Origin of the sequence: Microbacterium sp. LWH13-1.2 (genome assembly GCF_038397735.1) — a bacterium.
Lineage (GTDB): Bacteria > Actinomycetota > Actinomycetes > Actinomycetales > Microbacteriaceae > Microbacterium.
Window position 1 is genome coordinate 1530513 of sequence record NZ_CP151635.1, and the last position, 108530, is coordinate 1639042.

General features: G+C 68.0%; 121 protein-coding genes, 1 tRNA gene and 1 other RNA gene (2 of these 123 cut by a window edge). 41 read left to right on the forward strand and 82 right to left on the reverse strand.

The genetic code is table 11. From position 1 onward, the window contains the following. Both lpdA and sucB read left to right on the forward strand, forming a co-directional pair. A protein-coding gene (gene lpdA / locus MRBLWH13_RS07100) for a dihydrolipoyl dehydrogenase (protein ID WP_341957569.1) crosses the window boundary here: on the forward strand, positions 1 to 65 show its 3' end. The gene continues 1309 nt to the left of window position 1, outside the view; only the last 65 of its 1374 coding nucleotides appear in the window; its start codon lies beyond the left edge, outside the window; the stop codon is at positions 63 to 65. A gap of 67 nt (positions 66 to 132) precedes the next feature. Beyond that, positions 133 to 1908, forward strand: a complete 1776-nt coding sequence (sucB, locus tag MRBLWH13_RS07105) for a 2-oxoglutarate dehydrogenase, E2 component, dihydrolipoamide succinyltransferase (RefSeq protein WP_341957571.1) — start codon at positions 133 to 135, stop codon at positions 1906 to 1908. Positions 1909 to 1916: 8 nt separating this feature from the next. Here the strand turns inward: sucB and MRBLWH13_RS07110 are convergent, their stop codons facing one another. Next, on the reverse strand, positions 1917 to 3398 hold the full coding sequence (locus MRBLWH13_RS07110) for a hypothetical protein (protein ID WP_341957573.1): 1482 nt from the start codon (positions 3396 to 3398) through the stop codon (positions 1917 to 1919). Positions 3399 to 3558: 160 nt separating this feature from the next. On the opposite strand from MRBLWH13_RS07110, the gene MRBLWH13_RS07115 reads away from it, so the two are divergent. Beyond that, a complete protein-coding gene (locus tag MRBLWH13_RS07115) occupies positions 3559 to 4269 on the forward strand; it encodes a DUF4191 family protein (protein WP_341957575.1) in 711 nt (236 codons plus the stop codon). Between the two features lie 62 nt (positions 4270 to 4331). Here MRBLWH13_RS07115 and MRBLWH13_RS07120 read toward each other — a convergent pair whose 3' ends face one another. Then, a complete protein-coding gene (locus tag MRBLWH13_RS07120; RefSeq protein ID WP_341957577.1) occupies positions 4332 to 5519 on the reverse strand; it encodes a RimK family alpha-L-glutamate ligase in 1188 nt (395 codons plus the stop codon). A 26-nt stretch (positions 5520 to 5545) separates the two neighbouring features. Between MRBLWH13_RS07120 and MRBLWH13_RS07125 the strand changes: the two genes are divergently transcribed. Then, entirely contained in the window at positions 5546 to 6025 is a 480-nt protein-coding gene (locus MRBLWH13_RS07125; protein WP_341957579.1) for a RimK/LysX family protein, read from the forward strand. Between the two features lie 6 nt (positions 6026 to 6031). Here the strand turns inward: MRBLWH13_RS07125 and MRBLWH13_RS07130 are convergent, their stop codons facing one another. Beyond that, positions 6032 to 6418, reverse strand: coding sequence for an RDD family protein (locus MRBLWH13_RS07130; protein ID WP_341958245.1), 387 nt, complete (start codon positions 6416 to 6418; stop codon positions 6032 to 6034). A 160-nt stretch (positions 6419 to 6578) separates the two neighbouring features. On the opposite strand from MRBLWH13_RS07130, the gene glnA (MRBLWH13_RS07135) reads away from it, so the two are divergent. After that, positions 6579 to 8003, forward strand: a complete 1425-nt coding sequence (glnA, locus tag MRBLWH13_RS07135; RefSeq protein ID WP_341957581.1) for a type I glutamate--ammonia ligase — start codon at positions 6579 to 6581, stop codon at positions 8001 to 8003. Positions 8004 to 8071: 68 nt separating this feature from the next. Here glnA (MRBLWH13_RS07135) and MRBLWH13_RS07140 read toward each other — a convergent pair whose 3' ends face one another. Continuing rightward, complete coding sequence (locus MRBLWH13_RS07140; RefSeq protein ID WP_341957583.1) at positions 8072 to 8314, reverse strand: hypothetical protein; 243 nt, start codon at positions 8312 to 8314, stop codon at positions 8072 to 8074. 347 nt (positions 8315 to 8661) lie between these two features. Beyond that, entirely contained in the window at positions 8662 to 9162 is a 501-nt protein-coding gene (locus MRBLWH13_RS07145) for a GNAT family N-acetyltransferase (protein WP_341957585.1), read from the reverse strand. A 131-nt stretch (positions 9163 to 9293) separates the two neighbouring features. Between MRBLWH13_RS07145 and MRBLWH13_RS07150 the strand changes: the two genes are divergently transcribed. Further along, positions 9294 to 10442 (forward strand): AI-2E family transporter, encoded by a 1149-nt coding sequence (locus tag MRBLWH13_RS07150; protein ID WP_341957587.1) that lies wholly within the window; start codon positions 9294 to 9296, stop codon positions 10440 to 10442. Here MRBLWH13_RS07150 and MRBLWH13_RS07155 read toward each other — a convergent pair. Genes MRBLWH13_RS07155 through MRBLWH13_RS07170 form a run of 4 tightly spaced genes read right to left on the reverse strand, consistent with a single transcriptional unit; the run spans position 10429 to position 15908 of the window. Further along, a complete protein-coding gene (locus MRBLWH13_RS07155; RefSeq protein ID WP_341957588.1) occupies positions 10429 to 11358 on the reverse strand; it encodes a diacylglycerol kinase family protein in 930 nt (309 codons plus the stop codon). The two genes, MRBLWH13_RS07150 and MRBLWH13_RS07155, sit on opposite strands and share 14 nt — an antisense overlap. A gap of 9 nt (positions 11359 to 11367) precedes the next feature. Further along, complete coding sequence (locus MRBLWH13_RS07160) at positions 11368 to 14343, reverse strand: bifunctional [glutamine synthetase] adenylyltransferase/[glutamine synthetase]-adenylyl-L-tyrosine phosphorylase (protein ID WP_341957590.1); 2976 nt, start codon at positions 14341 to 14343, stop codon at positions 11368 to 11370. A gap of 9 nt (positions 14344 to 14352) precedes the next feature. Continuing rightward, on the reverse strand, positions 14353 to 15690 hold the full coding sequence (gene glnA, locus MRBLWH13_RS07165) for a type I glutamate--ammonia ligase (RefSeq protein ID WP_042541155.1): 1338 nt from the start codon (positions 15688 to 15690) through the stop codon (positions 14353 to 14355). A gap of 2 nt (positions 15691 to 15692) precedes the next feature. Then, complete coding sequence (locus MRBLWH13_RS07170; RefSeq protein ID WP_341957593.1) at positions 15693 to 15908, reverse strand: SPOR domain-containing protein; 216 nt, start codon at positions 15906 to 15908, stop codon at positions 15693 to 15695. 70 nt (positions 15909 to 15978) lie between these two features. Between MRBLWH13_RS07170 and MRBLWH13_RS07175 the strand changes: the two genes are divergently transcribed. After that, positions 15979 to 16725: an ROK family protein gene (locus MRBLWH13_RS07175; RefSeq protein WP_341957595.1), complete on the forward strand. Its 747-nt coding sequence runs from the start codon at positions 15979 to 15981 to the stop codon at positions 16723 to 16725. Positions 16726 to 16785: 60 nt separating this feature from the next. Here the strand turns inward: MRBLWH13_RS07175 and rnpB are convergent. The 4 genes from rnpB to MRBLWH13_RS07195 all read right to left on the reverse strand — a co-directional run bounded on the left by rnpB (position 16786) and on the right by MRBLWH13_RS07195 (position 20084). Further along, positions 16786 to 17142: RNase P RNA component class A (rnpB, locus tag MRBLWH13_RS07180), an RNA gene on the reverse strand. 30 nt (positions 17143 to 17172) lie between these two features. Beyond that, positions 17173 to 18801: a bifunctional 3'-5' exonuclease/DNA polymerase gene (locus MRBLWH13_RS07185; RefSeq protein WP_341957597.1), complete on the reverse strand. Its 1629-nt coding sequence runs from the start codon at positions 18799 to 18801 to the stop codon at positions 17173 to 17175. Positions 18802 to 18892: 91 nt separating this feature from the next. Next, a complete protein-coding gene (locus MRBLWH13_RS07190) occupies positions 18893 to 19624 on the reverse strand; it encodes a C4-type zinc ribbon domain-containing protein (protein ID WP_341957598.1) in 732 nt (243 codons plus the stop codon). Positions 19625 to 19658: 34 nt separating this feature from the next. Continuing rightward, positions 19659 to 20084, reverse strand: a complete 426-nt coding sequence (locus MRBLWH13_RS07195) for a YchJ family metal-binding protein (protein WP_341957600.1) — start codon at positions 20082 to 20084, stop codon at positions 19659 to 19661. A gap of 22 nt (positions 20085 to 20106) precedes the next feature. Here MRBLWH13_RS07195 and MRBLWH13_RS07200 point away from each other — a divergent pair, with 22 nt between their 5' ends. Both MRBLWH13_RS07200 and MRBLWH13_RS07205 read left to right on the forward strand, forming a co-directional pair. After that, positions 20107 to 20946, forward strand: coding sequence for an aldo/keto reductase (locus MRBLWH13_RS07200; RefSeq protein WP_341957601.1), 840 nt, complete (start codon positions 20107 to 20109; stop codon positions 20944 to 20946). A gap of 27 nt (positions 20947 to 20973) precedes the next feature. Next, positions 20974 to 21909, forward strand: a complete 936-nt coding sequence (locus MRBLWH13_RS07205) for an isoprenylcysteine carboxylmethyltransferase family protein (protein ID WP_341957603.1) — start codon at positions 20974 to 20976, stop codon at positions 21907 to 21909. Here MRBLWH13_RS07205 and MRBLWH13_RS07210 read toward each other — a convergent pair. After that, positions 21881 to 22717, reverse strand: coding sequence for a helix-turn-helix transcriptional regulator (locus MRBLWH13_RS07210; RefSeq protein WP_341957605.1), 837 nt, complete (start codon positions 22715 to 22717; stop codon positions 21881 to 21883). The two genes, MRBLWH13_RS07205 and MRBLWH13_RS07210, sit on opposite strands and share 29 nt — an antisense overlap. Positions 22718 to 22817: 100 nt before the next feature. Here MRBLWH13_RS07210 and MRBLWH13_RS07215 point away from each other — a divergent pair, with 100 nt between their 5' ends. Further along, positions 22818 to 23582: an SDR family oxidoreductase gene (locus MRBLWH13_RS07215; protein WP_341957608.1), complete on the forward strand. Its 765-nt coding sequence runs from the start codon at positions 22818 to 22820 to the stop codon at positions 23580 to 23582. A gap of 27 nt (positions 23583 to 23609) precedes the next feature. Here MRBLWH13_RS07215 and MRBLWH13_RS07220 read toward each other — a convergent pair whose 3' ends face one another. Beyond that, positions 23610 to 24500, reverse strand: a complete 891-nt coding sequence (locus MRBLWH13_RS07220) for a TIGR01777 family oxidoreductase (protein WP_341957610.1) — start codon at positions 24498 to 24500, stop codon at positions 23610 to 23612. A 154-nt stretch (positions 24501 to 24654) separates the two neighbouring features. On the opposite strand from MRBLWH13_RS07220, the gene MRBLWH13_RS07225 reads away from it, so the two are divergent. After that, positions 24655 to 25488, forward strand: a complete 834-nt coding sequence (locus tag MRBLWH13_RS07225; RefSeq protein ID WP_341957612.1) for a zinc-ribbon domain-containing protein — start codon at positions 24655 to 24657, stop codon at positions 25486 to 25488. Positions 25489 to 25496: 8 nt separating this feature from the next. Here MRBLWH13_RS07225 and MRBLWH13_RS07230 read toward each other — a convergent pair whose 3' ends face one another. Next, positions 25497 to 25877 carry a hypothetical protein gene (locus MRBLWH13_RS07230; protein ID WP_341957614.1) on the reverse strand — a complete coding sequence of 127 codons (381 nt, stop codon included), beginning with the start codon at positions 25875 to 25877 and terminating at the stop codon, positions 25497 to 25499. Positions 25878 to 26005: 128 nt separating this feature from the next. On the opposite strand from MRBLWH13_RS07230, the gene MRBLWH13_RS07235 reads away from it, so the two are divergent. After that, positions 26006 to 27094: an AAA family ATPase gene (locus tag MRBLWH13_RS07235; RefSeq protein ID WP_341957616.1), complete on the forward strand. Its 1089-nt coding sequence runs from the start codon at positions 26006 to 26008 to the stop codon at positions 27092 to 27094. Positions 27095 to 27140: 46 nt separating this feature from the next. Here the strand turns inward: MRBLWH13_RS07235 and MRBLWH13_RS07240 are convergent, their stop codons facing one another. From MRBLWH13_RS07240 to MRBLWH13_RS07415, 36 genes are all read right to left on the reverse strand, one after another. After that, entirely contained in the window at positions 27141 to 27938 is a 798-nt protein-coding gene (locus tag MRBLWH13_RS07240) for a sigma-70 family RNA polymerase sigma factor (protein WP_341957617.1), read from the reverse strand. A gap of 176 nt (positions 27939 to 28114) precedes the next feature. Further along, on the reverse strand, positions 28115 to 28429 hold the full coding sequence (locus MRBLWH13_RS07245) for an HU family DNA-binding protein (RefSeq protein ID WP_056307433.1): 315 nt from the start codon (positions 28427 to 28429) through the stop codon (positions 28115 to 28117). Positions 28430 to 28648: 219 nt separating this feature from the next. Beyond that, positions 28649 to 29185, reverse strand: coding sequence for a hypothetical protein (locus MRBLWH13_RS07250; protein ID WP_341957620.1), 537 nt, complete (start codon positions 29183 to 29185; stop codon positions 28649 to 28651). 75 nt (positions 29186 to 29260) lie between these two features. After that, positions 29261 to 29656 carry a flagellar assembly protein FliW gene (locus tag MRBLWH13_RS07255; protein WP_341957622.1) on the reverse strand — a complete coding sequence of 132 codons (396 nt, stop codon included), beginning with the start codon at positions 29654 to 29656 and terminating at the stop codon, positions 29261 to 29263. Then, positions 29653 to 30540, reverse strand: coding sequence for a flagellar hook-associated protein FlgL (gene flgL, locus MRBLWH13_RS07260; protein ID WP_341957625.1), 888 nt, complete (start codon positions 30538 to 30540; stop codon positions 29653 to 29655). The genes MRBLWH13_RS07255 and flgL overlap by 4 nt, the downstream gene beginning before the upstream one ends. 17 nt (positions 30541 to 30557) lie before the next feature. Then, positions 30558 to 31964 (reverse strand): flagellar hook-associated protein FlgK, encoded by a 1407-nt coding sequence (gene flgK / locus MRBLWH13_RS07265; protein WP_341957627.1) that lies wholly within the window; start codon positions 31962 to 31964, stop codon positions 30558 to 30560. 6 nt (positions 31965 to 31970) lie between these two features. Further along, a complete protein-coding gene (gene flgN / locus MRBLWH13_RS07270; protein ID WP_235559848.1) occupies positions 31971 to 32423 on the reverse strand; it encodes a flagellar export chaperone FlgN in 453 nt (150 codons plus the stop codon). 149 nt (positions 32424 to 32572) lie between these two features. Next, positions 32573 to 32785, reverse strand: coding sequence for a carbon storage regulator (locus MRBLWH13_RS07275; protein ID WP_341957631.1), 213 nt, complete (start codon positions 32783 to 32785; stop codon positions 32573 to 32575). Between the two features lie 125 nt (positions 32786 to 32910). After that, positions 32911 to 34977 (reverse strand): flagellar biosynthesis protein FlhA, encoded by a 2067-nt coding sequence (locus MRBLWH13_RS07280; protein ID WP_341957632.1) that lies wholly within the window; start codon positions 34975 to 34977, stop codon positions 32911 to 32913. A 50-nt stretch (positions 34978 to 35027) separates the two neighbouring features. After that, entirely contained in the window at positions 35028 to 36131 is a 1104-nt protein-coding gene (locus MRBLWH13_RS07285) for an EscU/YscU/HrcU family type III secretion system export apparatus switch protein (RefSeq protein WP_341957635.1), read from the reverse strand. Continuing rightward, complete coding sequence (locus MRBLWH13_RS07290; protein WP_341957636.1) at positions 36128 to 36889, reverse strand: flagellar biosynthetic protein FliR; 762 nt, start codon at positions 36887 to 36889, stop codon at positions 36128 to 36130. Before MRBLWH13_RS07290 ends, MRBLWH13_RS07285 begins: the two co-directional genes overlap by 4 nt. After that, a complete protein-coding gene (gene fliQ / locus MRBLWH13_RS07295) occupies positions 36889 to 37164 on the reverse strand; it encodes a flagellar biosynthesis protein FliQ (RefSeq protein ID WP_056517073.1) in 276 nt (91 codons plus the stop codon). Before fliQ ends, MRBLWH13_RS07290 begins: the two co-directional genes overlap by 1 nt. After that, a complete protein-coding gene (gene fliP, locus MRBLWH13_RS07300) occupies positions 37164 to 37934 on the reverse strand; it encodes a flagellar type III secretion system pore protein FliP (protein ID WP_341958247.1) in 771 nt (256 codons plus the stop codon). Before fliP ends, fliQ begins: the two co-directional genes overlap by 1 nt. Positions 37935 to 38137: 203 nt before the next feature. Then, entirely contained in the window at positions 38138 to 38563 is a 426-nt protein-coding gene (locus MRBLWH13_RS07305; RefSeq protein WP_341957637.1) for a flagellar biosynthetic protein FliO, read from the reverse strand. 3 nt (positions 38564 to 38566) lie between these two features. Beyond that, positions 38567 to 39226 (reverse strand): FliM/FliN family flagellar motor switch protein, encoded by a 660-nt coding sequence (locus tag MRBLWH13_RS07310; protein WP_341957638.1) that lies wholly within the window; start codon positions 39224 to 39226, stop codon positions 38567 to 38569. Beyond that, positions 39226 to 40119 (reverse strand): flagellar motor switch protein FliM, encoded by an 894-nt coding sequence (locus MRBLWH13_RS07315; protein WP_341957640.1) that lies wholly within the window; start codon positions 40117 to 40119, stop codon positions 39226 to 39228. Before MRBLWH13_RS07315 ends, MRBLWH13_RS07310 begins: the two co-directional genes overlap by 1 nt. Positions 40120 to 40152: 33 nt before the next feature. Then, positions 40153 to 40965: a flagellar motor protein MotB gene (locus MRBLWH13_RS07320; protein ID WP_341957642.1), complete on the reverse strand. Its 813-nt coding sequence runs from the start codon at positions 40963 to 40965 to the stop codon at positions 40153 to 40155. After that, positions 40962 to 41762 carry a MotA/TolQ/ExbB proton channel family protein gene (locus MRBLWH13_RS07325; protein ID WP_341957644.1) on the reverse strand — a complete coding sequence of 267 codons (801 nt, stop codon included), beginning with the start codon at positions 41760 to 41762 and terminating at the stop codon, positions 40962 to 40964. Before MRBLWH13_RS07325 ends, MRBLWH13_RS07320 begins: the two co-directional genes overlap by 4 nt. A gap of 2 nt (positions 41763 to 41764) precedes the next feature. Then, positions 41765 to 41980: a flagellar FlbD family protein gene (locus MRBLWH13_RS07330; protein ID WP_341957646.1), complete on the reverse strand. Its 216-nt coding sequence runs from the start codon at positions 41978 to 41980 to the stop codon at positions 41765 to 41767. Positions 41981 to 42104: 124 nt separating this feature from the next. After that, positions 42105 to 43271 (reverse strand): flagellar hook protein FlgE, encoded by a 1167-nt coding sequence (locus MRBLWH13_RS07335; RefSeq protein ID WP_341957648.1) that lies wholly within the window; start codon positions 43269 to 43271, stop codon positions 42105 to 42107. A gap of 30 nt (positions 43272 to 43301) precedes the next feature. Next, positions 43302 to 43751, reverse strand: coding sequence for a flagellar hook capping FlgD N-terminal domain-containing protein (locus MRBLWH13_RS07340; RefSeq protein WP_341957650.1), 450 nt, complete (start codon positions 43749 to 43751; stop codon positions 43302 to 43304). Positions 43752 to 43763: 12 nt separating this feature from the next. After that, entirely contained in the window at positions 43764 to 45119 is a 1356-nt protein-coding gene (locus MRBLWH13_RS07345; RefSeq protein WP_341957651.1) for a hypothetical protein, read from the reverse strand. Then, complete coding sequence (locus tag MRBLWH13_RS07350; protein ID WP_341957653.1) at positions 45116 to 45469, reverse strand: hypothetical protein; 354 nt, start codon at positions 45467 to 45469, stop codon at positions 45116 to 45118. The genes MRBLWH13_RS07345 and MRBLWH13_RS07350 overlap by 4 nt, the downstream gene beginning before the upstream one ends. After that, positions 45466 to 45891: a hypothetical protein gene (locus MRBLWH13_RS07355; protein ID WP_341957655.1), complete on the reverse strand. Its 426-nt coding sequence runs from the start codon at positions 45889 to 45891 to the stop codon at positions 45466 to 45468. The genes MRBLWH13_RS07350 and MRBLWH13_RS07355 overlap by 4 nt, the downstream gene beginning before the upstream one ends. Then, complete coding sequence (locus MRBLWH13_RS07360) at positions 45888 to 47216, reverse strand: FliI/YscN family ATPase (RefSeq protein WP_341957657.1); 1329 nt, start codon at positions 47214 to 47216, stop codon at positions 45888 to 45890. The genes MRBLWH13_RS07355 and MRBLWH13_RS07360 overlap by 4 nt, the downstream gene beginning before the upstream one ends. Beyond that, positions 47213 to 47995 carry a FliH/SctL family protein gene (locus MRBLWH13_RS07365; RefSeq protein WP_341957659.1) on the reverse strand — a complete coding sequence of 261 codons (783 nt, stop codon included), beginning with the start codon at positions 47993 to 47995 and terminating at the stop codon, positions 47213 to 47215. The genes MRBLWH13_RS07360 and MRBLWH13_RS07365 overlap by 4 nt, the downstream gene beginning before the upstream one ends. A gap of 4 nt (positions 47996 to 47999) precedes the next feature. Then, on the reverse strand, positions 48000 to 49082 hold the full coding sequence (gene fliG / locus MRBLWH13_RS07370) for a flagellar motor switch protein FliG (protein ID WP_341957660.1): 1083 nt from the start codon (positions 49080 to 49082) through the stop codon (positions 48000 to 48002). After that, positions 49079 to 50719, reverse strand: a complete 1641-nt coding sequence (gene fliF, locus MRBLWH13_RS07375) for a flagellar basal-body MS-ring/collar protein FliF (protein WP_341957662.1) — start codon at positions 50717 to 50719, stop codon at positions 49079 to 49081. The genes fliG and fliF overlap by 4 nt, the downstream gene beginning before the upstream one ends. Next, a complete protein-coding gene (gene fliE, locus MRBLWH13_RS07380; RefSeq protein ID WP_341957664.1) occupies positions 50719 to 51039 on the reverse strand; it encodes a flagellar hook-basal body complex protein FliE in 321 nt (106 codons plus the stop codon). Before fliE ends, fliF begins: the two co-directional genes overlap by 1 nt. Continuing rightward, a complete protein-coding gene (gene flgC / locus MRBLWH13_RS07385; protein WP_056307381.1) occupies positions 51039 to 51431 on the reverse strand; it encodes a flagellar basal body rod protein FlgC in 393 nt (130 codons plus the stop codon). Before flgC ends, fliE begins: the two co-directional genes overlap by 1 nt. After that, positions 51428 to 51775 carry a flagellar biosynthesis protein FlgB gene (locus MRBLWH13_RS07390; RefSeq protein ID WP_341957666.1) on the reverse strand — a complete coding sequence of 116 codons (348 nt, stop codon included), beginning with the start codon at positions 51773 to 51775 and terminating at the stop codon, positions 51428 to 51430. Before MRBLWH13_RS07390 ends, flgC begins: the two co-directional genes overlap by 4 nt. Positions 51776 to 51884: 109 nt before the next feature. After that, positions 51885 to 52163, reverse strand: a complete 279-nt coding sequence (locus MRBLWH13_RS07395; RefSeq protein ID WP_341957668.1) for a hypothetical protein — start codon at positions 52161 to 52163, stop codon at positions 51885 to 51887. A gap of 6 nt (positions 52164 to 52169) precedes the next feature. Further along, the gene (fliS, locus tag MRBLWH13_RS07400; RefSeq protein ID WP_341957670.1) at positions 52170 to 52580 is read right to left on the reverse strand and encodes a flagellar export chaperone FliS; all 411 of its coding nucleotides are present in this window, start codon (positions 52578 to 52580) and stop codon (positions 52170 to 52172) included. Between the two features lie 59 nt (positions 52581 to 52639). Next, positions 52640 to 54004 carry a flagellar filament capping protein FliD gene (gene fliD, locus MRBLWH13_RS07405; protein WP_341957672.1) on the reverse strand — a complete coding sequence of 455 codons (1365 nt, stop codon included), beginning with the start codon at positions 54002 to 54004 and terminating at the stop codon, positions 52640 to 52642. A 102-nt stretch (positions 54005 to 54106) separates the two neighbouring features. Then, positions 54107 to 54931 carry a flagellin gene (locus MRBLWH13_RS07410; protein WP_341957674.1) on the reverse strand — a complete coding sequence of 275 codons (825 nt, stop codon included), beginning with the start codon at positions 54929 to 54931 and terminating at the stop codon, positions 54107 to 54109. Positions 54932 to 55047: 116 nt separating this feature from the next. Next, on the reverse strand, positions 55048 to 55821 hold the full coding sequence (locus MRBLWH13_RS07415) for a sigma-70 family RNA polymerase sigma factor (protein WP_341957676.1): 774 nt from the start codon (positions 55819 to 55821) through the stop codon (positions 55048 to 55050). Positions 55822 to 56107: 286 nt separating this feature from the next. Here MRBLWH13_RS07415 and MRBLWH13_RS07420 point away from each other — a divergent pair, with 286 nt between their 5' ends. The 3 genes from MRBLWH13_RS07420 to MRBLWH13_RS07430 are packed head-to-tail and all read left to right on the forward strand — an operon-like array spanning position 56108 to position 57752. Continuing rightward, the gene (locus tag MRBLWH13_RS07420) at positions 56108 to 56698 is read left to right on the forward strand and encodes a sulfite oxidase-like oxidoreductase (RefSeq protein ID WP_341957678.1); all 591 of its coding nucleotides are present in this window, start codon (positions 56108 to 56110) and stop codon (positions 56696 to 56698) included. Next, the gene (locus MRBLWH13_RS07425) at positions 56695 to 57420 is read left to right on the forward strand and encodes a ferredoxin reductase (RefSeq protein WP_341957681.1); all 726 of its coding nucleotides are present in this window, start codon (positions 56695 to 56697) and stop codon (positions 57418 to 57420) included. Before MRBLWH13_RS07420 ends, MRBLWH13_RS07425 begins: the two co-directional genes overlap by 4 nt. After that, positions 57420 to 57752 carry a DUF6510 family protein gene (locus tag MRBLWH13_RS07430; protein WP_341957683.1) on the forward strand — a complete coding sequence of 111 codons (333 nt, stop codon included), beginning with the start codon at positions 57420 to 57422 and terminating at the stop codon, positions 57750 to 57752. The genes MRBLWH13_RS07425 and MRBLWH13_RS07430 overlap by 1 nt, the downstream gene beginning before the upstream one ends. On the opposite strand, the gene MRBLWH13_RS07435 is transcribed toward MRBLWH13_RS07430, so the two are convergent. The 3 genes from MRBLWH13_RS07435 to MRBLWH13_RS07445 are packed head-to-tail and all read right to left on the reverse strand — an operon-like array spanning position 57704 to position 59889. Then, positions 57704 to 57838, reverse strand: a complete 135-nt coding sequence (locus MRBLWH13_RS07435; RefSeq protein WP_341957684.1) for a methionine/alanine import family NSS transporter small subunit — start codon at positions 57836 to 57838, stop codon at positions 57704 to 57706. The two genes, MRBLWH13_RS07430 and MRBLWH13_RS07435, sit on opposite strands and share 49 nt — an antisense overlap. Then, positions 57835 to 59472: a sodium-dependent transporter gene (locus tag MRBLWH13_RS07440; RefSeq protein WP_341957686.1), complete on the reverse strand. Its 1638-nt coding sequence runs from the start codon at positions 59470 to 59472 to the stop codon at positions 57835 to 57837. Before MRBLWH13_RS07440 ends, MRBLWH13_RS07435 begins: the two co-directional genes overlap by 4 nt. A gap of 24 nt (positions 59473 to 59496) precedes the next feature. Next, entirely contained in the window at positions 59497 to 59889 is a 393-nt protein-coding gene (locus MRBLWH13_RS07445) for a DCC1-like thiol-disulfide oxidoreductase family protein (protein WP_341957688.1), read from the reverse strand. A gap of 152 nt (positions 59890 to 60041) precedes the next feature. Here MRBLWH13_RS07445 and MRBLWH13_RS07450 point away from each other — a divergent pair, with 152 nt between their 5' ends. Then, entirely contained in the window at positions 60042 to 60224 is a 183-nt protein-coding gene (locus MRBLWH13_RS07450) for a hypothetical protein (RefSeq protein WP_341957691.1), read from the forward strand. Positions 60225 to 60242: 18 nt separating this feature from the next. Here the strand turns inward: MRBLWH13_RS07450 and MRBLWH13_RS07455 are convergent, their stop codons facing one another. After that, complete coding sequence (locus MRBLWH13_RS07455) at positions 60243 to 61211, reverse strand: Dyp-type peroxidase (protein ID WP_341957694.1); 969 nt, start codon at positions 61209 to 61211, stop codon at positions 60243 to 60245. A 142-nt stretch (positions 61212 to 61353) separates the two neighbouring features. Between MRBLWH13_RS07455 and MRBLWH13_RS07460 the strand changes: the two genes are divergently transcribed. Continuing rightward, on the forward strand, positions 61354 to 61713 hold the full coding sequence (locus tag MRBLWH13_RS07460) for a UBP-type zinc finger domain-containing protein (protein ID WP_042537498.1): 360 nt from the start codon (positions 61354 to 61356) through the stop codon (positions 61711 to 61713). Then, positions 61710 to 62963, forward strand: a complete 1254-nt coding sequence (locus tag MRBLWH13_RS07465) for an FAD-dependent oxidoreductase (RefSeq protein ID WP_341957698.1) — start codon at positions 61710 to 61712, stop codon at positions 62961 to 62963. Before MRBLWH13_RS07460 ends, MRBLWH13_RS07465 begins: the two co-directional genes overlap by 4 nt. Positions 62964 to 63094: 131 nt before the next feature. Here MRBLWH13_RS07465 and MRBLWH13_RS07470 read toward each other — a convergent pair whose 3' ends face one another. Both MRBLWH13_RS07470 and MRBLWH13_RS07475 read right to left on the reverse strand, forming a co-directional pair. Further along, positions 63095 to 64741 carry an MFS transporter gene (locus MRBLWH13_RS07470; protein ID WP_341957700.1) on the reverse strand — a complete coding sequence of 549 codons (1647 nt, stop codon included), beginning with the start codon at positions 64739 to 64741 and terminating at the stop codon, positions 63095 to 63097. Then, positions 64734 to 65459, reverse strand: a complete 726-nt coding sequence (locus MRBLWH13_RS07475; RefSeq protein WP_341957701.1) for an alpha/beta hydrolase — start codon at positions 65457 to 65459, stop codon at positions 64734 to 64736. Before MRBLWH13_RS07475 ends, MRBLWH13_RS07470 begins: the two co-directional genes overlap by 8 nt. A gap of 229 nt (positions 65460 to 65688) precedes the next feature. Here MRBLWH13_RS07475 and MRBLWH13_RS07480 point away from each other — a divergent pair, with 229 nt between their 5' ends. Then, positions 65689 to 66741 carry a helix-turn-helix domain-containing protein gene (locus MRBLWH13_RS07480; protein WP_341957703.1) on the forward strand — a complete coding sequence of 351 codons (1053 nt, stop codon included), beginning with the start codon at positions 65689 to 65691 and terminating at the stop codon, positions 66739 to 66741. 21 nt (positions 66742 to 66762) lie between these two features. Here MRBLWH13_RS07480 and MRBLWH13_RS07485 read toward each other — a convergent pair whose 3' ends face one another. After that, entirely contained in the window at positions 66763 to 69051 is a 2289-nt protein-coding gene (locus MRBLWH13_RS07485) for a helix-turn-helix domain-containing protein (RefSeq protein WP_341957705.1), read from the reverse strand. A 62-nt stretch (positions 69052 to 69113) separates the two neighbouring features. Beyond that, complete coding sequence (locus MRBLWH13_RS07490) at positions 69114 to 70367, reverse strand: MFS transporter (protein WP_341957707.1); 1254 nt, start codon at positions 70365 to 70367, stop codon at positions 69114 to 69116. Between the two features lie 194 nt (positions 70368 to 70561). Between MRBLWH13_RS07490 and MRBLWH13_RS07495 the strand changes: the two genes are divergently transcribed. Continuing rightward, positions 70562 to 71398, forward strand: a complete 837-nt coding sequence (locus MRBLWH13_RS07495) for an alpha/beta hydrolase (protein WP_042537505.1) — start codon at positions 70562 to 70564, stop codon at positions 71396 to 71398. A 55-nt stretch (positions 71399 to 71453) separates the two neighbouring features. Here the strand turns inward: MRBLWH13_RS07495 and MRBLWH13_RS07500 are convergent, their stop codons facing one another. Beyond that, positions 71454 to 71798 (reverse strand): hypothetical protein, encoded by a 345-nt coding sequence (locus tag MRBLWH13_RS07500; protein WP_341957710.1) that lies wholly within the window; start codon positions 71796 to 71798, stop codon positions 71454 to 71456. Then, positions 71765 to 71837: transfer RNA gene (locus MRBLWH13_RS07505), tRNA-Val, on the reverse strand. The genes MRBLWH13_RS07500 and MRBLWH13_RS07505 overlap by 34 nt, the downstream gene beginning before the upstream one ends. 154 nt (positions 71838 to 71991) lie before the next feature. Here MRBLWH13_RS07505 and aceE point away from each other — a divergent pair. From aceE to MRBLWH13_RS07535, 6 genes are all read left to right on the forward strand, one after another. Beyond that, positions 71992 to 74718: a pyruvate dehydrogenase (acetyl-transferring), homodimeric type gene (aceE, locus tag MRBLWH13_RS07510; RefSeq protein WP_341957711.1), complete on the forward strand. Its 2727-nt coding sequence runs from the start codon at positions 71992 to 71994 to the stop codon at positions 74716 to 74718. Positions 74719 to 74749: 31 nt separating this feature from the next. Beyond that, on the forward strand, positions 74750 to 75955 hold the full coding sequence (locus MRBLWH13_RS07515; protein WP_056516980.1) for a PucR family transcriptional regulator: 1206 nt from the start codon (positions 74750 to 74752) through the stop codon (positions 75953 to 75955). Positions 75956 to 76060: 105 nt separating this feature from the next. Next, complete coding sequence (locus MRBLWH13_RS07520; RefSeq protein WP_341957713.1) at positions 76061 to 76981, forward strand: ACP S-malonyltransferase; 921 nt, start codon at positions 76061 to 76063, stop codon at positions 76979 to 76981. Beyond that, positions 76978 to 77979 (forward strand): beta-ketoacyl-ACP synthase III, encoded by a 1002-nt coding sequence (locus MRBLWH13_RS07525; protein WP_341957716.1) that lies wholly within the window; start codon positions 76978 to 76980, stop codon positions 77977 to 77979. The genes MRBLWH13_RS07520 and MRBLWH13_RS07525 overlap by 4 nt, the downstream gene beginning before the upstream one ends. Positions 77980 to 78048: 69 nt before the next feature. Further along, entirely contained in the window at positions 78049 to 78297 is a 249-nt protein-coding gene (locus tag MRBLWH13_RS07530) for an acyl carrier protein (protein ID WP_017202249.1), read from the forward strand. A 90-nt stretch (positions 78298 to 78387) separates the two neighbouring features. Beyond that, complete coding sequence (locus MRBLWH13_RS07535; RefSeq protein ID WP_341957718.1) at positions 78388 to 79626, forward strand: beta-ketoacyl-[acyl-carrier-protein] synthase family protein; 1239 nt, start codon at positions 78388 to 78390, stop codon at positions 79624 to 79626. A gap of 69 nt (positions 79627 to 79695) precedes the next feature. Here the strand turns inward: MRBLWH13_RS07535 and MRBLWH13_RS07540 are convergent, their stop codons facing one another. Next, entirely contained in the window at positions 79696 to 80352 is a 657-nt protein-coding gene (locus MRBLWH13_RS07540) for a hypothetical protein (RefSeq protein WP_341957720.1), read from the reverse strand. A 95-nt stretch (positions 80353 to 80447) separates the two neighbouring features. Between MRBLWH13_RS07540 and MRBLWH13_RS07545 the strand changes: the two genes are divergently transcribed. After that, on the forward strand, positions 80448 to 81851 hold the full coding sequence (locus tag MRBLWH13_RS07545; protein WP_341957722.1) for a PLP-dependent aminotransferase family protein: 1404 nt from the start codon (positions 80448 to 80450) through the stop codon (positions 81849 to 81851). A 141-nt stretch (positions 81852 to 81992) separates the two neighbouring features. Here the strand turns inward: MRBLWH13_RS07545 and MRBLWH13_RS07550 are convergent, their stop codons facing one another. Then, on the reverse strand, positions 81993 to 82496 hold the full coding sequence (locus MRBLWH13_RS07550) for a DUF3145 domain-containing protein (protein ID WP_056516966.1): 504 nt from the start codon (positions 82494 to 82496) through the stop codon (positions 81993 to 81995). A gap of 187 nt (positions 82497 to 82683) precedes the next feature. Then, positions 82684 to 83457 carry a hypothetical protein gene (locus tag MRBLWH13_RS07555; protein ID WP_341957725.1) on the reverse strand — a complete coding sequence of 258 codons (774 nt, stop codon included), beginning with the start codon at positions 83455 to 83457 and terminating at the stop codon, positions 82684 to 82686. Between the two features lie 176 nt (positions 83458 to 83633). Here MRBLWH13_RS07555 and MRBLWH13_RS07560 point away from each other — a divergent pair, with 176 nt between their 5' ends. From MRBLWH13_RS07560 to MRBLWH13_RS07570, 3 genes are all read left to right on the forward strand, one after another. After that, positions 83634 to 85637, forward strand: coding sequence for a DUF262 domain-containing protein (locus MRBLWH13_RS07560; RefSeq protein WP_341957727.1), 2004 nt, complete (start codon positions 83634 to 83636; stop codon positions 85635 to 85637). Position 85638: 1 nt separating this feature from the next. Beyond that, positions 85639 to 86886, forward strand: a complete 1248-nt coding sequence (locus tag MRBLWH13_RS07565) for an alpha/beta fold hydrolase (RefSeq protein WP_341957729.1) — start codon at positions 85639 to 85641, stop codon at positions 86884 to 86886. A gap of 66 nt (positions 86887 to 86952) precedes the next feature. Beyond that, on the forward strand, positions 86953 to 87234 hold the full coding sequence (locus MRBLWH13_RS07570) for a hypothetical protein (protein WP_341957732.1): 282 nt from the start codon (positions 86953 to 86955) through the stop codon (positions 87232 to 87234). A gap of 67 nt (positions 87235 to 87301) precedes the next feature. Here MRBLWH13_RS07570 and MRBLWH13_RS07575 read toward each other — a convergent pair whose 3' ends face one another. From MRBLWH13_RS07575 to glgA, 3 genes are all read right to left on the reverse strand, one after another. Further along, complete coding sequence (locus MRBLWH13_RS07575) at positions 87302 to 87559, reverse strand: type B 50S ribosomal protein L31 (protein ID WP_056307337.1); 258 nt, start codon at positions 87557 to 87559, stop codon at positions 87302 to 87304. Between the two features lie 91 nt (positions 87560 to 87650). After that, positions 87651 to 88436, reverse strand: a complete 786-nt coding sequence (locus MRBLWH13_RS07580; protein WP_056307335.1) for an ABC transporter ATP-binding protein — start codon at positions 88434 to 88436, stop codon at positions 87651 to 87653. 17 nt (positions 88437 to 88453) lie between these two features. Next, positions 88454 to 89638 carry a glycogen synthase gene (glgA, locus tag MRBLWH13_RS07585; RefSeq protein ID WP_341957735.1) on the reverse strand — a complete coding sequence of 395 codons (1185 nt, stop codon included), beginning with the start codon at positions 89636 to 89638 and terminating at the stop codon, positions 88454 to 88456. A gap of 69 nt (positions 89639 to 89707) precedes the next feature. Between glgA and glgC the strand changes: the two genes are divergently transcribed. The 3 genes from glgC to MRBLWH13_RS07600 all read left to right on the forward strand — a co-directional run bounded on the left by glgC (position 89708) and on the right by MRBLWH13_RS07600 (position 92377). Next, positions 89708 to 90949: a glucose-1-phosphate adenylyltransferase gene (gene glgC, locus MRBLWH13_RS07590; protein ID WP_056307331.1), complete on the forward strand. Its 1242-nt coding sequence runs from the start codon at positions 89708 to 89710 to the stop codon at positions 90947 to 90949. Positions 90950 to 91010: 61 nt separating this feature from the next. Continuing rightward, positions 91011 to 91646, forward strand: coding sequence for a phosphoserine phosphatase SerB (serB, locus tag MRBLWH13_RS07595; RefSeq protein ID WP_341957738.1), 636 nt, complete (start codon positions 91011 to 91013; stop codon positions 91644 to 91646). Positions 91647 to 91678: 32 nt separating this feature from the next. Beyond that, positions 91679 to 92377 carry an alpha/beta fold hydrolase gene (locus MRBLWH13_RS07600; protein ID WP_341957740.1) on the forward strand — a complete coding sequence of 233 codons (699 nt, stop codon included), beginning with the start codon at positions 91679 to 91681 and terminating at the stop codon, positions 92375 to 92377. 54 nt (positions 92378 to 92431) lie between these two features. Here the strand turns inward: MRBLWH13_RS07600 and MRBLWH13_RS07605 are convergent, their stop codons facing one another. Continuing rightward, entirely contained in the window at positions 92432 to 93139 is a 708-nt protein-coding gene (locus tag MRBLWH13_RS07605; protein WP_056516934.1) for a beta-ketoacyl-ACP reductase, read from the reverse strand. A gap of 137 nt (positions 93140 to 93276) precedes the next feature. Between MRBLWH13_RS07605 and MRBLWH13_RS07610 the strand changes: the two genes are divergently transcribed. The 3 genes from MRBLWH13_RS07610 (at position 93277) to MRBLWH13_RS07620 (ending at position 95356) form a co-directional block, all read left to right on the forward strand. Further along, positions 93277 to 93933 (forward strand): DUF4190 domain-containing protein, encoded by a 657-nt coding sequence (locus MRBLWH13_RS07610; protein ID WP_341957742.1) that lies wholly within the window; start codon positions 93277 to 93279, stop codon positions 93931 to 93933. A gap of 66 nt (positions 93934 to 93999) precedes the next feature. Beyond that, the gene (locus tag MRBLWH13_RS07615) at positions 94000 to 94356 is read left to right on the forward strand and encodes a DUF3099 domain-containing protein (protein WP_341957744.1); all 357 of its coding nucleotides are present in this window, start codon (positions 94000 to 94002) and stop codon (positions 94354 to 94356) included. A 187-nt stretch (positions 94357 to 94543) separates the two neighbouring features. Next, complete coding sequence (locus tag MRBLWH13_RS07620) at positions 94544 to 95356, forward strand: SURF1 family protein (protein WP_341957746.1); 813 nt, start codon at positions 94544 to 94546, stop codon at positions 95354 to 95356. Positions 95357 to 95362: 6 nt separating this feature from the next. On the opposite strand, the gene MRBLWH13_RS07625 is transcribed toward MRBLWH13_RS07620, so the two are convergent. The 5 genes from MRBLWH13_RS07625 to MRBLWH13_RS07645 form a co-directional block, all read right to left on the reverse strand. Continuing rightward, positions 95363 to 96130 carry a hypothetical protein gene (locus MRBLWH13_RS07625; protein ID WP_341957749.1) on the reverse strand — a complete coding sequence of 256 codons (768 nt, stop codon included), beginning with the start codon at positions 96128 to 96130 and terminating at the stop codon, positions 95363 to 95365. A 3-nt stretch (positions 96131 to 96133) separates the two neighbouring features. Beyond that, positions 96134 to 96289: a hypothetical protein gene (locus tag MRBLWH13_RS07630; RefSeq protein WP_341957751.1), complete on the reverse strand. Its 156-nt coding sequence runs from the start codon at positions 96287 to 96289 to the stop codon at positions 96134 to 96136. Next, a complete protein-coding gene (locus MRBLWH13_RS07635; RefSeq protein ID WP_341957753.1) occupies positions 96286 to 96900 on the reverse strand; it encodes a pyridoxamine 5'-phosphate oxidase family protein in 615 nt (204 codons plus the stop codon). The genes MRBLWH13_RS07630 and MRBLWH13_RS07635 overlap by 4 nt, the downstream gene beginning before the upstream one ends. A 36-nt stretch (positions 96901 to 96936) precedes the next feature. Further along, positions 96937 to 98535, reverse strand: coding sequence for an ABC-F family ATP-binding cassette domain-containing protein (locus MRBLWH13_RS07640; protein ID WP_120493569.1), 1599 nt, complete (start codon positions 98533 to 98535; stop codon positions 96937 to 96939). Positions 98536 to 98628: 93 nt separating this feature from the next. Beyond that, positions 98629 to 98919: a CHY zinc finger protein gene (locus MRBLWH13_RS07645; RefSeq protein ID WP_341957758.1), complete on the reverse strand. Its 291-nt coding sequence runs from the start codon at positions 98917 to 98919 to the stop codon at positions 98629 to 98631. 122 nt (positions 98920 to 99041) lie between these two features. Between MRBLWH13_RS07645 and MRBLWH13_RS07650 the strand changes: the two genes are divergently transcribed. The 4 genes from MRBLWH13_RS07650 (at position 99042) to MRBLWH13_RS07665 (ending at position 103018) form a co-directional block, all read left to right on the forward strand. Further along, the gene (locus MRBLWH13_RS07650) at positions 99042 to 99662 is read left to right on the forward strand and encodes a VTT domain-containing protein (protein ID WP_341957760.1); all 621 of its coding nucleotides are present in this window, start codon (positions 99042 to 99044) and stop codon (positions 99660 to 99662) included. 5 nt (positions 99663 to 99667) lie between these two features. After that, positions 99668 to 100924, forward strand: coding sequence for a sensor histidine kinase (locus MRBLWH13_RS07655; protein ID WP_341957762.1), 1257 nt, complete (start codon positions 99668 to 99670; stop codon positions 100922 to 100924). Then, entirely contained in the window at positions 100921 to 101592 is a 672-nt protein-coding gene (locus MRBLWH13_RS07660; RefSeq protein WP_341957764.1) for a response regulator transcription factor, read from the forward strand. The genes MRBLWH13_RS07655 and MRBLWH13_RS07660 overlap by 4 nt, the downstream gene beginning before the upstream one ends. 109 nt (positions 101593 to 101701) lie before the next feature. Continuing rightward, on the forward strand, positions 101702 to 103018 hold the full coding sequence (locus MRBLWH13_RS07665) for an acyltransferase (RefSeq protein WP_341957766.1): 1317 nt from the start codon (positions 101702 to 101704) through the stop codon (positions 103016 to 103018). Here MRBLWH13_RS07665 and MRBLWH13_RS07670 read toward each other — a convergent pair. Genes MRBLWH13_RS07670 through MRBLWH13_RS07680 form a run of 3 tightly spaced genes read right to left on the reverse strand, consistent with a single transcriptional unit; the run spans position 102965 to position 104824 of the window. Continuing rightward, positions 102965 to 103558, reverse strand: coding sequence for an energy-coupling factor transporter transmembrane protein EcfT (locus tag MRBLWH13_RS07670; RefSeq protein ID WP_341957768.1), 594 nt, complete (start codon positions 103556 to 103558; stop codon positions 102965 to 102967). The two genes, MRBLWH13_RS07665 and MRBLWH13_RS07670, sit on opposite strands and share 54 nt — an antisense overlap. After that, positions 103555 to 104247 (reverse strand): ABC transporter ATP-binding protein, encoded by a 693-nt coding sequence (locus MRBLWH13_RS07675; protein ID WP_341957770.1) that lies wholly within the window; start codon positions 104245 to 104247, stop codon positions 103555 to 103557. Before MRBLWH13_RS07675 ends, MRBLWH13_RS07670 begins: the two co-directional genes overlap by 4 nt. Next, entirely contained in the window at positions 104237 to 104824 is a 588-nt protein-coding gene (locus MRBLWH13_RS07680) for a biotin transporter BioY (protein ID WP_341957772.1), read from the reverse strand. Before MRBLWH13_RS07680 ends, MRBLWH13_RS07675 begins: the two co-directional genes overlap by 11 nt. 55 nt (positions 104825 to 104879) lie before the next feature. Here MRBLWH13_RS07680 and MRBLWH13_RS07685 point away from each other — a divergent pair, with 55 nt between their 5' ends. Then, positions 104880 to 105464, forward strand: coding sequence for a TetR family transcriptional regulator (locus MRBLWH13_RS07685; RefSeq protein ID WP_341957774.1), 585 nt, complete (start codon positions 104880 to 104882; stop codon positions 105462 to 105464). Between the two features lie 49 nt (positions 105465 to 105513). Here the strand turns inward: MRBLWH13_RS07685 and MRBLWH13_RS07690 are convergent, their stop codons facing one another. The 5 genes in view from MRBLWH13_RS07690 to sufD are tightly spaced (at most 10 nt apart) and all read right to left on the reverse strand, a layout consistent with a single transcriptional unit that may run on beyond the window. After that, positions 105514 to 106668, reverse strand: a complete 1155-nt coding sequence (locus MRBLWH13_RS07690) for an aminotransferase class I/II-fold pyridoxal phosphate-dependent enzyme (RefSeq protein WP_341957776.1) — start codon at positions 106666 to 106668, stop codon at positions 105514 to 105516. Positions 106669 to 106670: 2 nt separating this feature from the next. Next, a complete protein-coding gene (locus tag MRBLWH13_RS07695) occupies positions 106671 to 107000 on the reverse strand; it encodes a metal-sulfur cluster assembly factor (RefSeq protein ID WP_042537580.1) in 330 nt (109 codons plus the stop codon). Between the two features lie 10 nt (positions 107001 to 107010). Continuing rightward, positions 107011 to 107781, reverse strand: coding sequence for a Fe-S cluster assembly ATPase SufC (gene sufC / locus MRBLWH13_RS07700; protein ID WP_341957779.1), 771 nt, complete (start codon positions 107779 to 107781; stop codon positions 107011 to 107013). Beyond that, a complete protein-coding gene (locus MRBLWH13_RS07705; protein WP_053096453.1) occupies positions 107782 to 108108 on the reverse strand; it encodes a non-heme iron oxygenase ferredoxin subunit in 327 nt (108 codons plus the stop codon). Beyond that, positions 108105 to 108530, reverse strand: partial view of a Fe-S cluster assembly protein SufD gene (sufD, locus tag MRBLWH13_RS07710; protein ID WP_341957781.1) — the final stretch only. The gene runs 780 nt beyond the window's last position; only the last 426 of its 1206 coding nucleotides appear in the window; its start codon lies off the right edge, out of view; the stop codon is at positions 108105 to 108107. Before sufD ends, MRBLWH13_RS07705 begins: the two co-directional genes overlap by 4 nt.

Here is a 108530-nt window from a genome sequence, read left to right on the forward strand (position 1 = left end):
CGCAGAGCGAGGCACTCGGCGAAGCCTTCCTCGCGCTCGCCGGAAAGCCACTGCACGCCCTCTGAACACCAACCGGTGCACAGTTCACTAAGCTAGACACGCGTCATTTAACTTCTTGAAGGAGACTCAGTCATGAGCACATCCGTCGTCCTCCCCCCTCTCGGCGAGAGCGTCACAGAGGGTACGGTCACCCGCTGGCTCAAGCAGGTGGGAGACACCGTTCAGGCGGATGAGGGCCTGCTCGAGATCTCGACCGACAAGGTCGACACCGAGATCCCCTCGCCCATCACCGGTGTGATCGAGGAGATCCTCGTCGCCGAGGACGAGACCGTCGAGGTCGGCGCGCTGCTCGCGCGCATCGGCGACGGCAGCAACCCGGCTCCTGCCGACGATGCTCCTGCCGCAGCGGCTCCGGCCGCCGAACAGGCGCCCGAGCCGGCCGCACCGCAGGCCGAGGCGCCGGCAGAGCCCGCACCTGCCGCACCTGCCGCTCCCGCCGAGACCGCGCCCGCTGCCGCTCCGGCAGGCGACGCCACCGACATCGTCCTCCCCGAGCTGGGCGAGAGCGTGACCGAGGGCACCGTCACTCGCTGGCTCAAGCAGATCGGCGACACCGTCGAGGTCGATGAGGCTCTGCTGGAGATCTCCACCGACAAGGTCGACACCGAGATCCCCTCGCCCGTCGCCGGCGTGCTGCAGGAGATCGTCGCCGCCGAAGACGAGACAGTCGCCGTCGGCGCCGTGCTCGCCCGTGTCGGCTCCGGTGCTGCTCCCGCGGCTCCGGCAGAGGCTCCCGCTCCGGCCGCCGAGGCCCCAGCGCCCGCTGCTCCGGCTCCCGCCGCTGCTCCGGCTCCCGCCGCTGCTCCGGCACCCACCGCTGCCCCGGCTCCCGCTGCTGCCCCCGCACCTGCTGCCGCTCCGGCTCCCGCACCTGCTGCCGCTCCGGCACCCGCCGCTGCTCCGGCACCCGCCGAGCCGAAGCTGTCCCTCCCCACGGAGAGCGACAACCTGTACGTGACCCCGCTCGTGCGCCGCCTGGCCTCGCAGCAGGGCGTCGACCTCGCCAGCGTCACCGGCACCGGCGTGGGCGGACGCATCCGCAAGGAAGACGTCCTCAAGGCCGCCGAGAGTGCGACGTCTGCACCCGCTGCAGCCGCCGCTCCTGCCGCACCGGCTCCGCTCGAGGTCTCGCCGCTGCGTGGTACCACGCAGCCGATGTCGCGTCTGCGCAAGGTCCTCGCCAAGCGCGCCGTCGAGTCGATGCAGCAGACCGCTCAGCTCACCACCGTGGTCGAGGTCGATGTCACCGCACTCGCCGAGTACCGCGACAGCGTCAAGGGCTCGTTCCTCGAGAAGACCGGTGACAAGCTGTCGTTCCTGCCGTTCTTCGCACTGGCTGCCGCTGAGGCTCTGCGTGCCTTCCCGATCGTGAACGCCACGGTCGACGGGGAGAACATCGTCTACCCGGAGTCCGAGAACGTGTCGATCGCCGTAGACACCGAGCGCGGTCTGCTCACGCCGGTTCTGCGAGACGCAGCATCGAAGAACATCGCGGAGATCGCCCACGAGATCGCTGATCTCGCCGCACGCACGCGTGACAACAAGCTGAAGCCCGACGAGCTCGCCGGCGGAACGTTCACGCTGACCAACACCGGTTCGCGTGGCGCACTGTTCGACACCCCCGTCGTGTTCCTTCCGCAGTCCGCGATCCTCGGCACCGGAACGGTCGTCAAGCGCCCCGGTCTGGTCAAGGTCGGCGGCGCGGACGCGATCGCTGTCCGCTCGTACGTGTACCTCGCACTGTCGTATGACCACCGCATCATCGACGGTGCCGACGCCGCCCGCTTCCTGGGCGCCGTCAAGGCCCGCCTCGAGTCGGCGCAGTTCGCCGCTCAGCTCGGAGCCTGACCACAGCTTCACCCTGGCTGGTCCGCGACGTCGTAGGCGTCGCGGACCAGCCATTTCTCATTGACCCGCACGACCACGACCATCTGCTCGATCCGCTCCGGCGGCGCCCCCTCGGCAGCCCCGGAGACCGACGAGACCCGGATCACTGCAACGTCGCCGTACTCGTCGATCCCGGCCAGCTCCGGCGCCTTCTCCCCCGATGCCACCCCCGCGAGCGCCTCTACGATCCCGGACGATCCGGCAGCCACCGCATCGGAGCACGCCAGGTCACCCGTCTCGGCGCAGTGGCCTACAGCGAGAAGGAGCGCTCGCGCCGCGACCACCGGGTCGTCGGAACCGGTCGACTGACCTGTCGGCTCTACGGCCGGGATCGGAGATGCCTGCCCCGTCGGCGTGGCAGTCGGCGGACCTGCAGCACTCCCACTCACCGCAGGCGACGGTCGGCCCGCCTCCGCCGCGGGCTCCCCGGTCGCACCACCCGGCCAGAGCAGACCTCCCCCGAGCACGACCGCCGCCGCAGCACCCGCCACGACCAGCCTGCGTCCATGGCGCCGAGGCATCGGCTCGACATCACCGGCGACGACGTCTGAAAGTCTCTTCTCGTGCCTGGGTGGCCTGTCTCTGCCGGCCTTGATACCCTTCCGGCTCCATCGTTCCTCGAAAGCAGTCCTGCCATCCTCCAGCCGATGCCTCGCGGACTCGATCGCTCGATCGATCGCACCCCGGAGTCCCCGACCCGTCGAGTCAACCGATCCCCCTTCCCGCGCCGCACGTCTCGTTCCGGGCACCAGCACGACGCGGCGGGCGACGTCGAGGTCTCGTGCCTTCTCCGACGCATGCACGTCGAGCCTGAGCGGCCGCGACGCCGCGATCGCGAACAGCTCCGACTCCCACCGCTCGAGCTGCCGAACCGGCATCCCCGGACGCTCACGGCTCCTCTGCAGCCCGTCTCTGATCTCCCCGAGCAAGCGGCCCAGCGAACGATCGCCGCAGTCCCGCTGCATCCGCTCGACCAGACGCCGGGTGGCCGACCGCGCATCGTCGCCCGCGCCGATCACGAACATCGGGCGCCCGTCGTCCGTCAACCACCAGTCCCCGGTGACGGCGGGGCCCTCTGCGCGAGCGAGTTCGCCCAGACCCCTCAGAAGACTCGCCACCATGGTGGTCAGCTCACCCGCGGCGAACGCGACGTCGGCGGCTGATCGGCGTCCGAGAAAGGCAACGATCCGCTCGGTGCACCAGGGAAGCAGGGCGTCGTGGCCGTCCTGGCGCCGCACGATGTCGACCGGACCCGCGACGTGCTCGTCGCCCGCGTGCTCCCAGCCCGCCCATCCGGCCAGCGTCTCGCAGTCGATCTGCACCACCACGGACTCTCCGCGCGTGACGAGCGCTCCGGCATACGGCCCCTCCTCGGCGTCGAGCTGTCTGATGACGCGGTGCGCTCCGGGCACAAGCGACGCACCGCGGAGGGGCACTTCTACGACTGTCATGTCTCCATGTCAACGCATCGCTCGGCCCCCGTGGTCTCGAACTGGGCGATGTGAACGGATCCGAGTCCTTTCCACGCTGTGCAGGAGGGGTGCCTGTGCATGAATCCGCCTGACGCGAACGACGACGTGAGCGCCGCCGGGAGTCGGTATTCTTATGGACATGGCAAACCGTTCGTCCGCGCCCGAGAAGCGTCCGGGGTTCTTCTCCCAGATCAAGTCCCTCTTCAAGTTCACGAGAGAGATCTACCCGTGGCTTCCCTGGGCGCAGATCGCACTGCTGGTGCTCGGTGTCCTGATCGGACTCATCGTCGGCTACCTCATCCCGCCGTTCCAGGTGTGGACGCTCATCCTCTGGGGCATCTCCGGCCTGATGCTCGGCATCCTCGGCGCGATGTTCCTGATGACCCGCCTGTCGACCTCGGCCATGTACCAGAAGATCGACGGCATGCCCGGCGCCACCGGCCACGTGATCAGCACGAGCCTCGGCCGCAACTGGCAGGGCTCTGAGACGCCCGTGGGCATCAACCCGAAGACGCAGGACGCGGTGTACCGCACCGTCGGTCGTGGCGGCGTCGTGGTGGTCGGGGAAGGCTCTCGCGGACGCCTGACCCGCCTGGTCAACGACGAGCGCAGCAAGGCCGCCCGCGTGGCCCACGGTGTTCCCGTGACCGTGATCTACGTCGGGCACGGCGAAGACGACGTGGCTATCGCCGACCTCGCCAAGACCATCAAGAAGCTTCCCAAGGTGATCGACAAGGCGACGATGGGCGCCGTCATCCGACGGATCGAATCGGTCTCGCAGTCGATCTCATCGCTGCCGATCCCCAAGGGCATCGACCCGACCAAGGTCAGGGCGCAGCGCCCGCGCTGATCCACCCCGCAGACGAAGACGCGCGGCCGCACCTCGGATGAGGAGCGGCCGCGCTTCTTCGTTCACTCCGAGAGCGGCTGGCGCGGAAGACGGCGCACCTTGGCGCGGCGACGGCGACGCTCGGGAACCATCGAGCGCATCTCATCGAGTTTGCCGAAGCAGAACAGGCGGTCGTCCGCTTCGAGGACGACGTGCTTACGAGGGTTCGGGATGACGGAGACCCCGCGGTGGAGGGTGAGCACCGTGATGTCACGCTCCCACAGGCCTGCCTCGCCGAGCGTCTTGCCGACGAGGTCGACCGCACCGTGCACCATGAGCTCGGCGACGCCGTATCCGGTCGAGACCGTGAGGCGCTGACGCACGTCGATCTCGGGGAAGGCGACCTGACCGGCGATGTAGTCGATGATGGCACCGGCGACATCGAGCTTGGTCGCGGTCTCGATGCCCTGCAGACCTGGAGAGGAGTTGACCTCCATGACCAGAGGGCCGTCTTCTCCCTCGAGCATGTCGACGCCGGCGACGCGCAGTCCCATGATCTGGGCGGAGCGCACAGCCGCGCGCTCATAGATCGGATCGAGCTCGACGGCTTCGACGGATCCGCCACGGTGGACGTTGGAGCGGAACTCGTCGCCTGCGGCCGACCGACGCATCGCCGCGACGACCCGATCTCCCACGACGAGCGCACGGATGTCTCGGCCGCGGCTCTCGGAGATGAACTTCTGGATGAGCACGTTCTGCTTCGTCGAGTGCAGGGTCTCGATGATCGCCTCTGCCACCTTGACCTGCGGCGCGAGGATCACGCCGATGCCCTGCGTGCCCTCGAGCAGCTTGATGACGACGGGGGCACCGCCGACGCGCTCGATCGCAGGACGCACGTCGGCTCGGTTGCGGACGAACGCCGTCGGCGGCATCGCGATGTTGTGGCGGGAGAGGATCTGGTTGGCGCGGAGCTTGTCACGCGCGCTCGAGATCCCGTTCGCGGTATTGGGCGTGTACACGTCCATCTGCTCGAACTGGCGGACCACAGCAGTGCCGAAGTAGGTGATCGAGTTGCCGATGCGCGGCAGGATCGCGTCGTAGTCGCTGAGCTGACGCCCACGGTAGTGAAGATCCGGCTCATCGGCCGTGAGATCGATCGCGAAGCGCAGCGTGTTCAGCACCTTGACGGTGTGACCACGCTGGAGCGCGGCAGCACGCAGTCGTTGGGTGGAGTACGCCTGCGGCGCACGGGAGAGCACTGCGATCTTCACGGGGGATTTCCTGCCAGGATGGTCGGGTGAGTAAGTCATCCCATTCAAACACTCTTATCGGGTGGCGAGAATGGGTGAGCCTGCCCGATCTCGGCGTCGATTGGCTGAAAGCCAAGATCGACACCGGCGCACGCACCTCTTCGTTGCACGCATTCGAGATTCAGGAGTTCGACCGCGACGGCGTGTCGTGGGTGCGCTTCCGGGTGAAGCCCTGGCAGGACAGCCAGGAGGACACCGTGTTCGTGGAATCCCCCGTGCATGATCGCCGAGCGATCCGCAGCTCGTCCGGGCACGCGCAGGAACGACTCGTGGTCGAGATGCTCATCCGACTGCACGACCGCGAGGTTCTGGCTGAGGTCACTCTGAGCAACCGAGACGAGATGGGATTCCGGATGCTTATCGGCCGCGAAGCACTGCGGCAGGGGTACACGGTGGACCCGGCACGATCGTTCCTCGGAGGACGCGCGCCACGCGAGGCCAGACGCCGCAACCGCGGCAAGGAATGACTCCGCTCAGGCGCGGATGAGCACGAGCCCCGGCGCCTTGTCGTGAAGACCGCGCTGATCGGCATCCCAGATGACAGCCGGGATGACGATCACGAGAAGCAACGTGCGCACGAGCGGACGCCACAGACCCACCCATCCGCCGTCGAGGCGCACGACCCGCATGCCGAGGATGCGGTGCCCGGGGCTTCCGCCGGCCGTCGGGATGAACAGGATCTGCAGGACCACGAAGACCGCCATGGGGGCGAACTGCGTCAGGCCCGCCTCGCTGGGAAGCGCGAACTGGTCGTATCCGAGGAACCCGGTCGCGATGATCGTCGCCGCGAGGTAATCGATCACGAGAGCGCCGATCCGGCGGCCGGGGCGGGCGATGCTGCCGGTGCCCGTCTGCGGCATTCCGAGTCGTTCTCCGGGGTACGTGTTCACAGCGTCCGTCACGTATCCAGCCTACCGGCGCGTAACATGCCGGAAACAAAGCGGATACCGTGGGGTAACGCCCCGCACGTACTGTGCACAATGGCCGTGAAGCCATCGATCCGCAATCCAGGAGTCGTACATGTTCAAAGATTCGTCCGAGGTGCTGACCTACATCAAGGAGAACGACGTCAAGTTCCTTGACATCCGATTCACTGATCTCCCTGGTGTCCAGCAGCACTTCAACATCCCCGCCTCCACCGTCGATGAGGACTTCTTCGTCAACGGTCAGCTGTTCGACGGCTCCTCGATCCGAGGCTTCGCGAGCATCCACGAATCCGACATGCAGCTCATCCCGGACGTGACCACGGCCTACGTCGACCCCTTCCGCGAGGCGAGCACCCTCGTGATGGTCTTCGACATCTACAACCCGCGCACGGGTGAGATCTACTCGAAGGACCCGCGTCAGGTCGCCAAGAAGGCAGAGAAGTACCTCGCCTCGACCGGCATCGCCGACACCGCGGTCTTCGCCCCCGAGGCCGAGTTCTACATCTTCGACGACGTCCGCTACTCGGTCACCGCCGGCGAGAGCTTCTACAAGGTCGACTCCGAAGAGGCCGCCTGGAACACCGGTCGCGAGGAAGAAGGCGGAAACCTCGCCAACAAGACCCCGTACAAGGGTGGCTACTTCCCCGTCAGCCCGGTCGACAAGACCGCTGACCTGCGTGACGACATCACTCTGAAGCTGATCGACGCCGGGTTCATCCTCGAGCGCTCGCACCACGAGGTCGGCACCGCCGGCCAGCAGGAGATCAACTACCGCTTCGACACCATGGTGCACTCGGCGGACGACATCCTGAAGTTCAAGTACATCGTCAAGAACACCGCCGAAGAGTGGGGCAAGGTCGCCACCTTCATGCCGAAGCCGCTGTACGGCGACAACGGCTCGGGCATGCACACGCACCAGTCGCTGTGGAACGACGGCAAGCCGCTCTTCTACGACGAGGCCGGCTACGGCCAGCTCAGCGACATCGCGCGCTGGTACATCGGCGGTCTGCTCGCGCACGCCCCCGCAGTGCTCGCCTTCACGAACCCGACCCTGAACAGCTACCACCGTCTGGTCAAGGGTTTCGAGGCTCCGGTCAACCTGGTCTACTCGGCCGGAAACCGCTCGGCTGCGATCCGCATCCCGATCACGGGTTCGAACCCGAAGGCCAAGCGCATCGAGTTCCGTGCGCCTGACGCATCGGGTAACCCGTACCTCGCCTTCGCCGCGCAGCTCATGGCCGGCCTCGACGGCATCAAGAACCGCATCGAGCCGCACGAGCCCGTCGACAAGGACCTCTACGAGCTTCCCCCCGAGGAGGCCAAGAACATCCCGCAGGTTCCGAACTCCCTGCTGGATTCGCTCGAAGCGCTGAAGGAAGACCACCAGTTCCTCCTCGAGGGCGGCGTCTTCACCGAGGAGCTCATCGAGACCTGGATCTCGTACAAGTACGAGAACGAGATCCTGCCGATGGCTCAGCGCCCGCACCCGTTCGAGTACGAGCTGTACTTCGGAGTCTGACCCTCAGACACGCAGAAAGAGCCCGCCAGGTCCGTCCTGGCGGGCTCTTCTCATGTCGCGGCGAGGATCTATTCGGTGCCGCCTTCGTTCTCACCGCGGATCAGACGCTGGATCTGCTCCTCCGGAAGTGGGTCGATGGATCCCGACGACATCTCGATGACCGGCGCCGATGGCGTCCCGCCGATGGTGCATTGCGATTCTGCGACTTGTCCTGCCGTAGTGGCCGGAACCAGAACAAGCCATTCCGGCTCTACGATGCGATGCTCGATTCGGGTGGCATCGATGTCGAACTGCACGTCGGGCGCGAACACGCTGATCGTCGCATCGATGCAGGTCTGAGCGAGTTCCGCATCCGTGAACAGTGGTTCCTCGGACGCCGTCGCACTCGGTGTCGGTTCCGCGGTCTCGGATGTCCGTGGCGACGACGACGGACTCGGAGCCGTGTCGGTCGCAGACGGCGACGCACACCCCGAGATCAGCACGGCCGCGGCCACACAGATCGCCGACACACCGAATCCTCTAGCGCTGGTCATACGCACATCGTATGGAAGAACATCCGCTGAGCGCTGTCAGCCATTCGGGGGACAGAGCACGCCAGGGGCGAATGGAGACCTAGCGCGACGCCGTGGTGAGCTGTTCGCCCTCGCGATGGTGGCGCTCATGCCTCGAGGTCGAGAACCCATTCGTTCATCGTCAGCTCGGATCCTCGGAACGTCTCGGTGATCGTGCCCAGGAGCTCGAACCCACCCCTGCGGCACAGCCCGTTCGACCCGGGATTCTCGACGGAAGGTAACGCCACCAGGAAGCGCCGTCCGTCTCGATGAGCGCGCGCGTCGTCGACCAACAGGGAGAGCGCACTCGAGGCTACGCCGTGCCCTTGCGCCTCCGGGACGACGAACCACCCGGTCTCCAGCGCCGGTGCGCCGCGCCATGCGGCGTGCCAGAAACCGATCGATCCGACCGCTCGATCGTGCTCGTCTTCGATGACGAACATCCTCGCCTCGCCTGCTCGCCACAGGCGCAGGTACCGCTCGTTGCGCTCGAACAGCTGCTCTTCGGTCTCCTCCCCGTTCAGGTGCGCCGTCATCTCGGGGGTGTTCGCGATGCGGAGCAGACCGAGGTCGTCGGCGGACCACCGTCTGAGCGTGAGGTTCTGCATCTCGGAACGATCCCACACACCTCTGACATCGCGCACGGGTTTCGCGCGCGCAACCGTGACCGTGTCGCGCTTGCTTCGAAGGGCTACGGGTGGTGCACTGAGAGGTCGGGAACTACAGAGGGGACGACGCCATGCGCCGGAAGACCGAGAAGCAGCTGCTGCGGCACACGACCGAGACTCCCCCGGCGCAGCCGAAGACGGCGGCCGCGGCGATCGCCCGCATCAACCCGTTCATGTACGGCCTGCTCGGAGCACTCGGTGTTCTCGTCGCGCTCATGCTCGGCGGCATCGTCAACCAGCTCGCTACCGTGCTGGTCTACATCGGAGTGGCGATCTTCCTCGCGCTCGGCCTCGATCCGATCGTCTCTTTCCTCGAGCGCAGGCTCCCCCGGCCTGCGGCGGTCGCCATCGTGGTGGCCGGAGTCGTCCTCGCATTCGCAGGCATCATCCTCGCGATCGTCCCGATCCTCGTGCAGCAGATCGCGAACCTGATCGAGAACGGCCCGCAGATGGTCAAGGACATCATGGCCTCGGCCTGGTTCAAGGACCTCAACGACCAGTTCGGCTCGACTTTCGAGGACGCCGCGAACGGCATCCTGTCGTTCCTCCAGGATCCCGGCAATCTCGCCGACATCGGTGGCGGCGTGTTCGCCGTCGGTGCCGGCATCGCCGGAGGATTCACGGGCGTCACGATCGTCCTCATCCTCACGCTCTACTTCATGGCCTCGCTGCGCAGCATCAAGAAGGTGGCCGCACGCTTCGTCCCCGCCTACCAGCGCGACACGTTCAGCGGGCTCCTCGACGACGTGTCGGGTGCGGTCGGACGCTATGTGATCGGCCAGGCGAGCCTCGCGCTCGTCAACGGCATCCTGAGCCTCATCGTGCTGAGCATCATCGGTGCCCCGGTGCCGGCGCTGCTCGCCCTGATCGCCTTCATCGGGTCGATGATCCCTCTCGTCGGCACTCTGAGCGCCTCCATCATCAACTCGCTGATCTGCCTGATCGTGAGCCCGGTCACCGCGCTGATCGCCTTCATCTACTACCTGGTGTACATGCAGATCGAGGCGTACATACTCTCTCCCCGCATCATGAACAAGGCTGTGGCTGTTCCGGGCGCACTCGTCGTGATCGCGGCGGTCGCGGGCGGCGCACTCGGCGGGATCCTGGGAGCTCTCGTCGCGATCCCCGTCGCGGCCAGCGTGATCATCATCGTGCAGAAGGTGGTCTTCCCGACGCAGGACAGCAAGGTCGTGCCGCCGGGCACCCTCAGCGAACGGTGAGAGCCGCGGGCTGAACCCGCACGGTGAAGTCCGAGACCGCCCCGACCTCTTCGCCGTCGATCTCGAACGTCTGCGGCGACGCGAGCTCGACCCGAATGCGTTCCGCTGAGATGTGGGTCGTCGAGTCCGTGCTCACCGCGGTGTCGACATTGCCCATCATGCGACGGATGCCGTTCTCCCAGACGAAGGCGCGCACCGTGTCGAGCCACTGCAGGGGCCCATCGGCGCTCACGAGCAGCATGTCGAGCAGCCCGTCGTCGAGCACGGCGTCCGGCAGGAGACGGATGCCGCCCTGCACCATTCCGCAGTTGCCGATCAGCATCGTGTGACCGCGAAGGCCCTGGGGCTCCTGGTCGTCGAGCGTGAGGGTGATGTCGGTCATCTCGGTGCCTGCCAGGGCACGCCCCATCGCCTCCACGTAGGCGATCCATCCGGCACGGTTCTTCAGGTCCTCGTCGGTCTCCACCAGCATCTGCGCATCGATGCCGAAGCCGACCATCACCACGAACGCATGCTCGGTGCCGTCGTGGTCGACCCAGCCCATGTCGATCCGCTGCGGCTCGCCGTCGCGGATCCGCTTCAGCGCGGCGGGGATGTCGTTCAAGGGGATCTCGAGGTTGCGAGCGAGCAGGTTGCCCGTGCCCTGCGGCACGATGCCGAGCGCGGACTCCGTGCCCGCCAACGATTCCGCGACCGCCCTGACCGTGCCGTCTCCGCCGACGGCGATCACCACGTCGCAGCCTGCGGCGACCGCCTCGGCGGCCATGCCGCGCCCCGGGTCCTCGATGCTGGTCTCCCACCACTCGGAGGGCGTCTCGACGCCCTCCGAGTCGAAGGTCGCGGCGACGGCTTCGCGCAGCGAGTCCCCGTCAACTTTGGAGGGGTTCCAGATCACACCGAGCTTCGAGATCGTCATGCAGCAAGGCTAGCCGTAGAAGAGCTGCTCGAACGCCCTGCGCGCGCGTCGCGTGACGCCGAGATAGTCGTCGTCGAGCGCACTCGCCGATCTGTCGGGATATCCGAGCAGTCGACCGATCGCATCGAGGTCGCGCAGATCAGTCGGCAGCACGTCGCTCGTCTTGCCGGTGAGCAGCGTGATGGCGGATCGCAGGCGGCTCGACAGCAACCAGGCCTCGCGCAACAGGTCCGCCGAGTCGGCCGGCACCAACCCGGCACCGACCGCGGCGTCAAGGGCCGTCAGCGTCGACGTCGTCTGCAGCTGCGGCACCGAATGGGCGTGCTGCAGCTGCAGCAGCTGCACGAGCCACTCGACATCGCTCAACGTGCCCGGCCCGAGCTTGAGGTGGCGCCGCGGATCGACGCCCTGCGGCAGCCGTTCGCCCTCGACCCGCGCCTTGATGCGCTTGATCTCGCGCGCACCCTGCAGGTCGATCTCGGCGGGATAGCGGATGCTGTCCGCCAATGCGGTGAACTTCTCGATCAGATTCGCACTGCCGGCGACTCCCCGAGCCCTCAGCAGCGCTTGAGCCTCCCACGACAGCGACCACCGTCGGTAGTACTCGGCATACGCCTCGATCGAGCGCACGATGGGTCCGTTCCGCCCCTCGGGACGCAGGTCCGCGTCGAGGTCGAGAGGCACACGATGATCCGTGAGGTGCTCTCGCAGTCCCGAGACGATGCGCGTCGCGAGGGTCTGAGCGCGTTGAGGATCGACGCCGTTCGCCTCGTACACGAAGAGGATGTCGGCATCAGAGCCGAAGCCCAACTCCGCTCCCCCGTACCGGCCCATCCCGATCACCGCGAAGTCGAACGCGTCGTCTTCGTCGGGAACGAGCTCTCGCCGCACGGCACGGAGCGCCGCCTGGATCGTCGCATCCGTGATCTCGGTGAGAGAGGTCGCGATCTGCTCGATCGTGAGCACATCGAGCACTCCGCCCATGGCGGTGCGCAGCAGTTCTCTGCGCCGTAGAGCACGCACAGCCTGCAGCGCATCGCCCACCTCGCGGTGCCGGGTCTGGATCGCCCGCGCCTCTTCGTCGATCGCGGCACCACTGCGCGGGCGCAGCAGATCGCTGCTGTCGAGCCACGCGACGGATTCGGGGATCCATTCCATGAGCTCGCCGACGTACCGCGACGACGACAGGAGCCTCGTGAGGCTCTCCGCTGCACCGGAGGAGTCGCGGAGCATCCGAAGGAACCAGGGCGTGTCGCCGAGTCGCTCGCTGATCCGGCGAAAGGCGATCAGGGCGTAGTCGGGATCACTGCCGTCTGCGAACCAGCGCACCATGACCGGCATCAGGTGCCGCTGGATGGTCGCCTTCCGGCTGAGACCGGTGGTCAGCGCGCCGATGTGACGAAGGGCTCCGGCGGGGTCGCGGAAGCCGATGGCCATCAGCCTGTCGTGCGCCTGCGCCGTCGACAGCGTGCGCTCCTCTTCGGGAAGTGAGGCCACGGCGCTGAGCAGAGGGCGGTAGAACAGCCGGGTGTGGATGTCGCGCACCTCGCGGCGCACGCTCTCCCACCGCGCCCAGATCGCCTCGCCGGACTCCCCCAGACCGGTGCTGCGCGCGAGCACGCGGAGCCCGGCCGGCGTGCGCGGCATCAGGTGGGTGCGGCTGAGCTCCTTCAGCTGAAGTCGGTGCTCCATCAGCCGCAGGATGCAGTAGTCGTCGGCGAACGATGCGGCTTCAGCCCGACCGATGTAGCCGCCCTCGACCAGGGCATCGATGCTCTCGAGGGTTCCCCTCGTCCGCAGACGGGGGTCTGTGAGGCCGTGGACGAGCTGCAGGAGCTGCACGGTGAACTCGATGTCCCTCAGCCCGCCCGAACCGAGTTTGAGCTGGTATTGGGCATCCTCGGGATCGATGTGCTCCATGACGCGCTCGCGCATGCGCTGCACGCTGTCGACGAAGTTCTCGCGAGCGGCGCTGGAGAAGACCTTGGGCTGCACCGCGGCGATGTAGTCCGCGCCGAGGTCGGGGTCGCCCGCGAGGGGCCGAGCCTTCAGCAGGGCCTGGAACTCCCAGCTCTTGGCCCAGCGGTCGTAGTAGGCAAGGTGCGAGGCGAGCGATCGCACCAGAGCGCCCTGCTTGCCCTCGGGGCGCAGCGCCGCGTCGACCTCCCACAGCGGAGGCTCGACCTCGATCCCGCTGAGCACGCGCATCGTCTCTCGTGCGAGGCGCGTCGCGATGTCGATAGCCCGCGCCTCGGACACGACCTCCTCGTCGGTCGTTCCGCCGACGAAGATGACGTCCACGTCGCTGACGTAGTTCAACTCGCGCGCACCCGCCTTGCCCATGCCGATGATCGCGAGCTGCGTCGCTGCGACCTGCTCGCGGCTCAGAGTGTCTGCGAGACGTCGGCGGGCGACCGCGAGTGCCGCCTCGAGCGCTGCTCCCGCTATGTCGGCCAACGCCGCGGCCACGTCGCCCACGATGCGCACGGGGCTGTGCGCCGTGAGGTCGAAAGCGGCGATCTCGGCGAGATTGCGCCGGTACGCGACGCGAAGCGTCACCACCGCCGCATCGTCTGCGGACTCGGCGAACCCGTCGTGCGCCCCCACCGCGTCCAGCAACCGCTCGCGCAGCTGGTCTGCCGACGGCAGCTCGCTCGTCACCTCTCCCAGCACCGTGATCTCGTCCGGGTGCCTCAGGAAGAAGTCCGCGAAACCCTGCGATGCGCCGAACACTCGCCAGACTCGTCGACGCGACTCCGCATCGCGGAACAGCGAGGCGAGCGGGGCGGGGTCGCGTCGCGCCACGCGCAGCATCCCCTCCACCGCGGCATCAGGGTCGGCACCGTCGGCCTCACCGAGCAGCAGCGATCGCTCGACGTCCAGCAGGGTCGCCAGCTCGGCGAGGTTGTCCGCGGCCCCGCTGAGCTCGGCGAAACCGAGCCTGGCCAGCGCGGAGAGAGAGACGGAGTCGTCCGAACGGGCCATGCGCGACGCTCAGAGAAGCTCGAGGTTGTTCTTCAGCTCCAGCGGCGTGACCTGGCCACGGTAGGCCTCCCACTCCTTGCGCTTGTTGAGCAGCACGTAGTTGAAGACAGACTCCCCCAGCGTCTCGGCGACGAGTTCGGAGCTCTCCATGTACTCGAGCGCGTGGTCGAGGCTCGCCGGCAGCGCGGAGTAGCCCAGAGCGCGACGCTCAGCGTCGCTGAGCGACCACACGTTGTCCTCGGCCTCGGGAGGAAGTTCATACTCCTCCTCGATGCCCTTGAGGCCGGCCGCGAGCATGAGCGCGTAGGCGAGGTAGGGGTTGGCCGCGGAGTCGAGCGCGCGGTACTCCACGCGAGACGAGCCACCCTTGTTCGGCTTGTACATCGGGACGCGTACGAGCGCCGAACGGTTGTTGTGGCCCCACGTGACGAAGCTCGGAGCCTCGTCGCCGCCCCAGAGACGTTTGTACGAGTTCACGAACTGGTTCGTCACCGCCGCCATCTCGTTGGCGTGCCGCAGGAGTCCTGCGATGAAGTGACGGCCGGTCTTCGAGAGCTGGTACTTGGCGCCCTCTTCGTAGAACGCGTTGCGCTCGCCCTCGAAGAGCGACATGTGCGTGTGCATGCCGCTTCCCGGGTGACCGCTCAGCGGCTTCGGCATGAAGGTGGCGTAGACGCCCTGCTCGATCGCGACCTCTTTGATCACGGTGCGGAACGTCATCACGTTGTCCGCCATCGTCAGCGCATCCGCGTAGCGGAGGTCGATCTCGTTCTGACCGGGGCCGCCCTCGTGGTGGCTGAACTCCACGGAGATCCCGAGGTCCTCGAGCATCCGCACCGACCGGCGACGGAAGTCGTGCGCGGTTCCGCCCGGAACGTTGTCGAAGTAACCGGCCGAGTCCACGGGGACGGGGCCTTCGGGACCGAACGACGAGGACTTCAGCAGATAGAACTCGATCTCGGGATGCGTGTAGAACGTGAACCCGGCGTCAGCCGCCTTGGCCAGCGTGCGCTTGAGGACGTGCCGGGGGTCGGAGACCGCGGGACGACCGTCGGGCGTGGTGATGTCGCAGAACATGCGCGCGGTGGGGTCGATCTCGCCGCGCCACGGGAGTGTCTGGAAAGTGGTGGGGTCCGGCTGCGCGAGCAGGTCGGACTCGTAGCTGCGGGTGAGTCCCTCGATGGCAGAACCGTCGAAGCCGATTCCCTCGGCGAATGCCCCCTCGACCTCGGCCGGGGCGATAGCGACCGACTTGAGCGTGCCGATGACATCGGTGAACCACAGGCGCACGAACTTGACGCCGCGCTCTTCGATCGTCCGGAGGACGAAATCCCTCTGCTTGTCCACGGTTACTCTGCGCCCTTGCCGGTGCCGGAGTCCCAGCCGCTCTCGGCCGCTTCCTCGTCAGCCCAGGCGCGCGAGCGCTCCTGCATCTTCTCCGGGGCATGGGCGGCCTCATGCTCGGTGTCGAAAGGACCGACCCGATCGGCGGACGGCGAGATCATGCCGAACTCCACCTGACCGGTCTCCAGGTTGTACCAGTACTTCTCATCGCCGTTCGACATGGCAGATCCCCTTCATCACGTGGTGTCATCGATCCTATCTGCGCTGACGTCGGTCGCTAAGCTATCGAGCATGGCAAAAGCGATCGGCGTCGACATCGGCGGCACGGGTATCAAGGCAGGCATCGTCGACCTCGAGCACGGCATCATGGCCTCTGACAGGGTGCGTGTCCCCACTCCTGAGGGCGCATCACCCCAGGACGTCCTGGAGGCCGTGAAGACGGTTCTGAAGACCCTCGATGTCCACGACTCGACTCTTCCCCTCGGCGTGGCGTTCCCCGCCATCGTCAAGCGCGGCAAGACGCTCTCCGCCGCCAACGTCTCGAAGGAATGGATCGACTTCGACGCCGAGCGTTTCTTCCGCGACGGGCTCGGGCGCAACATCGTCTTCGTGAACGACGCGGATGCGGCCGGCGTCGCCGAGGCTCGCCACGGCGCGGCACGCGACGTGCGGGGCTTCACCCTTCTCACCACCCTCGGCACCGGCATCGGGTCGGCGTTCCTCTACGACGGGGTGCTGCTTCCGAACACCGAGCTCGGTCATCTGAACTTCGGCGAGTACGAGTCGGTCGAGACGTACGCCGCGACATCGGCGCGCGAGCGCGAGGGACTCAGCTGGGCGGAGTGGGCAGAGCGTCTGCAGAAGTTCTACTCGCACATCGAGTTCCTCTTCAGCCCCGACCTGTTCGTGGTCGGCGGCGGCGTGTCGAAGAACGCCGGAGACTTCCTGCCGCTGCTCGACCTCAAGACCCCGATCGTGCCGGCGATCCACCGCAACAACTCGGGCATCATCGGCGCTGCATCCCTCGCCGGCGACTGAAAGCCCCCTGACCACGACGAAGGCCCCGCTGGATCAGCGGGGCCTTCGTCGATGTCTGGGCGAATGGGCCGACCTGTACGCCGGGTTCTGTTCCGGGGTTCTTCGCCCCTTCGACGGCCATCTCTCTCGGCGACACGTTGCCGTGGCACTCTAGCGGTCTACCCGAGGACTCGGCGAGCCGCGTCAACATCCTCTGTCTGACCTTGCTCCGGACGAGGTTTACCTGGCGGGCCATGTCACCATGGCCCCCGGTGGTCTCTTACACCACCCTTTCACCCTTACCCCTTGCGGGGCGGTCTGCTCTCTGTGGCACTTTCTCGCGGATTGCTCCGGGTGGGCGTTACCCACCGTCCTGCCCTGAGGAGCCCGGACGTTCCTCGGTGCGGTTGCCCGCCACGCGGCCGTCCAGCCGACCCATTCGCAGTCCCAGTCTACGTTGGCGCGAGACTACTTCTCAGCCGATTCCGCGATGCGGAGATCGAGCGGCACGTCGATCGGGAAACCGCCGAAGAGCCGCCGGGTGGCGACCGCTGCGGCCTCGCGCACAGCATCCGCCGCCGCGTCCGCCTGATCGGCAGGAACGTGCAGGATCACCTCGTCGTGCAGGAAGAAGGCGAGGTGCGCGCGGGAACGGAAGACTCCGGATGCCGTCGCCGGCCGTTCCGCATCGGGCAGCGCCTGCAGGCGGTGTCTGATCTCGGCCAGCCAGATCAGCGACCACTCGGCAGCCGTCCCCTGCACCACGAAGTTGCGGGTGAACCGGCCCCAGTCCCTCGCTCGTCGTCGCGCGATAGCGACGTCCGCGGGATCGGCGTCGGCATCGGTCGCCCGCGCCTGCATCGCCTCCCACTCGCTGGAGGGACGAGGCGAGGAGCGTCCGAGCCAGGTCGAGACGACTCCTCCGTCCTCTCCGAAACGTGCGGCCTTGTCGACGAGGGCCATGGCCCGCGGATACACCTTGCGCAACCGAGGAACGAGGCGGCCGCTGTCGCCGGTGGTCGCTCCGTACATCGCGCCGAGCACGGCGTACTTCGCCTCTTCACGGGTGGCGACAGCCCCGGACTCCACGACGCCGGCATACAGATCCCTGCCCTGCGCGGCCTTCGCCATAGCCCGGTCACCCGCCATGCCCGCCAGCATCCGCGGCTCCAGCTGCGCGACGTCGGCGACGACGAGCGTCCAGCCCTCGTCTGCCCGCACAGCCGCGCGGAGGTTGCGCGGCAGCTGAAGCGCACCGCCGCCGGCGGACGCCCAGCGCCCGGTCACGACGCCGCCGGTGATGTAGATCGGCCGGAAGCGACCCTCGTGCACCCACTCCGCGAGCCACGCCCACCCGTTGGCGCTGAGGAGGCGTGAGAGCTTCTTGTACGCCAGCAGCGGCTCGACGACCGCGTGGCTGTGCTGAGCGAGCTCCCATCGGCCCGTGGACTCGACCTGCACGCCCACCCTGTGCAGTGCACGGAGGAGCTTCGGCTGACTCTCGAGATTCAACGTCGGGTCGCTGAGGATCGCACGCACTCGCTCGCCCTGCGCCACCATGCGGCTGGGGAGGCCTCCTGCGGCAGGGCGCGTGCCGAGGATCTCGGTGAGGATCTCGTCGTGCACCGCCTCGTTCCACGGCAGACCAGCGGCGCGCATCTCCTCGGCGATCAGCCCACCTGCGGACTCTGCCGAGGCGAGCAACGTCAGACGCCCGTCCTTGCCGTCACGGAGCACCCGGCGCTGCTCTCGATACTGCTCGAGCGCGTCGCCCACGGGGTCGCCGGACCCGCTCTCCTCGGCGACGTCGAAAAGAGCCGGCGCTTCATCGACGGGCTCACGTCGGACCCATGATGAGGAGGGCGCGAGCGGCCTCGCCACCTTGTCGGTGTCGCGGAGGATGGCATGGCAGAGCAGCAGGTCATGCGAGCGGCCGAGGATCACACCCGCGTCGAGCAGCCCGGGATAGATGTCTCTCGCGCTGCGGATGACCCAGCGTGGCGCGCTGGTCGCCTCCTGCTCGGACACCCACGCCGGCATATCTGCCGCCGCGAGCTCGACGCGTCCGACTTCCGAGTCGTCTGCGGCGAGTTCCACCGCTGTGTAGCCACCGGCTCGCGCGAGCAACGCCACACGCCGTTCGGTGCTCTGTGGCGAGCTCACCGCCGTCGCGCGCGCGGCGCGGAGATCACAGCCCGGATTCCTCGGTGCGGACGAGGATGCAGCCGCACTCGGGGCACGAGACCACGAGGTCGTCCGCCGCGTTTCGGATGTCGTTCAGGTCGGTGCCGGGAAGAAGCATGCGGCAGCCCTCGCAGGTGCCGCGCGCGAGACGAGCGGCGCCGGCGCTGTTGGCGGCACGACGCGTGTACTCGGCGAGCAACGGTGCGGGGATCACCGCGGTCACGGCCTCACGGTCACGCGTCAGCTGCGCGCCGAGCTCGGTCGCCGACGCGACGTCGGCCTTGGCCTGCGCGGTGAGCGCCGAGCCCTCGGCAGTGGTCGTCGCGAGAAGCGCCTGCTGGGCGGCGACCGCCGCATCGGCATCCTCGACGCGCCCCATCACATCGAGCTCGATGTCCTCGAGGTCGCTCTGGCGTTTCGTGAGGCTGGCGATCTCGTGCTCGAGCGCCTGCGCGTCCTTGGGGTTCGTCGCGACGGCGAGACGGTCCGCGTCGCGCGCCCGACGCTGCTCGACGAGCTTCACGTCGGACTCGAGCCGGGTGAGTTCCGTGCGGACGTCGTCACGCGTGCCGGTGAGCGCGGTCAGCTCGCGGAGCTGCTCCTGGCGGATCGCGACGAGCTCGGCGATCCGAGCCGCCTGCGTGGGCTTGGTGCGTGCGCGCTCCGCCTGCGCGATGCGCCGGTCCAGGTCGGCGACGTCGAGCAGGATGCGCTGGTGTTCTGGGCTGGCGTTCACGCTCTCAAATCTAGTCGCTGCACGGTCGCGTGCATCACCCGACCTGCCCGTCCAGGTACAGCCACGATCGCCCCTCCCGCACGAATCGGCTGCGCTCGCGCAGCGAACCGCGCTCGGCGCCCTCTCGGAAGAACGCCTCGAACTCGACGACGCCCTCACGATCGAACGGACCGCCCGCGACGCGATCGACGATCACGAGCCGCTTCCAGACCAGGTCGTCGTCGAAGTCGATCGTCATCGGGCGTGTCGACTCATGCCAACTGGCGCGGAGATACGACGCATCGTGCAGTGCGAAGGCCGTGAATCGCGACCGCATCAGACGCTCGGCCGTCGGGGCGGGAGACCCGGCGAGCAGCGGGCCGCAGCATCCGCCGAAGACGTCACCCGAACCGCACGGACACCGACTCGCGTCGCCGGGGACATCACCGTCATCGACCGCCGTACTTCGCGCTCCCGTCATGCCACAAGCGTACGCTGGCGGTATGACGGCTCTTCCTCGCTTCACCGCACACAACGGCTTCACGCTTCCCGCCCTCGGTTTCGGCACGTATGCCCTCGACGGCGATGCGGGAGCGGGCTCTGTGACCTCGGCTATCGGTGCGGGATACCGTCTTCTCGACTCGGCCTTCAACTACGAGAACGAGGGATCCGTCGGCCGTGGAGTGCGCGCCGCCGAGGTCGACCGTGCCGAGATCATCATCACGACGAAGCTTCCCGGTCGTCATCACCCGCGCGAGAAGGCGCGCGCCAGCATCGAGGAGAGCCGTTCGCGTCTCGGCGTCGATGCGATCGACCTGCACCTGATCCACTGGCCGAACCCGCACCAGGACGAGTACGTGCAGGCCTGGGAGGCACTGGTCGAGGCACAGCAGCGCGGCACGGTCAGGCAGATCGGCGTCTCGAACTTCCTCCCCGAGCACCTCGAGCGCATCGAGCGCGAGACCGGCGTGCGCCCGGTCGTGAATCAGATCGAGGTCCACCCGTACTTCCCGCAGGACGAGCAGCTGGCGTATCACCGTGAGCACGGGATCATCACCGAGGCGTGGAGCCCGCTGGGACGAGCCAAGGAGCTGATCCAGGAGCGGGTGATCGGCGAGGTCGCCGCCGCGCACGGCATCTCCCCTGCACAGACCGTTCTGGCCTGGCACGTCGCCCGCGAGACGGTCGCGATCCCGAAGGCGTCGTCGCTCGAGCATCAGGCATCGAACCTCGCGGCCGGCGAGATCGTGCTCTCCGCCGCCGAGGTCGAGGCGATCACCGCGCTCGGACGCTCCGACGGGCGCCTCTTCGACGCCGACCCGGCCACGCACGAGGAGTCGTGATCGGGCCTCGCTCGTAGACTGGCGGCCATGCCCGTCATCGCAGGTATCCGCATCACTCCGGTGACGGCACGGGTGTATTTCGCCCTCCAGGCCCTCGCCGGCGGATTCTGGTGGATCGCGGTCCCGTTGTCGGAGGTGGTCCGTCATGCCACGCTCGGAGACCTTCCGGTCGCACCCGTGGCGATGCTCGACATCCCGCTCTTCGTCGTCGCGTCTGCGCTGGTCGCCGCCGGGGTCCGCTGGGCGCTCTGGGTGGTCGCGCCCTGGACGGCCCTGGTGGCGGCGGCGATGTGCGTCTATGCCACGGTCACCTCGCTCGCCGGATGGGGCGCCCTGCTGATGGTCGTCGCCGCCGGAGCGAGCATCGTGTCGGCGATCATCCTGCTCCTCGGCAGGGCTCCGGTGGAATGGATGGTCATCGGCCCGCTCGCGTTCCGGTCCGCCGATCGGGTCGGCACCGGGCGGCTGCTCGCCCGCACCGGTCTGCAGACGCTCTTCTTCTGGGGGACCTTCCTCCTGGCGATCCCCGTCGTCGTGTCGCTGGTCGAGGCGCGCTGGATGCTTCGCATCGACGTCCCCCTGGGCGTGCGGATCGCCGGAGGCGTGCTGCTCGTCTGCGCGACGGCCCTCGGGATCTGGTCGGCCGTGTCGATGTCGGTGAAGGGCGAGGGAACACCGCTTCCGTCGCAGATGGCGCGCCGACTCGTGATCTCCGGCCCCTACCGGTACGTGCGCAACCCGATGGCCGTGGCAGGTATCGCACAGGGGGTCGCGGTAGGCCTGCTGCTCGGGTCGTGGATGGTCGTCGCTTACTCGCTGTTCGGTTCGATCCTCTGGAACACGGTCGTCCGACCGCTCGAGGAGGCCGACCTGGAGTCCCGCTTCGGATCGGAGTTCGCCGCCTACCGCAGCCGCGTGGCGTGCTGGGTGCCCGTCAGACCCGTTGCGTCCCGAGCACTCTGAGAAGCGCGAGCTTGCTCTCGGCATCGCTGCCGGGCGCGGCGGTCAGCACGATGAGCGCCTGCGACTCGTCTTCGGTGAACAGCGCCTGGCAATCGACCTCGATCGGCCCGATCTCCGGGTGGATGAGAACCTTGTGGTCCTCGAAGCGCCTGCGCACCTCGTGCACGTCCCAGAGGTCGGCGAAATCGGCGCTGCGGGAAGAGAGCTCCCGGACGATGTCGCCGGCCCGCGAGCGCTCGCCGAGCGCCCCGTAAGCGGCCCGCAGCGACGCGACGAGCACTCGGCTGTGCCGAGGATGGTCCTCCAGCGGGTACCGGCCGCGCTCCTCTTCGGGGTGCGCGAACCACCGGTAGATGCCGCTGCGCTCGATCCCCTCCAGGCCGCTGGCGTCTCCGAGCAGGGCACGCGCGGCGTCGTTCTGGATGAGCACCTCGTCGAGCACGGACACCACGAACGCCGGTGTGTCGTCGAGGCGATCCAGCACCCGGAGCATGCCGGGGTGCACATAGTCGGTGAACATCGTGCGATCGGGCGCGCTGTGCCCGCAGACCCGGTGCAGATAGTCGCGCTCATCCGGGGTGAGTCGCAGGGCCCTCGCCAGTGACGCGAGGATCTGCACGCTCGGCTGCGGCCCTCGCTGCTGCTCGAGACGGGCGTAGTAGTCGATCGACATCGCCGCCAGCTGCGCGACCTCTTCTCGACGGAGGCCCGGCGTGCGACGACGCGCGCCGGCGCCGAGGCCGACGTCCGACGGCTTCAGCTGCTCCCTGCGCCGCACGAGGAACTCTGCCAGTGCTTCTCTGTCCACCTCTCGAGTATCCCGTGCGCGCCGACGGTGATCCAGGGATCGCGGATCCCTGGATCAGCGCTCTCTGGTGAGCCGACGCCGTCGACCGAAGAGTGGAGGCATGAACATCAGCGGAAACACCATCTTCATTCCCGGGGCGACCAGCGGCATCGGGCTCGCGCTCGCCCAGAAGTTCGCCGAGCGCGGCAACACGGTCATCGTCGGCGGACGCCGCACCGACCGGCTCGAACGGATCGCCGCCGAGAACCCCGGCATCGACACCGTCAGGATCGACACGACGGATGCCGACAGCATCCGCGCCGCGGCGCAGACCGTGCTCGCCGACCACCCGAGCCTCAACGTCGTCGTCACTATGGCGGGCATTATGCGCGCCGAGGATTGGACCACACCTGCCGGGTTCCTCGAGACTGCGGAGGCGACCGTCACCACGAATCTTCTCGGCCCGATCCGTCTCATCGCAGCCTTCATCGAGCACCTGCGCACGGTTCCCGACGCGACGATCATGACGGTCTCGTCAGGGCTGGCCTTCGCGCCTCTGCGCGTGACGCCGACCTACAACGCCACGAAGGCGGCGATCCACATGCTCAGCGAGTCGCTGCGCCTGCAGCTCGACGGCGGCACGGTGAAGGTACTGGAGCTCGAGCCGCCTGCCGTTCGCACGTCGCTCATGCCCGGTCAGGAATCCAGTGACTTCGCGATGCCGCTCGAGGACTTCGTCGACGAGGTCGTCGGGCTGATCGAGACGCAGCCGGACGCGACCGAGATCCAGGTCGAGAACGTGAAGTTCCTGCGCTACGGCGAAGCGCGGGGCGACTACGCCCAGGTCGTGGAGACACTCAACCGGCGCGACCCGCACGGGCACTGATCCGGCCGGGCGGTCGACCGGGGGCGATCAGATCGCCGCGTCGACCGCCTGCTGCGCGGTCGTGTGCGTGAACTCGAAGCCCGATCTCTCGAGGGCCGTCGGTCGCACGTCCGCATCCGACAGAAGCAGCGAGTCCGCGGCGGATCGGCTCAGCGCGAGACGGAGCGCGAAGCTCGGCGCGGGGATCCAGAACGGGCGACGCATCCTCTTCGCGAGCGCCCGACCGATGTCGTTCGCCGACGCGCGTGTGGGACCGGTGAAGTTGACGGGGCCTTCGAGACGGGCGTCGATCACGTGACGGATGCCGCGTACCTCGTCGTCGAGCGAGATCCAGGGCCAGATCTGGGTGCCGCGGCCGATCGGGCCGGCCACACCGAAGCGGGTCAGCTGGATCAGCGGCTTGAGCACACCCCGACGGTGGATGATCGGGGCAGTGCGCAGTAGCGCGACCCTGGTCTGCTCGCCCGCGCGCTGCGCCTCCTGCTCCCACCGGACGCAGAGCTGTGCGAGGAACGTGTCACCCGCGAGCGACTCCTCGGTCAGAGTCTCCCCCGGCGCCGAGCCGTAATAGCCGACGGCGGATGCCGAGACGAGCGCCGGAGCGTCGTCACGCAGCGTGCGCACGGCGGTCGCGAGCGTACGCGTCGTCGTGAGGCGGGATTCGACGAGCTCGCGGCGATACCGGCGCGTCCAGGGTAGTCTGCCGACGCTCGCGCCGCCGAGAGCGACGACGGCGTCCGCCCCCGCCAGGACGTCAGGGTCGAGCTCCCGCTCACCGGGCGACCATTCGACCTCGGAAGGCGCACGAGGCGTCCGGCGCACCAGAGTCGTCACCTCCACGCCGTCGGCGCGGAGTGATGAAACGAGCGCTGTGCCGATCAGACCCGATGCACCGCTGATCACGATCCGCTGCGCCATGACTGCTCCCTCTGTCCGTCTCCCGGCTCGTCCGTCTCCCGGCTCGTCCGTCTCCGCGAGTCTGTCACGTCCGGTGCCTCCTCGCGATGTCCGCAGCCGCGGGTAGCGTCCTCGGATGACCGAAGATGTCCGCGGCCGCGGGTAGCGTCCTCGGGTGACCGAATCCGTGCAGTCGTGGTGGGCGAGACGCCAGTTCTCGCGCGGACGCGACGTGCCCTATGAGAAGGGCACCTACCGAGCGGCCTGGGCCGCGTATCCCGAGCTGATCCGCCAGTATCATCCCGAGCTCAATCACGGGATAGCACTGTCGCAGGTGCCGCTCGCAGCCGACGTGCTGCTCTGCTGGGAGTGCCGTATGGGTCACCGCTTCGCGGCCACGCCCACCGAACAGCGCGAGCGTCCAGGACGGGTGCGCCGGCAGTCGTCGTGGTGCCCGGAGTGCTCGGCTCTCGCGCGACCGCAGCCGGTGATCCTCGGCGAAGCCCGCGCGATCCCGAGGCGGCCGAAGCCGCCCACGACGCTGTGCGCGAAGACCCCCGACCTTCCGACCGGCGAGGCGTTCCTGAGCGTGTGCGCACCGGCACCGGCATCCGCCGCCGAGGCGAAGCTGCGCGCGGCGCTCGAATCCCGGCTCCGCGTCACCACGGGGGTCAACGCCGTCAAGGTCTCCCGGCCGTTCTTCCGGCACACCGAGGTCTGGCCCGACATCCTCCTGCCCGAGCTGCGGGTCGCGATCGAATACGACACGGTCGGCCGACACGGGCTCGAGCACGTCGGCAAGCGCCAGGACGCCGACCTGCGCAAAGATCGGGCTCTGCGAGCCGCCGACTGGGAGGTCATGCGCATCCGCATCGGAAAGCTCGAGCCGCTGGGGCCGCACGACCTGCAGATAGCGTCCTTCACGCCGCGCAGTGTGGACCGTGTGATCGACATACTGCGCGATATCCGCGGGTCGCTGCTGGTGGACGCCTACCTCATCGACGGCTGAGGGCCGCGCTACGCTCCGTCGATCTCGTGCTCGATCTCGCGCACGACCGCGTCCCACTCGGATCTCAGGAACCTCGCGTCGCCCGCGGCGACGATCTGCGCGTTGTCGTTCGGCCCGACCTCGGGGCGCATCGTCAGCCCTCCGACATCGAGACTGGGAATGCTCCGCCGGATGCACTCGACACTGCCGCGCACGAGCAGGTCAGCGGTCTGCTCGGGAGACGTCGCGGCACCGATGATGGCGTCGTCATGAGCGATGAGTATGGCCCTCCACACGGGCTGTCGGGCGTCCGGGTCGAGCGTGTACTGCATCAGCCCCTGGGGCGCCGCCTCGACCATGATCACGATCGAACCGTCGATCGGCTGCTCCACACCTGCAAATCCACCCATGACGGCCCCAGACCCGGACGTCCCCACGTCCGCTATCCGCTCAGGCTACTGCGAAAATCGCGCCGCGATCGCCTTACGGCACGGCGATCTCGACCGATATCTACAACGGGGAGCGAAGGAGGAGGACCTTGACCAGCACCTACATCGAGACGGGTGGACATGTCCGTGTCTACGACGACGCCGTCCGCACGCATCAGGTGTTCCCTCTCGGCACCTACCGGGTGCATTTCACCTCGAAAGAGGGCTTCAGCCTCATCAAGATCGACGACCTCACCGTCGGCACCGAGCGCGTCTACGGCGGTCGCGACAGGAAGGTCGACAAGATCTTCCGCTCCTATGCGCTCACCGACCGCAGTCTGGGAGTGATGCTGTCGGGCGACAAGGGCATCGGCAAGACGCTCTTCCTGCGCATGGTCGCCGAGGAGGCCCGTGAGCAGTGCCTTCCTGTGGTGATCGTCTCGGAGGACAACGACGGCATCGTCGAGTTCCTCGACACGCTCGACGAGTGCCTGATCATCTTCGACGAGTTCGAGAAGATCTTCCCCGCCGGCCGCCGCGGCGGTGGAGACGGAAGCAACAGGCAGAACCAGTTCCTGTCGCTGTTCGACGGACTCTCGTCTGTGAAGCGCATCTACTGCCTCACGGTGAACGACATCACCGACGTCAGCACGTACATCGTCAACCGGCCAGGACGATTCCACTACCACATGCGCTTCGAGTACCCGGGGCCGGACGAGGTCAGGCAGTATCTGATCGACCAGGCGCCGAACGCCAACCCGGACGAGATCGAGAACGTGGCGCTGTTCTCACGCCGCGCGCGACTCAACTACGACCACCTCCGAGCCATCGCGTTCGAGCTCGAGCAGCCGGACACGCTCTTCTCGGAGATCGTCGAAGACCTGAACATCAAGTCGGTCGAGCCGAGCACCTACCGCATCGAGGCCCGGTTCCCCGACGGGAAGGTCTGGTCGGACGAGGTCGAGATGAATCTCTTCGAGCGCGGAGACGTCGGGCGCACCTATGAACTGCGCAACTCGACGCGCTCGATCTTCGCGTCGTTCGTGCCGAAGGATCTCATCTTCGAGCCGGACGGCAGCATCTTCGTGCCGATCCACAAGCTCGACCTTCTCGACGACGAAGACGAAGAGCCCGAGGTATACCCCACCACGGTCAGCCTGATCCTGGTCGGGCAGGCCAGCTACGGCTTCGGTCTCTGAGCGGAGGCCGACGGGGCGGATGCCGAGGACCGCGCGGCGCGTGCGGTCAGGCGCCGACGGCGTGCGACAGGATCGCGCGCGTGAAGCGCTGGCCTCCGGTCGCGAGCCGCTCGAAATACGCCTCGAGAGCGGATGCGGAGGAGCGCGACGTCGGCGCGGTCTCGCCGAGGGGTCCATCGGCATAGTGACGATCGAGGGCATCGCGGAGCATCCGCACCGCCGCGGCGCGTTGCTGCGACACGGCAGCGTGCGAGACGCCGAACTCGTCGGCCAGCTCCTTCACGCTGCGATCCTCGAAGTAGATCGCGCGGATGATCTCGCGCTTGCGATCCGGGAGCGCGTCGACTGCTCGGCGGAGGAACTCGTCCCGCTCTGACGCGATCGCCTGCTCCTCAGGGAGATAGCCGGTCCAGACGATCTCGGGCGCATCCGGGGCGTCGAGGCTCAGAAGCATGCGCTCTGCATCCGCCAGCCCCTCTCTCACAGACCCCGTGTCCACTCCCATGGCCGCCGCGATCTCCGCGACGGTGGGAGTGCGCCCGAGAGCCGCCGACAGCGTCTGGCGCACCTTCGTCGTCTCCTTCGCCCGCACGCGGATGTCGCGCGGGGCCCAGTCCATCGACCTCAGCTCGTCTTTCAGCGCCCAGTTGATGCGCCCCCGTGCGAAGGCGCCGAACGGGACGCCGAGGGTCGCATCGAACTTCTCCGCCGCGCGGACGAGCGCGAACGCACCTGCCGAGGCGAGGTCGTCGCGGGAGACCTGGGTGAGGCGGGACGCCACATATGCGGTCGCCGCCCCGACGATGTGCAGGTGTTCGATCACGAGCTGGTTCCGTGCGCGCATCGGCATCGAGTTCCGTCTCTTCCACTGTAAGTGCAAGCCCTCCCCAGCGACTCACAGCGAGGCCCTCCCCAGCGGCCAGAACTACATTCAACTACATGCTAGGGGCGCAGCGGGCAAGAAAGATCCCCGAAGGTCGAAACCTTCGGGGATTCTCGTTTACGTTCAGATAACGATGGCTAGTCGTTCACCTTCACGCGTCGGTTCACTTCGCGCGTCGCGGAGAACTTCAGCACCGTGTAGTCATTGACCTCGGCGTCGCCCTCGTCCTTCGCGAACTGCACGCGATGCCCCTTGTGCGTCTGCGGGTAGAACTTGCCGAAGTTGGTGAGAGTCACCGTGTTCCCCCGGCCGACCAGGTCGAGCAGCTCGTCGATCATCGCGTTGTACGCCGTCTGCGCAGCCGGGACCGAGATGCCCCCTCGTCGCGCGAATCGCTGCACGAACTCGCGCTTGCTCACCCTGTTCGTCTCGAGCGTCCTTGATGTGCTCATGTCGTCTTCCGTCCCATGGAATGTCGCCCGTCACCGGGCTTCTTTGCGCTGTACCCCTACCAGCCGCATCCGCGGCGCGCGCAGGTCTCCCGCTCCTGCGACGACGCCGGGATCTGCCAGTACCCCAGCCTGTGCTCCCAGAGCCTAAAGGCCCTTCCTTGGTATATGCGGTGAATCTCGGTTTTCTTTGCTTTTCCGACGATCGCCGCATCACCTCGGCTATCCGCGCGAGAGTGCACCGCCCGCCGACTCGCTCACGAGGGCGCGCGCAGCATCGCGCGCCCGCCTCGCAGCCGTCACCGAGGCGACGATCTGGGCACGGATGTCGCGACCCTCCTCGTCATCACCCACCGACAGCTCCGTGGCCGTCAGCGTCCGGGTGTTCACGACGATCTCGCCGCTGTTGATGAGCAGGTCACCCCTGACGCCGAATGCTCTGCCCACGACTCTGCCCGATGCATCGGTCAGATCGGTGGCGTTGCCGGCCGCCGCCTGCTCGATGGCCGCCAGCTGCAGCGGCGTGTACCGAGCCGTATTCGCAAAGCCCCTCGTCGACGTCGCATCCTTCTTCGACACGAGCGCGAGACTCGTCTGCCCGGGTGCGCGGCGATCGCCCGGGTGCACCCGGGCGTCGAGAAGATGCGTGGTGACCACGCCCTCGGCGTCGCGCGCGACGCGGTCGTGGTATGCCATCACCACCAGGTTCACGCCCTGGGTCGCGCCGGCGCCATGGATCTTCGATCGCAGATCGACCACGTCATCTCTCCTGTGCGTTCTGGTCGGCGGGCCGTCCTGGCACGCCGGTCACTGGGTGTTCGCGCTGCGTCGGGATCAAGCGCCGAGAAGCGCGCGGATCGGGTATGCCTGGTCGTCCAGGATGACCTGTGCCGCCCGCCCCGTCTCCCGGTGGACCAGGACAGGGGCGCGGAGATTGATGTAGACCCCGTCGTCGGCAGGATTCGCCACCACGAAGACACGGATCTCCGAGTCGTCGGAGGCGCCGAGCTCGGATCGCGCATCCGCGGGCAGAGCCGGAGCGTACCCGTAGTCGCCGGAGAGCGGATCCAGCAGGAACAGCCTCACGTCTGCATCCGCAGCACGCAGCGCGTACAGCCCTTCCGCGCTGGCGATCTGCTCGAGCGTGAACGTCCGGTACGGACTCAGGCCGGGCATCGGCGTGGTGAACTCGACGGCGAAACCCGTCGCTTCGGCGGTCGTCGCGGTCATCGGATGAACTCCAGGAGGTTGGTCTGCAGAGATTTCGCGGTCACCTGCAGAGCGGATTGGAAGACGAGCTCGGCCGACTGCAGCCGCACGAGGACCTCGAGGCTGTCCACGTTCTCGACGTCGGCGCGCCGCGCTTCGAGGTCGATCGATGTCGAGAGGTTCTGAGACGAAGCTCGCTCGAGCTGCACCTGGCGCGCGCCGGTCGCGCCCCTGGCCGCGATGACGTCCTTCAGACGCCCGTCGATGTCGGCCAGGCGGGAGCCGACCTCCCCGCCGCCGCGCAACTCCGCAGCGATGTCGCTGAGCAGCGCGAACGCGCTGTTCGCCCCGTCGCCGAACGCCTGCGAGCCGTCGAAGTCGACGCGAACGGTCTCGTTGTCGCTGATGCGCCGCTGCACTCCGGCTCCCGGACTGCCGTTGAAGGTGAACGTCCCAGGGTCGAACGCCGCGCCCGAATCACTGGTTCCGGCGAAGACGCTGCGACCGAGGACTGTGGTGTTCGCCTTCGCGAGCAGCTCGGCGCTGATCGACTCCAGCTCCTGCGCGATGGACTCGCGGGCGGTGGGGCTGAGCGCACCCGAGTTCGCGCCCTGCGCGGTGAGGTCCCTGGCACGGTTGAGCAGGTCGACGCTCGCCCCGAGAGCGGTGTCGACCGTGGTCACCCACGCCATCCCGTCGCTGAGGTTGCGCGCGAACTGCGCGACGCGCGATTGGTCGCCGTGCACGCCGAGCGCTGTCGCGGCCGCGGCCGGATCCTCGCTCGGCGAGCGGAAGGCGCGCTGCGAGGCGGCCTGGTTCTGCAGCCGCTCGCGATCCGCGAGGTTGGTCTGCAGCGTCCGCAGCGACTGCTGCGTCATGGTGTTGCTCGTGATGCGACCGATCATGTCGGCTCTCCCCAGAGTCAGCGGCCGACGAGGCCGGTGCGGTTGATCAGAAGGTCCAGAGCCTCGTCCACGGCCGTCAGCACGCGAGCTGCTGCCTGGTAGGCGGTCTGGTAGGTCAGGAGGTTGATCGTCTCCTCGTCGCCGTCCACCGACGCGTTCGACTGCTGCGCGGTGACGGCGGCCACGGCCCCCATGTCGGCGATGTCGGCGCGCTGCACGTCACCGGCGACCGCGACCGCGAAGCCCGTGACGAAGCTCGACCACGTCTTGCTCGGTCCCGTCGCCGATGCACCCAGAGCGCTGATGCGATCGGCGATCGTGGTGTCCTTGGCGCCCGCGCCCGGTGCCGCGAGAGCGAGATCGTCGAGACCTGTGGGAACAACGCTCAGCCCGAGGGCGGCGGGTCCGGTGCCGCTCATCGAGAAGAAGTCCCCACCTGCGGCGCCCGACGGAGTGACGCCCGTGCGGTGCACATCGTTCACGGCTGTCGCGAGAGCGGTCGCGGTCTCGTTGTACGCGGCGGCGACGCCGGCCAGGGTCCCGCCGTCGGCGGCAGGCGCCAGCGCGCTGATCGTGCCGCCGACCAGCCCGCCGGTGATCGTCACCGGCAGACCGGGGCGATCCGCCCACGCGACACTGATGCGTCCGGCGTCCGCGATGCCCTGTGGTCCGCTCGCGACGAGGGCACGGCTGCTGTCGGCGGAGACGAGAGCGTTCCCGTCGACACGGAGCGTGAGGGTCCCATCGGCTTCGACGTTGCCCTTGGCTCCGACCGCGGTCGACAGCTGCTGGGCGAGGACGTTGCGCTGATCGATCAGCTCGTTGGCGTTGCGGCCAGACTGCAGCGCGTCACGGATCTGCCCGTTGAGGGTGGCCACCTGTCCTGCCATGGCGTTGACGTCGGCGATCTGACTGTCCACCTGTCCCCGAAGGTCGCTCCACTGCCCCGCGATCGACTGGTACCCGGCCGCGATCTGCCCGATGAGCACATTCGCGTTGGTGAGCACGACCTGCGCAGCCGCCGAATCCGGGGTGTTGGCGAGATCGGACCAGCCGGCCCAGAACCGGTTCAGGTTCGCGGCGAGCCCGTCCTTCGTGGGTTCGGCCATCACCGCCTCCGCCTGGCCGGCGGCCGTCGCCCGCGCCGCCCAGAAGCCGGAGGTCGAGAGTGCGTCGCGCACTCGGGCATCGAGGATGTCATCGCCGAGCCGGGCGATGCCGGTGACGCTGACTCCACCGCCGATGCCGAGCCCGGACGGCCACAGGCCGGTCTGGCCGGGGGCCGAGATCGGAACCTGGTCGACCCGCTGACGGGTGTAGCCAGGGGTGGTCTGGTTGGCGATGTTCTGCCCGGTGACGGTCATCCCCGCGCGGGCGGCGGAGAGAGCGGATTCGGCGAGACGAAGCCCTGCGAAAGAAGACATGGCGCCTCACACCCTCGTGTCGAGGAGTCGGGCGTCACCGTCACGGACGACGCCGCCCTGCGGGTCGTACTCGCCGGTGGGCACACCGAGGCCGGCGATCGTCTCCTGCGTGACACGGATAGCGGTACGCAGTCGTTGCTCGTTGACCTTCTTCATGTCGCCGATCTCGTCGGCGAGTGCCGTCATGGCGTCGAGATGGCCGGACAGGACCTCGCGCCAGGCATCCGTCGGCGCGGCGTCGATCAGCTCGCGCAGCGTCGTCGCCTCGGGCACTCCCCATTCGTCCGCGACGGAGATGACGAGCGTGTCACGGGACAGGGCGACCGTGGGCATCGCCGCGAGCACGCGCTCGATCTCGTTCGCCGCATGATGGATCCAGCGGTTGCGCCCGGTCGCCAGCAGCATCTGCTGTTCGTCGAGCTTGAACAGCAACACCTCCAGCAGATCGCGCTCTCGCATCAGTTGCATGCTCAGGTCGTGAGCGGCCACGATTCGTCACCTCGTCATGTCACGGTTTCCGTGACGGGATCGCCCGCCACATCCACGACTATCGCGACAACGTCCTGGACAGTAACTCCGAGCGCGAGGGCGAGCAGCGATGCACCGGGTCAGGACGTGGTGCCAGCGCGCCCGAGAGCACTCAGAAGCAGCGATGCGGCTGAATCGTCCGACGACGCCTGGACTGCTTCCTGGTTCGCGTCGCTCACTGCGATGACGATCTCGGCGCGATTGATGCGCTTGTCGCGCGGCGCATCGATGCCGACGCGGACTCCGCTCGGCGTCACCGCCAGAATCGTCACGGTGATGTCATCACCGATCACGATGCTCTCATTCGCGCGTCTCGTGAGTACCAGCATGCGTCGTCTGCCTTCCATGGCGTGAGCGCCGATGCGCCCTCTGCTCACAAACGTATCGCACTCGACTCGTAAATGAGCAGATTCCGACGCTATACCGCGGCGCTCGGCAAGGCGGACTGCGTCATCCGCACCACACCGACCACGTCGGTCGCGAGTCCTCCGGCTGCCGCCTCGTCATACGACAGCACGGGGAGGCCGCCGACCTGCGACGAGACCATCCGGCGCACAGCCTGGCGCAGCGACGGCGCACACACGAGCACCGGTTCCGGCCCGACCTGATCGAGATCTGCGACCGTTGTGCGGACGTTCTCGAGCACGTGCATCGTCGCCTCCGGCGTCAGCACGATCTGCGGATGGCCGTCGATCACACGCATCCCCTCGAGCATCTGCTGCTCGAGCATCGGCTCGAACATCACGACGCGGATGCGGCCGTCCTCGGCGAATCGTGCGGCGATCGCGGGGCCGAGGGCCGCTCGCGCCGCATCGATCAGACCAGCCGTCTCGGTCGACGTCTTGCCGCGGAGCGCGAGAGCCTCGTAGATGCGGGCGAGGTCGTTGATCGGCACCCGCTCGGCCAGGAGACCGGCGAGGACGCGCTGGATGCCGGCGAGCGACAGCACGGCCGGCGTCAGCTCCTCGACGGTCGCCGGACTCGACTGCTTGAGGTGCTCGGTCAGCTGACGGACGTCTTCGAGCGAGAGCAGTCGGTCGGCCTGACTCTGCACGATGTCGGAGAGGTGGGTGATGATCACGCTCGCGCGGTCGATCACGGTGGCACCGGCCATGTCGGCGGCGTGCGACATCTCGGCGGGCACCCACTTGCCCTCGAGGCCGAAGACCGGATCGACGACCGCTGACCCGGGCAGCTGCTCGAGCCCCGTGCCGATCGCGAGCACGTGCCCCCTCGGCACGGATCCGCGGCCCGCCTCGACCCCGGCGATCAGGATCGAGTAGGTCTGAGCCGGCAGGTCGATGTTGTCGCGCGTGCGCACCGGTGGCATCAGGATGCCGATGTCGAGAGCGAGCTTTCGCCGCAGCGACTTCACCCGGGTGAGCAGGTCGCCCGCTCCTCCCGAGGCAAGATCGACGATGTCGGGCGAGAGCGAGATCTCGAGCGCGTGCACGCGCATCCGGTCCATCAGCTCTTCGGGTCCCTCGACACCCGCCTCGACGGCCTCCTGCTGCAGCGCGTCGGCCTCGAGAGCGGCGTCGCGATCTTCGTTCGCCTTGACCCGGGACGCGGCGAACAGCAGCACCGCCCCGATCGCCAGGAAGATCACCAGGGGCATCCCGGGGATGAAGCCCGTGGCGATGGCTGCGAGGCCCGTGATCACGAGGGCGTTGCGCGACTGCATGAGCTGACGACCAGCTGCCTGACCCATCTCGCTCTCGGCGTTCTCGCGGGTCACGATCATGCCCGTCGACACGGCCATCAGGAGCGCGGGGATCTGTGTGACCAGCCCATCGCCGATGGTGAGGATGCTGTACGTCTCGAGCGCATCCCCCATCTCCATGCCGTGCTGGACCATGCCGATGATGATGCCGCCGACGAAGTTGATGACGACGATCACGATGCCCGCGATCGCATCGCCCTTGACGAACTTCGACGCGCCGTCCATCGCGCCGTAGAAGTCGGCCTCGGCCGCGACCTCCGCACGACGCCTGCGCGCCTCGGTGTCGGTGATGAGGCCGGCGTTGAGGTCGGCATCGATGGCCATCTGCTTGCCGGGCATGGCGTCGAGGGTGAAGCGCGCACCCACCTCGGCGACGCGCTCGGCACCCTTGGTGACGACGACGAACTGGATGACGGTGAGGATCAGGAAGATCACGGCGCCGATCACGAGAGACCCGCTGATCGTGATCTGCCCGAACGCCTGGATCACCTGCCCGGCGTGCGCCTCGCTGAGCACGAGGCGGGTGGACGCGACGTTGAGGCCGAGCCGGAACAGGGTCGCCACCAGCAGCAGGCTCGGGAAGACCGAGAAGTCGAGCGGCTTCTTCACGAACATCGCGGTGAGGAGGATCAGCAGCGCGAACGAGATGTTCAGCACGATGAGCACGTCGAGCAGCGGCGTGGGGATGGGGACGATGAGCAGGAGGATGATGCCCACCACTCCGACGGGCACCGCCGCCTTGGACAACAGCTGACCGATCATGCGTCTCGCCTTCTCGTTCTCTCTACTCGTTCAGGTGCGGATCCGGTGGCTCAGAGGCCGCGGTCCCTGGTGCTGTCGAAGGGCATGGTGTGGGTGCCTCTCGCCGATCCGCGGCGCTTGAGGTGCTCTATGAACGCGAGCACCTGCGCCACCGCGGTGTACAGCTCCTCGGGGATCTCGCGGCCGATGTCGCACGCCGAGTGGAGGGCTCGCGCCAACGGGATGTCGCGGACCATCGGCACGCCGGCCTCCTCGGCCTTCTCGCGGATCTTCTGCGCGACGATGCCCGCGCCCTTCGCGACGACCCGCGGAGCGGACTTGCCCGGTTCGTAGCGCAGCGCCACCGCCACATGAGTGGGGTTCACGAGCACGACGTCGCTGTCGCCCACCGCGGCGATCATCCGGTTGCGGCTCATGGCGAGCTGCCGAGAGCGACGCTGGGAGCGCACGAGCGGATCTCCCTCGCTCTTCTTGTGCTCGTCCTTCGCCTCGTTCTTGGTCATGTGAGTGTGCTTGCGGTTGCGCCGCATCACCACGGCCACATCGATCGCCGCCAGCAGGATGCCCACGGCCACGGCCACCTGCAGCAGGGCCACCGCTCCCCCGGCGGCCTGCTCGAGCAGCCATGTGATGTTGTGGCTGCCGCTCGCCATCAGCACGGGCACGAGACCCGAGACGACGATCCACAGGGCGATGCCGATGGCCGCAGTCTTGAGGAGAGCCTTCGCGCCTTCCCACAGCGCCTGCTGGCCGAACACGCGTTTGAGCCCCGACACGATGTTGAACTGCTCGGTGCGCATCGTCACACCGCGCAGATGGATGCCGCCCTGGGCGACCGCCGTCGCGGTGGTGGCGAGCAGGACGACCACCAGCATGGGCAGCAGGACGCCGCCCAGCGCGGAGATCGCCGACCCCAGAACATCCATCGCAGCCCCGTCGGTGGGGTTCTTCGCCACCGGGGTGACGGCCAGGAACAGCTCCGTGAGCACCTGCGTGCCCGACGAGATCGTCGGCACCATCATCACTGCGGCGGCGGCGATGCACACCCACGCGGTGAAGTCCTGGCTGCGGCCTATCTGGCCCTTCTTGCGCGCCTCCTTGAGGCGACGCTCGGTCGCCTTCTCGGTGCGTTCGCCGCTGTCGGTCTCGCTCATCGGGTCACCCCCAGAAGCAGCCTTGCCGCGTCCTCGGCGATGACAGCGACCACGCTCGGAAGCGCGGCGTAGACGAAGCCCACGAGCAGCAGTGTCAGACCGATCTTGATCGGGAAGCCCATCGCGAACGCGTTCAGGGCCGGTGCGACCCGGCTGACGAGTCCGAGGCCGACGTCGGCGAGGAAGAGCACGATCAGCAGGGGACCCGCGATCTGCACGGCGCTGAGCATCATCTGCCCGGCGGCTCCCACCAGGGCCTCCGCGGGCTTGCCCAGGTCGATCATGCCGGTCACCGGGACGGCGTCGAACGAGCGGAACAACCCTCCGAGCACGAGCTGGTAGCCGTCGGATGCGAACAGCAGCATGATCGCGGTCATCTGGAACAGCCGCGTGAACTGGGCGCCGTTGATCGCCATCCCCGGATCGAACGCCTGCGCCATCTGGAACCCTCCGAAGGTGTCGACCAGATGACCTGCACCCTGGACGGCACTGAAGAGCACCATCACGAGGAATCCGAGCAGTGCGCCCGTGAGAGCCTGCCCCACCAGTGCCAGCATGAACCCCCCGGTGTCGAGACGTTCGTAGCCCGCGGTCACCACCGGCGAGACCGCGAGGGCGAGCCCGACGCCCAGCATCGCGCGGATGCGCATCGGGATCGTGCCGTGGCTGAACGGCGGTGCGAGCACCAGGAAAGCCGTGATGCGCACGCACGCGAGAGACGTGGCCTCGAGCCAGGTGAAGTCGATGGGGATGTTCATCAGCCGCCGTTCAGCAGCGACGGTATCCGCGCGAACATCTCGTTCGTGAACGCGATCATCTCGGCGATCATCCAGTGCCCGCTGATCAGCAGCGCGATGCCCACGGCGACGAGCTTGGGCACGAACGAGATGGTCATCTCCTGCACCTGGGTGATCGACTGCAGCAGGGAGATCGCGAACCCGACCACGAGCGCCGTGATCAGCATCGGGGCGCAGAGCTTCGCTCCGACGATGAGCGCCGCCTGCCCGATGTCGATGACGGCTTCCGGGTTCATCAGCCGCCCCCGTTGTAGGACTGCACGAGTGCGGTGATGACCATTCCCCAGCCGTCGATGAGCAGGAACAGCAGGATCTTGAACGGCAGCGAGATCATCACCGGCGGGAGCATCATCATGCCCATCGACATCAGCGCACTGGCGACGACCAGATCGATCACGAGGAACGGGACGAAGATGATGAACCCGATCAGGAAGGCTGCGCGCAGCTCGCTGATCATGAAGGCCGGCACGAGCGTCTGCAGCGGGATGCTGGCAGGGTCGGTCGGGTTGTCCATCTGCGCCGCCCGATGCATGAGGGCGATGTCCTCTTCACGCGTGTACGCGAGCATCCACTCGCGGAGCGGTTCCTGGGCGAGCTCGAAAGCTCGGCCGAAGTCGATCTGCCCGTCGGTGAACGGACTGACGGCGACGGTGTTGATGTCGGTCAGCACCGGCCACATGATGAACAGGGTCAGGAACAGGCTGAGTCCCGCCAGCACCTGATTCGGCGGGATCGAGGGCAGCGAGAGCGCGTTGCGGGTGAGAGCCAGCACCACAAAGATCTTGGTGAAGCTCGACATCATGAGAAGCAGCGCGGGGGCGACGCTGAGGACCGTGATCCCGAGCAGCGTCATGATGCTGTCCGACGGCGTGCCGTTGATGCCGTTGATCGTCACGCCCTCGCCATCACCGGTCTCCATGGGCACCGTGGCGGATGACGCGTACGCGCCCGTCGCGTCGAGCACCACCAGGACGGCCGCGACTCCGACGGCTGCCGCGATCAGCATCCACGCACGTCGCGGCAGGCGCGGTGCACGCGCGAGCGGCGCGGTGGCAGCGGCGGCGGCGGATACGGGCACGGCGGCACTCCGAAGATGGGTGACGTGGCCGATCCGTAGCCAGGGGGTCGAGCGATCCGTGCTCGCAGTCGACTATCGCGACACGGTGGCGTGCGCGTAACCGCGAGGCGATCGCACTGGGCCGGTCGGCGTCAGGCGACGGACTTCAGTGCCCGGTCGACGATGTCGTTCGACAGGTCGTCGACGACAGGTGACTCCTCCGTCGTCGATTCCTCCTCGACGGGAGGTGCTTCCTGGGTGTCGACGACGTTGATCCCGTTCTCGGTCACACCGAGGACGTAGCGGATGCCCCCGAACTCGGCGACCACGAGCTGCGCCTTGCCGCCGATGCCCGACCGCGCGACGACCGTGATCTTCTCGGGCCGCGGCTTCGGGCCCGCCGCCGCGCGCGACGGTCTGAGGTCGGTGAGCCGGGCGAGCTTCTTCGGCATCAGCCCCACGAGCGGGCTGACGCCCTTCGCCTGCGACTTCTGCAGTCGACGGCTGAGGAACAGCAGCAGACCGAGCACCGCTCCCAGGGCGACGATCGCACGGAGCGCGACGAGGATGTCGTCCATGGGTCAGACGGCCTCTGCGCCGTCGAGGATGCGCTCGACGCGGATGGCGAAGTCGCCCTCCGCGACCACGACGGTGCCGTGCCCGATCAGGCGGCCGTTGAGCTTGATGTCGGCAGGCGAGCCCGCTGCACGGTCGAGTTCGACGACGCGGCCGGGTTCGAGGGACAGCACGTCACGCACCGGCATCCGCGTGCGACCGATCTCGACCACGAGCTCCATCTCGACGCCGGCGATGCGGCTCAGGCGCTGCGGTCCCGACGACGCGGCAGCGGCCCGCGCTCCGTCGATGCGCACCGCTGCCCGCGCGACGACGCTGCCCGCGGCGTCGATCATGTCGAACACCTGGGTGCCGCTGTCGGTGAAGACGCCTGCGGCATCGACCAGTTCGCCGTCACCGAGCGCGCCGCTGCCGAGCACGGCGACCGCCGCCTCGAAGATCGGATGCAGTCGATCGGCCAGCGGCGCGTTCTTCGAGCCGTCCTCGAGCTGCGACGGATCGACGACCTGGATCGCGAGGCGGGCACCGGGGCTGCCTGCGAAGGTGACCGCGACCGCCTCACCGGATGCGCCGGGGTCGGTCGAGGGTGCGGGGATGACGGGGTAGCCGAACGGCAGCTTGCCGGCGATCGCCGCGGCGATGGCGGTCTCGTGGAAGGTGCTCATCAGTGGGTCTCCTCAGGGGTGGTCGTGATCTTGCAGGTGAGGCGCGAGCCTCTGCTCCCAGGGGTGGCGAGGGCGATCCGGGTCTCCCCTGCCACGAGCTCGTACGGTCTGGTCTCCGGATGCGGCAGGCGCAGCAGATCGCCGGGTGCGAGGTCGAGCACCTCACCCGTGCCGATCGTGATGGGTGCCAGGCGCAGTGTGATCTCCAGCGGGGTGCTGCGCAGCTGCTCCAGGGTCTGCTCCGCCGTGTGGGCGGCGTCGGCATCCGACTCTGTCGCGGCGAGACGGTCGACGACAGCGGATGCCGGGAGCATGACCGTCGCCGTCGTCTCGGCGTCGCCGAGCCGCATCGTGTACCGCGCGACGATGACCGCCGCACTCGCTGCGATCACCTGCATGTACTGCGGGTTGTAGTGCACGGCGCTGAATCGAGGCGCCCCGGGGAGCAGTGCGTCGAGGCTTGCATGGAGATGCTCGAACGTGCCCTCCATGAGGTTGCGCACGAGCGCCAGCTCGATCGGGGTGAACGTCCGCGCCTCGGGCAGCGAGGTGCTGCGACCGCCCATCATCTGCACGACCCACAGGAGCGCGCTGTCGAGGCCGAACTGCACGACGCAGGGCTCTTCGCGGTCCGCGAAGGCACCGGCCACCATTGCCGTCGTGCCGGGCAGTGTGTCGGCGTACTCCTCGTACGACACCAGGTCGACGGACTCGAGCGTCAGATGGGCCCGCACACGGATCTTCGCCGTCAGCTGCGACGACCACAGGCGCGCGAACGACTCGAACGCCGCCTCCAGGTGCCGGGTGCTCTCCCGTCCGAGCTGCGCGGGGCGGCCGAAGTCGTATGCGGGGTAGCGCACGGCCGGGTCCTCGAGCACGGCGGCTGCGGTCATGGGTGTCTCCTCGACGGTGGTGTTCACGTGTTCTCAGCTCGTCGCTGCGGCAGCTGCGAGGGCCGGGATCAGCGCTCGCACCTGCTCTTCCTCAGTGGACTCGACGACGATGTCGACGCGTCTGTTGCTCGCCAGGGCCTGCGGACTGTCGCCCTGGACGATCGGTCGTGTGTCCGAGAATGCCGTCGCCTTCACCCGCGGACCGCCGACGCCCTCGTGCTCGACGAGAAACCTCGCCACCTGCGTGGCGCGCCCACCGGAGAGTTCCCAGTTGGTCGCGAACGGAGCAGCCGACACGCGGTGATCGGCATGCCCTTCGACGCTGACCTGGTTGTCGACCGTGACGAGCACGTCACCGATCGCATTGAGCACGGCATCCGCCTTCGCCGAGAGCTCGGTGCTGTTGTCGGCGAAGAATGTCTCGGCGCCGACCAGCCCGACCTGCAGCCCGCGGTCGTCGATCACGAACGAGACGGTGTCCTGAAGCCCTTGGGCGGCAAGGGCGGAACTCATCCGATCGCGCAGTTCTTCCAGTGACTCGTACTCGGCAGCGGCTCGGGCGGCGAGATCGACCACTCCGTCGTCGTCCTGCAGCTCGGGCGGGACGATCAGGCCCTCAGCACTGTCGGCGCCGCCCTCGGTGCTCTCCTGACCGAATCCCGTCGCAAGACTGTTGGCGAGCAGCTCGAACTTCGTCTTGTCGACGTTCGACACGGCGAACAGCACGATGAACAGGCACATCAGGACGGTCACCATGTCGGCGTACGACACGGCCCAGCGCTCGTCAGGCTCGTCGTGCGATTCGTCTTCGTGCCCGCGGCCGCGGGCACGGCGGGCCGGGCTCACAGGATGTCCTCCACGGAAGAGTCCTGCTCCCGCTTCTGCTTCTTGGCTTTCGGCTTGACGCTCGACAGCGCCTCGAGACGCTCCTGCAGCAGATGCGGTGCACTTCCGGCCTGGATGGCCAGCATGCCCTCAGACACCAGCGTCATCCGCTCGAGCTCGACCGCACCGATGCGGTTGAGACGACCGGCGATCGGGTTCCAGATGAAGTTGGCCGACAGCAGCCCCCACAGCGTGGCCACGAACGCGGCGGCGATCATGGGCCCGAGGTGGTCGGGTTCGTCGAGCTTCTCGAGCACGTGGGTGAGTGAGACGACCGTGCCGACGATGCCGATCGTCGGCGCGTAGCCGCCCAGGGAGCCGAAGAACTTCGAGGCGACGCGGTTGCGCGACGAGGTGGCCGCGATCTCGTCGTCCATCACCATCTGCAGGTCCTCGGCGTCCGTGCCGTCAGCGAGCGCCTGCAGAGCCTGGCGGGTGAACGCGTCGGGTGCGCCGTCGAGCTCCTGCTCGAGCGCGAGGAGACCCTCACCACGAGCCTTCTCGGCGTACCCGACCAGGAACGGGATCACCGCCTCGGGAGTCATCTTCGGCCCGCGCACCATGCGCCCGAGACTCTTCACCGCGAGGATCGTGTCGCGCAGCGTGTGGCTCGCGATCCCCACGCCGATGGTGGAGCCGAGCACCAGGATCATCGGGGCGGGGATCAACAGCGCTTCGAAGCTCGCGCCCTCCATCGTGATCATCGCGACGAGGGCGCCGAACGCCAGGATGACGCCGATGATGAATGCGGGATCCATCGTCACGCCCCCGTCTGCGGCGTCAGAGCGTGGGCCGCGGCGAGGACGCGAGCCCGATAGGAGACGATCAGGTCGATCGCGGCGTCGAGCGTCTCCTCGATCACATAGACCTTGCCGTCGACCATGTGCAGAGTCGTGTCGGGCGAGGAGAGGATGCGCTCGATCAGATCGGGGTTCACCGCGAACCGGGTGCGGTCGAGGCGGGTGACGATGATCATCGCGGGGTCTCCGGGCTTCGGACGAGAGGGGGAAGTCTGGCCGGACTATCGCGACGCGGCCCGCCCCCGGTAACCAGGGGCGGGCCGCGTCGACGGGCGGATGCGCTCGAACTCGAGCGTCCGATCAGCGCTTCAGCTGGGTGAGCTCCTGCAGGACCTCGTCGCTCGTGGTGATGATCCGCGCGTTGGCCTGGAAGCCGCGCTGCGCGACGATGAGGTTGGTGAACTCCTGCGAGAGATCCACGTTGCTCATCTCCAGCGCCCCGGACACCAGGTTGCCGAACCCTGCCTGCCCCGGCTCCCCCATGCGGGCGGCGCCGGAGTTCACCGAGACCCGGTATGCCGTGCCACCGGCCTTCTCGAGCCCCTCGGGGTTCGCGAAGGTCGCCATCGCGATCTTTCCGAGCGTCTGGGTGGCGCCGTTGCTGAAAGTGCCGACGATGGATCCGTCGCCCGTGATGCTGTACGACTTGAGCGAGCCCGCCTCGGCGCCGTTCTGCTCCGAGATCGCGACGGTCGACATGTTGGCGTAGCCGGTGACCGCGCCGAGGTCGACGCTCACGGCACCCGCGGTCAGGGTGAGACCTGCCCCCGCCTGCTTGCCGTCGGTGAACGTCAGCGAACCGGTCGCACCGCTGACGGGCTCGGTGACGTCCCAGCCGGTCGCGGTCTTCGTGAACGTCAGGCTCAGCGTCGACGGGGTTCCCTGTGCGTCGTAGACCTTCACATCGCGCACAAGCTCGTCACCCGTTGCTGCGGTCGAGGGGAGGTTGCCTGTGACCGTGGCATCCGTCGTCGCCTTGGCCGGTGAGACGGCGTCGAGCGGCAGCACGATGTTCCCGGTCGCCTGACCGGTGTTGACGACGCCGTTCTGCGCCGACCAGCCCTGCACGACGGCACCGTCGGCGGTGACCATCTTGCCCGTCGGGTCGAACGAGAAGCCGCCTGCACGGGTGTACAGGGTCTCCCCGCCCGAGCGGACGGCGAAGAATCCGTCGCCCGAGATCATCAGGTCTCCCCCGCGCCCGGTGGCCTGAGCAGACCCCTGCGCGAAGTTCGTGCGCACTCCGGCCACCTGCACACCGAGGCCGACCTGAGCGGGGTTGCGGCCCCCGACCTCGTCGTCGGGGATGCCCGGGTTGCCGATGAGCTGTGACAGCGAGTCCTGGAACAGCACGGACGAGCCCTTGAAGCCGGCCGTGTTGACGTTGGCGATGTTGTTGCCGGTCACGTCGAGCATGGTCTGGTGCGAGCGGAGTCCGGAGATTCCGGAGTAGAGCGAGCGAAGCATGTGATTCTCTCTTCCTGTGTGAGACGAAGGTCAGGCTGCGGCCGCGTTCGGCGCGGCAGGGGTGGTCTTGGAGGTGACGCCGGTGATGGCGTCCAGTGCGATCGTCTTGTCTCCGATCGTCACCTGCGGGATGGGTCCGTCGAACGACACCTTGGTGACGACGCCCGAGAGGGTCTTGCCGTCGGCATCCTTGTAGCTCGCCTCCTGGCCGATGAGGGCGCTCGCCGCCTGACGCATGTTCAATGCGAAGGCCTCGGCGCCGCTGTCGGCGAGAGCGGTGAGCTGCTCCATCATGGCGAGCTGCGTCGTCTGAGAGATCATCTCGTTGGTGTCCATCGGACTCGACGGATCCTGGTGGGTCAGCTGGGTCACCAGGAGTTTGAGGAAGACCTCGCCGTCCAGCACCTGCTTGCGCGCGGCGGGATCAGTCGTGCCTCCTGTGTAGATCGAGCTCGGAGCGCTCACTGCGTCGATGGTCATGCGGTCGTCCTCTCAGGCGAAGATGTCGAGACCCGCGCCGACGCCGGCGTGGGGTGTGGTCTGGGTGATGCGGGGAACATCGGTGGCCCGCTCGGCACCGGGGCGCGGTTCAGAGCGTCCGCGATTCGCGTCGCGGTCGCCGCTGCCCTGGTCTCCGGGAGCGCCCGTGCCCTGGCCGCTGCGGTCGCCGTTCGCATCCGCTGCGGAGCTCTGGCTGACGCTCAAGGTGGCGTGCGGCATGACTGCGGCCAGGTCCCGCCGCAGGTCGATGAGGATGCCGCGCAGGGCATCGCGTCCGGCATCCGTGGCACCGCTGAGCTCGACCTGCACTTCTCCGCTCGCGCTGATGTGCGCGCGCACGGTGACGGGTCCCAGACTGTCCGGGTTCACCGTCATGGTGAGGTGGTGTGTGCCCATCGGTCGCTGCGCGACGCTCACGACGACCGGCGAGACCTGGGCGGCGACGGCACGGCCCGCGGGCGCGGTCTCCGGGGTCGAGACGGCGGTCGCGGAGGTCTGGGGGGTCTGGGGCACAGTGACGGGAGTGGCGTTCGGGGCGGGTGACGCCGACGGTGCGCGCTCGCCGGCCTCCATCCGCGCGGAGGTCTCGCTGGAGGACGGGTTCTCGACCGAGGCGTTGTCGGCTCCGGCGAATGCGGAGGACGCCGCCGCACGGTCAGGAGTGGGTGCCGGCGCGGGCCGTCCGGCGGACTCGCCCGGGGGCTGCGGTCCGGACGCGGCCCCAGGCTCAGTTGCGGCGGAGGTCGACGCTGTGAGCGTGGGTGTCGTGGCAGAGGATGGAGCGACGGCGGAGCGAGCGTCGCTCTCCGCTGCGTCGACCGGCGCCGCAGCGGCAGCCGCGGCGGATGCGGCGGCGGATGCGGGGGTGGATGCGGGGGTGGATGCGGGGGTCGTCGAGCTCGCGACTGCGGACGCGGGCTCGAGCTCCGCCTGCACCGAGGCGAGCGACTCCGCGGGCCCCGATTCCCCGGGCGTCGCGACGCCTGCGACCGATACGGGCGGCGCATCGTCGGCCCCCTCCCCGGGCGCGACCCCATCCGCCATCACCGGTGCGTCCGACGCGACCGGTCGCAGCGGTGCCGGGAGCTGGAGCAGAGCGGCGGATGCGGCATCGCGACCGAGGGGGGAATCGGCTTCAGCGCGAGGCCGTCCGTCGGTCGGAGCCGCGTCGCTCTCCCCCGCGTCATCGGGAGACGTCTCTGAGTCGCCGTCAGCGCCGACGAGCATCTGCCCTGCGGCGGCCAGCGCGTCCCCGAACGACGATCCCGAGTCGCCGGCCGCACGCCCTGCGGCTCCGCCGTCGGTCTGGGTGCCGAGCGAGACGGCGAGCAGGTTCACCGCGGTCATCCGAGCATCTCGATGAGCTTCTGCATCGATGCCGTCGATCCGGCCGAGCCCGACGTGTTCGCGGAGAACAGAGTCTGCAGAGCCGAGACGAGCTCGGCGTTCTTCTTGCTTGTCATGGCCTCCGTCGCAGCGCCCGCCTCAGACACGGGCGTCGTCGTCTCGGTGGATGCGGCCGCCTTCGCCGCCTCGAGCACGCCCGAGAATGTCGCCGCGCTCGCCGCACTCGTCGCGGCTGCCTCTGAGGTCGACTCGGACGCGGTCGACGCCGCTGGCCGAACCGCCGGATCGAGCGAGACGATCTGACTCTCGATCGCGTCGACGCGCGCGATCACAGACGCGAGGCCGCTCATGCGGCGCTTCCCTCTCGGCGTGAGGTGCGCACCACGGCGATCTCGTCGAGAGCCGTCTGCTCCGCGGCCAGTTCCGCCTTGGCGGACTCGGCCCGATGAGTGCTCTCGAGGCGTTCGAGACCCTTGAGCTCGCGGCGGGCGTCGACGTGTGCGGACTTCGCCTCGGACTCCGCGCCTCGACGCATGTCGACGAGGGCCTGCAGGTCGCTGAGAGTGCTGCGACCGGCGGACCTGGCAGCCGCCATGGCCATCAGCGCTCGGGGGTCGTCGATCTGCGCGCTGATGTCGGCGAGGCTCGAGATCGCGCTCTGCTCGGCGGCCTCGGCCTGCGCGCGCTCGGCGCTCGCACGGGAGAGCCGCTCGGCAGCGACACGCTCCTGCGCGCCTCGTACTCGGAGAAGACCGGCCAGGGGGAAGGTCATGGTGTGAGTCCTCCGAAATCGGTGGTGAGGGCGGCGAGCTGCCGCCAGGAATCGTCGGATGCCGTGAGATCGTCCATCCGCTGCGTGAGGAAGCGCGAGATGGCGGCTTCATGCGTGAGTGCGGCATCCACCAGCGGATTCGCCCCCGGCCGATAGGCGCCGATGTCGATCAGGTCGTTCGCGCTGCGACGAGCGGCCAGCACGCTCCGCAGAGTCACGGCGTCCTGTCTCTGCTCGGCGGTGGTGATCTTCGAGACCACTCGCGACACGGAGCCCAGCACGTCGACGGCCGGGAAGTGTCCGCGGATGGCCAGCGCTCGGTCGAGCACGACGTGTCCGTCGAGGATTCCCCGCGCGGCATCCGCGATGGGTTCGTTGTGGTCGTCGCCGTCGACGAGCACCGTGTAGAGACCTGTGATCGATCCGACCTGTCCTGTTCCGGCGCGCTCCAGCAGGCGGGCGAGCACCGAGAACGTCGACGGCGGGTAGCCGCGTGTAGCCGGCGGTTCGCCGGCGCTCAGACCGATCTCGCGCTGCGCCATCGCGACGCGGGTCAGCGAATCCATCATGAGCACGACGTCGAGCCCGTCATCCCGGAAACCCTCCGCGATACGCGTCGCGACGAACGCGGACCGCAATCGCGCCATGGCTGGCTGGTCCGACGTCGCGACCACCACGACCGAGCGGGCGAGTCCCTCGGGTCCCAGATCGTCTTCGAGGAACTCCCGCACCTCGCGGCCGCGCTCGCCCACGAGGGCGATGACGTTGACGTCGGCGGTCGAGCCCCGGGCGATCATCGACATGAGCGATGACTTTCCCACGCCGGAACCGGCGAAGAGTCCGAGTCGCTGTCCTGTGCCCACGGGCGTCATGGTGTCGAGCACGCGAACGCCCAGGCCGAGCTGGCTGTCGATGCGCTGACGATCCATGACGCTCGGAGCGTCGTGGTCGAGCGACACGAGCGTGGTGGTCCGCTCGAGCGGCCCCTTGCCGTCGATGGGGCGACCGAGGCCGTCCAGAACGCGCCCGAGCAGCGCCCGTCCGGTCGGCACCTGCAGCGGCGCTCCCCCGTGACGCACGCGGGCGCGGGCCGTGATGCCGTCGAGACGGCCGAGCGGCATGCATCGCGCGGAGGCTCCGTCGACGGCGACGATCTCCGCATCGACCGAACGCCCCTGCGCCGCATCGATGCGGATGCGGTCGCCGACGGCCGCATCGATTCCGAGCACCTCCACACCCAGCCCCCGCACGGCCTTCACGGTGCCGGAGCGCTCAGGACGCACGGCTTCGAGGGTCCGCTGCCACGACCTCGTCGCGACGGTCACACGATCACCTCGCCGCCGAGCTCGTCACCGAGCTCATCAGCGCCGCGATGCACGGACGCGGCGCGCGCGAGGGCCTCGGTGATCCTCGTGTCGACGGCGCCGTCCTCGATCTCGACGATCGCGCCTCCCGGGTCCACCGCATGCGAGCCGACGATGTCGATCCCCTGCAACGGATCGATCACCGGAGGGTCCGACCGGAGGGTCTGCAGGTCCTGCTCGCTGAAAGACACGCGCGTCCATCGGTCGACGGGCATCTCCGCGATCGCGCGCCGCACCGCGTGGGTGGCCGATCGTGCAGGATCCGAGAGCTCGACACCGAGGATGGTGGCGGTGAGCCCGACGGCGAGCTCTTCGATCCGCTCCGCCGTGAGCATGCTCAGTTCGTCGATCCGATGGCCCAGGAGTGCCTGCGCGGCCTCCAATGCGCGCAGCGCCGAGCCTCGCTCGTGCAGGTACAGCTCCTGGAGCTCCTGCATCCGCTGCTGATGCGCGCGCTGCTGCCGCTCGGCGTCGTCGAGCGCGAGCCGGCGTCCCTCCGCGAACCCGTCGGCGTAGCCGCGGGTGCGTGCGCGATCGGCCTCGCTGCGGATGTCGATCGGCGTCTCGCCCACGCGCGGCACCACCAGGGGGGTGAAGGCGGAATCGAGCACGGTGGACACCTCGGGATCAGATGACGAGGCCTGTCCGTGGCCCGAAGGGTGAGCTATCCGTGCTCCCTGTCGACTATCGCGACGATGTTCTGCGGCCGTAACCGCGTACGCCGAATGCGTCGTGGTCACGGGCTCACTCGATGAGTTCATCCTCGTCCTCGCGTGAGATCGTGATCTCCTCCGCGGCTTCCAGCTCACGGATGATGCGCACGATCTCGGCGCGGGCCTCGTCGACCTGGCGCATCCGCACAGGACCGAGCACACGCGTCTCCTCCGCCAGGTTCTCCTGGTTGCGCTCGGTCATGTTGCCCTTCACCTTGTCGGTGATCTGCTCCTCCGCACCCTTCAGCGCCAAGGCGAGCATGCGCAGGTCGATACCGCGCAGCACACGCTGGGCATCGCGATCCTCGAGGCGGGCGATGTCGGCGAACGTCACCATGCGGCTGCGGATGTCCTCGGCCAGGGCCAGGTCCCGCCCCTCCAGGCTCGCGAGCAGAGACTTCTCGAGAGCGGTGTCCGAACGGTTGATTATCTCCACCAGCGGCTGCACTCCCCCGATCGACTCGTGGTTGTCGCGCATGGCGAACACGCCGGTGCGCGAACGCAGCGAGTCCGCCACGATCGAGATCGCCTCCTGCGTGGCCGTGCCCATCGTGGCGATCGCCTGGGCGACGTCGGTGCGCAGCGGATCCTGCAGGGCCGCGAGCACCGCCGCCGCGCGATCGGCGCGGAGGTTCGCCAGCACGACCGCGACCGTCGTCGGGAGCTCTCCTTCGATGATCGTGGCGAGCTGGGCAGGGTCGGCGGCGTTCAGGAAATCGAAGGAGACCGAGCCCTGGGACATCACCCGCCCGACCATCCCGACGGCCTTCTCGCGCCCGAAGGCGGTCTCGAGCAGACCGGTGGCGAGCTCCTGTCCGCCACGAGACGGCACCGCACCGCCGATGGCGATGCGGCGGAACTCCCCGAGTGCACGCGCGGTCGAGGCGACATCCACACCGCCGAGCTGGGTGAGCTCCGCGGCCAGCATCTCGGAGCGCTCCTCACCGAGATGACGCAGCACCTCGGCGCTGGCTGCACGGTCCATGTTCATCAGCACGATCGCGGCCTTGCGCAGGCCGCTCATCTCGGGGATCGGTGCGGCGACGGTGTCGGCAGCGGTCGACACCTCGACCGTGTCTGCCTGGGCGTCCAGCACATCTGTGAGCAGACTCATACCCTCGCCTCATCCATCAGGTCGGCCAGGGCGCTGGCGATCGCGTCCGGTTCGCGCTTGGCGAGGTCGTCGATCTCGCGCCGCCGTCGCTCGACGAGCATCTTGTCGGGTTCCGGCTCGTCGTCCAAGTCGACCGTCGCCGACGGGAGCAGCTTCGTCGGTGCCGTCGGCACGATCGCATCGGCATCCTTCAGCCCGCGGAGGGACTTGAGCTTCTGCTCCTCGCTCTCCGTCACGGTGGCGAAGTACTCGATCGGACCTTCGTCGGTGTACAGCACGCGGCGCTTCATCCGACGACGCACGACCAGGAAGATGATGAGGATGATCACCGCGAGGAGTATCGAGCCCCCGATGATCGCCGACTTCAGCAGCTCCTGCTGGAACTGCGCATCACGCTCGGCCTCAGCAGCCGCGAGGGCGGTCTGCGCAGCCGTCGCGCCCGACTCGTTGAACTCGACGAACTCGACCGCGATCTCGTCGCCGCGCTCGACGTCGATCCCCGCGGCCGATGCGACGAGCGATTCGATCTGGTTCGCGGTCACTCCCGTGACCGTTCCTCGGTTCAGTGCGATGCTGACCGTCTGCCTCGTGACCTCGCCGGCCGGAGTGATCGTCTTCTCGGTCGACTTGTTCACGGCGTTGCTGCGCGAGGTCTCCTCGAACTCGTAGGCACCGTTCCCGTCCGCGCCGTTGGGCACCGCGATGTTGTCGGGGCCGAGCACTCCGGTGCCGCCGCCCTGGCCGCCGGTGTAGGTCTCGGTCTTGGTCTGCTCCGACGCGCTGAGGTCGCCCTCCGGAGCGGAATATGTCTCGTCCATGCGCTCCGATGTCGAGTTCGCGACGTCGGCCGACACCGTCACGGTCGCGTTGCCGGGGCCGACGATCGTCTCGAGCATCTTGCTGACGGATGCGGCGACCTTCGCCTCGTGCTCGGTGGCCTGCTTCGAGGAGGATCCGGCGAGCCCCGTTCCGACGGCCGAGAGCACCCGTCCGTCCTGATCGGTGACCGCCACGTCCTCGGGCGTCATGCCCGGCACCGCGGCACTGGTCAGGTGCACGATCGCCTCGATCTTCTCGTCGCTGAGAGTCGCGCCGCTCCGGGTCTTCACGAAGACGGATGCCGTCGGGCTCTGCCGCTCCGAGACGAAGACGCTCTCTTCGGGTATCGCCAGCTGCACGGATGCGGTGGAGATTCCCTCCATCGCGCCGATCGTGCCGGCCAGCTCCCCCTCGATCGCCCGCTTATAGGTGACCGACTGCTGGAACTCGCTCGCGGTCACTCCCATCTCGTCGAGAAGCGTGTATCCCTCGCTCGTGTCGCCGGGAAGACCGGCGGATGCCGCAGCGAGCCGCTGAGGGTACACCTGGTCGTCCGGGACGAGGATCGTCGCGCCGCCCTCGGTGAGTTCATATGCGACGCCGGCGGACTTCAGCTGCTCGACGACGGCCGACGCGTCACCCGCGCTCAGACCGGTGAACAGCGGGCTCATCTGCGGCTTGGTCAGCCACGATCCCAGCGCGATGGCTCCCATGACGAGCAGAGCGACGCCGATGATGGCGATCGTGCGCTGGGCGAGCGAGAATCCTCCCACGACCTGCTTCGCGCGGTCGTAGTATCCCGTGAGCATCTTCGGCATCAGGCCTGCATCCTCATGATCTCGTTGAATGCCGACACGCTGCGGTCACGGACTGCTACGACGAGGTCGAGCGTGACCGAGGCTCGTGTCGAGGCGATCATCGCCTGGTGGATGTCCTGCAGGTCGCCCGTGACGGCCTGGACCGCGAGCCCGTTCGATGTCGACTGCAGCTGCTGGAGGTTCTCGACGGCTCCCGTGAGCGACGTCGCGAAGGCGCCGGCCGACGCCGACCCGCCTGCGGCTTCGGGACCGGTCTCGAAGCTGAGGGGTGCGAGCGGGGTGACCCCTGCGGCGGAGACCGCCTCGACAGGGCCGCTCATCAGTTGCGTCCGATCTGCAGTGCGGCCTCGTACGTCGTCTTGGCCCGATCCACGACGGCGGCGTTCGCCTCGTACCCGCGCTGGGCGAGGATGAGCATGCTCATCTGGTCGCCGAGCTCGACGTTCGGGTACTGCACGTACCCGTCCTCGTTCGCATAGGGGTGCTCGGGGTCGTAGACGAGCTTGCCCTCGGCGTCCGATTCGACGACGCCCGCGACGTAGACGCCGGGGCTGTCGGTGCCCGCCTGCACCGTGACGAACTTCTCGCGGAAGGCCTCCTGGCCTGCGGGAGTAGCGGTGTTGACGTTGGCGATGTTGTCGCTGAGGGCGTCGAGCCACTTGCGGTGGGCGGTGAGGCCCGTGCCGGCGATGCCGATGGCGTCGAAGGTCATGCGGAGGCCTGGCCGATCGCCTTGGTGATCGATGCCGCCTGGCCGCCGATCGCCTGGCTGGCGAACTGGAATCGCAGCACCGTGTCGATGTTCGACAGTGTCTCGGTGTCGAGGTTGACGTTGTTGCCGTTCAGCCTGGTGGGTTCGAGCGACCGCTCCACCGTGGCGGCGACGGTTCCCGATCCGCTCTCGACAGCGGACCGCAGCTCATCCTCGAACCGGACGCGCTGGGACTGATAGTCGGGGGTGTTGACGTTGGCGATGTTCTCGGCGATCGAGCGTTGGCGCAACGCCAGGCCGTCGAGAGCGCTGATCAGCGCGGAGGAGGTGACGGATTCGAGCACGGGGGCACTCCGGATGTTGGTGGAGAGGCCGATCCTTGGCCAATCGTCGAGCGATCCGTGCTCTGTGTGGACTATCGCGACAGTGGGCGCGCGCCGTAACCGAGGGGGCTCACCCCTCGACGTCGAGGTAGATGGGCACGTCCTGGCGTCCGCTGGGGACGCGGCGCAGCGCGGCGATCTCGCGCGCGACGTGGGCGCGCGATGCGGCCAGCCCGCCGATCATGAGCTGCTGTCGGGCGAGGACCGCCTCGGCGCGGGCCCTGAGTTCATCGGGGATCGGGCCGGAGGGAGGCTCGAAGGCCCGGGGGTCGAGCGTCTCGTCCGCGGCGTCGAGCGCGCGCTCGAACTGCTCGAGTACCGCGAGCCACTCGGTCAGGCTGTCGGCCACGTCGTCTCAGCCCAGAGCCGAGACGCGCGGCGCGGCCGCGCTTGTGATCTCGGCCGCCGCGTGCCAGGCGTCACGCAGAGGTGCGACGAGGTCACGGCACTCCGCGGTCGCGGCACGGTCTCGCGAGATGTTCGCGGTGATCAGGCGTCCCGTCAGGTAGGTGTAGACGCCGCGCAGCTCCTCGGCGCCGTCCCAGACATCGGTGAGAGAGCCGTTGAGTTCGGACACGATCCACTGCGCGTGCGTCAGGTGCGTGCCGGCACCGGGCCAGTCCTCGGCATCCTGCGCCGATGCCGCGCGGTCGATGTCGACCAGGAGCCGGTCGTAGAGCAGGGTGAGCAGACGCTCTGGAGTGGCTGATGCCACCTGCTGCTCCAGGTACTGCTGCTTGGCCCGGTCGAGGGAGGTGAGTGCCATGGGTGCGAGCTCCGATGCGGTGCGATGTTCGGGAAGACGGGATCTGGGTGCCGCAGGGGTCAGGAGTCGGACGACGACGAGAGACCTGCGAGCTGGCTGGTCAGCCACGACGACTGCGACTGCAGTTTCGAGAGCTGGACCTCCAGCTGCGCGTACGTGCGCTCAAGGGTGGCCTGGCGCTGCTCGAGGCGGATGTCCCACCGCTCGACCTGGGTCTTGAGCGTCTTGACCTCGGCCTCCTGGCCGGTGATCCGCTGGGTGAGCAGACCGTCGTATTTGTCGGAGTACTGGGTGGTCACGCCCTGCACACGACCGGCGATCGACGAGAACAGCTCCTGTGTCTTCTCCGGGTCCTCGGCCAGTGCTTGCGCGAACTTCTCGGCATCGAACGAGAGCACACCCTTGTCGCTGATCGAGATGCCGATCGTCGAAGGCGAGACACCGTCGACCGGATGCTGCATCGCGCTCGTGAGTGCGCCCCGAAGGTTCCGGACCGTGCTGTCGCCCGTGAAGACGCCCAGTGTGGTGGTCTCCCCGACCGCTCCGACCGTCGCCGTCGACCCTTTGTCGATGCGGGTCAGGAGTGCCGCGATCTCTTTGACGAACGCCTCAGCCGTCGTGGTCTGCTTCTTGGCATCCCGCGCCACGGTCACCGTCACGGGGTCGGCGCTCGCGGTCGTCACGGTGACCTCGATGCCCTCGCCCACACTGATCGTGTTGCTGGCGCTGTTCAGCGTCTGCTCGGCGGCCGTGCCGGCGAACAGACGGATGCGGGCGTCAGCGCCCTGAGTGATGATCGCGGCCCCCGGTTCGGCGCCGAGCTCCGTCGAGGTTCCGGCGGCGACGTCGGCCGCAGTACCGCGGTGCACGGTGAACCCGCCGGCAGCCCCGGTCTCGATCGAGGTCAGCTGGATGCGCGAGAGCGGCTTGCCGTCGGCATCTGTCCCGGCCGGGACGACAGTGGCGCTCACTCCGGCCTTCGAGGCGTTGATGGCCTTGGCGAGATCCTGCGGCCCTGTGCCCACCGGAGTCACTTCGACGGACTCGCCGTCGGAGCCGACGAGCGTGAACGTCCCGCCCCACGCGGTGGATCCCCCTGCGGCGGTCACGACCGAATGCGCGGTGGCGACGGCATCGACGACGACCGCGGTCGAGAACGCACTGGCCTTCGCGCCGGCAGTGACGGTGACGGTGTCCGATGAGGACGACGCCGTGAACGAGGCCAGCGACGTCGCACCCGCTGCGGTCTTGGCCTTGGTGACGAGGTCCTGCAGCGTGGTGTTGAGCGACTGGAGGTTCGTGATGATCGAGTTGCGGTCGGTGATCTTGTTCGTGATCAGCGTCTTCGGGATCGCCGAGACGTCCATCAGCGCCTTGATGAGCTCTTCGGTCTTGAGCCCTGATACGAGTCCGTCGAGTTTCATCCCGGTCGTCTTCCGTGCGATGCGGTCAAAGGTGTCCTACAGGAAGGCGCCCGGGCGGAGGTGACTCCGCCCGGGCGCCTGATGCGCCTCAGGCGCAGCGACTCAACGGAGAAGCTGCAGGACGCCCTGGCCCGACTGGTTCGCCTGCGCGAGCATGGCGGTGCCGGCCTGCTGCAGGATGTTCGAGGCGGTGTACTTGACCATCTCGGCGGCCATGTCGGTGTCCGCGATGCGGCTCTTGGCTGCTGCGAGGTTCTCGGCCGAGACCTGCAGCGAGTTGATCGTCGACTCGAAGCGGTTCTGCACCGCACCGAGACCGGCGCGAGCCGTCGAGACACCCGTGATCTGCGTGTCGACCGTTGCGATCGCCGCGAGAGCGGTGGCTGCGGAATCGACGGTCAGGCCGCTGATCGTCGCTCCGAGGCCCGAGAAGTCGGTCAGGGTGACCGCGATCTGGTCCTCTGCGGCCTCCGAGCCGGCACCCACCTGGAACGTCAGCGTGCTCGCGCTGTCGAGCAGCTTGATTCCGTTGAAGTTCGTGCTGGCCGCGACGCGGGTCAGCTCGTTTCCGAGCGTGTTGATCTCGGTCTTGATGGCGTCACGCGACTCGGTGTTGTTCGAGTCGGAACCCGCCTGGACCGCGAGGTCGCGGACACGCTGCAGGATCGAGTGCACCTCGGTCAGGGCGCCTTCTGCGGTCTGGATGACCGAGATGCCGTCCTGGGCGTTGCGGGCCGCGACGTTCAGGCCGTTGACCTGCGAGCGCAGACCCTCGGAGATGGCGAGGCCGGCGGCGTCATCGGCTGCGCGGTTGATGCGCAGACCGCTCGAGAGCTTCTCGAGCGACTTCGAGACGTCGTTCTGGTTGACGGACAGGTTGCGGTACGCGTTGAGCGCGCCGACGTTGGTTGCGATCTGAAGACCCATGAGTGTTCCTCCGTGGTTATGGGACCGAATGCGGGTCCATCCGTGGACCTGCACAACCGATATTCGCGACATGCGACGGCGGCGTAACCGCCGATCGTGAAGATTCTGACGTCGCCTCAGATCGCGTTGAGGAGCTCACCCGATCGCACGCGCGTGTCGACGCGGGCGGGACCGAAGAGCGTCTCGAAGAACTCGGTCTTCGCCTTGGTGGAGCGGTCGCCCGTCGTGCCGTTCTCCCAGGCCTCCATCGCCTCGCGCACGAGGGCGACGCCTCGCGAGCGCAGCTTCGACACATAGGCATGGCTGACTGCGAGTTCCTCGGCGATGTCCTTGACCATGCGGTCCTCGAGGTAGATGCCGCGCACGACCTGCTGCATCGCGGAGGGAAGAGCGTCGACCACGCGATTGACCATCGCACGCGTCTCGGACTGCTCGACCGCGTGCTCGGGGAGGATCACGCTGTCGGTGAGGTCGACCGCCTGGCGACCGGTCTCGACATCGAAGTGCTCGTCGAAGCTGATGGCGGTGCGCACCATCTGGTCGAGCTGCATCATCTCGACGACGGCATCGACATCGAGGCGGGATTCCTTCGCGAGCTCGGCCACGCTCGCCGTGCGCCCGGTGCGGGCCAACACGGTCTCGCCGGCCACGCGAACCCGCTCGATCTTGTCGCGTCCGCGTTCGCCGGCCGGGTCTGCACGCCGCATCTCCGACAGCATCGCCCAGTTGATCTGGCTGCTCGCGAAGGCTCCGAACGGGATCCCGCGAGATGCGTCGTATGTCATCGCCGCGCGGGCGAGGCCGAGTCGTGCGGCGGAGAGCAGATCGTCGAGATCGACATGGGTCGCCGATCGCGCCTTCTCGACTGCGAGGAAGGTGGCGAGCGGCATGTTGTCTCGCGCGAGTCGATCGGGTGTCACGGGTGCGTCGGCGATGATGCTGGAATCAGCGGAAAGAGCGGAATTACTCAGCAATGTGACTCCGAGGTTAGATCAACTGTTTTACGAGTGAAGCTAGCATGATGTTCACGTTTATGAGTAAAAAATGTAGGTAACGATCTCGCTCCGACCGCCCATAGAATCAGGGCGACACGCGTGCACCAGGCTTCGACATATGCAGAACGGCTGTAGCCGAGCGATCGGGTGGAATGGGTTCGACCGACGAAAGAAGACGAACATGGCTGTGATCTCCCGCGGGTTCGGCGCACGGCGCAGAGAGTCCGACGATCGACTCCCTCCTGGTCAGTACCTCACCGAGGACTTCCCCGTTCTCTCCGCCGGGCCCACCCCGCGCGTCTCGACAGACACGTGGGAGTTCGCGATCGTCGGGCTCGACGGCATCCGCCGCACCTGGTCGTGGGAGCAGCTGCACGAGTTCCCGATCGACGACATCAGCACCGACATCCACTGTGTGACCCGCTGGTCGAAGCTCGGCACGCGGTGGCGCGGCGTCTCTCTCGACCATCTGCTGGCAGATGCCGGCGACGGAGCATTCACCCGGGTGTTCTCGTACGGCGGCTACACGACGAACGTGCCGCGGGCAGACCTGTCGGGCGGGAAGGCATGGATCGCGTTCGAATTCGATGGTCAGCCGCTCGCCGCCGAGCACGGCGGACCCGCGCGTCTGCTCGTCCCCCATCTCTACTTCTGGAAGTCCGCGAAGTGGGTGCACGGACTGGACATGCTGGAGCACGACGAACCCGGATTCTGGGAGCAGAACGGCTACAACATGTACGGCGACCCCTGGAAAGAGGAGCGGTACTGGTGACGACCTCGTCACCGTGGCTGGTCGCTCGAGTCGTCGAGACCCGACCGGCGACGCCGCACGGTCGGGTTCTTCACCTTCGAGTCGCCGGCTGGGCGGGCAACCTCGCGGGGCAGCACGTCGATGTGCGCCTCACGGCCGAAGACGGCTACCAGGCCGTTCGCTCGTACTCCCTCGCCTCCTCAGGAAACTCCGAGATCCTCGAGCTGGCCGTCGACGAGCTCCCTGACGGGGAGGTCTCTCCCTACCTCGTCGAAGACGTGCTCCCCGGCGACGAGCTGGAGGTTCGCGGCCCCATCGGCGCCTACTTCGTGTGGACTCCCGAGCGTCCGGAGCCTGTGCAGCTCATCGCCGGCGGATCGGGCATCGTCCCGCTCGTCGCCATGGCGCGGGTGCACGCTCTCGCTGCAGGCACCGTGCCGATGCGGCTGCTGTATTCGGTCCGCTCCCAGGACGACGCGTTCTACGCCGATGAGCTGATCGGCCTCGAACGCGATGCCTTCACCGTCGATTGGGCCTACACCCGTTCCGCACCGCCGGGCGTCCTCCGCCCGGCAGGACGAGTGGATGCGGCGACGATCGCCGCCTCAACGATTCCCGCGGCCGAGCATCCGTCGGTGTACGTGTGCGGACCGACCGGCTTCGTCGAGGCCGTCGCCGACCTGCTCGTCGCGGCAGGGCACTCCCCCGACCGCATCCGCACTGAACGCTTCGGAGGTGCCTGATGAACACCACCCACCCGGGACATCACCACAGGGTCGACGGCAACGCCGCCGGAGGCCTCCTGCTCGAGATCTTCGGCAGGGACATGACGGCCGCACGCGCGACGTGCCGACAGTGCGCGCACGAGGCCGCATTGGCCGATGCCGTCGCCGAGCTCGACGATGCCGGCGTGATTCTTCTCTGCCGCGGATGCCGGCACACGCTCCTCACCTACCTGCGCTGGGAGAACGAGCGGACGCTCACCATCGGCGGACTCACGCGACTTCGGTGGCCCGACGTCGACCGTCAGAGCTCGACCGGCGGAGCGGGCTCCGAATCCGCGACCTCGGGGTGACGCGCGAGGTTCACGATGGCGGCGATGAGTCCGCCCCAGATCGTGACCATCGCGATGATCATCATGACGATCGCTGTCGTGGTCATGCGCCCGCTCCCTTCTCCGTCGCGCCCGGTTCCGGGGCCGTGATCAGCGGGATCGACGACGTCTCGGCATCCGGTTCATAGTCTTCTTCGGCGAGGAACTCGTCGTACTCCGGGTCGTCCTTGGCGTGCGAGCGACCGCTCCACGGCAACGCCGACAGCAGCAGCGCGAGCGCGACGAGTGCGATGACCATGCCCCATCCGAAGACGGCCAGGAACCATCCGGGGTAGCCGCCGTACGGCTCGGAGATCTTCGAGATCAGTTCGGTGACCAGCAGGTAGCCGAGCACCAGGGGCGCGAGCGCACCGACGAGCAGCATCCAGACCCGACCGACCCGGAAGCTCGAACGGCGATCGAGGTGCTCGACGAGCGCCGGCAGCTTGTGCAGCAGCCAGGCCACGACGATCACGGCGACGAGCGCGACCGCCATGATGCCGAAGGCATTGACGAACGCGTCTGCGGTATCGAGGACCGACAGAGCGGTGGTCGTCGAGAAGAGCGCCATCGAGACGATCGCGAGCGGAATCGACACCGTCAGGGTCGTGCGGATGCGCGCCCAGCCGAGCTTGTCCTGCAGGGCTGCGACGATCACCTCGAGGATGGAGATCAGTGAGGTCACGCCTGCGAAGACCAGCGCCCCGAAGAACAGGACGCCGATGATCGAGCCGCCCGTCGCCTGCGACACGATCGTCGGGAACGCGATGAACGCGAGTCCGATGCCCGACGACGCGACTCCGGCGACCTCGGTGCCCTGCGCCTGCGCCATGAAGCCGAGGGCTGCGAACACGCCGATGCCCGCGAGGATCTCGAAGCCCGAGTTCGCGAAGGCGACCACCAGGCCGGAGCCGGTGAGGTCGGTCTTGCGCTTCAGGTATGACGAGTACGTCACCATGATGCCGAAGGCGACCGAGAGCGAGAAGAAGATGTGCCCGTAGGCAGAGGCCCACACGGCGGGGTCTCCCAGTGCCTCCCAGTTCGGCGTGAAGAAGGCGTTGAGTCCGTCCATCGCGCCGGGAAGGAACAGGGACTGCACCACGAGGATCGCGAACATCACCGTCAGCAGCGGCATCAGGATCATGTTGGCCCGGCCGATGCCCCGCTTGACGCCCAGCGCCATGATCACGATGACGATCAGCCAGACCGCGACGAGCGGCAGCCCGACCTGAGGCACGAACTCGGTCGAGATGCCGACCTCGGCGACGTCGGCCGAGCGGAGGAAGTCGACGAAGAAGAAGTCGTTCTCGTTGCCCGGCCCCCAGGTCAGCTGAGCGGAGAACCAGGTGTACATGGCAGCCCACGCGATGATGACCGCGTAGTAGACCGCGATGACCACGCAGATGAGCACCTGCCACCAGCCGAGCGGCTCTGCCCGGCGGTGCATCCGGCGGAAGGCCAGCGGCGCAGAACCGCGGAACCGGTGACCGATGGCGTAGTCGAAGAACAGCAGAGGGATGCCGGCGGTCAGCAGCGCGCAGAGATACGGGATGAGGAACGCGCCGCCTCCGCCCTCGTACGCCACGTAGGGGAATCGCCAGATGTTCCCCAGCCCGACGGCGGAGCCGATCGCAGAGAGGATGAAGACGTTCCGCGAGCCGAATGCCTCGCGTTTCGGGGTCTGCGTCGTTGCGGTGGCCATGCGCCGAGAGTACCGGAGTCGCGATCAGTTGACCGCGCGACTCTCGGGGCGCGGCAGCGCGCAGGCGGCGGTCCCCCCGGGCAGCCTGTGTCTGAAGCGGGCGATCAGCGTGTAGCCGAGTGCCGCAGCCCAGGAGAACGGCGGCGTCACGAGCAGCTGGCCCACGACGTGCAGAGACCTCGAGCGCTGCATCCTCAGCAGCGCGGCGAAGGCGGCGTGACCGCGGAACCGGCGCTCGCCGACCAGAAGCCACACGTAGCGGGTGACATCGGCGGAGCTCAGGCCGATCTCGTCGAGGTCGAGCCACTGCCACGGCTGAGCCTCGGGGAACCTGACGAGCCACCGCTCGAGTCGGCGGACCCACGTGGTGCAGAAGGCGCAGTCACCGTCGTAGACGAGCAGCGGTTGCGAACGCATGGCATCGACCCTACGCCTCGTCCACTCCCCTGTTGTGCGTGCGCTCTCGCGCCGGCCGTTCGCCGGGGCCTTGCGACACGCCACGCACCCCTGTAGCTCTGGGCCTCTTCACCTGGAGAGATGACACCAGCATCGGCGGCGGTCGCAGCACGGTGTGGTTGCACCCCGGTTGCACCCTCGTCTTCAGCTACTCCGGCGGCCGGGTGCCCGACCTCAACCGCCAGTGGGTCGAGGCGCTCGCGTCGACCGCCAACGCCCCGTCGGGGCTGTACGTCGTGCGCGAGCCCGCTGTCGAGCCGAGCGCTGACCCCGGGCGATCCACGCGCACCGGGTGAGAAACGCTCGCCCCGTGGCTACGCAGGGAGCGCCTCGTCCGCGAGTGTGCCGAGGAAGTCTGCGGATGGAGCGAAGAAGACGCAGCCGGTCGTCGCGTTCGAGAAGTCGAGCAGCCTGTCGTATGCGCCGGGCGGATCGCCGATGAACATGTTCTCGAGCATCTTCTCGATGACCCACAGATGTCGCGAGTACCCGATGAAATAGGTGCCGAACGACGAGGAACCAGGGCTCCCGAAGGGCATGTTGTCACGGAGGATGTCGTGCTCGACCCCGTCGACGACGATGGTGGCGAGCGTCTTGTGGGACTTCTGCCCCGCGACGGCGTCGTCCAACTCGACGTTGTCTGCCTTCTTCCGACCGATGATCCCCTCCTGCTGCTCGGTCGTCAGGGACTGCCACCGTTCGAGCTCATGCAGGTACTTCTGGACGACGACGTAGCTGCCGCCGACGTTGTCTCCGTCTTCCGCACCCACGAGGGTCGAATCGGCCACGCTGTTCCCGACAGGATTCGCCGTGCCGTCGACGAAGCCCAGCAGGTCGCGGACGTCGAAGTAGCGGAAGCCGGCGGTCTCGTCGACCACGGTCACGGAGTCGCCGAGAGCATCGAGCAGCTGCCTCTCGAACTCGAAGACGAGATCCTGACGGTTCGCACGGATGTGGAAGAGCAGATCGCCGGGGGTGCTGGGGGCGGTGTGCACGGGACCCACGACCGCCGCGAAGGGGTGCAGCTCCGCGGGAGCGCGGCGCGCGGTGAGTCGCGGCCATGCTGCAGAGCCGATGCCGACCGTGCACGACAACATCGCATCGAGGTCACGGAATCCCACGTTCTTCACGATGTCGTCTACGCCGCTGATCGCGTCACGCACGGACGCCGCGGCATCCGCACCCTCTGCGATCCGCAGCACGAGGAACGTCGCGCTGGAAGTCAGGGGCGCATCGACCTTCTGTGATTCGATCGGGACGCGGCGGGAGGGAGAGCTGCTCACGCTGTCGAACCTAGAGGATGTCGACGGACAAGGCTTCGACGGGTGTCGAACGAGCAGGGGCACTCCGGCGGGCACCCTTGAGTACGGCCCAGAATCCCGACATCATGACCCGGACAGCACACCGACCACAGGAGACCCGCCCATGAGCGATGTCAGCGACTTCATCCGTTCCGACGTCCCGCCATCCGGCCCCGGGTGCGTGGACTGCGAGAGCCTCGGCTCGTGGTGGCTGCACCTGCGTCGATGCGCGTTCTGCGGGCACATCGGATGCTGCGACGACTCCTTGCACAAGCACGCGACGAAGCATGCGCACTCGAGCGGTCATCGGGTGATCCAGAGTTTCGAGCCCGGCGAGGACTGGTTCTGGGATTTCGACACCGAGACCGCCTTCGACGGACCCGTCCTCGCGCCCCCGCACAGCCACCCGCTGTCGCAGACCACCCCGGGTCCTGCTGAGCGGGTCCCGGCGGATTGGCAAGAGCAGCTCGCCGGGAACGCATGACCGACGCCTCGGGCGAACTGCCGCCTCTCCGCCTCATCGCGGATGCCGACGGTCCGGACGAGTACGCGATTCGCGACTATCTGACCCGCAGCGGAGTCCCCTACCTCTCGATCGCGGTACCGGCAGGCTCCTCGTCTGCGGGGGGCGTCGATCTCGCCGGCAGGCGTCTCCCCCTTGTGGTCCTGCCGCGTGGCGGCGTCCTCGAAGATCCGACCCCGGAGCAGGTCGCGTCGGCTCTCGGCTGGGTCCATCCCCCTGCCCGATCGACGTACGACCTGATCATCCACGGCGCGGGTCCTGCGGGACTCTCGGCTGCGGTCTACGCGGCATCGGAGGGTCTCAGTGTCGCCGTCGTCGAACGCGACGCCGTCGGCGGTCAGGCCGGCTTCAGCAGCCTCATCGAAAACTACCTCGGTTTTCCCGGTGGAGTCTCCGGGGCAGAGCTCGCCGAGCGTGCGCGCCGGCAGGCGGTCTCGTTCGGAGCGGATCTCGTCCTCATGCGTCACGGGGTCGATCGCACGTTCACGGATCACGACGTGCGGGCGCTGCTCGCCGACGGCTCCGAGATACACGCCCGCGCTGCCCTGTGCGCGACAGGAGTGCAGTGGCGTCGACTCGACCTTCCGCGCGCCCGCGACCTCCAGGGTGCGGGCATCTACTACGGTGCCGGCACCAGCGAGGCCTCCGCCTGCATCGGACAGCATGTGTACGTCGTCGGCGGCGCGAACTCCGCAGGACAGGCCGCGATGAACCTGGCCGCGCACGCCGCACATGTCACGGTGCTCGTGCGCGGACCGTCGCTCTCATCGACCATGTCGGCGTATCTGCTCAACCGACTCGCCGTGCAGCCCAACGTCACCATCCTCGTGAACACCCGAGTCGTCGCCGTCGACGGCGACGAGCACCTGCAGGCGATCACCCTCGACCAGGCGGGAACGGCGGCGCGGTTGCCGGCCACGCACCTCTTCGTCTGCATCGGCGGCGCACCCAACACCGAATGGGCGGAGACCACCGATGTCCGCCTCGACACCCGCGGTTTCCTGCTCACCGGCGTAGACCTCTCGCCCGACGACCTGGATCGATGGCCCCTGAAGCGCGCCCCCTACTATCTGGAGACCTCCGTCCCCGGGGTCTTCGCCGCCGGTGACGTCCGCGCGAACTCCGTCAAGCGCGTCGCATCGGCCGTGGGCGAAGGCGCCATGGCGGTCACCCTCATCCATCGATACCTGGCCGAGGTCACTCCGCTCTGATCAGCGCAACGGGGTGCTGTTCTCCTGCTTGGTGGGCTCCCGCGCCCAGCCGCCGCGCTGCACCCGGCGGGGTGAGGGGACGTCGTGACCCACCTCCGGGCTCTCGGACGTGTCCATGTGAAGGCTCTTCTCTACTCGTGGGAGGGCGTGGACGATATGCGGTGGCGGTGAGGTCGCGCGATCTCCAGCAGGTGCGCGACCTCCGGTGGGGTGCCGCTCATGGCGCGGGCACGAGCGATGAGCTCTGCGTCGAATTCGGTGGTCCGCCCCTCGTGTTGGCTCACATGCTCCCGCCACGAGCCGACCGAGTACGTCTCCACGAGGGAGTCCGGGTCGTCCGCGTCCACGTACACCTGCCATTCCCTGGCGCCGGTCCGCAGACGCGTCTGCTCGACCCGCTGCATCAGGACGAGGAACTCCTGTCTCCGCTCCTCCGTGATCCGGTATCGGATCAGCACCAGAACGGCAGAGTCATCGTCGCCGCCCGCGCGCGGCCGGTCGTCGACCCCCGGCACCTCGACGATCCTCCGGCCGATGCCGCTCGTCGCGGGCATCGGCCACACGAGGAGGGAGAGCCCACCCAGGCCACACAGGATTCCCGCTCCGACGACCACGAGACCCGGATCCCAGATGGCCGCGAGCACCCCTGCGCCCGCAGAGCCGGCGGCGGTGCATCCGAACAGCACGAGCTGGTAGAAGGACAGGCCGCGCGTACGCACCCAGACAGGCAGGAAAGCCTGGATGGTTCCGTTGATGGTGGCGATCACACCGATCCACGCGAGCCCCGTCGCCACGAGCGCCGGGAATGTCACCCACAGCGTGGGCGAGGCGACGAGCGCCACGAGGCCCGCGCCGAAGACCACCGACGAGGCGAGCACCACGCCGTTGACGGCTGCGACCCGACGCGCCCAGGGAAGCACGAAGGCGCCGACGATGGAACCGGCGCCGAGAGCCGCCAGGAGAAGACCGTATCCGCTCGCGGAGAGCCCGAGCGAGTTCTTCGCGATCGTCGGGAGCAGCGCCCACAGGGCGTTCGCGGGGATGAGGAAGACAGCGAGCCGGAGCAGAATGAGCCGGACGACCTTCGAATGGCGGACGTAGCGGATGCCGGCCCTGGTCGCGTCGACGAAGGGCTCCGGGCGAATCGCGGGCGGGCTGTATGTCTTCCAGAAGAAGAGCACCCCGAGGAACACGAGGAACGAGAGCGCGTTGAGTAGGAAGACCGCCGCGACCCCGAACTGCGCGACGACGAGACCGGCGATCGCCGGCCCCACCGCCCGCGCGATGTTCACGCCGATGGAGGAGAGACTCGCCGCGTCGAGGAGGAGCTTCGGCGGCACGATGTCGGGCACGAGTGCCTGGAACGCAGGGAGCTGGATGGCCGAGACCGTCCCCAGTACGAACGTCGACGCGAGCAGGACCGTCGTGGTCGTCTGACCGGTCGCCGTCAGGTAGGTCAGCCCGAGCACGACCGCGAGTTGCACGATCTGCGACCAGAGAAGGACGAGCCGACGGTTGAGGAACTCGCCGATGACACCGGCCGGAATCGCGAACAGGAGCACGGGAGCTGCCGATGCCGTCTGGACGAGCGCCACGAGCAGCGGGGATCCGTCGTCCTGGACCAGCAGCCACTGGGCGCCGACCGTCTGCATCCAGCTTCCGATGTTGCTGACGATGGACGCCACCCACACCAGACGGAAGATGGGGACGGCGAGCGGAGCGAATCCTGCCTTCCATCCGATGCGCGCCGGCGCAGCACTCACCTGCGCCTCAGCCATGGGCCGCGATCTCCTCGAGGATGCCTCCGATGAGCTGCACGATCTCCGCAGCGTGGCTCTGAGTGACCAGATGCGGCGCGTCGAGTTCCATCACAGCCCGACAGCCCGCCCGCCGATACCCGAAGCGCTGAAGCTGCGGGCTGACCAACCGGTCTTCGGTCGCCACCACGCCCCAACTCGGCTTCGCCCTCCACCCGACGCCGGACGCCCGCTCGGTGAACACCGAGGCGGCGATCGGGCGCTGCGAGACCGCCAGAACGCCCGACTCGTCCGAGGGCAAACCCTGCGCGAGCAGACGAGCGAACTGATCGGGCGCGACAGTGAGCTCTGTCCGACGTGTCCCGGCGTCGCCTGGGAACAGGGCGGGCACGAGGTGGCCGGATGCCTCATCCGGGGCGAAACGGTCCCTCATCTCGGCGATGCTCTCCCCCTGATCCAGCGCGTATCCCGCTATGAAGAGCAGTCCGGTGACGTTGGTCGCCTCACCGGCCACGGTGACGACCGCTGCTCCGTATCCATGCCCGACGAGGAGCACCTCTCCGTCGACGCGCTCGACGAACGTACGGATGTAGTCGCAGTCGCCGAGGAAGCTGCGGCCGATCACGGGCGGGACGAGCACCCGATGTCCGCCGTCGAGCAGACGGAGCACGATCGGCCACCATCCCGATGCGTCCAGAAAAGCGCCGTGCACGAGCACCACCGTGCTGGTTCTCATCATCTCGCCACCTCGTGGTCGTACGTGCGTGTGAGACGAATCTAAGAACCGAGAGGCCGGCGACCATGCGACAGGAGTCGAAGACGAGCATCTCCACTTCTGCCTGCTTTCCTCCTGGTGTGTGCGCGAGAGAGAGGGTTCCATGAGACGTACTCGAGTTCGGTGAGGTGGAGTCCCCCTCTCATCGACGCAGAGCGACACGGTGAGCCCATCCCCCGCTAGGAGCGAACCCATGACGATCAGCGATACGACGACCGACGCCACCTCGATGGCGCTGCACGAGATCGCGATCCAGCTCGAAGCGTCCCTGAACCGTCGAGTGGTCATCCGCCGGTTCGGCCCACCGGGGATCGTCGGCCCGCAGTCCCCGACGCTGCTGTCCGTGCCGGTGCAGGACGACGGTGATGCCGTCGCGCTCATCGTGATCGACCTGGGCGCGGGGTCGCCCCTCACAGCGAGCGAATTCGAGGCCGTCGATGCGGCGGCCGCGCTCGTCCGGATCACCCTTCGTCGTGACCCCGGTTCATCGCGAGCCGATCGCGAGGCGGTCCTGCGCGATCTGCTGGACGTGGATGACTCGGTGCGTCGAGACGCCTACTCGCGCGCACTCAGGCAGAGGTGGGTGCAGCGCGAGGCGGGCACGGTCGTACGCGCCGTCCTGATCGACTCCGCCGTCACCGACGTCGACCGCATCGCCTTCGGCCGCCACCTCGCCCATATGCGTCCGGTCCCCGCGTACTTCATCACGCTCGAGGGCGGAGTGGTCATGCTGGTCGGTCAGCCGTCGGACATCGACCTCGCCGACGTCCTCCTGCAAGAGGCCGCACGACGCGGGATGAGGATCCTCGGCATCGGCTCCGCCTCGCCGGAGCGAGGCGCGACAGACCTCCGGAGCGCAGCCGACGAGGCGGCGATCGCCGCCTCTCTCGCTGCGGCCCTCCCCCAGTTCCATCCATCCGTCGACGCGAGCGATCTCGGCGTCTGGCGGCTGCTCGCCACGGCTTCCGCGAACCCCGACGCCCTTCGGATCATCTCTCCGGCGGCCGACGTGCTCTACTCCCAGACGGACGACACCCAGCGACTGACAGTCGAGACGTACCTCGACGTCGGCGCCAACGTAGTCTCCGCGTGCCGGATTCTCTTCGTGCATCGCACGACGCTCTACTACCGGCTCGAACGCATGCCCCCGATCGTGAAGGATGCGCTCGACGACGGTGTCAAGCGCAGCACTCTGCACCTGGCGCTCAAGCTCATCCGGCTGTGGGAATCTACGGGCCGGTTGTGATCGCGTGTCGCGAACCGACCGTCATGCGGACCCCACGGCTGTTTCCGGCGATCGCAGCGTCCCGATGGCCGACACGTCACGACGTACCCTCTCGAAGATGAACGCCTCGCTGCTGCCCGGCCCCAGAAGAGTCAGGGCTTCATCAGCCTCGGCGATCGCGGCCTCGCCTTCGCCGGCGTGGATCAGCGCACGGATGTGTCTGCGCATCATGAGCAGCACTCGGGTGTCGTCGTTCAGCGAGCGAGCGATGGCGATGCCCGACTCGCCGATCCGCATCGCATCCTCGAATCGTCCGACGGCGACGTAGGCGTCGATCAGGTCGAGGCACGCCGCGTACTGGGTGACGATGCTGGTGAGGCTGTCCGAGGTCTCCGTGGACCGCACCCGCGCGAGGGTGGCCTCCGTCGCCGCGATGGACTCGAGGAACTGACCGCGCTTGCCCTTGATCATGGAAGACAGCACCTGGGCGTTCTCCAGCCCCGCGGTCTCGTGCCCAGCCGTGAACGCATCGATGGCAGCGAGGGCAGCCCCATCAGCGTCGACGAGACGATCCAGGGTCCAGCTCGCCCATCCGATGTAGTACTGCGCCCAGCCCTCCTGGGCCGAATCCCCGGCGCGCCGTGCAGCAGCCAGCGCCGACCGTCCGGTGATCACCGCCTTCTCGCGATCGCCGACCTCGACGATCTCAGCCCACGCGACATATCCGAGCTGCGCCGCTTCCTTCGCCGGATCCCCCAAGCGCTGCGCCGCGCTCGCCGCGAGCGAGTAGAACCGGTGCCAGTTGCCCCACGTCATCCAGATGTCGGAATACCAGTGCAGTGCATCCGCGACATCGCAGACCACCGCATCGTCGCCGCGCTCTGCAGCCTCCGTGTACGCCGGCCACCAGTGCTCGGTCTCGGCGCGGATCCATGCCGAGGCCGCCTCCGCACTGACGAACCCTCTCCCGGTGCGGCCGAGGGCCGTGGGCTCCCGCATCGGCTCGTACCAGGCGACCGCGCGCTCCAGGCTTCCGAGCAGCCAGGATCGAACGTGGTCGCGGCGCCGCTCTATCTCGTCCGGTCCGACCGACATGCGCAGCTTGCTCCGGCCGAAGAGTCGCATCAGATCATGAAGGCGGTAGCGATCGCCGCCGCGGGCTTCGAGCATGCCCAGATCGGTGAGATCGTCCAGGCGAGACTCGACCTCGGCGAGATCGGCTGAACGCACCGCCGCGGCGGCGAGGTGAGCACCGAACGTCCTCCCGTCGATGAGGGAGATCCAGCGGAACAGTGCGGCAGTTCGAGGGTCGAGCTCGTCGTAGGAGAGCGAGATGGCGGTTTCCACGGCCAGATCACCGGCGACGAGAAGACGCAGCCGGTCCTCCGACTTGCGCATCCGGCCGAGCAGGTCGTCGACGGTCCATGCGGGTCGGCTGGCGATGCGGTTGCCGACCACACGGAGCGCCAGGGGGATGTCATCGCAGAGGCCCGCCACCTCACCCAGAGCATCATCGTCGGTCACGGCCTGCGGGATCAGTCGACGGAGGAAGGAGATGCTCTCCTGTCGTCGAAGTGGTCCGAGACGCAGCCGCCGCACGCCTTCGAGGCCTGCGAGGCTGCGGCGAGAGGTCACGACGACGACATCGCCGGCGCAGATCGACAGGATGGGACGGATCTGCGCCTCGTTCGCGACGTTGTCGAGCAGCACCGTGACCGGGGCGATGTCGACGGCTGCCCGCCATCGCGCTCTCGCCTCGCCGAGATCCGCGGGCGGTTTCTGCTCCGCTCCGGGGAGCTGGCGCAGCATGGCGGTCATCACCTGCAGCGGAGTCAGGGGCGACGAGCTGAAGCCGTCCAGCCCGAGGAAGACGTTGTGGTTGCCGCTCGTCCGCTCTCCCCGTTCGAGGATCTCGATCGCCACGGTCGTCTTGCCGATTCCCGGGGCCCCGCTGATGATCAGTGCGGGGCGCTGCGGATCCGGAGCCGGCGGACCGTAGAGGATCGCGAGCGCCTCATCGATCTCGGCGTCGCGGCCCGAGAAGTCGAACACCCTGTGCGGGGAGATCGCCCCAGGGCCGTCGCTCGCGAGGGCGGCACGCGGTCTGGCGCGCGCAGCGCGGAGGAACGCATGCTGATCGGCCGCATCGAGGCCCAGTCCGTCGGCCAGCGCGTCGACGGTGCGGCGTTGGGGAGAGACGCTTGCGCCTCTCTCGAGGTCGCCGATCGTGCGAACGCTGACACCCGATCGCGAGGCGAGCGCTTCGAGGGTCAGGTTCTGGCCCACTCGCAGCGACCGCAGCAGCAGCCCGAAGGGTGAGGGTTCGGTCACGACGTCCGCCTTTCGCTGAGATCAGCTTGGCAGGTCTTCACCGCGGAACGATGGCGGGACGGTTACGAGGCGGTTTCGTCATCGATCGGGACGACAGCTCCACGCTGCGCGCGCGACGCGGGCCCGACGAACGCGCGACGCATGACCACCGCTGCCGAGACCGTCGCGATCAGGACGATCGAGATGAACACGAGCAGCACAGCGGTCTGCGAGGCGAAGGTGAGGATCACACCGATCGCGAGGACCGGCAGGGCGAGGCCGCAGTACGCGATCAGGAAGATCAGCGCCAGCGTCTCACCGCGTCGACCGGACTCCGCGAGAGCGGATGCCGTGGCGACCGCCGATCTGAACAGCAGCCCCACTCCGACGCCCGCCACGATGCCTCCTCCGAGGAACACCGGGAGCGACGGCAGCAGAGTTCCTGCTGCGACCGCGACGAGGCCCACTGCGCAGCAGACGGCCGCGACCGCGAGCTGGATGCGCATCGGCACGCGGGCGAGCGCCACCTGCCCGGACGCCGCAGCGGCGAACACCGAGCACGCCGTCACGCCGGCGAGAAGATGGTCGTGCTCGCCGAACGTGCTGATGAGGATGGTCGGTGCAAGAGAGGTGAACAGCCCGAACAGAGCGAACCCCGCGAACGCGCCGAAACCCGCGGCGATGAACGCCGTCCTCGATCGCGGGGGCGCCGCGATCCGCTGCGGTCGATACCGCCGCGGCTCGTGCGGCGGCGTCACGGTCTCGGGAACGCAGGCGACGGCGATCGCGGCGACGATGAGCACGACGAGGAACACCGCGTGCGGCAGCACGAGCGGTGCAGGCAGGAACTCGGCGAACAGACCGCCGATCAGCGGTCCCAGCGCCAACCCGCCGAGGTTCGCGGCACCGGCCACCGATGCGGCGACGATGACGTTCTCGCTCGGTCGGGCGTGCGCGCGCAGCTCGCCGAGATGCGCGGTGGCCGTGGCGGTGAGGATGCCCACGCTCGCACCGTTCACCAGTCGCGCGGCGAGGAGACCGGGCACCTCGTGCCACAGCAGGAACAGCACGGCGCTGAGCACCGCGATGAGGATCGCTATGACCAGCATCCGGCGCCGACCCATCCAGTCGCTGACGTGCCCGAGCAGGAACAGGCTGAGCACGACGCCGACGGCGAAGGCCGCGAAGATCAGCGTGATGACGGAGACGGGGAACCCGTCGGCCTCCTGGTAGAGCGGGTACAGCGGTGTGGGCACCGTCGCGTACGCCATCACGAGCAGGAAGGCTGACGCGACCACCCAGAATCCCGCACCGTGTGAGAAACGGGAGTTCGTCATGGTGGAGACACTATCGACGCCCTGGCCGGTCGGCACCGGACGGATGTCGAAAGCGCACGGGGCGGATCCTGGACAGATGTCGAGCGGTCGATGACGGCGCGCGGGTTAGCGTGGTCGCGCTCCCACGACGCAGACGTGGGGCGACCGACAGTCGTCCGGCATCGCTCGGGGCGACGGAAACCTGGAGGCTGATCATGGCGTTCGTGACCACGGATGATGGCGCAGAGATCTACTACAAGGACTGGGGCAGCCCCGAGGCTCAGCCCATCATGTTCCACCACGGCTGGCCGCTCTCGTCGGATGACTGGGACGCCCAGATGCTGTACTTCCTCGGCAAGGGCTACCGCGTCATCGCCAGCGACCGCCGCGGGCACGGACGGTCGTCGCAGATCGGCACCGGGCACGACATGGATCACTACGCGAGCGATGCCTCGGCAGTCGTCGAGCACCTCGACCTCCGCAATGCGATTCACATCGGCCACTCGACGGGTGGCGGCCAGGTCGCACGCTACGTCGCACAGTACGGTCAGCCCCAGGGCCGAGTCGCCAAGGCTGTGCTCGTGTCATCCGTGCCCCCGCTGATGGTGCAGACCGACGCCAACCCCGAGGGCACGCCGATCTCGGTCTTCGACGGCTTCCGCGAGGCGCTGGCGGCGAACCGTGCGGAGTTCTTCCAGGCGGTCGCCTCCGGCCCCTTCTACGGATTCAACCGCGAGGGCGTGGAACTCTCCGAGCCCGTGGTGGCGAACTGGTGGCGTCAGGGGATGACGGGCAGCGCCCTCGCTCACTACGAGGGGATCAAGGCCTTCTCCGAGACCGACCAGACCGACGACCTCAAGGCCATCACGGTGCCGGTGCTGGTCATCCAGGGCGATGACGACCAGGTCGTGCCGTACAAGGATGCATCGGTGAAGCAGGCCGAGCTTCTGAGCGACTCGACTCTGAAGATCTACGAGGGCTTCCCGCACGGCATGCTGACCACGCACGCCGATGTGATCAACCCCGACATCCTCGCCTTCATCCAGCAGTAGCAGTCTCAGCGATGCGGCGGGCGCATCCGGGCTCAGTGCCCGGGTGCGCCCCTCGCTATGAGCCGGAGATCCCGGCCCCGACGACGTCGAGGGCCGCAGCGAGCAGTCCGATGGCCATCGCTTCGGGCAGTGGCTCGAGCGGCCGGTGCGCCCTCGGGTCCTCGTCGGGACCGTGGTCGGGACGAGGATCGCGGTCTCGGCGCCGGGCGACGAGGTGCGCATGCACGTGCAGCCCTGCGGCCCCGGAGAGTGCGACGTCGACGCGATCGGCTCCGGTCGCTCGGCGGATGATGCGGGAGGCGAGCTGGATGTCTACCAGGAAGAGCTCGGCGATCTCCGCCGGCGCGTCGGCGTTGTCGTCGTAGGTGGGCCCTGCCGGGATCGAACCGACGACATCCACGGTGTAAACGTGGCGCTCTACCAGCTGAGCTAAAGGCCCTGGTACGTCCCAGTCTACAGACGACGCAGTGCGCGCTGATGTCGTGGAAGGGGGATAGGGTGAGGGAGGCACGCGTTGTGCACAGCCGACAAGGCTGCCCGCGTCGCTTCCCGTTTCAATGGCATGACCTGCCAGCTTGACGAAAGGCTCCCCCGTGACTGTGCACGACCAGGATCCGTATTCCCAGGGCCCCCTCGACAGCGATCCGGAGGAGACGGGCGAGTGGCAGCAGTCGCTCGACGAGCTCGTCGACGCGAAGGGCCACGGTCGTGGCCGCGAGATCATGCTCAGCCTGCTCAAGCGCTCGAAGGAGCTGCACCTGGGCGTGCCGATGGTCCCGACCACCGACTACATCAACACGATCGCCGCCGAGAACGAACCCGAGTTCCCGGGTGACGAAGAGATCGAGCGCCGCTACCGGGCGTGGATCCGCTGGAACGCCGCGATCACGGTGCACCGCGCCCAGCGCCCCGGCATCGGCGTCGGCGGCCACATCTCGACCTACGCGTCGTCGGCCGCGCTGTACGAGGTCGGCTTCAACCACTTCTTCAAGGGTGCGGACAACCCCGGTGGCGCCGACCAGATCTTCATCCAGGGCCACGCCTCCCCCGGAACGTACGCGCGCTCCTTCCTCGAGGGCCGACTGAGCGAAGACCAGCTCGACGGCTTCCGCCAGGAGAAGTCGCACGCACCGCACGGCATCCCCTCGTACCCGCACCCTCGTCTGATGCCGGAGTACTGGCAGTTCCCGACGGTCTCGATGGGTCTCGGTCCGATCAACGCCATCTACCAGGCGATGTCGAACAAGTACCTCGAGAACCGCGGGATCAAGGACACCTCGCAGTCGCACGTCTGGGCATTCCTCGGCGACGGCGAGATGGATGAGGTCGAGAGCCGCGGCCAGCTGCAGGTCGCAGCCAACGAGGGCCTCGACAACCTCACATTCGTCGTCAACTGCAACCTGCAGCGCCTCGACGGCCCCGTGCGCGGCAACGGCAAGATCGTCCAGGAACTCGAGTCGTTCTTCCGCGGCGCGGGCTGGAACGTCATCAAGGTCGTCTGGGGTCGCGAATGGGACGACCTGCTCGCCCGCGACAGCGAGGGCGCGCTGCTCAACCTCATGAACGTCACCCCCGACGGTGACTACCAGACGTACAAGGCCGAGTCCGGTGCGTACGTCCGCGAGCACTTCTTCGGCCGCGACGAGCGCGCCGCAGCCCTCGTCAAGGACTACTCCGACGACGACATCTGGAACCTGAAGCGCGGTGGCCACGACTACCGCAAGGTCTACGCCGCGTTCAAGGCCGCGACCGAGCACAAGGGCAAGCCCACCGTCATCCTCGCGAAGACCGTCAAGGGCTACGGCCTCGGTCCGCACTTCGAGGGCCGCAACGCGACCCACCAGATGAAGAAGATGACGCTGGACAACCTCAAGACGTTCCGTGACGCGATGCACATCCCGATCACGGATTCGCAGCTCGAGGAGAACCCGTACCTGCCCCCGTACTACAACCCGGGCCCCCAGGACGAGACGATCCAGTACATGCTCGAGCGTCGCCAGGCTCTCGGAGGCTATCTGCCGGAGCGCCGTTCCACGCACGTCGGACTCTCGCTTCCCGACGACACCGCGTACGCGCTGCCCAAGAAGGGCTCAGGCACGCAGGAGATCGCCACGACCATGGCGTTCGTCCGTCTGCTGAAGGACCTGCTGCGCTCGAAGGACTTCGGCCACCGCATCGTCCCGATCATCCCCGACGAGGCTCGCACGTTCGGAATGGACGCGTACTTCCCTTCCGCGAAGATCTACAACCCGAACGGCCAGCACTACACGTCGGTCGACCGTGAGCTTCTCCTCGCCTACAAGGAGAGCCCGCAGGGCCAGATCGTGCACGTCGGCATCAACGAGGCTGGCGCTCTCGCGGCGTTCACCGCGGCGGGCACGTCCTACGCCACGCACGGCGAGCCGCTGATCCCGATCTACCTCTTCTACTCGATGTTCGGATTCCAGCGCACAGGCGACGCCCAGTGGGCCGCCGGCGACCAGATGGCCCGAGGGTTCATCATGGGCGCGACGGCAGGTCGCACCACCCTCACGGGCGAGGGCCTGCAGCACGCCGACGGTCACTCGCACCTGCTCGCCGCCACCAACCCGGCGACGGTCTCGTACGACCCGGCCTACGGCTACGAGATCGCGCACATCATGCGCTCAGGTCTCGAGCGCATGTACGGCGGCGACCACGAGGACCCGAACGTCATGTACTACATCACGCTCTACAACGAGCCGATGGTGATGCCCGCCGAGCCGGAGAACGTGGACGTCGACGGCATCGTGCGCGGCATCCACCGCGTCTCGGTCGGCGAGGGCGAGGGCCCCCGCGCCCAGCTCTTCGCATCGGGCGTGGGACTCCCCTGGGCGCTCGAGGCTCAGCAGCTGCTGAAGAACGACTGGGGTGTGATCGCCGACGTCTGGTCGGTCACGTCCTGGACCGAGCTGCGCCGTGACGGCCTCGCCGCCGACGAGCACAACTTCCTGCACCCGGAGGAAGAGCCCCGCACCGCGTACCTCACGCAGAAGCTGCAGGGTGCCGAAGGTCCCGTCGTCGCCGTCAGCGACTTCATGCACGCCGTGCAGGACCAGATCCGTCCCTGGGTCCCGCAGCGTTTCGCGACGCTGGGCGCCGATGGTTTCGGATTCTCGGACACGCGTGCAGCAGCCCGTCGCTTCTTCAAGATCGACGGTCCGTCGATCGTCGTCCGCACGCTGCAGTCGCTCGCCGAAGACGGGGTCGTCGACCGTTCTCTCGCCGCACAGGCCATCCAGAAGTACAGCCTGCACGACGTGAACGCCGGCACCAGCGGCAACGCGGGCGGCGAAAGCTGAGCCATCGGTGACGGGTTCCTCTTCGCGCGGCATGGACAAGGCCGCTACGCTCACCTGGCTGCGCCGGATCTCCGGTGACATCGCCTCGGTGACGATCAAGCGCCTCGAGGACACCCTCCCCTGGTACGCCGACATGCCACCAGCCCGCCGCTCTGCGGTCGGGCTGGTGGCGCAGGCCGGCATCACCTCCTTCATACAGTGGTACGAGGATCCGACCTCGACCCCCTGGATCGCCGCCGACATCTTCGCCGCCGCACCACGCGAGCTTCTGCGCAGCGTCAGCCTGCAGCAGACGCTGCAGCTCATCCGGGTCACGGTCGAGGTGACGGAAGAACGGGTCGCCGGTCGAGGCAACGATCTTCGAGAAGCGATCCTGCTGTACTCGCGCGATGTCGCCTTCGCCGCCGCGGACGTCTACGCTCGCGCCGCCGAGGCCCGTGGGCTGTGGGATGCGCGACTCGAAGCGCTCGTGGTCGACTCGATCCTCACGGGTGAAGCCGACGAGGAGCTGCCGAGCCGGATCGCCGCTCTCGGCTGGCACGGCCACGGCGAAGTCGCGGTGCTGGTCGGCACGACTCCCCCGCAGTTCGACGTCGACCTCGTGCGCCGCACTGCACGCAAGCTCGCGGTGGACGTACTCATCGGAGTGCAGGGGTCACGCCTCGTGCTCGTCATCGGTCGAGCCCGCATCGCAGGCCAGGAACCTTCCGAAGGCGAAGAGGAAGAGCTGGGCTTCGAGGAGATCGCGTCCCGACTCGAGCCCTCGTTCGGTCCCGGGTACGTCGTCCTCGGCCCTGCCGTCGCCGCGCTCGTCGATGCGAGCCAGAGCGCACGCGCTGCCCTCGCAGGTTTCGCCGTCGCGCGCGCCTGGCGCAGCGCTCCGCGGCCTGTCGACGCAGACGACCTTCTTCCCGAGCGCGCGCTCGCGGGCGATCCCCTCGCGAAGCAGACTCTGATCGAACGGATCTATCGCCCACTGCAGGCGCACTCTACGGATCTCGTCACGACGCTGTGGAGCTACCTCGACAACGGCCGGTCGCTCGAGGCCACCGCACGCGAGCTGTTCGTGCACCCCAACACCGTCCGCTACCGCCTGAAGCGCGTCAGCGAGGTCATCGGCTGGGATGCCACGGGTCCTCGCGAGGCTCTGATCCTGCAGACTGCCCTCATCCTCGGCTCCATCGGCGCTGCCGATCAGGTCCGCCGTCGCCCGCCGCTGCGTCGCCCCTCCCGCTGATCAGGGCAGCAGACTCCGATCTGCTGTACGCCACACACAAGGGATCTTCGCAATCTTGTGATGGATCATCCACCACTTCGGGCAGATCGTTGGCAGACTGGGGTTGTGATTGTCGTCGTATGCCCAGGACAGGGCTCGCAGACCCCCGGTTTCCTCTCCCCCTGGCTCGAGCTGGACGGCGTGACGGAGACCCTCGCCGCGTATTCCGAGGCCGCGGAGGTCGACCTCCAGCAGCACGGGACGGTGTCGGATGCCGACACGATCCGCGACACGCGCGTCGCCCAGCCGCTGATCGTCGCCGCCTCGCTCATCGCCGCGAACGCCCTGACAGCCCGTGCGGGCCGCCGTGCAGACGGTGTCGCCGGGCACTCGGTCGGCGAGATCGCCGCACTCGTGGGCAGCGGCGTGATCGACGCCGAGACCGGAATGCGACTGGTCGGCGTCCGCGGTCGCGCGATGGCGGATGCCGCGGCGCAGACCCCGACCGGCATGAGTGCGGTCCTCGGCGGCGACGAGGAGGCCATCCTCACGCGCCTGAGCGAGCTCGGTCTCTCCCCCGCGAACTACAACGGCGGCGGCCAGCTCGTGGTGGCCGGCGAGCTCGCAGGGCTCGACGCCCTCGCCACCGAGCCCGTCAAGGGCACCCGCGTCATCCCCCTTCAGGTGGCCGGCGCGTTCCACACCTCGTTCATGGGTTCCGCGGTCGCCGCCCTGCGCGACGCCGTGTCGACCGTCACACCCTCCGACCCCGACATCACCCTGTGGACGAACCGCGACGGCTCGGTCGTCACCGAGGGCGCGACGGCGCTGACCTACCTCGTCGACCAGGTCTCCTCACCCGTGCGGTGGGACCTGTGCATGGCATCCTTCGCCGATCAGGGCATCACCGGTCTGATCGAGCTCGCTCCTGCGGGTGCGCTGACCGGGCTCGCCAAGCGCGGCCTGCGTGGCGTGCCGACAGTCGCCGTCAAGACCCCCGATGACCTCGATGCGGCCGTCGCGCTGCTGAACGGAGAAGCCGCATGAGCCCCACCCTGAACCAGGTCACCGGTCCCGCGTACACCCGTATCTACTCCTACGGGGCCGCGCGCGGCGAGAACGCGGTACCGAACGACGACCTCATCGGCCCGATCGACTCGAGCGACGAGTGGATCCGCCAGCGCACCGGCATCGTGACCCGCGTCCGGGCCGACAAGAGCACGGATGCGATCGATCTCGCCACCACCGCGGCCGCCGAGGCGATCGAGAAGTCCGGCATCTCGGCCGAGCAGGTCGACCTCGTCATCGTCGCCACCATCAGCAACCCCAAGCAGTCGCCCTCGGTCTCCGCGATCGTCGCCGATCGCGTGGGCGCCAACCCGGCGGCCGCCTATGACGTCAACGCCGCCTGCGCCGGGTACGCCTATGCGGTCACCCAGGCCGATGCGTTGATCCGGTCCGGCGCCGCGCGCTACGCCCTCGTGATCGGCACCGAGAAGCTCTCGGACATCGTCGACCCCGCCGACCGCAGCATCTCGTTCCTGCTCGGCGACGGCGCGGGTGCGGCGCTCATCGGCCCGAGCGACACGCCGGGCATCGCCCCTGCGGTCTGGGGATCCGACGGCTCGAAGGCCGACGCTGTCGGCATGAACGGAACACTCACCGAGTTCCGCGACGGCGAAGTGCCGTGGCCGACCCTGCGCCAGGAGGGCCAGACGGTCTTCCGCTGGGCCGTCTGGGAGATGGCCAAGGTCGCTCGCGAGGCTCTCGATCGGGCTGGCGTAGAACCGACCGACATCGCTGCGTTCATCCCGCACCAGGCGAACATGCGCATCATCGACGAGTTCGCCAAGCAGCTCAAGCTGCCGGAGTCCACGGTCATCGCTCGCGACATCGAGACCACCGGAAACACCTCCGCTGCCTCGATCCCGCTCGCCAGCCACCGCCTCATGGCCGAGCACCCGGAGCTCTCGGGTGGCCTCGCGCTGCAGATCGGCTTCGGTGCGGGCCTCGTGTTCGCCGCTCAGGTCGTCGTCCTCCCCTGAGAACGCGCCGACTTTCCCTAGACTGTTCCACGGTTCCCATATACAACCCGTAAGAAAGAGGAAGACCACATGGCTTTCACCAACGATGAGGTCCTCGCTGGCCTCGCAGAGCTGATCACCGACGAGACCGGCATCAACGCGTCCGAGGTCGCCCTCGAGAAGTCGTTCACCGACGACCTCGACATCGACTCGATCTCGATGATGACGATCGTCGTCAACGCCGAGGAGAAGTTCGGCGTCACCATCCCCGACGACGAGGTCAAGAACCTCAAGACCGTCGGAGACGCCGTCAACTTCATCGTCGCCGGCCAGGAGTAATCCACGCAGGATGCCACCCCCACGCGTGTGGGGCGTGGCATCCTCCGCCTTGCCCGCCATCTGCTCGACCCGCCTGACAAGGAACCACACATGACCAAGCGCATCGTCGTCACCGGCATCGGCGCCACGTCCGCCATCGGCGGGACAGCTCCCGACAACTGGACCAACCTGCTCGCCGGGCAGTCCGGGACCCGCACCCTCGAGCACGACTGGGTTCAGCAGTACGAGCTGCCTGTGACCTTCGCCGCAGAGGCGATCGTCCGACCCGAAGAGGTCCTGCCCCGCCACGAGGCGAAGCGGCTCGATCCCTCCTCCCAGTTCGCCCTCATCGCAGCACGCGAGGCCTGGGCGGATGCCGGATCCCCCGAGGTTGCTCCCGAGCGCCTCGGCGTCGACTTCGCCACCGGCATCGGCGGCCTCTGGACTCTCCTCGATGCGTGGGACACGCTGCGTGAGAAGGGCCCCCGTCGCGTCATGCCGCTGACTGTGCCGATGCTGATGCCGAACGCCGCAGCCGGCAACCTGTCGCTGCAGTTCCAGGCTCGTGCCTACGCCCAGACCGTCGTGAGCGCGTGCGCCTCCAGCACCGAGTCGATCATCCACGCGTTCCACCATCTGCAGGACGGTCTCGCCGACGTCGTGATCGCAGGTGGCACCGAATCGGCCATCCACCCGATCACCATGGCCTCCTTCGCCTCCGCGCAGGCTCTGTCGCGTCGTAACGACGACCCCGCCACTGCATCCCGCCCCGGCGCGATCGACCGCGACGGATTCGTCATGGGCGAAGGTGCCGCAGCACTGATCCTCGAGACCGAGGAGCACGCCAAGGCTCGCGGCGCCAAGATCTACGGCTACGTCCTCGGCGGTGGAGTGACCGCAGACGCGTACCACATCACGGGCAACGACCCCGAGGGCAACGGGGCGGCACGCGCTGTCACCCAGGCACTCGAGGAGGCCGGCATCACCGCCGACCAGGTCGCCCACATCAACGCTCACGCGACGTCGACGCCGGTCGGCGACCCCAACGAGTACGTCGCCCTCAGGAAGGTCTTCGGCGACCGGATCGACGAGATCCCGGTCTCGGCGACGAAGGCGTCGACCGGTCACCTGCTCGGTGGCACGGGAGCTCTCGAGGCGATCTTCTCGCTGCTCGCGCTCCGCGACCGCGTCGCTCCGCCGACCATCAACATGACCGAACCCGACCCGGCCGTGCCGTTCAAGCTCTCGGGCGAGGCGCAGCCCCTCGGCGACGGCACGCTGTATGCGATCAGCAACTCGTTCGGCTTCGGCGGGCACAACGCCGTCGTGGTCTTCGCGAACGCGGACTGACCCTCAGACACGCGAGAACGGCCCCCGGGGGAACCCGGGGGCCGTTCTCGTCTTCCGACCTGCCAGAGCCTATGCCCGGGAGAGCTGCCTCGAACGAGCCGCGCGCAGACGCGTACTCCACGGCAGGAACCAGCCGACGAGCGGGCCGACTCCGAAGGCGAAGAGCACCGTTCCCAGGCCGACGGGTCCTCCGAGAACGAACCCGACGAGCAGCACGCTGCCCTCGATGACGGTGCGCACCAGCCAGACGGGCCGGCCCGTACGCGCCACGAGTCCGGTCATGAGGCCGTCCCGCGGTCCTGGGCCGAAGTCCGCGGCGATGTAGAGGCCCGTCGCGAACGCGAGCAGAAGCAGCCCCGCCACGAACATCGGCGCGCCGACCCAGATCGACGGGGGCGCAGGGATCACGAAGAGGGCCAGGTCGGCACTCGGACCCACGAGCAGAGCGTTGAGCAGCGTGCCGAGACCGACGCGCTGGCGGAGCGGGATCCACAGCACCAGCACGAGCACCGAGACGAGCACGGTGACGACGCCGTACCCGATGCCCGTCTGCCCCGAGATCCCGAGCGCGAGGACGTCCCACGGTGCGACGCCGATACCGCCACGCACCATCAGTCCGAGGGCGACGCCGTAGAGGAACAGACCAGCCAGCAGCTGGACGATGCGCTCGACGACGTCGCGTCGACTGGTGGCCGTGATCGGGAGGAAGACGGAACGGAGGTGCATTGTTCCATCGTGGCCCCGCTGCTCTGCGTGATGCCGAGGCCACTCGGTGAAAAGTGGCCTGCTGTGACGAGTCCACTTTGCGGCATGCTGGAGTGATGACATCACGACTGGTCGAGCAGCTCGGCACGCAGAACGTCGCCGGGGCCACTGCCGCCTCACTGGCCGAGCAGATCCGCGCGCTGATCCTCGACGGTCGACTGACCGTCGGAGAGCGACTGCCCAGCGAGCGTGCCCTCGCGCTCGAGTTGCGCCGCTCACGGTCGACGACGACGCGCGTGTACGGGCTCCTCGAAGGTGACGGCTACGTGTCCCGTGTGCACGGCGGCGGCACACGAGTCACCCTTCCGCATTCCGCACGCGCCTCCACGAGCTCGGACGACGACGACGCCATCGACCTCTCCATCGCCTCGATGGACTCGACTCCGGGGCTGTACGACGCCACCGTGAGGTCACTCCCCAGACTCGCCGCGCTCCGAGGCACGAGCGGCTATTCGCTGCGAGGACTCCCCGAGCTTCGCGAGGCGGTCGCGCGCCGCTTCACCGAACGCGGAGTCGAGACAGATGCCGACGAGATCATCATCACATCGGGTGCACTCAATGCGTTCCACCTGGTCCTCGCCACGATCGGCCGACGAGGAGAACGAGCCCTGGTCGAGCAGCCGACGTTCCCCCACGCTCTCGAAGCCCTGCACCGGCACGGGTACCGGCTGCTCCCTACCCCGGTGGACGTCACAGGATGGGACGAACGCCACATCAACGACACGCTCCTGCGCAGCCGCCCGCACGTGGCATACCTCATCCCCGATTTCCACAACCCGACCGGGGCGACTCTGAGCGACGCCGAGCGCTCCCGCATCGCGACGACCGCGCGGAACTCCGGTACGCACGTGATCGTCGACGAGACCACCGCCGAGCTCGACATCGACCGAGGATGGTCGCCGCTGCCGATGGCCGCCTACAGTCCGCAGGTCATCACGGTCGGGTCGATGTCCAAGATCGCCTGGGGCGGGCTCCGCATCGGATGGATCCGCGCCGAGCGCTCGCTCATCACCCGGCTGCTCGCCACCCGACCCTCCTTCGAACTGGGCACCGCGCTCCTCGAGCAGTGCATCGCGGTCGAGCTGCTCCAGGACATGCCCGCGCTCACCGCTCACGTCACGGCGAGGCTGCAGGCGGGGCGAGAAGCGGTCACGGAGGGCCTCGCATCCATCGGTGGGCTGTCGATGCCACCGGCGCCCGGCGGCCTCTCCGCCTGGCTCGATCTCGGCGCGCCGATATCGACGGCGCTCTCCCTCGCCGCACGCGACCACCGGCTCGTCCTGCCGCCGGGACCGCGGTTCTCGACCGGAGGGGTGTTGGAGCGACGCCTGCGAATCCCCATCACGCTCCCGCCGGAGCGCGCGGCCGATGCGATGGGACGACTGCAACTCGCGTGGGACGACGTCATGGCCGGCGGATCGTCCGCGCGCCTGGAGATGCCGAACTCGGCGGTCATCTGAGCGCAGACGAGGACCCCGTCCCTGATGCAGGGGCGGGGTCCTCGTCATGTGGAACAGGGATTCGCCTTCTCAGCGTCCGGGATCACTCACCGGCATCCGATACTCGCGCCTTCCCGCTCCAGGTCTGTGCGGTGTCGTCGACTAGCCCACCTTGTGCAGCCAGACGACCCTGGCGTCGTCGCTCGCGTGACGGAACGGCTCGAGCTCCTCATCCCAGGCCGAGCCGAGGGCGATGTCGAGTTCCCGCTGCAGTTCGCTCGCACTGCCTGCCGCGATCTCCATCGCATAGCGGATGCGGTCCTCGCCGATGACGATGTTGCCCGCGGCATCCGTCTGGGCGTAGTGGATGCCGAGATCAGGGGTGTGCAGCCAGCGTCCGCCGTCGCTGCGAGGCGTGGGGTCCTCGGTCACCTCGAAGCGGAGGTGCTCCCAGCCGCGGATCGCGGTGGCAAGTGCCGCACCGGTACCGACCGGGCCGTCCCAGTAGAACTCGGCACGGCGTGCGCCGTCGAGCACCGGCTGGTCGCTCCAGTCGAAGTTCACCGCACGACCGATAGCGCGTCCTACCGCCCATTCCAGGTGCGGGCAGAGCGCGCGAGGTGCAGAGTGGACGAAAACCACTCCGCGTGCGTAAGCCGTCGCCATGATCTCTCCGTTTCATCAGGTGCGTCTTCCCCAACGACCTGAAACAACGAGAACTGGCGTGAATATGCGGTTATGGGGATATTCTCGCCCAGACCGGGCGAAATCACAAGCATGTGATTCCACGAAGAAGGCCCCGGTCGCGAGGACCGGGGCCTTCGGACCGTCGCCGGTCCTGATCGAATGAGGCTCAGGCCTCGCTCATCGCCTGCTTGACCTGCTGGCCCTTGGCCGCGTAGTACGCGGCACGAGCGGCGTCACGACGTGCCTGCTCGGCGTAGCCGGCCTCGAGCACGTCCTGCGGGACCTCGACGTTCGGCACATCCTGGGTGCCGTGGTACTTCTCGATGTAGGCGTCGAGCTCGGGGCCCGACGTCCACGACGTGATGAGGCAGTAGCGCGGTTCCGTGCCGACGTGGGTCGCCGCGTGCCACAGACGCTGCGTGTCGACGATCAGCTGCGCTCCGGCCGGCAGAGCGATGCGGTACTCGATGCTCGGGTCGGTGCGGTTCTCGCGGAGGACGAAGAAGCTGTCCTTGTCGTCGCTGAGGTTGAAGAAGCCGCGCACGACCCAGCCGGTGCCGTCGGGGTTCAGACGGTTGTTGTCGTCCTGGTGGAGGTTGTAGAGGCACTCGCCGTACGGGGTCGGCTGCAGCTCGATGACGCGGCAGCGACCGACGTTGGCACCGGGCTCCTGCGCGCGTCGCGTGAGGTTGGGGGCTTTGGCGGTCTGCGAGTCGATCCAGACGCCGTCCTTGTCGGTGCGCGGAGGCTTGTGGTTCCAGAAGCCGTTGCACTCGATCTCGCCCTTGGCGCTGGCGAGAGGGGCGAAGCGGGTGTCACCCGACGACTTCCAGTCGTTGTACTCGATGTCGAGCCACTCCTTGGGGTCGAGCTCCTGGTCGTAGCTGTCGAGAACGACGAAGCCTTTGTCTTCGAGGGCAGCGGACTTGATGTATCCCATGATCTGAACCAGATCCTTTCATCGGGGGCCAGCACGTTTTAACAGGCCCTGATAAGGCAAGCCTAACAGGGCACTTCTGGAGCGCCGCCGAGGGCCGCCGTGAATAAGCGAATAGACTGAATCGGGCGCCTGGCGACTCCTCGGCGCCCGGCGTTACGGGAGGACGAGACACCAGCATGAGCACTGCGACCAACGTCGAGGCGACAGCTGTCAACACGATCGAGTGGCTCGCAGAGGACTCCACGACCATCGTCGTGCCGGTGTATCAGCGTCAGTACCGATGGGACATCGGCGGATGCGAGCAGTTGCTCTCCGACGTCCGAGCCGTCGCCCGGGAAGACGAGTCCCATCGCCACTTCATCGGTTCGATCCTGTCGGCCGCCGACGACTCCGACGCCGACACCGACCTCGTGCTGATCGACGGCCAGCAGCGCATCACGACGCTCATGCTGCTCGTCGCTGCACTGCGGCACGCGGTGCAGGACTCCTCCCCCGAGCTCGTCGCAGAGCTCGATCGCGTCCTCGTGCGCCCTGACGACGCCACCCGCACCAAGCTGCGGCCCCACGACGCCTGGGCGGAGCTGTACGAGTCGGTGGTGCTCGAACGCGGCGACCACGCCGACCGCGACTCGCGCTTCGACGACAATTACGCGTTCTTCCGCAGCCAGGTGCAGACCGACGAGGCTCCGCTGATCTGGCGGGGGCTGCAGAGACTCGAGCACGTGTCGATCACGCTCGGCGCCGAGGCCAACGCCCAGCAGATCTTCGAGAGCCTGAACTCCACGGGCGAACCGCTGAGAGATCACGAGCTCATCCACAACTACATCCTGATGGGGCTGACACACACCGAGCAGCTCGATGTCGAAACGCGTTTCTGGCTGCCGATCGAACGGCACACGGGAGAGACCATCGGCGCGTTCTGGCGGCACTACCTCGTCATGACGACGGGCCGCGAGGTCGCCGCCAATGGCGAGCACGGCGTGTACAGCGCGTTCCGGCACTCCTTTCCCCGCGTCGACCTCGATCACCTGCAGGCGGATGCCGAGGTGTGGCGGCACTACGCCGAGATCTACGGCATCCTGCTCGATCCTTCACTCGAGAAGAACCCTGAGATCGCGCAGCAGCTGCGATTCGTGAACACCTTCGGCCGTGCGGCCTATCCGCTGGTGTTGAGCGTGTACAGCGACCATTCGCGCGGACTCATCGGACGCGACGAGCTCATCGAGACGCTCGAGTGGATCCAGACCATGTACCTGCGTCGCACGCTGGTGAACCTTCCCAACGAGCGGCTCGTCGCACGTCTCTGCCGCGCCCGCTCCGACGGCCGAGATGCGCTCGCCCGGGCCTTCGCGCGCATCACCCCGTCTGACGAGCGCGTGAGTGCGGTGCTGAAGTACAGCGAGCTTCCGCATCCCGCCTATGTGCTCGGCCGCCTGGAGGGCGTGGACGAATCGATCGACTTCGACGTCGAGCACATCGTCCCGACCGTCCCGAGCGACAGCTGGTCGGGCGACGGCGTGCGCCCCTGGATCGACTACTCGGATGACGAGCGCAACGCCCACCGTGCTCTCGCCCCCACTCTCGGAAACCTCACCCTGCTCGAGCAGCACCTCGCGGAGCGCGTCTTCGGCGAGTCGTTCGCGGTCAAGCGGGACTCGGCGTACGCGCGCAGCACGGTCTCTGAGACCAGGGCACTCGAGCGCACCGAGAGCTGGGGCACTGCCGCCATCTCGGAGCGCACGGTCCGCCTCACCGCCGATCTGCTGCGCATCTGGGCGCGCCCGGCCCTGCCCGAGATCGACGACGACGGACTGACCCCGATCCTCGACGCCGTCCGCCGGCGTGGCTGGCCGGCGGGCTGGGAGCGGGAGTTCGAGTACGTCGAGTACCGCGGCGAGCGGTGGGAGGTCTTCGACGTCCGATATCTCTTCAATCGCGTCTTCCGGCGCGCCTGGACGGACACGCGCGCCGCCGCCGTCGCGTACTGCGCCGCCCACGGCGGACCCATCTACGACGCGATGGCGTGGAAGGGCCAATGGGACCAGCTCGACGAGTCGCACCACCTGTACATGGGGTGGGACTCGAACTACATGATGAACGCGGTGCAGGGCGTGCTCCAGGAGGCGGGCATCGCCTCCGAGGTGTTCGTCAAGTACTCCTATATCGGGAATGTGATGTGACATGACCACCACCATCCGCCGCCTGCTCGACCTCACCGTCGAGGAGCACACGCTCACCGTGCCGCTCGTCTGGGGCGACCCGGCCGACACCCGCACGATCGAGATCTTCGCCCGCGTCGTCACGCGCGAGGGAGGAGAACGCCTCCCCTACCTGGTCTTCCTGCAGGGCGGCCCCGGACACGAGGCGCCCCGCCCGTTCCACTCGTCCACCGCCCCGGCGTGGCTCGATGAGGCTCTCGCGCACTATCGGGTGGTGATGCTCGATCAGCGAGGCACCGGGCTCTCCACGCCGGTCGGCGACGCTGACCTCGAACGCGGCTCGGCCGAGGTCGCCGAGTACCTCACCCATCTGCGTGCGGACTCGATCGTCCGCGACTGCGAGGCGATGCGCGCGCACCTCGCAGCCGAGACGTGGAGCGTACTGGGTCAATCCTTCGGCGGCTTCACGACCCTGGCCTACCTGTCGACCGACGCGGACTCGATCGCCGACGTGTTCATCACCGGCGGGCTCAGCACGGTGAACCGGCACCCCGACGAGGTCTACGCGCTCTGCTACGACAAGATGCGCTCGGCCTCCGAGCAGTACTACCGTCGGTTCCCCGAGCACCGCGACACCATGCGCCGCTTGGTCGATCGGGCAGAGTCCGGCGACATCGTTCTCCCCGACGGCGAGGTGGTCTCCCCGTCGCGACTGCGCTCCGTGGGTTCCGCGCTCGGCACGAACGACGGTTGGCAGACCGTGTGGTCGCTGCTCGAGCGCGATCCCGCGTCCAACGCCTTCCGCCACGACCTGATGCACGCGATGCCGTACGGCGGGCGCAACCCTCTCTACTTCGCCTTCCACGAGTCGAGTTACGCGAGCGGTCACGCGACACGGTGGTCGGCGGAACGCACCGAGCCCCAGGACTTCCGCGACGACGTCACCCTGTTCACGGGCGAGCACATCCGGCGTGAGTGGACCGACACGGTGCCGGCGTTCCAGCCGTGGCGTGACGTCACGCTCGCGCTGGCGGAGTTCGAGTGGCCCCGGATCTACGACGAGGTCGCCATCGCCACCTCCGGAGCGACCGGTGCCGCGGCGGTGTACGTGAACGACGTCTACGTGCCGATGGAGTTCTCGCTCGAGACCGCTCGGCTGCTGCCCGGAGTGCAGCTCTGGGTGACCAGCGAGCACGAGCACAACGGGGTGCGCTCCGGTCCAGTGCTGACCCACCTCTTCGACCTCGCGCACGGTCGCCGCATCCGCTGAGACGCCCCTTCCGAAATCATCCTGCAGGCGGATGCCGATGCGGCACGCGCCGAATAGCCTGGACTCATGGCCGACGCCCTCGGGATGCTCCTCACGATCGCGATCCTCCTCGTCGTCGTGATCGCGATCGTCGTCGTGATCGTCGCGATCTACGCGAAGGCGCCCCTGGAGAAGAAGTACGAGAGCGCCGGCGGTGGACTGGGTGGTTCCTTCGACGCGATCTGGATGCCGTCGGCGCACGAGGCCGGCATGGAGCGCGACCGCCAGACGAAGCGTACGGCTCCCGCGCCCGCGCCCGGTGACCCGCTCAGCCGGATCGACGGCGAACGCATCGTGATCGACATCTGACGGTCGCCGCGGGTACGACGAAGGCCCCGTTTTCCGAGGAACACGGGGCCTTCGAGTGCGGCGATCGTTACTTGGTCGATCCGCCGAAGCCCTTGAAGCGCTGGTTGAACTTCTCGACGCGGCCGGCCGAGTCCATGATGCGCTGCTTGCCCGTGTAGAACGGGTGCGATGCCGACGAGATCTCGACGTCGATGACGGGGTACTCGACGCCGTCGAGCTCGATGGTCTTGTCGCCCGTCACGGTCGAACGGGTGAGGAACGTCTCTCCCGAGCCCAGGTCGCGGAACACGACAGCCTTGTACTCGGGGTGAATGTCAGTCTTCATGGGATTCCTTAGTTGCTGCCCTGGATTGTGCCAGGGACGAGGGAAGTCTGCGGTGCAGAGAGCACCAAGGGTCGATTCTATCAGATCGTGATCAGGATGCCGCGCGCGCGGCGTAGCGTCCGTCTTCGCTGGTCAGCACGATGGGCATGCCGAACGTCTCGGTCAGCGTCTCGGCCGTGAGCGTCTCGGCGACGGGGCCAGCCGCGACGATGCGCCCTTCACGCATCAGCAGCACGTGCGTGAATCCCACGGGGATCTCTTCGACGTGGTGCGTGACCATCAGCATCGCGGGAGTCGTCGGCGACGACGCGTAGCCGCTGAGAAGAGCCAGCAGTTCTTCTCGCGACCCGAGGTCGAGCGACGCCGTCGGCTCATCGAGGAGAAGCAGCTCGGGGTCGGTCATGACGGCCCTGGCGATCTGCACGCGCTTCTGCTCGCCGTCGCTCAGTGTGCCGAACGTGCGGTCGGCCAGGTGCTCGAGACGCCAGTCACCCAGCACGCGCAGTGCGCGGCGCTCGTCGATGTCCTCGTAGTTCTCATTCCAGCGGCCGAGCACCGAGTACGCGGCGGTGAGGACGGTGTTCAGCACGGTCTCGTCGCGGGGTACGCGCTTCGCCATCGCCGAGGACGCGAATCCGATGCGCGGACGCACTTCGAACACATCGGTGCGGCCGAGGGTCTCCCCCAGCACCGTCACGGTTCCCGAGGTCGGGTGCATGAGCGTGTCGGCCAGCTGGAGCAGCGTGGTCTTGCCGGCGCCGTTCGGTCCGAGGATCACCCATCGCTGATCGTCGTCGACCTGCCAGGTCACGTGATCGATGATGTTGCGGCCCTCACGGCGCACGACGACGTCGGTGAATTCCAGAGCGCTCGACATGCTTCCAGCCTATCGGCTCAGGAGGTCAGCTCCGCGTACAGCGCGCGCGTGGTGTCGGCGATCGCACCCCAGCTGAACTCGTCCCGGGCACGCTCCCGCCCGGCTTCGCCGTATGCCCGCGCGCGCTCCGGGTCGGAGGTCACCTCCGTCAGCACTCGGGCCAGATCGGCGATGTAGCGCTCAGGGTCGACGGGCGTGCCCGTGCCATCCTGCAGCTGCTCGATCGGCACGAGCCGTCCGGTGACGCCATCGGCGACGACCTCGGGAATGCCGCCGGTCGCCGTGCCGACGACCGCGGCGCCACACGCCATCGCCTCGAGGTTCACGATGCCGAGCGGCTCGTAGACAGACGGGCAGACGAAGGTCGTCGCGGCGGTGAGGATCGCCGAGAGCTCATCGCGCGGCAACATCCGCTCGATCCAGACGACACCGTCGCGGGTCTGCTGGAGGAGCTTCACGCCCTCCTGCACCTCCGCCATGATCTCGGGGGTGTCCGGGGCTCCGGCGCAGAGGACGAGCTGCACCTCGGGCGGGAGCAGACGAGCCGCCTGCAGCAGATAAGGGAGCCCCTTCTGCCGCGTGATTCGCCCGACGAAGACGACCGACGGTCGGGCCGGGTCGATCCCGACGGATTCCAGGAAGGCGGGGTTGTGCACAGGCCGCCACCGTTCGACGTCGATCCCGTTGTGGATCACCCGCACCTTTGCCGGGTCGACCGACGGGTAGCTGCGAAGGATGTCGGCACGCATCCCCGCGCTGACCGCGATGACCGCTGCCGCGTTCTCGTAGGCGAGCTTCTCGATGCCGCTCGACACCGCGTATCCGCCGCCGAGCTGCTCGGCTTTCCACGGACGCAGCGGTTCGAGGCTGTGGGCGGTGAGCACATGAGGGATCCCGTGCAGCTGGGAAGCGATGTGCCCCGCGAAGTTCGCGTACCAGGTGTGGCTGTGCACGACGTCGGCGTCGGAGATCGCCGCGACGATCTCGAGATCGGTGCCGAGGGTCTGCAGCGCGGCGTTCGCGGATGCGAGCTCGGACGGCGTCCGATAGGCGAAAGTACCCGCCTCATCGCGGGGAGAACCGAAGGCTCGAACCTGTACATCGATATTCTGCCGCAGGGCCGTGACGAGCTCGGCGACGTGGACGCCCGCACCTCCGTAGATCTCCGGCGGGTATTCCTTCGTGATCATCTCGACGCGCATGTCTAGACGGTAGTGACTCACTTGTCCAGATGCTAGTTCGCCGGGCCGATTCGCCTCTATGGTGGGTGCATGTCCGCACCAAAGAAGATCTTCGGCATCATCCTCGCCGGCGGCGAGGGAAAGCGTCTCATGCCCCTCACGGCTGATCGCGCGAAACCTGCAGTGCCCTTCGGCGGACAGTACCGATTGATCGATTTCGCGATCTCGAACCTCATAAACTCCGGCCTTCGCCAGATCGTCGTCCTCACGCAATACAAGTCGCACAGCCTCGACCGCCACATCTCGCAGACCTGGCGCATGTCCGCCCTGCTCGACTCATACGTGACGTCGGTGCCCGCGCAGCAGCGACTGGGCAAGCGCTGGTTCTCCGGCTCCGCCGACGCGATCCTTCAGAGCCTCAACCTGATCAACGACGAGAAACCCGACATCGTGGTGGTGATCGGTGCCGATCACGTCTACCGCATGGACTTCCGCCAGATGCTCGAGGCGCATATCGAATCCGGCGCGAAGGCCACCGTCGCCGGCATCCGCCAGCCCCTCGCGATGGCCTCGCAGTTCGGTGTGATCGATGCCGACACCGAGACCGGACGCATCAAGCAGTTCCTCGAGAAGCCGACCGACATCGCCGGCCTCGAGGACTCGCCTCACGAGGTGCTCGCATCGATGGGCAACTACATCTTCGACGCCGATGCTCTGATCGCCGCCGTAGAGGCCGACGGCGAATCACCGACCTCCGGGCACGACATGGGCGGCGACATCGTGCCGTACTTCGTCGACCGCGGCGAGGCCGGGTACTACGACATGAAGCAGAACGACGTCCCGGGGTCCTCTCCGCGAGACCGCTCGTACTGGCGCGACGTGGGTACGATCGACTCCTTCTTCGACGCCCACATGGATCTGATCTCGACGCTCCCCATCTTCAACCTCTACAACATGGAATGGCCGATCCACTCGCAGGCCGTGAACTCGCCGCCCGCCAAGTTCGTGCGCGATTCGGTGGGCCGCATCGGAAACGCGATCGATTCGATCGTGTCACTGGGATCCGTGCTCTCGGGAACCCACCTCGAGCGCAGCGTCGTCGGTCCGTGGACGCTCGCGGGCGGCGGCTCGACGATCACCGACTCCGTGGTCTTCGACGGCGTGAGAGTCGGTGCGGGGTCCCGCGTTCATCGTGCGATTCTCGACAAGAACGTGGTCCTCGCCGACGGTGCGACGGTGGGCGTCGATCGGGAGCGGGATCTCGCGCGAGGTTTCACCGTGACGGAGTCCGGCATCACCGTGGTCGGCAAGGGCCTGTTCATCGAACGGTGACCGCGTCGCCCTGTGTCGGGGTCGCACGTCGACCATCATGGCTGTCGATAGGCTCTGAGGCGTGACCTCTGCGCGCTTCCTCGTCGTACTCGATGCCGATTCCACCCTCATCCGCAACGAGGTGATCGAACTGATCGCCGACGAAGCCGGACGCCGTGCCGAGGTGCAGGCCGCGACCGAGGCCGCCATGCGCGGCGAGATCGACTTCGCGACGAGCCTGCGCTCGCGCGTGGCCGCGCTCGAGGGGGTTCCCGTGTCGGGTTTCGCCCGGGTGCTCGCCCGCATCGAGCCGACCCCCGGGGTGTGCGAGCTGACGGCCGCCGTTCATGAGCGCGGCGGTGCCGTCGGTGTCGTCTCGGGCGGTTTCCACGAGATCCTCGACGACGTCGCCCCCGGGCTCGGCGTCGACCGCTGGCGCGCGAACCGCCTCGAGGTCGCGGACGACACACTCACCGGCCGGGTCGACGGCGAGATCGTCGACGCGGCGGCCAAGGCCGCATCGCTGCTGGCCTGGGCAGACGACCTGGGAGTACCGCGCCACGCGACGATCGCGATCGGCGACGGCGCCAACGATCTGCAGATGATGTCGGTCGCCGGGCTCGGACTCGCGTTCAACGCGAAGCCGGCCGTTCGCGTCGCCGCGAGCCTGGTCGTCGGCCCCCAGGATCTGTCCGAGGTCATCGCGCTGCTCCCGTAGCGCGTGTCGGCGGCCCGGTCTATCGTCGGGCCATGGACATCATCCTCATCCCGGGCCTCTGGCTCGATGCCTCCAGCTGGAACGACGTCACCGCGGATCTCGAGCGCGCAGGTCACACCGTGCATGCGTTGACGATGCCCGGCGTCGGCGCCGTCGGCGCGGACTCATCCGAGATCGGCATCTCGGATTGGGTCGACGCCGCCGTGACCGCGGTCGACGCGGTCGGCGGGCCCGTCGTGGTGGTCGGGCACAGCGGCGGCGGCAACGTCGCCTGGGGCGTCGCAGATGCGCGCCCCGACGTCGTGACCCGAGCCGTGTTCGTCGACACCGTGCCGCCGCCCTCTGGCTTCGGCATCAGCGAGTTCGAGGTGGTCGACGGCGTGGTGCCCTTCCCCGGCTGGGACTCCTTCCCTGCCGAAGATGTCGACGATCTCGACGACGAGACCCGCGCGCGCACCGCGCCTCTCGCACGAAGCGTGCCGGCCAGAGTGCCCACTGACGAGATCACGCTCGGCCCCGGGGCTCGGCATGCCGTCCCTGTGACCCTGCTCATGGGCAGCATGGACCGAGAGACACTCGACTCCGAGCTCGAGCAGTGGGGTCCGTACGCCGACGAGTTCCGGGCGATCGGCGACGCCGAGGTCGTGCGCATCGGATCAGGTCACTGGCCGCAGTTCTCGGTGCCGAGCAGGCTGGCCGACCTCATCGATGCGGCAATCACCCGCCGCTGACGCAGCGCCCCGCTCTCGACTCAGTGCTGTGCTCGGCTCAGCCCTGCGCTCGAGTCAGTGCCCCATCCCGAGTCCGCCGTCCACCGGGATGACGGCGCCGGAGATGTAGCCCGCGTCGTCGCCGGCGAGCCAGGTGACGACTCCTGCGACCTCGTCGGGAGTCGCGAAGCGCCCTGCAGGGATGTTCGCCTTGTACTGCTTCTGCGTCTCTTCGGGGAGTTCCGCCGTCATGTCGGTCTCGATGAAGCCCGGAGCGACGACGTTGGCGGTGATGCCGCGGCCGCCCAGCTCGCGCGTCAGCGATCGGGCAAAGCCCACGAGCGCGCTCTTCGACGCCGAATAGTTCACCTGGCCGGCCGAGCCGTACAGGCCGACGACGCTGGAGATCAGGATCACGCGGCCGAAGCGGGCACGGAGCATCCCCTTCGAGGCACGCTTGACGACTCGGAATGTCCCGCCGAGGTTGGTCGCGACGACGCTGTCGAAGTCGTCCTCGCTCATCCGAAGCAGAAGAGTGTCCTTGGTGATGCCCGCGTTGGCGACGACGATCTCGACCGGTCCGAGCTGCTGCTCGACCTCGGTGAACGCCGCGTCGAGCGCAGCGGCGTCGGTGACATCGGCGCGGACCGTCAGTGTGCCTTCGGGACCTTCACCGCTGCGCGCGGTGACGGCGACGCGGTATCCGTCGCGGACGAATCGTTCGGCGATCGCACGGCCGATGCCGCGGTTGCCGCCGGTGACGAGGACGACGCGAGAACTCATTTTCCACTCCTGATCTGGCCGGTGGGGGTCGGGGCCGGGTCGTCATCGATCCTACCGATGATGCCGTGACTCGATCGGGTGCGCGTTTGACAGCCCCTGCCTCGGCTGGGACGCTGATCTCGACGAAAGGCATCACCGTGAGCGACAACAGCATTCCCACCCCTCCGGGCGGACAGCAGCCGACGCCGCCCCCAGCGCCGCCGCTCGCCCCGGCGCCGCCGGCAGCGCCCTACCAGTCGGCCCCCTCGGCTCCGCAGACTCCGTCGTACCCCGCCGCCGCCCCCGCACCTTCGTACCCTGGCACCGCGCCGACGCAGTCCTACCCCGGTGCAGCGCCGTCGTTCGCACCCGGACAGCAGCCCTACGGCGCGGCGCCGGCACAGCAGCCCTACGGGGCCGCCGCCATCCAGCCCTACGGCGCAGCCCCGCAGCCGTATGGCGCTCCCGCACCCGGTCAGCCCGGTGCCGCATACCCGACCTACGCCGCTCCGATCTACCCGCCTGCGCGCCCGGCGAGCGGACTCGCTGTCACGTCCCTCATCTGCGGCATCGCGGGCATCGTTCTGTTCTGGGCGTTGATACCGCTGCTCGCGTCGATCGTCGCCGTCATCACCGGCCACATGGCGCTGCGCCAGACGAAGGCGAACCCGGCGATCGGTGGTCGCGGCATGGCCTTCGCCGGCCTGATCATGGGCTACATCATGGTCGGCTTCCTGGTTGTCACCATCGTCATGACCATCATCAGCTTCGTGTTCTTCGGCGCCTTCACACTGCCGTTCATCTTCTCCTCCTGACGCGCGCCTCGCCTACGCCGGTGAGGGCGCGCCGTCGCGCCCGCACCGGCGTAGGCTGGAGTCATAGTGAAGAGCAAGCACCCGGTCCCTGCTGTCACCTCTCTGCCGCAGTCGCCGCAGGACGAGGCAGACCACCGTGTGCGCCGGTACGTCCTCACGATGGCGATCAGGATCGTGTGTTTCGGACTCATGATGTTCGTGCAGCCCTACGGCTGGTACACCTGGGTCTTCGCTCTCGCCGCTGCGGTGCTGCCGTATATCGCGGTCGTCTTCGCGAACGCCGGCAGCGACAGCACGGAGACCATCGCAGAGTCCCCCGTGCAGGAGCTCGAAGCTCCGGCGCCGGTCGAGACGCTTCCGGTCGCGCAGGACGATGCCCCCGGCGTGTTCACCATCCACGAGAGCCGCCAGGATCGCGAGTGAGTGGACTGGAGTGCTCGCGGGCCGGATGTCGGAACACCGCGACCATGCAGGTGGTGTGGCGCAATCCGCGCATACACACCGCTGACCGCGAGAAGATCTGGCTCGCCTGCGCTGAGCATGTCGGCTTCCTCCGCGACTACCTTGCAGCAAGGGACTTCCCCGTGACCGTGAGAGATGGTGTCCCCTCATGAGCGCCCGAATGGGTCGATGGACCGTGTACGTGCTGATCGCGATCGGCTTCGCGATCGCCTGCGCCTTCCTGTCGAACTGGCAGTTCGAGCGGAACGAGACCAGATCCGAGCAGATCGCTCTGGTCGAGAAGAACTACGACGCGGATGCCGTACCGCTCGCCGATCTCATCGGCGCCGACGGATCACTCGATCCCGGTGATGTGTGGCACCCGGTCGTGCTCACCGGCGAGTACGTCGCCGACGAGCAGCTCCTCGTGCGCAACCGCCCGCACGGCGGCACGAGCGCCTTCGAGGTGCTGGTGCCTTTCCGCGACGTCGACGGGCGGGTGTTCATCGTCGACCGCGGGTGGGTGCCTCCAGGAGACGGGGATGCGCCCGACGCGGTCCCCGCTCCCCCGGCGGGCGAGGTCGAGGTCATCGTGCGGCTGCGTCCGGGCGAGCAGCTTCCGGCATCCGGACGAGGCGCACCCGAAGGCCAGGTGCCGACGATCAACCTCCCCTCGATCGCCGAGCTGGTCGAGGGTGACGTGATCACGAGCGCTTACGGGCAGATCGTCAGCGAGGAGCCGGCAGGAGAAGGCACGCTGGGCGGCTTCGACTCCCCCACCGACGACCCGGGTCCGCATCTGTCGTACGCGATCCAGTGGATCCTGTTCGCGCTCATGGGGTTCGTGTTCATCGGCTACATCATCCGCACCGAGATCGTGAAGCACCGCGAAGAGGTCGAGGGCACTCCCGCTCCGGTCAAGACCTCCCGGCGCCGCGACAAGGATGCGGATGTCGAGGACGAGCTCCTCGACGCGCGCTGACGCACCTCAGTCCCAGGCTCTCACCCCGGAGACGACGGCGGTCTTGGGATATCCGCCGGAGGGAGCACCGATCTCGAAGAGATCGATCAGGAGCATCATCGGATAGTCCGGAGACTGTGGGATGCGCCGCAGCACCCGCCCCTCGCAGCCGATGACGGTCTCGCCGTCGCCCCAGATCACGGTCCAGGTGTGCGGCTCGCACGCATCGAACGGTAGTACGACCTCGGCCATGTCGGTCGTGAGCCTCGGATCATGGTGAGCTTTGACGCCGGTCCGCGCCCGCGTTATCGTCGAGACGGCATCGGCGTCGATCTCGAAGATGCAGATCTCGCCCGCGTCCCTCTCAGAGAGATTCTCGATGCCCACGAGCCACGCGGCGAGCATGCATCCCTCGTCGGTGGTGGCAGCGACCGTCAGATCGATCCGCCCGCGCGTCGGAGCGAACAGCTGGCGCAACGGCATCTCTGTGCGCACCTCGAGACCGTCCGGACGATGCCGATGAGTCCCGCGCGTCGACCCGATGGCCCCGGAGAAGACCGCGGTCTGCACATTCGAGACGCGCAGGGGCGCATCCTCTTCCCGCCAATCGAGTTGGTCGCTTTCGATACGCAACTCCAGGCCCGCATCGACGATCGCGTAACGCGCCTGCGACCGCTCCGGCACGGTCCACTGCGGAAGGTAATGAGCGATCCACCTCTCGTCGTCGAGCCCGCTCGAGAAGTCGTCGCTGAAGATCGGCGGCGGAGACGGCACAGGTGGCAGGGGCTCAGCCATGAGTCAGTCCACCCACGGCATCGGCTTCTCGGGAAGACGGAAGCTGTCGTCCAGCCCCATCTGTCCTCGACCGTCGAGGAAGACGCACAGTTCCTCGACGGTCGAGTGGACGCGCCACTCGTCGAGCGCACCGATCTCGACCACCTGGAAGCCGTTCATGATCCCCGAGCTTCCGTCGGCCGATCAGCAGCCCCGCCGATGACCGTTCGGGACCAGCCCTCGTCCGCCGCGTCGTAGACCACACGCGTGTGACGTCGGTCTCTCGATCCCTGCCAGAACTCGACCCGGGTGGGGATCAGCCGCCAGAGCGTCCAGTCACCGGCCGCGATGTCGGCACGCGCCGATGCAGAGCGCGCGGCGAGGTCGGCCGCGCTCTCCTCGGCCGTCGCCTCTTCGACGCGTCCGCGCACTCTCACCGCACGCACCTGGGGCTGCCACCAGAAGTTCAGTGCCGCCGCGGGGACGGCGGCGAGCTGCGCGCCCTTGCGCGAAGATCTCGTGCTGGCGAACGCCCACCCGCGTTCGTCGATCCTCTTCAGGATGAGCGTGCGGGCATCGGGAACGCCATCGGCGTCCACGGTCGCGAGGGTGACGGTGTGCGGCTCCGCCACTCCGGCGTCCGCCGCTTCACGCAACCAGCGGGCGAAGAGCGCGCTCGGTTCATCGGGCAGCGCCCCGAGATCCCAGTCCGGAGCGAGCCCGGTGAGAGCGTGCCTGCCTTTCAACCACTCGTTGAGCGAGAGAAGGTCGAGTTCCTGTTCGTGGGTCACGCTCTCGACTATGCCACCGACCGCGGACGGCGCAGGTCAGGCGAGCTCGATGAGGTCCTGGTACTCCTGGCTCCAGAGATCCTCGACGCCGTCCGGCAGGATCAGCACGCGCTCGGGATTGAGCGACTGCACCGCTCCCGGGTCGTGCGAGACGAGCACGACAGCGCCCTCGTAATGCGCGAGGGCACCGAGGATCTCCTCGCGCGAGGCGGGGTCGAGGTTGTTCGTGGGCTCGTCGAGCAGCAGCAGGTTGGCCGACGAAACCACGAGGGTCGCCAGAGAGAGACGGGTCTTCTCGCCTCCGGAGAGCACTCCGGCGGGCTTCAGCACGTCATCTCCTGTGAACAGGAACGAGCCGAGCACCCTGCGCGCTTCCATCTCAGTGATGTGCGGTGCGGCCGACACCATGTTCTCGAGCACCGAGCGGTTCACATCGAGGTTCTCGTGCTCCTGCGCGTAGTACCCGACCTTCAGGCCGTGTCCCGGCTCGAGCTGGCCGGTGTCGGGCTGGTCGACCCCCGCGAGCATGCGCAGCAGCGTCGTCTTGCCCGCGCCGTTCAGCCCGAGCACGACGACCTTCGAACCGCGGTCGATCGCGAGGTCGACGTCCGTAAAGATCTCGAGTGAGCCGTAGGACTTCGAGAGTCCGGTCGCCATCATCGGGGTCTTGCCGCAGGGAGCCGGCTTCGGGAAGCGCAGCTTCGCGACGCGGTCCTCCTGGCGGACGTCGTCGAGGCCAGCGAGCAGCTTGTCGGCACGCGCGATCATCTGGTGAGCGGCAGCGGCCTTCGACGCCTTCGCCCCGAAGCGGGCCGCCTGCAGCTGCAGGGTCGTGGCCTTCTTCTCGGCGTTGGCGCGTTCCTTCTTGCGGCGCTCCTCGTCAGCCACCCGCTGACGCAGGTAGTTCTTCCAGTTCATGTTGTAGGTGTCGATGATCTGGCGGTTCGCGTCGAGATAGAAGACGCGGTTGACGGTCTCGCCGACGAGCTCGACATCGTGACTGATCACGATCAGCCCGCCCTTGTAGTTCTTGAGGAACTCACGCAGCCACACCACGCTGTCGGCGTCGAGGTGGTTGGTCGGCTCGTCGAGGATCATGGTCTCGGCATCGGAGAAAAGGATACGGGCCAGCTCGATGCGACGGCGCTGACCGCCGGACAGCGTCGACAGCGGCTGGTCGAGGATGCGGTCGGGCAGCGACAGGTTGTTCGCGATGGATGCCGCCTCAGCCTCAGCTGCGTACCCACCCTGCCCCTCGAACTCCTCGGTGAGGCGCGCGTAGCGCTTCATCGCCTTTTCGGCGACCGCGGGGTCGTCTGATCCCATCGCGAGTGCCGCTTCGGTCATCCCGAGGTTGAGCTGACCGAGTCCGCGCGCGTCGAGGATGCGGGTGCGTGCGAGGTCTTCGGGGTTGCCCGAACGAGGATCCTGCGGCAGGTAGCCGAGCTCGCCTGACCGGGTCACGCTGCCGCCCGACGGGAGGACGTCACCGGCGAGCACCTTGGTGAGCGTGGTCTTGCCTGCACCGTTGCGGCCGACGAGACCGATCTTGTCTCCGTCGCTCACACGGAACGACACGTTCTCCATAAGGAGGCGTGCGCCCACGCGGATCTCGAGTTCGTGCACGGCAAGCACAGGCGGGATGTCCGTTCTTTCAAGGGGAAGCGGCCGAGGGGCCAAACTCCCAGTATAGATCGCTCGGCTGGGCGTTCAGTCGATGTACCGCGTTCAGTCGAAGTAGAGATCGTGGTGCAACCGGCATCCCGGATTGAAACCGGCCGAGCACTCGGGACACCCCTGTGCGTCGAGGTAGGCATGGATGCTCAGCGTCGATCCGCACACACCGCACAGGACAGCCGGCGTCGCACGCTGGCTCCGCGACCACTGCCGCGCCTCGTGATCAGCGACCTCCTCATGGCACAGATGGCACGGGTACCAGTCACCGCAGCAGGCGAACGCGATCGCGATGACGTCGAGAGCCCCGCGGTAGTGCTCGCAGCGGGTCTCGCCGTCGACCACGAGTCCGTGAACCGTGATCTCGCCGACGCGCGACGGGCGGTCGGCCGATCTACCTCTCAGGGGGATGCGGTCGATACCTCAGGGTGATGCCCCACGTGCCACCTGCTTCCTAGCCTTCTGGGGTGGATGTTATCAACGAGCTCATCATGCAGACCGTCGCATCGCCCTGGCTGTATGTCGTGCTGCTCGCGGTGACCGTCGTCGACGGGTTCTTCCCGCCGGTGCCGAGCGAGACGGTCCTCGTCGCCGCGGCGGCGGTGCTGGCGTCGACGGGTGAGTTCTGGGCGCTGATCCCGCTGGGCCTGATCGCCGCGCTGGGCGCCGCGATCGGCGATAACATCGCGTTCGCCCTCGGACGGCGCCTGGGCACCACCCGATGGACCTGGATGCGTCGCCCGCGCGTGACGGCCGCATTCACTCACGCAGAAAACGCACTCGATCAGCGCAGCGCCGCCCTCATTCTCGGCGCCCGCTACATCCCGGTCGGTCGGGTCGCCGTGAACATGTCCGCCGGCGCCCTCCGATTCTCGTGGCGGCGATTCCTCCCCCTGAGCGTCGTGGCCGGGGTCAGCTGGAGCGCACTGAGCCTCACCATCGGACTGCTCGCCGGCTCGTGGGTCACCGAGCAGCCGCTGCTCAGCGCAGGGATCGGGGTCGCCGTGGCGCTCGTCATCGGGCTCGTGATCGACCGGGTCGCAGCCGCCCGTCGGCGACGTGCTCCTGCGGCACGACTGGCAGGATGACAGTCATGGCACGTCGTCGGCCGCGCATCGAGCGCGCTCCCCGCATCAGCCGCCGCACCGCCTCTCTGGCGGCGCTCGGTGCGGCGTGCCTCGTGCTGTTCTCGGTGCTGGTGCCGATCCAGACCGTTCTCTACGGCACGTCCCTCCCCCTGTCCTTCATCCTGGCCGCGGCCCTCTGCGGATCGCCGCTGCTGGCACTGACACACCCTCGTTGGGCGATCGCGGCGTTCTGCGCGTCCGCCTTCACCCTTCCCCTGCTCGTGGTCCCGACACTCGCCACCGAGTCACCCTGGCCATGGTCGGTGCCCGCCCTCCTGACCTTCGTGCTCTTCGTCGGCGTCGTGACCTTCCGGCACGGCGCCAGGCTCGGCGCCTTCCCGCTCGTGATCGGTGCCGTCCTCTCTCTCACGGCTCCCCTGCTGCGCCCGGAGATCGTCGCCACCGCGCCCACGGCCGGCAGCGCGACCGCCGACCTGATCGTCACCACTTCCGTCGCCGCGGCGACGTTCCTGGTCGCCGTCCTGGTCGCCGGTCGGGTGCGTGTGTCGGCCGAACTCGAGCGCGAGCGCGAGCACTCCGCGCTCGAGGAATCCCGCCGGGGACTCGTCGAGGAGCGCACACGCATCGCCCGTGAGCTTCACGACGTGATCGCACACAGCATGTCGGTGATCCAGGTGCGGGCATCCACAGCGCGATATCGTCTCCCCGAGATCGGCGACGCGGCATCCGCCGAGTTCGACAGCATCGCAACGACCGCACGGGCGTCCCTCACCGAGATGCGACGGATGCTCGGCGTCATGCGCACCGAGGATCAGACCGCCGAGCTCGCCCCGCAGCAGGACATCGATGACATCCCCGCACTCGTCGACACCATGCGGCGAGCCGGAGTCACAGTCGGGTTGGAGATCACCGGGGCCGTCGCGGACGCACCCCAGGCCGTGCAGATCGCCGCGTTCCGCATCGCACAGGAGGCGCTGAGCAACGCCGTGCGTCACGCGTCCGGCGCGCCGGTGACCGTCCGGGTGCAGGCGGACGCCGACGCGATCGGCATCCGCGTGCGCAACGGCCGTGCCTCCGCTCCTCCTGCAGCGCCCGGCGGCGGATACGGACTCCGCGGTATGCGCGAGCGCGTCGAACTGCTCGGGGGCACCTTCACGGCAGGACCCATCAGCGACGGCGGCTGGGAGGTGGCAGCATCCCTGCCGCTGCGCGACCCGGATCCGCGCACCCACCCCACTGCATCCCTGGAGGAGACCCCGTGACGATCAGCGTCCTCATCGCCGACGACCAGGCCATGGTCAGAGCAGGCTTCGCTGCACTCCTCGACGCTCACGAGGGCATCCGCGTCACGGGCCAGGCGGCGAACGGCGCCGAAGCCGTCGCCCTCGCCGCCCGGCTCGACCCGGAGGTCATCCTGATGGATGTGCGGATGCCGGAAGTGGACGGCATCGAGGCGACGCGGCGCATCCTCGGCCCTGGCTACCCCGCAGCACACGTGCCCCGTATCCTCATGCTCACCACCTTCGACATCGACGACTACGTCTATGACGCTCTGGAGGCCGGCGCGAGCGGATTCCTGCTGAAAGATGCGCTCCCCGAAGAGCTCGTCCATGCCGTGCGCGTAGTCGCTGGCGGTGACGCGCTGCTCGCGCCGAGCGTCACCCGGCGGATGATCGAGCAGTTCGCCGGCCGCCGGCCGCGCACGCCTCGGGCAGCCGCCGCGCTGGCCGACCTCACCGAACGCGAACGCGAGGTGCTGGTGCTCATCGGCCGCGGTCGATCCAACACCGAGATCGCAGGCGACCTCTTCATCGCCGAGCAGACGGTCAAGACTCACGTCGGCAAGGTGCTCGCCAAGCTCGGGCTGCGAGACCGCGTGCACGCCGTGATCCTCGCCTACGACACCGGCCTCGTCGAGCCCGCGTCGTGACCCGCGGCGAGAGATCACCCCTCGGTAGGGGTGCGAACAGCCCCACGGGTTGATCCGCCACCCGACATCGTCTTCATACGCTCCTCGGACACCCACCCGAGGAGGAACGATGACCATCGTCGAGGCACCCCCGCTCACCGCTCAGCCCCTTCCGCTGCCGAGTGGTCGCGACACCGCGATCGACTTCCTGCGTGCCGTCTGCGTCGTCGGCGTCGTGCTGCTGCACGCGATCATGGTGGGTGTCACCGTGGTCGACGGCGCCCCCGTCTTCGAGAACGCCAGCGACGGCACCGGGTGGATCGTGCCGGTGAGCTGGATGCTGCAGGTCATGCCGCTGTTCTTCATCATCGGCGGCTTCGCGGGCTTTCTGTCCCACCGGCGGCAGCGAGAGCGCGGCGGCACCGCGTCCGGTTTCGTGGCAGCGCGTGTACACCGACTCATCCGGCCGGCCGTGTTCGCGATCGGGATCGCGGGCCTGGCTCTCGCGATGCTGAGCCTCGCCGGGGTGCCCGCCGAACTCGTGGTGGTCGCCGGTTTCCGCTACGGTCAGCCGCTCTGGTTCCTCGGCGTCTTCCTGCTCTGCCAGGCCCTGCTCCCGATACTCGCGAGTGCGCATGACAGGGTGCCGAAGTCGACGCTGGTCGCACTGGTGGCCGCGTCGCTCGCTGTCGATGGGCTCCGAGCCTCGACGGGTGTCGACGCCCTGGGCTTCCTCAACCTCGCCTTCGTGTGGCTCGCACTGCAGCAGATCGGCTTCTTCCTCGCTGATGGGACCCTCGACCGACTGAGCAGGCGCTGCAGAGCCGTCTGCGGCTCAGCGGCGGCCACAGTGCTCGTCGCGACGTTCGTCAGCGGCGTCTACTCCCTCGACCTCATCGCCAACATCAACCCGCCCACCGGAGCGCTCCTGATCGTCGGCGTCGTGCACCTGAGCGCCGTCTCGCTGTTCCGCGGCCGCATCGAGGCGTTCAGCCGACGCCCGCGGGCGGCGGCTTTCGCCACGTTCGTCAACCGTCGCACCATGACGATCTATCTCTGGCACATGCCGGTGCTTCTCGGCATGGCCGGCCTCTCGGCCGTCGCGGCGCTGATGACGGGCCTGGCGCTCCCCGAACCGAGCAGCGTCGCCTGGTGGATCACGCGCCCGCTCTGGCTCGCGGCCGCACTTGCCCTCACCGCTGCGGTGGCCGTCACGCTCACCCGATTCGAGACCCGACCGTCTCCTCTGCTCACGGAGTCGCCTCGCCGAGTGATCGGCGCCGTGGCCGCGGGGCTCATAGCCGTCGTCTTGCTGCTCGTACTAGGAACGACTGTGCTGACCGCAGCCGTCGGGGCCTGGGGGATGCTCTGGGCGCTTCGACTGGCTCGGCGCTCACACCAGACCGCGAGCGGCGAGAGCATCGCCCACGTCGTCCGCGTGGCGTAGTGTGCGAACGAGAAGGGGAACGACGCCCCGAACCCCCTGCCGAACCCCTCGCGCCCGCTGCGCGTCTCTGACCTCGTGGGCGAACGATGCCACGACCGGAATCATCGTGATCGTGAGCGAGATCGTCATCGAGACGGCGTCTGCGTCGAGACCGAGACGCCGCAGCGGGCTGAGCATGCGCTGCAGCACACCGAGCAGATCGCCCATTCGCGTCGTGATCGTGAGCAGCGAGGCGAGCAGGACGAGCGAGAGGACGCGTGCGCTGCTGATCCAGGCCGCAAGTGGCGAGACGAAGATCCACAGCGCTGCTCCGAGCACGAGCACGAGCACGCGGAGGCGCCACACCTCAGCAGCCAGCACGCGCAGCGGCAGGCGGGCGAGGGCGAAGAGCGCGCAGACGCCGCTCACGGCTACGCCGACACTCCAGGCATCATGCGGATAGGCGGACAGCCCGATCGCGAGTGCGGCGAAGGTCGCGAGCTTGGTCCCCGCAGGCATCCGATGGACGATGCTCGCGCCCGGCCTGTACATCTGGATCATCGGCACAGGTTCCGGTAGGTCGCAATCACGGCGCCCGGTTCGCCGGCCGCCACGACAGCTCCGTCGTCGAACAGGACAGCGTGGTCACAGCGCGCCGCGAGATCGAGGTCGTGCGTGACGATGACGACCTGCGCCGTCTGGGCGAGCAGGAGGCCGGCGATGCGTCCGGCATTGCGCAGATCGAGCAGGGTCGTCGGCTCATCCGCGACGATCAGCTCCGGTTGCGTGATCAGCACCGACGCGAGCGCAAGGAGCTGCTTCTGACCGCCTGAGAGCTCCGACACCGCGACATCCGCCCGATCCGCGAGTCCGTGCTCCGCGAGCGCATCGGCGACCCGCGCATCGATCTCTGCCCTGGGCCGGCCGCGCAGCGAGAGCGCAAGATCCTCGGCCGGGGTCGGCATCAGGAGCTGGGCCTGCGGATCGGTGAACACGAATCCGACGCGGCGCCGCAGCACCGAGACATCACGTCGCGTGTCGAGGCCGTGCACGTTCACCCTCCCCGACGTGGGCACGACGAGACCGTTCAGAAGCCGCGCGAAGGTCGACTTGCCCGATCCGTTCGCACCGATGACCGCGATGCGTCGCGCCGTGAGATCGACGCTGACGTCGCGCAGGATCCGTCGGCCCTCGCGCTCGACGGTCACCCCGTCGAGCGCGATGCGCGCGTGACTCGTCTCAGACCGCACGGACCGGCGCCGGCGTGAGAGCCGCCCGAGCGCCGAAAGCCCTCGGGTACGCGCGCCGCAGCGCGAGTGTCAGCGCCACAGCTGCCGCGGCTTTGAGGAGATCCCCCGGCAGGAACACGAGGGCGGCCACGGCTGTCGGCGCGAGGTCGAGGGCGAGGACGAGCGCTGTGATGGGGATCCCGCACAGATAGACGACCAGGATGCCGCCGACCACGGTGCCGAGCGCGATGCGCCACCACGTGAGCCTGCCCCGGTGCACGATCAGTCCGATCACGACGACTCCGACGATCCATCCGAACAGGTACCCCGCAGTGGGACCGACGAACACCCCGAGGCCACCGCGCCCGCCTGCGAGGACCGGAAGACCCACGGCCGCGAGAGCGAGCACGAGCAGGATCGAGAGCGGAGCGAGCCGCGGGCCGAGAACGGCACCGGCGAGCATCACGCCGAGAGTCTGCGCGGTGATGGGAACCCCGCCGGGGATCGGTATCGTCACCATCCCGAGCACCACGATGAGGGCGGCGAACATCGCCACTCTGGCCAGTTCGCGACCGAGGTCGCCTCGCTGCTGCGTCATGTCCGACACCTTCCTGAACACTGTTCTCCTGAACGGTGTTCACTATAGTGAGAACATGAGCCCCGATCACAACTCGACCCGCCATGATCGCGACGGTGTCGCTCGGGCAGCCCTGGCACTCCTCGATGAGGTCGGGCTCGCCGACCTCTCGATGCGCAGGATCGCGGGCAGGCTCGATGTCCAGCCGAGCGCGCTCTACTGGCACTTCACGAGCAAACAGGAGCTGCTCGCCGACCTCGCCGACCGCATCACCTCGACCATCCCGCGTGATGATGCCGATGTGCTGACCACAGCGCGCAGTATCCGCGACGCCCTGTTCACCTACCGCGACGGCGCAGAACTCGTGCTCAGCACGTACGCACTGCAGCTCGGCTCCTCACAGGCGCAGACGGCGCTCGAAGACTCCCTGCATCGCGTGGGAGCCGAAGACGCCCCGGAGCGTGCGGTCGCCCTCCTGCACTTCGTCCTCGGTCACGCGACGCTCGTGCAGCAGCGCATGCACGCCGACAGCCACGGCGCCCTACCCGCAGGCGACACGGTCGACGTCACCGCAGGGCTGGATCGGATCTTCGACCTCGGCGTGACAGCGCTGGCGAGAGGCAGAGTAGACGATGAGGCGGGCGATCGACGGCTCCGGTGATGCCTGCCACCTATCGGGCAGTCAGCTCTGCGCGGTCACCTCTGCACGGTCACCTCTGAACGAGCGCCGCGATGCGCTCGACGGCTTCCGTGACGATCTCAGGGCTCGTGCCGAAGTTCAGACGCACGTACCCCGCTCCTTCGTCTCCGAAGGCCGGGCCGAAATGCAGCGCGACCCTGGCCTCCTTGAGGATGCGGCGCGCCGGGTTCTCGCCCCATCCGAGGCCTGAGAGGTCGATCCAGGCGAGGTAGCCAGCGTCCGGGATCCGGTAGCGCGCCTCGGGAAGTTTCGAGGCCAGCAGATCCTCGAGAAGCACTCGATTCGCATCGAGCGTCCTCAGGAGTCCGTCGAGCCACTCGTCGCTCTCCTCCGAGAACGCGGCGACGGCAGCAAGGAGGCCGAATTGCCCGGTGCGCCAGACGACCTCGATCGGCAGGCCACGCACGACCTCGCTCGTGGCGTCGGATGCGGTGACCATCAGGGCGCATTTGAGACCGGCGAGGTTGAACGCCTTGCTGGCACTGACGACCGCGAATCCGACCCGCTCGGCAGCCTCACCGGTGTCGAGGAACGGCGTGAAGCCGGTGCCCGGCTGCGCCAGCGGCGCATGGATCTCGTCGGAGATCACGGACGCGCCGAACTCGTCGGCGATCTCGGCCAATGCGGCGAGAGAGTCGCGGCTGTGGACCGTCCCGGTCGGGTTGTGCGGGTTGCAGAGCAGGATCGCGGTCGCGCCGTCGGCGAATGCGGCACGGATGCCGTCGAGGTCGAGCTCCCACGCCGTGCCCGTGTCGCGCAGCGGAACGCGCAAGACCTCGGCGCCCGCCTCGGCGACCAGATCGTAGAACGGCGGATACACGGGAGGGGTGACGACGACGCGCTCCCCCGGCTGGGTGACCCGACGGAGGATCTCGACTATCCCCATGCTGACGTCCGCGGTACTGCGCATGCGTGCAGGATCCACGTTCCATCCGAATCGTCGCCGGGCGAACGCGGCGTAGGCGGATGGCAACGGCGTCCGGGACGCGATGTACCCGGTGTCCCCCATCTCGACGGCGCGGCGAAGCGCCGCCGAGATCGCGGGCGCGAGGGGGAAGTCGGTCTCCGCGACGAACAGCGGAAGCACATCGGCGGGATACTCCCGCCACTTCTCGCTGCTCCGCTCGCGGAGCTCGGCCAGAGGCAGAGCCTTGACCTCGAGCATCCTCAGATGGCGAAGCCGAGGGCGCGCATCATGTCGCGGCCGTCATCGGTGATCTTCTCCGGACCCCACGGCGGCATCCACACCCAGTTGATGCGGAAGCGGTCGACGACGCTGTCCAGAGCCTGTGCGGTCTGGTCTTCGAGGACGTCGGTCAGGGGGCAGCCGGCACTGGTCAGTGTCATGTGGATCACGAGAGCATCGTTCTCGTCATCCCACGCGAGGTCGTAGATGAGACCGAGGTCGACGACGTTGATCCCGAGCTCCGGGTCCATGACGTCTTTGAGAGCCTCGGTGACCTCGTCGTACTTCTCGTCCGTGAGGGTGGCTGTCATGCGAATCAGCCTACGCCTCGATGGGGGCTGCGGGGTCGAGGAAACGGTCGTATCCCTCGTCCTCGAGCCGGTCTGCGAGCTCAGGGCCACCCTCTTCGACGATCTTGCCCGCGACGACCACGTGCACGAAGTCGGGACGGATGTAGCGGAGGATGCGCGTGTAGTGCGTGATCAGCAGAACGCCGAGGCCGGTCGACTGCTTGGCGCGGTTGACGCCCTCGGAGACGATCTTCAGCGCGTCGACGTCGAGACCGGAGTCGGTCTCGTCGAGGATCGCGAACTTCGGCTTGAGCACCTCGAGCTGGAGGATCTCGTGACGCTTCTTCTCGCCGCCCGAGAAGCCCTCGTTGACGTTGCGCTGCGCGAACTTCGGGTCCATGCGGAGGTTCGCCATGGCCGCCTTGACGTCCTTGGTCCAGCCGCGGATCGCGGGAGCCTCGCCGTCGAGCGCCGTCTTGGCGGTGCGGAGGAAGTTCGTGACCGTCACGCCCGGGATCTCGACCGGGTACTGCATGGCGAGGAACAGTCCGGCGCGAGCACGCTCGTCGACGCTCATCTCGAGAACGTCCTGGCCGTCGAAGGTGATCGACCCCGAGGTGACGGTGTACTTCGGGTGACCGGCGATCGTGTACGCGAGGGTCGACTTGCCCGAGCCGTTGGGGCCCATGATCGCGTGCGTCTCACCGGTGTTCATGGTGAGGTTGATGCCGTTGAGGATCGGAGTGGTACCCGCCTCGGTCTCGACCGTCACATGCAGGTCGCGGATTTCAAGAACAGACATTCAGACTTCCTTCGTCACAGTCGGGTCGATGAGCACGTCGTCGCCGTCGATCTCGACGACGTAGACCGGAACGGGCTCATAAGCGGGGAGATTCTGGGGCTTGCCGGTGAGCAGAGAGAAAGCCGAGCCGTGAGCCCAGCATTCCACCGTGTCACCCTCGACGAAGCCCTCGGCGAGAGAGATGTCGCCGTGCGTGCAGGTGTCTCCGATGGCGTGGATGACGCCTTCGGAGTCCTTGATCACGGTGATCGGCACGCCGTTCGGCTCGACACGGATCGGCATGTCCTGCTCGAGCTCCGCGACGCCGCACACGCGTTCGGCGCTCACGCGTTCACCTCGGCGAGCTCCGTCTCGATGGCGTCGAGCAGCTCGGTCTCCAGCGCCGGGATGCCCAGGCGCTGGACGATGTCGGTGAGGAAGCCGAGCACCACGAGGCGGCGGGCCTCCTCTTCGCTGATGCCACGAGCCTGCAGGTAGAAAAGCTGCTCGTCGTCGAAACGACCGGTGGCGCTGGCGTGGCCCGCGCCGAGGATGTCTCCGGTCTCGATCTCGAGATTGGGGATCGAGTCGGCGCGAGCGCCCTCGGTGAGCACCAGGTTGCGGTTCGCCTCGTACGAGTCGGTGCCCGTCGCGTCGGCGCCGATCAGCACGTCGCCGATCCAGACGCTGTGTGCGCCCTCGCCCTGGAGCGCGCCCTTGTAGAGCACGTCGCCCTTGGTGTGCGGACCCTTGTGATGCAGGTACACCTG

What these genes read in the sequence shown, in the direction of transcription:
- MRBLWH13_RS07415 (WP_341957676.1), bottom strand. Translation starts at nt 55,821, where the DNA reads ATGCCGCTCGCCACCTTCCTCGCAGTCGAGAAGGCGCGATCGGCGACC.
- glgC (WP_056307331.1), top strand. Translation starts at nt 89,708, where the DNA reads ATGTCCGCACCAAAGAAGATCTTCGGCATCATCCTCGCCGGCGGCGAG.
- MRBLWH13_RS07565 (WP_341957729.1), top strand. Translation starts at nt 85,639, where the DNA reads ATGACCACCACCATCCGCCGCCTGCTCGACCTCACCGTCGAGGAGCAC.
- MRBLWH13_RS07545 (WP_341957722.1), top strand. Translation starts at nt 80,448, where the DNA reads ATGACATCACGACTGGTCGAGCAGCTCGGCACGCAGAACGTCGCCGGG.
- MRBLWH13_RS07345 (WP_341957651.1), bottom strand. Translation starts at nt 45,119, where the DNA reads ATGACCGCGGTGAACCTGCTCGCCGTCTCGCTCGGCACCCAGACCGAC.
- MRBLWH13_RS07110 (WP_341957573.1), bottom strand. Translation starts at nt 3,398, where the DNA reads ATGACAGTCGTAGAAGTGCCCCTCCGCGGTGCGTCGCTTGTGCCCGGA.
- MRBLWH13_RS07145 (WP_341957585.1), bottom strand. Translation starts at nt 9,162, where the DNA reads ATGCAGAACCTCACGCTCAGACGGTGGTCCGCCGACGACCTCGGTCTG.
- MRBLWH13_RS07205 (WP_341957603.1), top strand. Translation starts at nt 20,974, where the DNA reads ATGCCCGTCATCGCAGGTATCCGCATCACTCCGGTGACGGCACGGGTG.
- MRBLWH13_RS07600 (WP_341957740.1), top strand. Translation starts at nt 91,679, where the DNA reads ATGGACATCATCCTCATCCCGGGCCTCTGGCTCGATGCCTCCAGCTGG.
- MRBLWH13_RS07535 (WP_341957718.1), top strand. Translation starts at nt 78,388, where the DNA reads ATGACCAAGCGCATCGTCGTCACCGGCATCGGCGCCACGTCCGCCATC.
- MRBLWH13_RS07630 (WP_341957751.1), bottom strand. Translation starts at nt 96,289, where the DNA reads ATGAACGGCTTCCAGGTGGTCGAGATCGGTGCGCTCGACGAGTGGCGC.
- MRBLWH13_RS07525 (WP_341957716.1), top strand. Translation starts at nt 76,978, where the DNA reads ATGAGCCCCACCCTGAACCAGGTCACCGGTCCCGCGTACACCCGTATC.
- MRBLWH13_RS07420 (WP_341957678.1), top strand. Translation starts at nt 56,108, where the DNA reads ATGGCTGTGATCTCCCGCGGGTTCGGCGCACGGCGCAGAGAGTCCGAC.
- MRBLWH13_RS07620 (WP_341957746.1), top strand. Translation starts at nt 94,544, where the DNA reads ATGAGCGCCCGAATGGGTCGATGGACCGTGTACGTGCTGATCGCGATC.
- MRBLWH13_RS07285 (WP_341957635.1), bottom strand. Translation starts at nt 36,131, where the DNA reads ATGAGCGAGACCGACAGCGGCGAACGCACCGAGAAGGCGACCGAGCGT.
- flgC (WP_056307381.1), bottom strand. Translation starts at nt 51,431, where the DNA reads ATGACCTTCGACGCCATCGGCATCGCCGGCACGGGCCTCACCGCCCAC.
- MRBLWH13_RS07480 (WP_341957703.1), top strand. Translation starts at nt 65,689, where the DNA reads ATGACGATCAGCGATACGACGACCGACGCCACCTCGATGGCGCTGCAC.
- MRBLWH13_RS07230 (WP_341957614.1), bottom strand. Translation starts at nt 25,877, where the DNA reads ATGGGTGGATTTGCAGGTGTGGAGCAGCCGATCGACGGTTCGATCGTG.
- MRBLWH13_RS07325 (WP_341957644.1), bottom strand. Translation starts at nt 41,762, where the DNA reads ATGGATCCCGCATTCATCATCGGCGTCATCCTGGCGTTCGGCGCCCTC.
- MRBLWH13_RS07115 (WP_341957575.1), top strand. Translation starts at nt 3,559, where the DNA reads ATGGCAAACCGTTCGTCCGCGCCCGAGAAGCGTCCGGGGTTCTTCTCC.
- flgK (WP_341957627.1), bottom strand. Translation starts at nt 31,964, where the DNA reads ATGTCTTCTTTCGCAGGGCTTCGTCTCGCCGAATCCGCTCTCTCCGCC.
- MRBLWH13_RS07170 (WP_341957593.1), bottom strand. Translation starts at nt 15,908, where the DNA reads ATGTCGAACGGCGATGAGAAGTACTGGTACAACCTGGAGACCGGTCAG.
- MRBLWH13_RS07315 (WP_341957640.1), bottom strand. Translation starts at nt 40,119, where the DNA reads ATGACCGCAGCCGCCGTGCTCGAGGACCCGGCCGTGCGCTACCCCGCA.
- MRBLWH13_RS07560 (WP_341957727.1), top strand. Translation starts at nt 83,634, where the DNA reads ATGAGCACTGCGACCAACGTCGAGGCGACAGCTGTCAACACGATCGAG.
- MRBLWH13_RS07245 (WP_056307433.1), bottom strand. Translation starts at nt 28,429, where the DNA reads ATGAGCACATCAAGGACGCTCGAGACGAACAGGGTGAGCAAGCGCGAG.
- MRBLWH13_RS07470 (WP_341957700.1), bottom strand. Translation starts at nt 64,741, where the DNA reads ATGGCTGAGGCGCAGGTGAGTGCTGCGCCGGCGCGCATCGGATGGAAG.
- sufC (WP_341957779.1), bottom strand. Translation starts at nt 107,781, where the DNA reads ATGTCTGTTCTTGAAATCCGCGACCTGCATGTGACGGTCGAGACCGAG.
- sucB (WP_341957571.1), top strand. Translation starts at nt 133, where the DNA reads ATGAGCACATCCGTCGTCCTCCCCCCTCTCGGCGAGAGCGTCACAGAG.
- MRBLWH13_RS07575 (WP_056307337.1), bottom strand. Translation starts at nt 87,559, where the DNA reads ATGAAGACTGACATTCACCCCGAGTACAAGGCTGTCGTGTTCCGCGAC.
- MRBLWH13_RS07150 (WP_341957587.1), top strand. Translation starts at nt 9,294, where the DNA reads ATGCGCCGGAAGACCGAGAAGCAGCTGCTGCGGCACACGACCGAGACT.
- MRBLWH13_RS07155 (WP_341957588.1), bottom strand. Translation starts at nt 11,358, where the DNA reads ATGACGATCTCGAAGCTCGGTGTGATCTGGAACCCCTCCAAAGTTGAC.
- MRBLWH13_RS07460 (WP_042537498.1), top strand. Translation starts at nt 61,354, where the DNA reads ATGAGCGATGTCAGCGACTTCATCCGTTCCGACGTCCCGCCATCCGGC.
- MRBLWH13_RS07435 (WP_341957684.1), bottom strand. Translation starts at nt 57,838, where the DNA reads ATGACCACGACAGCGATCGTCATGATGATCATCGCGATGGTCACGATC.
- MRBLWH13_RS07475 (WP_341957701.1), bottom strand. Translation starts at nt 65,459, where the DNA reads ATGATGAGAACCAGCACGGTGGTGCTCGTGCACGGCGCTTTTCTGGAC.
- MRBLWH13_RS07355 (WP_341957655.1), bottom strand. Translation starts at nt 45,891, where the DNA reads ATGACCTTCCCCCTGGCCGGTCTTCTCCGAGTACGAGGCGCGCAGGAG.
- MRBLWH13_RS07465 (WP_341957698.1), top strand. Translation starts at nt 61,710, where the DNA reads ATGACCGACGCCTCGGGCGAACTGCCGCCTCTCCGCCTCATCGCGGAT.
- MRBLWH13_RS07680 (WP_341957772.1), bottom strand. Translation starts at nt 104,824, where the DNA reads ATGACGCAGCAGCGAGGCGACCTCGGTCGCGAACTGGCCAGAGTGGCG.
- MRBLWH13_RS07340 (WP_341957650.1), bottom strand. Translation starts at nt 43,751, where the DNA reads ATGACCATCGACGCAGTGAGCGCTCCGAGCTCGATCTACACAGGAGGC.
- fliE (WP_341957664.1), bottom strand. Translation starts at nt 51,039, where the DNA reads ATGAGCGGCCCTGTCGAGGCGGTCTCCGCCGCAGGGGTCACCCCGCTC.
- MRBLWH13_RS07350 (WP_341957653.1), bottom strand. Translation starts at nt 45,469, where the DNA reads ATGAGCGGCCTCGCGTCTGTGATCGCGCGCGTCGACGCGATCGAGAGT.
- MRBLWH13_RS07220 (WP_341957610.1), bottom strand. Translation starts at nt 24,500, where the DNA reads ATGGCGCAGCGGATCGTGATCAGCGGTGCATCGGGTCTGATCGGCACA.
- MRBLWH13_RS07695 (WP_042537580.1), bottom strand. Translation starts at nt 107,000, where the DNA reads ATGACAGCCACCCTCACGGACGAGAAGTACGACGAGGTCACCGAGGCT.
- glnA (WP_341957581.1), top strand. Translation starts at nt 6,579, where the DNA reads ATGTTCAAAGATTCGTCCGAGGTGCTGACCTACATCAAGGAGAACGAC.
- fliQ (WP_056517073.1), bottom strand. Translation starts at nt 37,164, where the DNA reads ATGAACCCGGAAGCCGTCATCGACATCGGGCAGGCGGCGCTCATCGTC.
- MRBLWH13_RS07215 (WP_341957608.1), top strand. Translation starts at nt 22,818, where the DNA reads ATGAACATCAGCGGAAACACCATCTTCATTCCCGGGGCGACCAGCGGC.
- MRBLWH13_RS07550 (WP_056516966.1), bottom strand. Translation starts at nt 82,496, where the DNA reads ATGGCGACGGCTTACGCACGCGGAGTGGTTTTCGTCCACTCTGCACCT.
- MRBLWH13_RS07280 (WP_341957632.1), bottom strand. Translation starts at nt 34,977, where the DNA reads ATGATCGGTCAGCTGTTGTCCAAGGCGGCGGTGCCCGTCGGAGTGGTG.
- MRBLWH13_RS07310 (WP_341957638.1), bottom strand. Translation starts at nt 39,226, where the DNA reads ATGAGCACCTTCCACGAGACCGCCATCGCCGCGGCGATCGCCGGCAAG.
- MRBLWH13_RS07255 (WP_341957622.1), bottom strand. Translation starts at nt 29,656, where the DNA reads ATGACCGCGACGACCGCCGAAGCGACGGGTTTCGCCGTCGAGTTCACC.
- MRBLWH13_RS07555 (WP_341957725.1), bottom strand. Translation starts at nt 83,457, where the DNA reads ATGGGATACATCAAGTCCGCTGCCCTCGAAGACAAAGGCTTCGTCGTT.
- MRBLWH13_RS07580 (WP_056307335.1), bottom strand. Translation starts at nt 88,436, where the DNA reads ATGTCGAGCGCTCTGGAATTCACCGACGTCGTCGTGCGCCGTGAGGGC.
- MRBLWH13_RS07445 (WP_341957688.1), bottom strand. Translation starts at nt 59,889, where the DNA reads ATGCGTTCGCAACCGCTGCTCGTCTACGACGGTGACTGCGCCTTCTGC.
- MRBLWH13_RS07240 (WP_341957617.1), bottom strand. Translation starts at nt 27,938, where the DNA reads ATGCGCGCACGGAACCAGCTCGTGATCGAACACCTGCACATCGTCGGG.
- MRBLWH13_RS07540 (WP_341957720.1), bottom strand. Translation starts at nt 80,352, where the DNA reads ATGCACCTCCGTTCCGTCTTCCTCCCGATCACGGCCACCAGTCGACGC.
- fliG (WP_341957660.1), bottom strand. Translation starts at nt 49,082, where the DNA reads ATGAGTCTGCTCACAGATGTGCTGGACGCCCAGGCAGACACGGTCGAG.
- MRBLWH13_RS07490 (WP_341957707.1), bottom strand. Translation starts at nt 70,367, where the DNA reads ATGACGAACTCCCGTTTCTCACACGGTGCGGGATTCTGGGTGGTCGCG.
- MRBLWH13_RS07665 (WP_341957766.1), top strand. Translation starts at nt 101,702, where the DNA reads ATGACCATCGTCGAGGCACCCCCGCTCACCGCTCAGCCCCTTCCGCTG.
- MRBLWH13_RS07330 (WP_341957646.1), bottom strand. Translation starts at nt 41,980, where the DNA reads ATGATCATCGTCACCCGCCTCGACCGCACCCGGTTCGCGGTGAACCCC.
- MRBLWH13_RS07410 (WP_341957674.1), bottom strand. Translation starts at nt 54,931, where the DNA reads ATGGGTCTTCAGATCGCAACCAACGTCGGCGCGCTCAACGCGTACCGC.
- MRBLWH13_RS07670 (WP_341957768.1), bottom strand. Translation starts at nt 103,558, where the DNA reads ATGATCCAGATGTACAGGCCGGGCGCGAGCATCGTCCATCGGATGCCT.
- MRBLWH13_RS07200 (WP_341957601.1), top strand. Translation starts at nt 20,107, where the DNA reads ATGACGGCTCTTCCTCGCTTCACCGCACACAACGGCTTCACGCTTCCC.
- MRBLWH13_RS07515 (WP_056516980.1), top strand. Translation starts at nt 74,750, where the DNA reads ATGGACAAGGCCGCTACGCTCACCTGGCTGCGCCGGATCTCCGGTGAC.
- MRBLWH13_RS07175 (WP_341957595.1), top strand. Translation starts at nt 15,979, where the DNA reads ATGGCAAAAGCGATCGGCGTCGACATCGGCGGCACGGGTATCAAGGCA.
- MRBLWH13_RS07570 (WP_341957732.1), top strand. Translation starts at nt 86,953, where the DNA reads ATGGCCGACGCCCTCGGGATGCTCCTCACGATCGCGATCCTCCTCGTC.
- MRBLWH13_RS07130 (WP_341958245.1), bottom strand. Translation starts at nt 6,418, where the DNA reads ATGCCGCAGACGGGCACCGGCAGCATCGCCCGCCCCGGCCGCCGGATC.
- MRBLWH13_RS07440 (WP_341957686.1), bottom strand. Translation starts at nt 59,472, where the DNA reads ATGGCCACCGCAACGACGCAGACCCCGAAACGCGAGGCATTCGGCTCG.
- fliP (WP_341958247.1), bottom strand. Translation starts at nt 37,934, where the DNA reads ATGCTGATCGCGGCAGCCGTCGGAGTCGCGGCCGTCCTGGTGGTGCTC.
- MRBLWH13_RS07605 (WP_056516934.1), bottom strand. Translation starts at nt 93,139, where the DNA reads ATGAGTTCTCGCGTCGTCCTCGTCACCGGCGGCAACCGCGGCATCGGC.
- MRBLWH13_RS07685 (WP_341957774.1), top strand. Translation starts at nt 104,880, where the DNA reads ATGAGCCCCGATCACAACTCGACCCGCCATGATCGCGACGGTGTCGCT.
- fliD (WP_341957672.1), bottom strand. Translation starts at nt 54,004, where the DNA reads ATGAAACTCGACGGACTCGTATCAGGGCTCAAGACCGAAGAGCTCATC.
- MRBLWH13_RS07495 (WP_042537505.1), top strand. Translation starts at nt 70,562, where the DNA reads ATGGCGTTCGTGACCACGGATGATGGCGCAGAGATCTACTACAAGGAC.
- MRBLWH13_RS07530 (WP_017202249.1), top strand. Translation starts at nt 78,049, where the DNA reads ATGGCTTTCACCAACGATGAGGTCCTCGCTGGCCTCGCAGAGCTGATC.
- MRBLWH13_RS07655 (WP_341957762.1), top strand. Translation starts at nt 99,668, where the DNA reads ATGGCACGTCGTCGGCCGCGCATCGAGCGCGCTCCCCGCATCAGCCGC.
- MRBLWH13_RS07625 (WP_341957749.1), bottom strand. Translation starts at nt 96,130, where the DNA reads ATGGCTGAGCCCCTGCCACCTGTGCCGTCTCCGCCGCCGATCTTCAGC.
- glgA (WP_341957735.1), bottom strand. Translation starts at nt 89,638, where the DNA reads ATGCGCGTCGAGATGATCACGAAGGAATACCCGCCGGAGATCTACGGA.
- fliF (WP_341957662.1), bottom strand. Translation starts at nt 50,719, where the DNA reads ATGCCGAAGATGCTCACGGGATACTACGACCGCGCGAAGCAGGTCGTG.
- MRBLWH13_RS07290 (WP_341957636.1), bottom strand. Translation starts at nt 36,889, where the DNA reads ATGAACATCCCCATCGACTTCACCTGGCTCGAGGCCACGTCTCTCGCG.
- MRBLWH13_RS07335 (WP_341957648.1), bottom strand. Translation starts at nt 43,271, where the DNA reads ATGCTTCGCTCGCTCTACTCCGGAATCTCCGGACTCCGCTCGCACCAG.
- MRBLWH13_RS07690 (WP_341957776.1), bottom strand. Translation starts at nt 106,668, where the DNA reads ATGCTCGAGGTCAAGGCTCTGCCTCTGGCCGAGCTCCGCGAGCGGAGC.
- MRBLWH13_RS07305 (WP_341957637.1), bottom strand. Translation starts at nt 38,563, where the DNA reads ATGGACGACATCCTCGTCGCGCTCCGTGCGATCGTCGCCCTGGGAGCG.
- MRBLWH13_RS07430 (WP_341957683.1), top strand. Translation starts at nt 57,420, where the DNA reads ATGAACACCACCCACCCGGGACATCACCACAGGGTCGACGGCAACGCC.
- MRBLWH13_RS07195 (WP_341957600.1), bottom strand. Translation starts at nt 20,084, where the DNA reads ATGACGGGAGCGCGAAGTACGGCGGTCGATGACGGTGATGTCCCCGGC.
- flgL (WP_341957625.1), bottom strand. Translation starts at nt 30,540, where the DNA reads ATGATCGGTCGCATCACGAGCAACACCATGACGCAGCAGTCGCTGCGG.
- MRBLWH13_RS07160 (WP_341957590.1), bottom strand. Translation starts at nt 14,343, where the DNA reads ATGGCCCGTTCGGACGACTCCGTCTCTCTCTCCGCGCTGGCCAGGCTC.
- flgN (WP_235559848.1), bottom strand. Translation starts at nt 32,423, where the DNA reads ATGCGAGAGCGCGATCTGCTGGAGGTGTTGCTGTTCAAGCTCGACGAA.
- fliS (WP_341957670.1), bottom strand. Translation starts at nt 52,580, where the DNA reads ATGGCACTCACCTCCCTCGACCGGGCCAAGCAGCAGTACCTGGAGCAG.